The sequence below is a fragment of the Sphingomonas sp. ID0503 genome (assembly GCF_048565625.1).
Classification (GTDB): Bacteria; Pseudomonadota; Alphaproteobacteria; order Sphingomonadales; family Sphingomonadaceae; genus JBLZUR01.
In genome coordinates, this window is record NZ_JBLZUR010000002.1 from 2483272 (window position 1) to 2598614 (window position 115343).

Genomic DNA, 115343 nt, shown 5'->3' on the forward strand with positions numbered 1-115343 from the left:
CATATCCGTCGTGCTGATCCGGCCGTTCGAGGCGCGCGATGCGGAGGCGGTCGCGGCAATCCTGATCCCGACAATCCGCGCCGGCGAGACGCTGGCGCACCCGCGCGACATGGCCCCCGATGATGCGGTGGCGCTGTGGACCAGTGCCGAGCGCGAGACCTTCGTCGCCGAGGCGGATGGCGCGGTGGTCGGAATCTACTATCTGCGTCGCAACCAGGATGGCGGCGGCGCGCATGTCGCCAATTGCGGCTATGCCACCGCCGCCGGGCAGACCGGCAAGGGCGTGGCCCGCGCGATGTGTGAGCACAGCATCATGCGGGCGCGGGAACGCGGGTTTGCGGCGATCCAGTTCAACTTCGTGGTCAGCACGAACGAGCGGGCGGTGGCGCTATGGCAATCCTGCGGCTTCGAGATCGTGGGGCGCTTGCCGGGTGCGTTCCGGCATCCGGTGCTCGGGGATGTGGACGCGCTGGTGATGTACCGGCGGGTCTGATCCCCATCACATCCCCAGCCTCGTTCGCGCTGAGCTTGTCGAAGCGCCAGTGAGACGGCGCGGGGGCTTCGACAGGCTCAGCCCGAACGGCGTGGGACAGATCAGACGTCCACCTTCTTGCCCCACACCCCGCGCGCCAGTTCCGCCACGGCCTCGTCGATGGGCGGCGGGGTCATGTCCACCGCCGCCTCCAGCCGCTCCGCCACATGGGTGAGTGCGGCGATGCGGGCGGCCTTCTTGTTGTTGCCGTCGATCACCGTCCACGGCGCGACCTCCGTATCGGTCCGCTCGAACATCTCCGCCATCGCGACAAGGTAGTCCTCGCGCCGTGCGCGGTTGCGGAAGTCCTCCGCACCGGTCTTCCACCGCTTCCACGGATGTTCGATGCGGGCGCGCAGGCGCTTGTCCTGCACCTTGGCGCTGACATGGGGGAACAGCTTTACGATCGTAGTGCCATGGGCGATCTGCTGCGCCTCGAACGCGTTGATCTCGTCATAGCCGCGCCGCCACTCGCTCTCGGCGGCATAGCCCTCCACCCGCTCTACCAGCACGCGCCCGTACCAGCTGCGGTCGAACACCGCGATCTGGCCCTTGCCGGGCAGGCGGTTCCAGAACCGCCAGAGGAAGTGGTGCGCGGCCTCCTCCGCGCTCGGCGCGGAGATCGGCCAGACCTTGTAGTGGCGCGGGTCCCAGCGGCCGGTCATCCGCTGGATGATCCCGCCCTTTCCGGACGCGTCCCACCCCTCCAGCACGACGATCGCGCTGCGCCCATGGACGATATGCGCCACCTGCGCGCGCGCCAGCCGATCCTGCACGGCGAAGAGGTCAGCCTCGTAATCGCCCTTGTACTTGTGGCCGTTCTCGAACTTGGCGAGGTCGATCATGTCTTCTCCTGAGCGGGAATTCGCCGAACCGCCGCCCGGGCCGTATCGTTCCGAAACCGAACCGCGACCCGCACGTTCAGCCCGCCCGACAAGGAGATCGCACCATGAACGACGCCGGTTTCAGCCCTATCGGGATCGTCATCGCCCTGCTCGCCCTGTCCGTGATCCTGCTGCTGCTCGGCTTCCGGCTGCGCCGCCGGGGCGCGCTCGCCTCGCGCGGCGCAGCGCTCGGCTGGGCGGTGCTCACCATCCTGCCCGTCTTCGGCGCGGCGGCGCTGTTCTTCGGCAAGCACCAGGTCGAACGCGCCACCGGCGAGGAACAGGCCGGCACCTACAGCAGCACGCCCGACAACTCCGCCGCGCCGATTGCGGATTAGGGTCTGAACTCGTTCTGATCGAGTTCAGACCCTACCCCTTCGGCCCGTCGACCGTTCGGATCGACAACTCCCGCAGCTGCTTCGGCGTGGCGGGGGCGGGCGCGCCCATCATCAGGTCCTCCGCCTTCTGGTTCATCGGGAAGACGATGACCTCGCGGATGTTCGGTTCGTCGGCCAGCAGCATGACGATGCGGTCGATGCCGGGGGCGGAGCCGCCATGCGGGGGGGCGCCGAACTTGAAGGCGTTGATCATGCCGGCGAAGTTCTTGTCGACCTCCTCCTGGCTGTACCCGGCTATTGAGAAGGCCTTGTACATGATCTCCGGCTTGTGGTTCCGGATCGCGCCGGAGGACAGCTCCACGCCGTTGCAGACGATGTCGTACTGGAAGGCGAGGATGTCGAGCGGGTCCATCGTCTCCAGCGCTTCCAGCTCGCCCTGCGGCATCGAGAAGGGGTTGTGGCTGAAATCGACCTTCTTGTTGTCCTCGTCATACTCGAACATCGGGAAGTCGACGATCCAGCAGAACTTGAAGGCGTTGGGGTCGATCAGCCCCAGCTGATCGGCGACGCGCGTGCGGGCGAGGCCGGCAAGCTTGGCGGCCTGCGCCTCCTTGCCGGCGGCGAAGAACACGCCGTCATCGGGCCCGAGGCCGAGCGCCTCGGCGATCGCCGCCATGCCGGCATCGCCATGGTTCTTGGCGATCGGCCCGCCCCATTCGCCACCCTTGCGCGTCGCATAGCCAAGGCCGGCGAACCCTTCCGATTGCGCCCAGCCGTTCATGTCGTCGAAGAACTTGCGGCTCTTCTCCGCCGTGCCGGGTGCCGGGATCGCGCGGACGACATCGCCGCCCTCGACGATCGAGGCGAAGCGGCCGAAGCCCGAACCCTCGAACAGCTTCGACACGTCGGTGATGATCAGCGGGTTGCGCAGGTCCGGCTTGTCGTTGCCGTATTTCAGCATCGACTCCTTGTAGGGGATGCGCGGGAACTCGCCCGCCGGGGTCACGCTGCGGCCATTGGCGAACTCCTCGAAGATACCCGCCAGCACCGGCTCGATCGTGTTGAACACGTCCTCCTGCGTGACGAAGCTCATCTCGAAATCGAGCTGGTAGAACTCGCCCGGCGAACGGTCGGCGCGGGCATCCTCGTCGCGGAAGCAGGGCGCGATCTGGAAGTAACGGTCGAAGCCCGCGACCATCAGCAGCTGCTTGAACATCTGCGGCGCCTGAGGAAGCGCGTAGAACTTGCCGGGGTGGACGCGGCTCGGCACCAGATAGTCGCGCGCGCCCTCGGGGCTGGAGGCCGTCAGGATCGGGGTCTGGAACTCGGTAAAGCCCTGCTCGATCATCCGGCGGCGGACGCTGGCGATCACCTGGCTGCGCAGCACGATGTTCTTGTGGATGCGCTCGCGCCGAAGGTCGAGGAAGCGGTAGCGGAGGCGGATGTCCTCCGGATAATCCGCCTCGCCGAAGACGGGCAGCGGCAGCTCCTGCGCGGCGGACTGGACCGCGATCTCACGCGCATAGACCTCGATCGCGCCGGTCGGCAGCGTCTCGTTGATCGTCGCGTCGGAGCGCTTGAGCACATTGCCGGTGACGGTGATCACCGATTCGACGCGGAGCTGGTTGGCGAGGTCGAACGCCGCACTGTCGCTGTCCAGGACGATCTGGGTGATGCCATAATGGTCGCGCAGGTCGATGAACAGCACGCCACCGTGATCGCGCTTCCGATGCACCCAGCCGGAGAGGCGGACGGTCGCGCCGACGTCGCCGTCGCGAAGCTGGGCGCAGGTGTGGGTGCGATAGGCGTGCATGTTTCTCGATCCGATGCGGGAAATTGCCCGTTCGCTTCTTCGCGCCGCCCCGCTTTGTCAACCCGACACACCGTCGCTATGTGCAGGCGATGCACATCCACCCGCTTATCACCGACAGCGCCATGCTCGCCGATCTCTGCGCCCGTCTCGCCAAGTCCGACTTCATCACCGTCGATACCGAGTTCATGCGCGAGAGTACCTACTGGCCGGAACTCTGCCTGATCCAGGTCGGCGACGAGAAGGAGGCGGCGGCGATCGATCCGATGGCGTCCGGCCTCGACATGCAGCCGCTGCTCGATTTGCTGGTCGATAACGAGGACGTGCTGAAGGTCTTCCACGCCGGCGGCCAGGATCTGGAGATCATCCACAACCTGACCGGCAAGACGCCGCACCCGCTGTTCGACACGCAGGTGGCGGCGATGGCGCTAGGGATGGGCGAGCAGATCGGTTACTCGAACCTCGTCGAATCGATGCTGGGGGTACAGCTCGACAAGGGCGCGCGCTTCACTGACTGGGCGCGCCGCCCCTTGGACGCACGGCAGATCGACTATGCGATCGGCGACGTGACGCACCTCGCCAAGCTGTTCCCGAAGATGCTGAACCGCCTGCGCAAGACCGGGCGGGGCGACTGGATCGATGGCGAGATGGAGCGGCTGGCCGATCCCGCGACCTATGCCAATGACCCCGAGATCGCGTGGACGAAGATCCGCATCAACAGCAAGAAGCCGGAGGTTCTCGGCCGGTTGAAGGCGATCGCCGCCTGGCGCGAGCGGGAGGCGCAGGGCAAGGACCTGCCGCGCGGCCGCCTCGCCAAGGACGAGACGCTCGCCGACATCGCCAGCCACCCGCCGAAGACGCAGGCGGAACTCGCCAAGGTGCGCGGCCTGCCGGCGAGCTGGGCGGGCAACGACATCGGTGGGCGGCTGATGAACGCGATCGCCAACGCCAAGCCGCTGCCGGACAGCGAGATGCCGGCCAAGGACGACAAGCGCCCCGGCCTCGGCAAGGAGGCGGCGCTGGTGGCGGACCTGCTGAAGCTCCTCCTCAAGATCCGCGCGCGCGACGCCAATGTCGCGTCGAAGCTGCTGGCCCGATCCGACGACCTCGAACTGCTCGCGGCGGGCCGCCGTCAGGGCATCGCGCTGCTGGAGGGCTGGCGCTACGACGTGTTCGGCAAGGATGCGCTCGCTCTGGTCGAGGGACGCACCGGCTTCAGCGTCAAGGACGGGCGGCTGGTGATGTCGGAACTGGCCGCCGAGGAGACGAACGACGATGCGTAACGCCCTGATCCTGCTACCGCTGGTCCTCGCCGCCTGCACGAACGCCTATCCGGGTCACGCCGCCTGCGACGCGAAATATGTCGAGAAGTACCTCGGCCAGAAGGGCGACCAGAAGCTCGCCGACCGCATCCAGCGCGAAAGCCGCGCCGACCGCATCCGCTGGATCTGGCCGGGCATGATGGTGACGCAGGATTTCCAGGCCAACCGCCTGAACATCGAGCTGGACGATCAGGGCAAGGTGACGAAGTTCACCTGCGGCTGATGCGTCTTCATCCTCCCCCGCCAGGGGGAGGTGTCAGGCCCAGCCTGACGGAGGGGGAGGACAGGGAAGGCGCTCCAATCGGAGGACACCGCCGCCCGCCCCGTCCGTCGCTTGGCAGCGCCACCTCCCCCTGGCGGGGGAGGATAAACCTAGTCCTCTACGCTGATCTCGTAATCCATCCCCAGATCCGCCGCCGGCGCGCTCTGCGTGATCCGGCCGACCGAGACATAGGTCACGCCCGTCTCGGCGATCTCCCGGATCGTCTCCAGCCGCACCCCGCCCGAGGCTTCGGTGGGCACCCGCCCGCCGATGAGGTCCACCGCCTTGCGCAGCACCGGCGGCGGCATGTTGTCGAGGAGGAGGCGTTCGGCCCCGGCCGAAAGCGCCGGCTCGATCTGGTCGATGCTGTCGACCTCGACCTGGATCAGCAGGCCGAAATTGGACTCCTTCGCGGCGCGCACCGCCTGGGCCACGCCGCCGCAGACCGCGACATGGTTGTCCTTGATAAGGATGCCGTCGTCGAGGCGCATGCGGTGGTTCTCCGCCCCGCCCATCCGCGTGGCGTATTTCTCCAGCACGCGCAGCCCCGGCACCGTCTTGCGCGTATCCAGCAGGGTACAGCCGGTGCCGGAGATCCGGTCGACATATTTCCGCGTCATCGTCGCGATACCGGTCAGGTGCTGCAGCGTATTGAGCGCCGAACGTTCCGCCGCCAGCGCCTTGCGCGCATTGCCGGCGATGCGCAGCACCGGCGCGCCGGGGGCGACACGGCTCCCGTCCTCCACCAGCCGCTCGATCTTCACATCCGCGTCGAGCGCGCGGAAGAACATCTCGGCCAGCGGCAGGCCGGCGATCGTCACATGCTCGCGGCTGGCGAGGACGGCGACGATCGTCGCATCGATCGGGATCGTCGCGGCGGAGGTGACGTCGCCGCCGATGCCGAGATCCTCGGCCAGCACGCGCTGCACGAAATCGTCGAGATCGAGCCCGGTCACGAAGGCCTCGGCCATGCGGATCACCCTTTCAGAAAGCGGTCCGGCGCATAAGGCGCGGGATCGATGCCCGCAACCATCGGCGCGGCGGGCCGGTCGAGCAGCAGCGCGGCGGCGGTCTGCGCGGCGGCGGGCGCGGTCTGGATGCCGAACCCGCCCTGCCCCGCGAACCAGAAGAAGCCGGGATGCGCGGGATCGAAGCCGTAGACCGGCAGGCGATCGGGTGCGAACGAGCGCAGCCCCGCCCAGCGCCGCTCGACCGCCTCCACCCGCCAGTCGACCGCCTGGCTGAAGCTGTCGATCGCGCGCGCGACGTCCAGCTCGTCCGCCGCCACGTCACCGGCCAGATCGGGCGTCTCGTCCGCCGGGCTCAGCCACAACCGCCCGCCCGCGACCGGCTTGAAGTAGAAAGCCCCACCCGCATCCATCACCAGGGGCAGATCGGGCGCGGCTGGAGGATCGACCCGCAACTGCATCACGGTGCGACGCAGCGGGGCGATCCCGATCGGCTCCACACCGGCCATGCGCGCCACATCGTCCGCCCATGCACCCGCCGCATCGACCAGCAGGCCGGCGCTGATGCGGTGCTTCCCCCCGCTCAGCATCCACCGTCCGCCCGCCCATTCCGCCGTTCCGAGGGGTGCGTCGCAGACGAGGCGCACCCCCGCCCGCTTCGCCGCGCGCAGATAGGCGGCGTGGAGGCCACCCACGTCGATATCGGTGCAGCTCGGCTCCGCGACGGCATGACGCCACTCAGGACGCAGGCCTGGGATCGCGGGATCGGCGGGCCCGAGATCGACCCCGCTCCCCGCGAAGGCTGCCAGCATGGCGTCGAGCAGCGGCTTCGTCTCGTCGCGCGCGATGTGCAGGCAGCCACGCGGCGTCAGGAACCCGCGCTCGGAAAACTCCTGCGGCGGCGCGTTCAGGAAGTCGAACGACGCCTTGGTCAGCGGCGTCACCCCCGGCCCGCCATAGGTCTCGCTCCAAAAGGCGGCGGAGCGGCCCGTCGCGTGGAAGCCGGGATGCGCCTCCGCCTCGATCATCACGACCGATCGGTGCAGGCCGATCTCGGCGGCAAGGCTCGCCCCCGCCATGCCCGCGCCGACGATCGCGACGTCGCATTCGATAATCTCCGACTCCATCCCCCGCGGTTACGGTTTCGCAAGGCGGCGCGTCTACTGCCGTAGCGACCATGCGTGAGCTTGCCCCCGCCCTCCTCCTCGTCCTGCTGGCCCTCGCGCTGCTGACCGCCGCCGCGACGGACCTGCGCGCGCGGCGCATCCCCAACTGGCTGACGGCCGCGATCGCGCTCACCGCACCCCTGTTCTGGCTGGCGAGCGGGATCGACCTTTGGCCCGGCATGGCGATCCAGCTTGCCGTCGCGGTGGGTGTGTTCTGCCTGTTCGCCATCGCCTTTGCTTATCGCCTGATGGGCGGCGGCGACGTAAAGCTGCTCGGCGCGCTGGCGCTCTGGCTGCCGCTCGCCTCCGTCCCGCCGCTCCTGATGTTGACCGGTATCCTCGGCGGCGTCCTCACCCTGTTCATGCTCGCCTGGCGCTGGCTGCGCGCCAATCACGCGATCGAGGTGCCCTATGGCGTCGCCATCACCGCCGCCGGGCTGTGGGTGATTGGTGAACCTTATCTTTACCATTCCTACCCATAACGAGGCCGTCACGAATCCACGCGGTCGGAGGCCTCGGCTTTTCCCATGAATGTCAGAAAGTTGGCTTTGCTGATTGCGGCGCTTACCGTCGCCACCTTCAGCGCGATCCTGGCGCGCAGCCTGTTCGCCGGCGCGTCCGCTCCGCAGGCGGAGGCGGGGGTGAACGCCCCCGTGCCGCCGGGTGCCGAAGTGCTCGTCGCGACGAAGCCGCTGCCCGCCGGCGCGATCATCGACCGGGAAAGCGTCCGCTATCAGCCCTGGCCCAAGGACCTCGTGCAGGACGCCTATTACCTGCGCGGATCGGTCAACCCGGATAGCCTGATCGGCACCGTCGTCCGCTATCCGATGACCGCCGGCCAGCCGGTCACTCAGGGCGCGCTGGTGAAGCCGGGCGATCGCGGCTTCCTCGCCGCCGCCCTCTCGCCGGGGATGCGCGCCGTCACCGTCAAGGTCTCGGCCGAGACCGCCGTCGCCGGCTTCGTCTTTCCGGGCGACCGCATCGACCTCATGCTGACCTCGACGGTCACCGGCACCGATGGCCAGCCGCTCCGCACCTCCGAGACGATCGTCCGCAACCTCCGCGTGCTGGCAACCGATCAGCGCACCAGCCCGCAGGATGAGGAGGGCAAGCCGGCCGCCGCCGCCGTCTCCTCCACCATCACGCTGGAGACGACGCCGAAGCTCGCCGAGAAGATCGCTGTCGCGCAGACCATCGGCACGCTCTCGCTCTCGCTCCGCCCGCTCGCCGACAGCAATTCGGAACTGGAACGCGCCATCGCCGCCGGTGAGGTCAGCGTGCCGGAGAACGGCGATCCAAAGGCCGAAAAGCGGATGATGGCCGAACTCGCCGCCCGCCCGTCGGACGCGGACACCACCTTCGTCACCGGTGCCGACGTCTCCCGCTTTCAGCGCCGCGACATGCCGAGCTTCATGCAGCCCACGCCACCCACCGGTGCGCCGGTGCAGGCGGCACCCGCCACCCCGCGCGTCCCCTCGGTCCGCATCCTGCGCGGCAGCAGCACGTCGATCGCGGAGGGCGTCGGCAATGCGGGGCAAGCCGTCGCCAAGTCGATGAACGCCACCGCCGCGACGGGGGCGATGTGATCATGCGCAACATCCTCCTCCTCAGCACCTGCTGCGCCGCTTCGGTGGCGCTCGCCGCCCCGGTCCCGAACGCGCCGCCGGCCGATGCCGCCGCCGCGATCCGTACCGCCAAGCCGACGATCAGCTTCACCCTGTCCACCGGCACCGGCCAGATCGTGAAGCTCCCCCGCCCCGTCACCGACGTGATGATCGCCAACGATCAGATCGCCGACGTGCAGGTCCAGTCGCCGACCCAAATCTACGTCTACGGCAAGGGCACCGGTCAGACGACGATCTACGCCACCGACAAGTCGGGCGCGGTCGTCTACGGCGCGGAGGTTCAGGTCGCGCCGAATTACGCCAAGCTCGGCGAACTCCTCCACGCCGTCATGCCCGAATCGCAGATCGTCGCCGTGCCGATGGCCGGCGTCGTCCTCCTGAAGGGCAATGTCGACACGCCGCAGGAGATTCAGGAGGCGGTCGCCATCGTCCAGCAGTTCGTCGGCAAGGACGTGCCCGTCATCAACCACATCAAGACTGCGCTGCCGCAGCAGGTGATGCTGCGAGTCCGCATCGCGGAGGTCAGCCGCGCCTTTTCCAAGTCGATCGGCCTCAACCTGCTCAGCCGCGATACGACCGGCGGCAAGTTCCTGTTCGGCATCGCGCAGGGCAATGCCACCGCCTTCAAGCTCAATGCCCAGGGTGCTATCGAGGGAATCGTCGGGGCGGCGACCGGCTCCACGATCGGCGGGGTCGCCAACATCGCCGGCATCGACATCGGCGCGGCGCTCGACCTTGCCGAGACCGACGGCTTCGCCACCACGCTCGCCGAACCGAACCTCACCGCTCTGTCGGGCGAGACCGCGAGCTTCCTGGCGGGCGGCGAGATCCCGATCCCGGTGCCGCAGGTCGGCAATGGCGGCAGCAGCATCACCATCGAGTACAAGCAGTACGGCGTCAGCCTGTCCTTCACGCCCGTCGTGATGTCCGCCGGCCGCATCTCGATGCGCGTCCGTCCCGAGGTGTCGGAACTCACCGAAAGCACCGTCTCGATCTCCGGCTACTCGATCCCCGGCCTCAACACGCGCCGCGCGGAAACGACGGTGGAACTCGGCTCCGGCCAGAGCTTCGTGATCGGCGGCCTCCTCAGCAACCGCAACCGCAACAGCCAGACCAAGGCGCCGTTTCTGGGCGACATCCCGGTCCTCGGCGCACTGTTCAAATCGACCCGCTTCCAGCGTGACGAGACCGAGCTGATGATCGTCGTTACGCCGTACCTCGTGAAGCCGCTCCCCGACGCCAAGGTCGCGCTGCCGAGCGACGGCTATCGCGCGCCGAACGATGGAGAGCGTATCTGGGAGCATCAGACCTTCAAAGGGGTCAGCGGCACCAAGCCAACCGGACCCACCGCCGGGAGCATCGCCAAATGAACCGCGCCATTCTCCTCCTCGCCTCCGGGCTCGCCGCCTGCGGTCCGCTGAACCAGGGTGTTCAGTCGGTCCATCAGCCGGTGGTCACGACGACGGCGCTCACCTTCGATCTCACCGGCGCTGCGGGCGATGAGCAGCGCCTTGGCGAATGGTTCGACCGGATCGGCCTCGGCTATGGCGACACCCTCTCGGTCGAGGGCGCGGGCGACCGCCGGATGGTGGCCCGCCTTGCCTCGGCGCGCGGCGTCGCGGTTCAGGCGCGACCGGCGGGCTACGGCCTCGGTCGCGTCACCGTAACCCGCGCCGCCGCGCAGGTGCCCGGCTGCCCCGACTGGAGCCGCCCGTCCGGTCCGGAATGGCAGGCCTCCACCACGTCCAATTACGGCTGCGCGCTCAATGCCGCGATGGCGGCGATGGTCGCCGATCCGGCCGACCTGCTCACCGGCCGCCGCGCCGACCCGAACGCGCCGAGCAATGTCGCCGAGCGTGCCGTCTCCATGCACCTGTCCGCCCAGCCGACCGGTGCGCAGGGCCTGAAGTCCGAAGGGACCGGAGGAAAGTAATGAACGCGCCCTTCAACCACCGCGCCCTCCTGCGCGAGCCCTATGCCGCGTATATGGACGACGAGGCGAGCGCCGAGGCGATCCGCATCGCCGCCGTCGGCTTCGGCTGGCCGCCCGAATGCACCGTACGCGGCGGGCTGAAGGAGACGATCCACGCCCTCGCCGTCTCCGCCAGCCCGAACATCCTGTTCGTCGACCTGACCCATTCCGCCGATCCGCTGAACGAGCTGAACGGCCTGGCCGAGGTCTGCGAGCCGGGCATCGTCGTCATCGCCGTCGGCGCGGCCAACGACGTGCGCCTGTACCGCGAACTGATCGCGAGCGGCATTCAGGACTATCTGCTGAAGCCCTTCACCGCCGCACAAGCGCGCGAGGCGTTCCTCGCCGCGCAGGCGACGCTCGCCGGCCATCGCGCCGGTGGCGAAACAACGCCCGATCGCCCGCACTGCATGACCGCCGTCATCGGCGCGCGCGGCGGCGTCGGCGCCTCCAGCATCGCCACCTCCATCGCCTGGGGCATGGGCGATCAGGCGAAGCGCAACACCGCGCTCCTCGACCTCGACGTGCATTTCGGCACCGGCGCGCTGACGCTGGATCTGGAGCCGGGGCGCGGTCTCACCGACGCGATCGACAATCCCAGCCGCATCGACGGCCTGTTCATCGAACGCGCGATGGTCCGCCACAGCGACCAGCTCGCCGTCCTCTCGGCGGAGGCCCCGATGTCGCAGCCGCTCGGTCCCGACGCCACCGCCTTCTACCAGCTGCAGGAGGAGATGCGCGCCGCCTTCGACTGCACGGTGATCGACCTGCCGCGCCACATGCTCGTCGCCTTCCCGGCCCTGATGCGCGGCGTGCAGACGGCGGTGGTGGTGACCGAACTGACCCTCGCCGGTGCCCGCGACACCATCCGCATCCTCTCCTGGCTGAAGGCGAACGCGCCCGATGCCAAGCCGGTGGTCGTCGCCAACAAGGTCCCCGCCAACGCCCAGTTTGGGGAGATCGCGCGCAAGGAGTTCGAGACCTCGATCGAGCGCCCGATCGATGTCCTCGTCCCCCATGACTGGAAGCTCGCCGTGCAGTCGGCAAAGGTCGGCAAGCCGCTTGCCGAAGCCGGCAAGGGCACCAAGACCGCGCAGGCGCTCACCGAGCTCACCGCCCTCCTCACCAGCAACGGCGATGCCAAGCCGGCGCGTAGCCGCTCGCTGGTCGGCCGCCTCGGCGAGTTCAAGGCGCTGATCCCCACGCGCAAGGCGAAGACGGCGTGACGGCTGCGGCCGCCGCTTACGGGATGGGTGACGGGGCATGACGGTGCTGCCGGTGATGCTGTTCGCCTTCACGATCGCGGTGGCGCTCCTCCTCGCCTTCTGGGCGATCCGGAGCGGCGGCGGGGCCAAGCGCAACCGCCGGCTCGAGGCGATCCGCGAGCGGCACGGCTCGGCGGAATCCGTCATCGAGACCAAGATGAACCGCGTGCTGGCGCAGCGCACGAACAGCGGCTTCGACAATGTCGCCCACCGCCTGATCCCGAACCCGGACCTGCTCCGCAAGCGGCTGGCAATGACCGGTTCGACCAAGCTGACCCTCGGCCGCTATGTGATCGCGAGCGGGGCGATCGCGGTCGCCCTCACCCTCCTCCTCACCGCGGAGGGCCTGCCCTTCCTCCTCGCGCTGCTCACCGGCTTCGCCGTCGGCGTCGGCCTGCCGCATATGGTCGTCGGCGCGATGGTGAAGCGTCGCATCAAGAAGTTCACCGCCAGCTTCCCGGACGCGATCGAGCTGCTTGTCCGCGGCCTCCGCTCCGGCCTGCCGATCTCGGAAACGATGGCGGTGGTGGCGGGCGAAGTGCCCGGCCCGGTCGGCATCGAGTTCCGCGCCGTCTCCGACAAGATGAAGATCGGCCGGTCGATGGAGGCCGCGTTGCAGGACACCGCCGACCGCCTCGGCACGCCCGAATTCCAGTTCTTCGTCATCACCCTCGCCATCCAGCGGGAAACCGGCGGCAACCTTGCCGAGACGCTCTCCAATCTCGCCGACGTGCTGCGCAAGCGCGGTCAGATGAAACTGAAGATCAAGGCGATGTCGTCGGAGGCGAAGGCCTCGGCCTGGATCGTCGGCTGCCTGCCCTTCCTCGTCTTCGGGCTGATCTGGATGGCGAACGCCAACTACCTCTCCGGCTTCATGACCGACCAGCGGCTGATGATCGCGGGCGGCGGCGGGCTCGTCTGGCTGTTCCTCGGCGTGTTCGTGATGTCGCGGATGGTGAGCTTCGAGATATGAACTCCGTCCACCCGACCGTCATGGGCATCGACATCATCAACGTCGCGACCGCGCTCGCCGCGCTGGCGACGATGGCGGTGCTCTTCGCCCTCTACACCGCGACGACGGTGCGCGATCCGATGGCGCGCCGCGTCAAGGCGCTCAACGAACGGCGCGAGCAGCTGAAGGCCGGCATCACCGCCTCCACCGCCAAGCGCCGCAAGCGTCTCAACGCCACCAACCAGCATGCCGACCGCATGCGCGCCTTCCTCTCCTCACTGAAGGTCTTGCAGGCCGATCAGCTTAAGGCCGCGCAGAAGAAGCTGGCGCAGGCGGGCATCCGTTCCAAGGACCTCGCCGTCACCATCATCTTCGGGCGGCTGGTGCTGCCCATCGTCCTCGGCGGCACGGTGGCACTCGGCGTCTACGGGCTGGACTGGTTCCCGGACTGGGGTGCCTTCAAGAGGTTCATGGCCTTCGCCGTCGTCCTGATCGGCAGCTACAAGGCACCCGACCTTTACGTCGACAACCGCGTTAAGAAGCGTTCCGCCGCGATCCAGAAGGGATTGCCCGACGCGCTCGACCTGCTGGTCATCTGCGCCGAAGCGGGCCTGACCGTCGACGCCGCCTTCGCCCGCGTCGCCAAGGAACTCGGCAAGGCTTATCCCGAGTTGGGTGACGAATTCCACCTCTGCTCGATCGAGCTCGGCTTCCTCACCGACCGCCGCCTGGCTTTCGAGAACCTAGCCGGCCGCGTCGATCTGGAGGCGGTGCGCGGCGTCGTCACCACCATGATCCAGACCGAGAAATACGGCACCCCGCTCGCCTCCGCCCTCCGCGTCCTCTCCGCCGAGTTCCGCAATCAGCGCATGATGAAGGCGGAGGAAAAGGCTGCGCGCCTGCCCGCGATCATGACGGTGCCGCTGATCCTCTTCATCCTGCCGTCGCTCTTCATCGTCATCCTCGGCCCCGCCGCCTGCTCGATCGGCGACGCGTTCAAATAAGGCCGGCGAGGGGTTGATGTGGGTGCGAGCCGAGAGCGAGCCTCGCCCCTCTTATTGTCATCCCCGCGCAAGCGGGGATCGCTCGACGGAGGCGCACGCCTACCAACCCGAACGCGCGCTGACCGCGATCCCCGCCTTCGCGGGGATGACCGTCGTAGGTACACCCAACAGGAACACCCCTCCCCTTTGCCCGTTACGCCCGTAACGATCAGGAGGCCGACGTGCTGACATTCACCACCACCCAGTGGATCGTCCTCGGACTGGTCCTCGTGCTCGGCTGGCTGCTCGGCCTGCTCTCCCATTCCGGCTCGCGCAAGTGGAAGCGGGAACTGGCGTTGGAGCGCGAGGCGCGGATCGAGATGGAGCGCGACCGCGACGCCCGCCTCGCCGCCGCCCAGGCGCGCATCGTCGAGCTGGAGCGCGGCCATACGCCGGTGACCGCCGGCACCTCGGGCGCGATCGCCGCCGCCGCCAGCGGCTCGCGCGACGATCTCAGCCGCATCGACGGCATCGACACCGCGCTTGAGGCGCGCCTCAACGAAGTCGGCATCCACCGCTTCCGCGACATCGCCGCCCTCACCGATCGCGACGCCGCCGCCCTGGAAATCCGCCTCGGCGTCGGCGAAGGCCGGATCGCCGGCCAGCGCTGGCGCGAACAGGCCGACGATCTGGCGCATGGGCGGACAGCGCGGGTGGTCTGACCTAACCTAGTACGCCACCAACCTACCCCGTTCGCGCTGAGCCTGTCGAAGCGCCAGCGCGACCGTCTCACTAGCCCTTCGACAAGCTCAGGGCGAACGGCGCGGTCTCAGACTTGGGCTTCTCGCCACCCCAACGCCGTTCGGGCTGAGCCTGTCGAAGCCCTGGTGAGACGGTCATCACTAGCCCTTCGACAAGCTCAGGGCGAACGGCGTTGGAGAGCTTCGTACCGGCAGGTCACCCCTGCAGCCGCCGCGCGACCTCGCTCATGAACCGCGCATCATCGCCCGCCGCCAGCAACGGCGCCTCCGCCGCCACCGCGCCCAGCATATCAGCCAGCGGGTCCATCTCCGCCTTGGCGTAATTGCCCAGCACATAGCCCGTCACCCGGTCCTTGTGCCCCGGATGCCCGATCCCCAGCCGCACGCGGCGATAGGCATTGCCGATATGCGCCTCGGTCGATCTGAGGCCGTTATGCCCGGCCGTGCCGCCGCCGGTCTTCACCTTCACGCGAAACGGGTCGAGATCGAGTTCGTCGTGGAAGACGGTCACGTCGCCGACCTCGGCCTTGTAGAAGCGCATCGCCTCGCCGACCGACCGGCCGCTCTCATTCATGAAGGTGGCGGGTTTCAGCAGCAGGACCTTCGTGGTCCCGATCCGCCCTTCCTGGGTCCAGCCCTGGAAGCGCTTCTTCGGCGGGTCGAAACCATGGACCTCGGCGATGGCGTCCACCGCCATGAACCCGACATTGTGCCGGTTGAGCGCGTATTGCGCGCCCGGATTACCGAGGCCGACCCAGATCTGCATGGCACTGCCCTGAAACGGAAAGCGCCGCCCCGGTCAACCGGGGCGGCGCTCTTCTCGTGTCGGAGGAGAAGGGCCTCAGCCCTCGCTCTCGCCCGCGGCGGAATCGGCTTCAGCCCCACCCTCGGCGCTCTTCAGCGCGGACGGGGCGACGATCGTCGCGACGGTGAAGTCGCGGTCCTCGATGCCGACAGACGCGCCCTTGGGCAGCGTGACGTTCGAGATGTGGAGCGTGTCGCCGACTTCGAGGCCCTTCAGCGAGATCACGATCTCGGAGGGGATCTCTGCCGCGTCGACCACCAGGTCCAGCTCGTGGCGGACGATGTTGAGCACGCCGCCGCGCTTGATGCCGGGGGCATCTTCCTCATCGACGAACCGCACCGGCACGTTGACGTGGACGGTCGCGTGCTCCGCGATGCGGAAGAAGTCGACGTGGATCGGGCGATCGGTGACGGGGTGGAAGGTCACGTCCTTCGGCAGGGTGCGGGTGGTCTGGCCACCGGCTTCGATCATCACCACGGAGTTCATGAAGTGGCCGGTCTGCAGGTACTTGGCCAGCAGCTTCTCCTCGACGTGGATCGATAGGGGTTCCTGATTGCCGCCATAGATCACGGCGGGGACGCGGCCTTCGTTACGCAGAGCGCGGGAGGCTCCCTTGCCAGCCCGCTCGCGCGTCTCGGCCGAAAGCGTCAGAGTGTCGCTCATCGGTATCTCCAAAATCGCATGTGTTTGACAGAACTTGCCGCCACGCCTCCAGGGATGACCATGCGCGGCAAGCGCGCGCCCTTAGCGGAAGAGGGGGTCGGGGGCAAGCTATGTCCCCATGATCCTCCCCCGCAAGGGGGAGGTGGCGCCGAAGGCGACGGAGGGGGAGGAAGGGAAGGCACTGGACAGGCTTTCCTGTCCTCCCCCTCCGTCAGGCTGCGCCTGCCACCTCCCCCTTGCGGGGGAGGATGGAGAGGGCCCTACTCCACCCGCTCCACCTTCTCCCCCACCGATTGCAGCAGATCCACCACCGATCCCGCGCCCGACAGATGCCCCGCACCCACCGCGACCATCACCGTCCCCGGCCTCTTCATCCGTTCCCGCACCCAGCCCGCCCAGCGGCGATTGCGGTCCACCAGCAGGACCTGGCGCAGCCGCTTGGTCTTGCGCATCTCGTCGTCGAAGGTGTTGATGATCGCCTGCTCGTCCCCCTGCGCCCAGGCGGACAGCATCGCGTCGAACTCCACCTTCGACTTCTTCGGGTCCTCCAGCGTGTCGTCGAGGAAACGGCGCTGGTCATCCTCCGGCAGATCGTCGAAATAGCCGAGCTGCTGCTTTGAGGTCTCCAGCCCGCCGATCGGCTTGCCCGCCTTGGTGAAGTCGACGGACAGCTGCTCCTCCACCCCCGACAGCCCGTCGAGGCCGAGGTCGCGCATCGACACCGCCGTCAGCACGAACCCCGCGGCCCAGGTCTCCAGCTGGTCGAACAGCGGGCGGGGATAGCCGCTCCGCTTGATCATCGCCTCCAACGCCTCGCGCTTGGCCGGCGCGACACGCAGGGTGATCGACGGCACCGCCTCGTCCGTCCCCATGTCGAGCATCGCCTGCAGGGTCTCGGTCCCGACCTTGTCGAGCGTCGTCTCCAGCCACAGCTCCTGCGAGGCCGCGACCGCCTGGTCGATCGTCGCCGTCCGCCATTTCAGCCCCTTCGGCAGCGCGTGGATCGTCCCGAATAGGTAGATCGTCGTGTCCGCGTCCGACAGCTTCCACAAGACCGGCCCCTCCCCCTTCCGCACCGGCACCTCGGCCGAACAGGCGGAGGCGAGCAGGACGAGCGGCAGGATCAGGTGGCGGAGGCGCATGGCAGGTGTTTAGCGCGAATGTGTTGATGCGTCGTGTGCAGAACGCCCCCCCGGCCGTTCGCACTGAGCTTGTCGAAGCGCCAGCGCCACCCTCGTCCCAGCACTTCGACAAGCTCAGTGCGAACGGCCGGGTGGAATGCTTGACCCCTCCGCCCCCATCGGGCATCCGCGCCGCCTGTTACAGCCACCCGGGAAAACCGCCTTGGGCGACACGCCGCTCAGCTTCCAGCGCCTGATCCTGACGCTCCACGACTATTGGGCGGCGCGCGGCTGCGTCATCCTGCAGCCCTATGACATGCGGATGGGCGCCGGCACCTTCCACCCCGCGACGACCCTCCGCGCCCTCGGCCCCGACAGCTGGAAGGCGGCCTATGTCCAGCCCTCGCGCCGCCCGACGGACGGCCGCTATGGCGAGAACCCCAACCGGCTCCAGCACTACTACCAGTATCAGGTCGTCCTGAAACCGAGCCCGCCCGACCTCCAGGATCTCTATCTCGGCAGCCTCGCCGCGATCGGCATCGACTTCACCAAGCACGACATCCGCTTCGTCGAGGACGATTGGGAAAGCCCCACCCTCGGCGCCTGGGGCCTTGGCTGGGAGGTGTGGTGCGACGGCATGGAGGTGACGCAGTTCACCTATTTCCAGCAGGTCGGCGGCTTCGACTGCAAGCCGGTGACGGGCGAACTGACCTACGGCCTCGAACGCCTCGCCATGTACATCCAGGGCGTCGACAGCGTCTACGACCTCGCCTTCAACGAGGACGGCGTCACCTATGGCGACGTCTTCCTCAAGAACGAGCAGGAGATGTCGGCCTATAATTTCGAGGTGGCGGACACCGCCTCACTGTTCGACGGCTTCAAAAAGGCCGAGGCGGAGAGCGCCCGCTGCCTCGACGCCAACCTTCCCCTCCCCGCCTACGAACAGGCGATCGAGGCCAGCCACCTCTTCAACCTCCTCCAGGCCCGCGGCGTCATCTCCGTCGCCGAGCGCCAGGCCTATATCGGCCGCGTCCGCGACCTCGCGAAAGGCGCGTGCGAGGGGTGGATGAAGAAGAACGGGTGGGCACAATGACAATCCTCCCCGGCGCGGGGAGGGGACCACCCCGGACCTGGTCCGGGGTGGTGGAGGGGGCGTTCAGCGCACGCTTCGCCCTGAAGTCGCCACCGCCCGCACGCTCCGGAAAGACATGAGCCTGCCCGAGGTGTTGCTGTGGGAACGCCTGCGCGGCTCCAAAACAGGTGCTAAGTTCCGCCGCCAGCACCCGGTCGGGCCCTATGTGGCCGATTTCTACTGCCGGTTGGCGAAGCTGGTCATCGAGGTGGACGGCGAAGCTCACGATCGTGCTGACCGGCCTATACATGACGCCCACCGCGACGCATTTCTGAAAGAGAACGGATACCGCGTCCTCCGTATTCTCGCATCGGATGTCTTAAGGGACGTCGATGGTGTCGCGTCTTCCATCGCCGCGCTGGTGACGCGCCCCCTCCACCACCAGCCTGCGGCTGGCGGTCCCCCTCCCCGCGCCGGGGAGGATTGCCAAGTTCCTCCCCGGCACGGGGAGGGGGACCATGCGCAGCATGGTGGAGGGGGCGTTCAACCCGCGACTCCCGCGCAGGATTTCCTATGACCGACTTCCTCCTCGAACTCCTCTCCGAGGAGATCCCCGCGCGGATGCAGGAGAAGGCGCAGGCCGATCTCGCCCGCCTCTTCACCGACGAACTCGCCAAGGCCGGCCTCACCGCCAGCACGATCGAGACCTTCGCCACCCCCCGCCGCCTCGCCCTCATCGCGCGCGGCCTGCCCGCGCAGACGGCAGCGGTGTCGGAAGAGATCAAGGGCCCCCGCGCCTCCGCCCCGCCACAGGCGCTGGAGGGCTTCCTCCGCAAGACCGGCCTCACCCGCGACCAACTGGTCGACCGCGACGGCATCCTTTTCGCCGTCATCGACAAGCCCGGCCGCGACACGAAGTCCGTCCTCGCCGAGGCGATCCCTGCCGTCATCCGCGCCTTCCCCTGGCCGAAGTCGATGCGCTGGGGCGCCGCCTCCGCCTCGAGCGAAAGCCTGCGCTGGGTCCGCCCGCTGAAGGGCATCGTCGCGATCCTCGGCGAGGATCTGGTCGAGGTCGAGATCGCCGGGGTGGCGAGCGGCTTCGCCACCGTCGGCCACCGCTTCCACCACCCGGACCAGATCACCATCGGCGGCGCGCATGACTATGCGGAAAAGCTCCGCCTCTGCCACGTCATCGTCGATCCGGCCGAGCGTCAGGCGATCATCCGCGAAAAAGCGGCCGAGGCTGCCACCGCCCAGGGCCTCACCGTCGTCCCCGACGAGGGCCTCGTCGCCGAGAACGCCGGCCTCACCGAATGGCCGGTCCCGCTGCTGGGCAGCTTCGACCCCGCCTTCCTGGATGTCCCGCGCGAGGTGATCCAGCTCACCATGCGCACCAACCAGAAGTATTTCGCGCTGACGAAGGCGGACGGCACCCTCGCCCCCAACTTCATCTGCACCGCGAATATCGAGGCGGCGGATGGCGGCACGAGCATCGTCGCCGGCAACCAGAAAGTGCTCGCCGCCCGCCTGTCCGACGCCAAGTTCTTCTGGGAACAGGACCTGAAGATCCGGCTGGAGGACCGCCTGCCCGCCCTGCAGCAGATCGTCTTCCACGAGAAGCTGGGTACCGTCGCCGACAAGGTCGATCGAGTGGCGAAACTGGCCCGCTGGCTGGTGGAAGAGGGGATAATCCTCCCCGGCACGGGGGGGGGACCGCCGGCGCAGCCGGTGGTGGAGGGGGCGCGCAACAAGCGACCGCCTCCCCCGCTGACACCCCCCTCCACCATCCTGCGGATGGTCCCCCTCCCCGTTCCGGGGAGGATCTGGCGGACATGGCCGAACAGGCCGCCCGCCTCTGCAAGGCCGATCTCGTCACCGGCATGGTCGGCGAGTTCCCGGAACTGCAGGGCATCATGGGCGGCTACTACGCCCGCGCCGAGAGCCTGCCGCACGCCGTCGCCGACGCTATCCGCGACCACTACAAACCCGTCGGCCAGGGCGACGAGGTCCCCACCGCCCCGGTCACGGTAGCGGTGAGTTTGGCGGACAAGTTGGATACGATCGCTGCCTTCTTCGTCATTGACGAAAGACCGACCGGTTCAAAAGACCCCTATGCGCTTCGGCGAGCCGCACTCGGCATTATTGCTCTCCTACTGGAGAACGGCCTGCGTAGGTCAGTTTATGATCTCTTCAACCAAGCAGCCAAGGCACTAAAGCCTGTCCTCGACATGGGCGAGATTGTAGCCGCAGATTACTTCAACGACTTTGTTATTGATCGCCTCAAGGTACAGCAGCGAGATGCTGGCGTTCGGCACGACATCATCGACGCGGTTGTGAAGCTCGGCGGTGACGACGATATTGGTGGCGAGCGGGACCTCGTCCGCCTGCTCGCCCGCGTCCATGCGTTGCAGGCGTTCGTCGCGACCGAGGACGGAGCCAATCTCCTCGCTGGTTACAAGCGCGCCGCCAACATCCTCCGTATCGAGGAGAAGAAGGACGGAAAGGCCTTTCCTACAACCAACCAGATCGGTTACGATGCGGTTCCGGAGGAGGCCCAGCTTCTCGCCGCGCTGAACGCTGCCGAGCCCGCGGCGACGTTTGCGGTCGAGCGCGAGGATTTCGCCGGGGCCATGTCGGCGCTCGCGGCCCTGCGCGCGCCGATCGACGCGTTCTTCGACAAGGTGACCGTGAACGATGCCGACGAGATCAAGCGCCAGACCCGCCTCGGCCTCCTCGTCCGCTTCCGCGATGCGGTGCACCGCGTGGCCGATTTCTCGCGCATCGAGGGGTAGAGGCGCGCTTATCCCAAGTCCGTTCGCCCTGAGCCTGTCGAAGGGCCAGAGAACACCGCATCACTGGGGCTTCGACAAGCTCAGCCCGAATGGGCGTGGGGTCAGGTCGCGCTGGGGCTTCGACAAGCTCAGCCCGAACGGGGGTTTGGAGAACGCGAAACGGGACAGGTCCCACCTTCCCCCAGCGCCCCCATCCGCCTATATTGCACCGCAACAACCCGCCCTCGCGCGTATACGTGCGCGCGTTGAGGTGGGACTTTTGAGACTTTCCAGTCGCCAATTGGGGGATCAACGACCGTGACTCAGTATGTTTACCGCTTCGGCGGCGGCGTTTCGGATGGCGGCAACGGGAACAAGAACCTGCTCGGCGGCAAGGGTGCGAACCTCGCCGAGATGGCCTCGATCGGCCTGCCCGTCCCCCCCGGCTTCACGATCAGCACCGAGATGTGCACCGCCTATTACGATCAGGGCGGCCAGTTCCCCGACAGCCTCCGGACCGAGGTCGCGAACGGCATCGCGCATATCGAGGGCGTGACCGGCAAGACCTTCGGCAACCCCGCCGACCCCCTCCTCGTCTCGGTCCGTTCCGGCGCGCGCATCTCGATGCCCGGCATGATGGACACCGTCCTCAACCTCGGCCTCAACGACCAGACGGTCGAGGGTCTCGCCGCCGTCTCCGGTGACGAGCGTTTCGCATGGGACAGCTACCGCCGCTTCATCCAGATGTATTCGGACGTCGTCCTCGAACTGGATCACGGCGCGTTCGAGGAGGCGCTGGAGATCGCCAAGGAGGACAAGGGCGTCCACCTCGACACCGATCTCGACGCCGCCGACTGGAAGGCGCTCGTCGCCCGCTACAAGAAGATCGTCGAGCGGGAGTGGAACAAGCCCTTCCCGCAGGATGTCCACGATCAGCTCTGGGGCGCGATCGGCGCGGTGTTCGGGTCCTGGCAGGCGGATCGCGCCAAGGTCTATCGCCGCCTGAACGACATTCCCCACACATGGGGCACCGCCGTCAACGTGCAGGCGATGGTGTTCGGCAATATGGGCGACACCTCCGCCACCGGCGTCGCCTTCACCCGCGATCCGTCGAAGGGCGACCGCGCCTATTACGGCGAGTTCCTGATCAACGCGCAGGGTGAGGACGTCGTCGCAGGCATCCGCACCCCGCAATACCTGACCAAGGCCGCGCGCGACGCCGCCGGCGCCAAGGCCGCCTCGATGGAAGAGGCGATGCCGGAGGTCTATGGCGAGCTGGCGCGCGTGTTCGACCTGCTCGAAAACCACTATCGCGACATGCAGGACATCGAATTCACGGTGCAGCAGGGCAAGCTCTGGATGCTCCAGACCCGCTCCGGCAAGCGCACCGCCAAGGCCGCGCTGAAGATCGCCGTCGACATGGCGAATGAGGGTCTCATCACCGAGGAGGAGGCGGTCGCCCGCGTCGACCCCGCCGCGCTCGACCAGCTGCTCCACCCGACGCTCGACCCGAAGGCGGCGCGCGACGTGCTGACCAAGGGCCTCCCCGCCTCCCCCGGCGCGGCGTCGGGCATCGCCGTCTTCGACAGCGACACCGCCGAGAAGAAGGCCGAAGCCGGCGAGGCCGTCATCCTGATCCGCGTCGAGACTTCGCCCGAGGACATCCACGGGATGCACGCGGCCAAGGGCATCCTGACGGCGCGCGGCGGCATGACCAGCCATGCGGCGGTGGTCGCGCGCGGCATGGGCCGCCCCTGCGTCTCGGGCGCGGGCGCGCTCTCGATCGACGCAAAGGCCGGCGTGATGAAGGTCGCCGGGCGTGAGATCCGCGCGGGCGACATCGTCACCATCGACGGTGCCACCGGCGAAGTCATGGCCGGCAAGGTCGACACCGTCCAGCCGGAGCTGGCAGGCGACTTCGCCACGCTGATGGGCTGGGCCGACAAGGTGCGTCGGCTAAAGGTCCGCACCAATGCGGAAACCCCCCTCGACTGCCGCACCGCGCGCGAATTCGGGGCGGAGGGCATCGGTCTCTGCCGAACCGAGCATATGTTCTTCGACGCGGCGCGGATCACCGCCGTCCGCCAGATGATCCTGGCGGAAGACGTGGGCGGCCGGAAGGCGGCGCTCGAAAAGCTGCTGCCCGAACAGCGCAGCGACTTCGCCGAGATCTTCGAGATCATGGCGGGCCTCCCCTGCACCATCCGCCTGCTCGATCCGCCGCTGCACGAGTTCCTGCCCCATGAGGAGGCGGAGTTCGCCGAGGTGGCGACCGCCGCCGGCACCACCGTCGAGGTGCTCCGCCGCCGCGCGGCCGAGCTGCACGAGTTCAACCCGATGCTCGGCCATCGCGGCTGCCGCCTCGGCGTCACCTATCCCGAAATCTACGAGATGCAGGCCCGCGCCATCTTCGAGGCGGCGGTCGAGGTCGCGGAGAAATCGGGCGCGGCCCCGATCCCGGAGATCATGATCCCGCTCGTCGGCACGAAGCGCGAGCTGGAGCTGATGAAGGCCGTGGTCGATCAGGCGGCGAAGGATGTCTTCGCCGAAAAGGGCCGCGAGATCGAATATCTCGTCGGCACCATGATTGAGCTGCCCCGCGCCGCGCTCAAGGCCGGCGAGATCGCCGAGGCGGGTGCCTTCTTCTCCTTCGGTACCAACGACTTGACTCAGACCACCCTCGGCGTCTCCCGCGATGACGCCGCCCGCTTCCTGACGACCTATGTCGAAAAGGGCATCTACGCGAAGGACCCGTTCGTCAGCCTCGACGTGGAGGGCGTCGGCGAACTGATCGCGCTGGCCGCCGAACGCGGCCGCAAGACCCGCCCCGACATCAAGCTCGGCATCTGCGGCGAACATGGCGGCGACCCGGCCAGCATCGCCTTCTGCGAAACCACCGGCCTCGATTACGTCAGCGCCTCCCCCTACCGCGTCCCCATCGCCCGCCTCGCGGCCGCCCAGGCGGCGCTCAAGGCGCGGAAGTAAGTCCTGCCCGGCGGGTGACGGTTGTCTCCAAACCGTCATCCCGCCGTCTCGTAAGCTGCACGATCCAGTAACGATCGCGCCACGCCCCGCGCTTAGTCGCGCTGCACCGCACACAAAGTGTCGGAGCAAAGGGGCAAGCCATGAAAATCTCGCGCATCACCGCGCTGTCCGCGACCGTCGCTCTCTGGACGATCACCGCCGCCGCACCGGCCTTCGCCGACGAAGCGCCCGCCGACGTCGCCAGCGAAGCCGCCGATGAGATCGTCGTCACCGGCCAGGGCCAGACCCGTCAGGTCCAGGTGCTGAGCAGCGCCGACATCGCGCTCCAGACCCCCGGCACCAGCCCGCTCAAGGCGATCGACAAGCTGCCCGGCGTCAACTTCCAGTCGGCCGATCCATTCGGCAATTACGAATGGTCCGCCCGCATCTCGATCCGTGGCTTCAGCCAGAACCAGCTCGGCTTCACCCTCGACGGCGTGCCGCTCGGCGACATGAGCTACGGCAACCATAACGGCCTGCACATCAGCCGCGCCCTCATCAGCGAGAACACCGGCCGCGTCGAAGTGGCGCAGGGCGCGGGCGCGCTCTCCGCCGCCTCCGCCTCGAACCTCGGCGGCACGATCGAGTTCTTCACGCGGGGTCCGAAGGACGATCTCGGGCTGGAAGCGAACGGCACCTATGGCAGCGAGAACACCTTCCGCGGCTTCGCTCGCTTCGACACCGGCACCCTCGGCGATGGCGGTCCCAAGGCATCGCTCAGCTACGCCTATCACAATGCCGACAAGTGGAAGGGCGATGGCGAACAGCGCCAGCACCAGATCAACGCCCGCATCGAGCAGCCGCTCGCCAACGGCAAGGTCTACGCCTTCGTCAACTGGTCCGATCGCCGGGAGAACGACTACCAGGATCTGTCGAAGGCGATGATCGACCGCCTCGGCTACAACTGGGACAACTTCGCAAAGAACTGGGACCTCGCCGTCCTCGTCGCGCATATCGCCAACAATCGCGGCGACACCGGCGCGCCCGTCACGGATGCCTCCGCCGGGACGGTTTATCCCTCGCCGATCCAGACCTCCGACGACGCCTATTACGACGCGGCGGGCCTGCGAAAGGATCTGCTCGCCTCCATCGGCTGGGATAGCGAGGTGGCGGAAGGCCTGACGCTTAAGGGCAACGGCTATTACCACCGCAACCGCGGCCGGGGCATGTGGTACACCCCCTATGTCGGCACACCGGGCGGCGCGCCGATCACCATCCGCACCACCGAATACGAGATCGACCGCTGGGGCACCACGGGTTCGATCGCCTATGAGACCGGTCCGAACACGATCGAGGTCGGCGGCTGGTACGAGGACAACGACTTCAACCAGGCGCGCCGTTTCTACGGCCTTGCCGACACCACCGGCAAGCCGAGCCAGAGCCCGCTGAAGTTCCCGAAGAACCCGCTCCTCACCCAGTGGGAGTTCGATTTCAAAACCAAGACCTACCAGTATTTCGTGCAGGACACGCTGGACCTCGGCCAGCTGGTCGTGAACGCCGGCTGGAAGGGCCTGAAGGTCGAGAACAAGGCCGATCCCGTCGTGCAGGGTAGCCTGACCGGCGGCAAGATCCAGGCGCGCGACTGGTTCCTGCCCAAGGTCGGCGCGCTCTACCGCTTTACGGACGAGCAGGAGGTGTTCGCCGGCTATACCGAGAACATGCGCGCCTTCGAATCCTCGACGGGCGGTCCATTCGGCACCACCCCCGCCGGCTTCTCCGCGCTTGACCTGAAGCCGGAGAAGTCGGGCACCTGGGAAGTTGGCCTGCGCACCACCAGCAGCCGGTTCCAGGGCGTGCTCGCGGCCTATTACGTCGATTTCAAGGACCGCATCATCTCCTTCGCCAACGGCGCGGGCATCCTCGGCAACCCGGCGATCCTCCAGAATGTCGGGGACGTGCGGACCTACGGCTTCGAGGCGGCGGGCACCTACCGCATCACCCCGGCGCTTTCGGTGTTCGGCAGCTATTCGTACAACAAGTCGCAATACAAGGACGACGTGGTGAACGCCGCGGGCGCGGTGGTCGTGAGCACCGACGGCAAAACCGTGGTCAACGCGCCGAAGCATCTCGCCAAGGGTGAGATCACCTATGACGACAAGCAGTTCATCGCCCGTCTGGCGGCGAACTACACGTCCAAGCGCTTCTACGATTACGAGAACACCGCCTCGGTGAAGGGCTTCGTGATCTTCGACGCGACCCTCGGCTACCGGTTCGAAACCGGGTTCATGCAGGGCATCACGATCGAGGGCACCGCGTCCAACCTGTTCGACAAGAAGTACATCTCAACGATCGGCACCAACGGCTTCGCCAATCGCGGCGATAGCCAGACGCTCCTCACCGGCGCACCGCAGCAGTTCTTCGTGACCCTCAAGACCGAGTTCTGAAGGAGACCCCCTTCGGATGTAACTGGCGGCGGACCGGGCGCCCTGTCCGCCGCTCTTGTTTCAAGAGCCTCAAGCTCGCCGCCGCAACTCCACCACTGCCGGCCCTGTCGCAGGCCGCCCGAACAGGAAGCCCTGCGCCTCCGGGCACCCCTCCTCGATCACCATCCGCCGCTGCGCCTCGGTCTCGACGCCCTCCGCCACGACGGGCAGGCTCAGGCTGCGATCGATGCCGACGATCGCCCGCACGATCGACCGCGCCGCCGCATCGTCCTCGATCGCGCCGATGAAGCTGCGGTCGATCTTGATCTTGTCGAAGGGGAAGCTCTGCAAATTGCTCAGCGACGAATAGCCGGTGCCGAAATCGTCCATCGCGATCCTGACGCCCATCGCCTTCAGCTTCAGCAGCGTCTCGACCGCCCGGTCACGGTCCTTCATCAGCACGCTCTCGGTGATTTCCAGTTCCAGCCGATCGGCGGGGAAGCCTTCTTCCGCCAAAATCTTGGCGACCACCTCGGACAGGTCGCCGACACGGAACTGCACGGCCGACACGTTGACCGCCACCGACAGCGACGGTCCCAGTTCGTCGCCGCCCGGCACGCCTCGCGCAACACCCATTCGCCCAGATGCATGATGCTGCCCGACTCCTCCGCGATCGGAATGAACCGCTCGGGCGAGATCCTGCCCCAGTCCGGATGCTCCCAGCGTAGCAGCGCCTCGTACCCGGTCACGCGGCCCTCGGCGGTCGAGCCAGCGGCTGATAGGCGATGTGCAGCTGACGCCGCCAGATCGCGCGGCGCAGGTCGTTCTCCGGGGCACGCCGCTCCCGCACCGCCGCGTCCATCGCGCGATCGAGGAAGAAGACGACGCCGCGCCCCGCCTCCTTTGATCGGTACAGCGCGATGTCCGCCGCATGGCGCAGGCTTGCCGCATCGAACGCATCGTCGGGGCAGATGCCGACGCCGATGCTGACGCCCACCGCGGTCGGATCGCGGGTGATGTCCATCTCCCGCGCGAAATCCTCCAGATGCGCGCGGCGAGTGCGGCGGCAGGCAAGCCGATCAGCTCGGCGGCACGTTCGTTCGCCTCGACCACCCGGCCGTTATTGACGATGAACAGTCCCTCCAGCGTGGCATCGGCGAGGCCGCGCAAGTCGGTCAGATCGCGGTCCACCACCGCCGCCATGCCGGTCAGCAGGGTCAGCGCGGTCGACGCGACGATGATCGCGCCCGCCAGCCACCCCCGGCTGAACCCGCTCTCCGCACTCGCGAAGGTGGCGTCCGGCACGAACGTCGTCGCCGACATCGCCCCGAAGTGCAGCAGGACCACCGCCACGATCGCTCCGAGCGCGGCGACCGGCACCTGAAGCGCACCGCGTAGCCGCGCGAAGGCCCGGAACCCGCCCCCGAACTCAGCCGTCGCGACCACCGCTGCGATGGCGACCGGCGCGAAGTCATACTCGATTCGCGCCGCCGCGATCAGCGCCGCCATGCCGAGGAAGTGCATCGCCGCCACCCCAAGCGAGGTGACGAGACCCGCCCCAGCGCAGCGCCGCCCCGACGGCTTGACGCCGAGTACCGTCAGCGTCAGCCAGAAGGCGAAAACCGCCACGAATACCGATACGACCGTCCGCTCCACCCCGAAGCTGATCGGCATGCCGCCGTCATAGGCGAGCATGGCGATGAAGTGGGTCGCCCAGACGCCGATGCCGGCTGCCAAGGCGGCGATGCCGAGCCAGTTTTTCCGCCGCGCCCGCGGGCATTCATTGGCGCGCTTCAGCAGCAGGAAGAACGCCACGCTGCCGACCAGCCATGTCGCAGCGGCGAGCGCCACGAGGACATGGTCATGCTGATGTACGACACAGGACACAACATTGAACATCGGGATCTCACCCAAATTGCGACGAGACCCCGATTAGGATGGCGGAGTTAATGTATCGGATTCGAACCGAAGAACATGTCTTTTCAATGATGTCGAGGATGTTGCATTCCCGTAATGGATTAGTCCCCGTCTTTGCGGATGATGCCGAAGTCGCTGGGGCTCAGCTGCAAGTCGTAGGTCTTTCCTTCGATACTGCGGGCATCATCCACCTTCCAGACGCTGCCGCTGAACTCGATCTTGTTCCAGCTCTTGAAGCCGGCGGCGGTGAGGCTGGCCGCGATCTTGGCGGCCTCGTCCTGGCTGGGCCCGCGATCGGCCAGCGCGGGTGAGGCGATCAGGGCGGTGGCGGCAAAGGCGATCAGGGTACGATGCATGGCACTTCTCCATTCTTCTGCGCGCCGCAACGCAGGACGGCGGGCGCGGTATCCGTTCGCCTGCAAAGTTGCGAAAGTTGCGGCTGGCGCAAGGTTCGTCCCGGAGTTCTCCAGCGGGAAAGCGGACGGGGGTGGGCGAACGCGCCGCAAGCGCGGCGCTCATGCGGCGGTTGCGCGCCGGCTGAGCGCCGCCGAAACGACAGGCGCGCGGCACCTGCGGGACAGGATGCGGCTGACATTGGCGTCGGTCGGCGATCATGGACGTGAGAGTACGCCCCCCGTAACGCTGTAGGACAGCGACTATGCCCGCGTTGCCGATGACTGCGGATTGGCGGCAACATACCCAGCCGCGCGCCTTCCCTCCCTCTCGCCAACCGGCTATCGACCGCGGCTTATCGGGCCTTGTCCCTACGCCACCGAGGTTTCTTCGCATGGGTTTCAAATGCGGCATCGTGGGCCTGCCGAATGTCGGCAAGTCGACGCTCTTCAACGCGCTGACCGAGACGGCGGCGGCGCAGGCGGCGAACTATCCGTTCTGCACGATCGAGCCGAATGTCGGCAACGTCGCTGTGCCGGACCCGCGCGCCCAGAAGCTCGCCGAGATCGCCGGTTCGGCCAAGATCATTGAGACGCAGCTCGCCTTCGTCGACATCGCCGGCCTCGTCCGCGGCGCGTCCAAGGGCGAAGGCCTCGGCAACCAGTTCCTCGCCAACATCCGCGAGGTGGACGCCATCGTCCACGTCCTGCGCTGTTTCGAGGATGACGACATCACCCATGTCGAGAACCGCATCGACCCGATCGCGGATGCGGAGACGGTCGAGACAGAGCTGATGCTCTCCGACCTCGAAAGCCTGGAAAAGCGCGTCCCCAACTTGCTCAAGAAGGGGCAGCAGGGCGACAAGGAGGCGAAATCCGCCGCCGCCGTGCTGACCCAGGCGCTCGACCTTCTCCGCGATGGCAAGCCCGCGCGCCTGACCGAGCCGAAGGACGAGGACGAGGCGCGCCATCTCGAACAGGCGCAGCTCCTCACCGCAAAGCCCGTCCTCTACGTCTGCAATGTCGAGGAAGGCTCCGCCGCCGAGGGCAACGCCCTTTCCGCGCGCGTCTTCGAAAAGGCGAAGGCGGAGGGCGCGCAGGCCGTCATCATCTCCGCCGCGATCGAGGCCGAGATCGCGACCATGGACCCGGAGGACCGCCCCGCCTTCCTCTCCGACCTCGGCCTGACCGAAACCGGCCTCGCTCGCGTGATCCGCGCCGGATACGACCTCCTCCACCTCCTCACCTTCTTCACCTGCGGGCCGAAGGAGACGCGCGCCTGGACGGTGTCGAAGGGCGCCAAGGCCCCGCAAGCGGCGGGCGTCATCCACACCGATTTCGAACGCGGCTTCATCCGCGCCGAGACGATCGCCTATGACGACTATGTGGCCTGCAAGGGCGAGGCGGGCGCCCGCGACGCGGGCAAGCTCCGCTCCGAGGGGAAGGATTATGTCGTTCAGGACGGCGACGTCATGCTCTTCCGCTTCAACGTCTGAGGGGCAGGTTGATGGCGATACGCTATCTTGAGGATCTCGCGGTCGGCGAGGTCATGCTCTTCGGCCCCCTCACCGTCGATCGCGACGAGGTGATCGCCTTCGCCCGGCAATACGACTTCCAGCCCTTCCACCTCTCCGAGGAGGCGGCGGCGCAGACCCATTTCGGCCGGCTCGCCGCCAGTGGCTGGCATACCTGCGCGATGACCATGCGAATGCAGCTGCAGGCGCGAGACACAGAGGAAAGCGCCGCCCTGGGCTCCCCCGGCGTCGACAATCTGCGCTGGCTCAAACCCGTCTACCCCGGCGACACCCTGTCGGGTGAAAACAGGATCACCGAGATCCGCCCGTCCCGCAGCAAACCCGAAATCGGCTCGATCCGCAGCCACGTCACCACCCGCAACCAGCACGGTGAGGACGTGATGACCTATGAAGCGATCCTGCTGATGCGGCGGCGGCCGGCGTAGCGGCGCCTGCGCCCAACCACCCCGCTCGCCTGAGCGAGGTCGAAGGACTGGCAACAAGCGGGACCCTCGAAACCTCCGCTTCGACTTCGCTTAGTACGAACAGGTAAGATAGGTGGGCGTCGCTCCGGGACAAAACGCGTCCCCGCGCAGCCTTGCCGTCATGCCAGCACAGGCTGGCATCGCGGTGTTCCTGCGTGACCGGACCGAACTCCGACACCGAGCGACGCCAGCCTGTGCTGGCATGACTTCACAAGTACGGGCGTTCGCCCTCTCACCTCATCCAAACGGATGATGCCTGCGAGCGACCAGCCGTCACCAAACAGAAAGACCGCCCGGTCTCCCGGACGGCCCTTCTGTTCTCTACCCGAGCGTCAGGCTCAGTGCTTCTTGCCCGCCCAGATGTTCCGGTAGGACATGTACGCCAGCACCGTCGCGATCAGCAGGAAGATCACCACTGCGACGCCGGTGCGGTGACGGCTCTCCAGCTTCGGCTCGGCGGTCCATACCAGGAAGGCGGACACGTCCTGCGACATCTGGTCGACAGTCGGCTTGGTCCCGTCGGCATAGGTCACCTGCCCCTCGGAGACGAGCGGCGGCGGCATCGCGATGTTCAGGTTCGCAAAGTACGGGTTGTAGTACAGGCCGGTCGGGGTCTTGGCATCCGGGAACTTCTTGAGAAGCTCGGCCGGCTGCTTGCTGTAGCCCGTCAGCAGCGAGTGGATGTACGGAGCGCCACCCTCGCGCGCCTTGGCCATCAGCGAAAGGTCCGGCGGCAGCGCGTTGTTGTTCGCGGCGCGCGCGGCGGTCTCGTTGGCATAGGGCGACGGGAAGTAGTCGCTCGGCATGGCCTTGCGGGTCGCGGGCTCGCCGGTGTCCGGGTTCACGTCCGGCACCTCGATCGCCCATTGCTTGGCGATGGCCTTCACCTCCGGCTTGGTGAAGCCGATCCCCTCCAGGTCGCGGAAGGCGACGAGGTGGAGCGAGTGACAGGCGGCGCAAACCTCCTTGTAGACCTGGAAGCCGCGCTGAAGCTGCTGCCGGTCGAACTTGCCGAACGGACCATCGGAGGCGAGCGTCAGTTCCTTCGGCTCGCGATGGAACTCGTGCGAAGCGCTCTCGGGTGCTGCTTCCCAGGGCGTGACCAGGACCGCGAAGACCAGGGCGGCAAGAAAGCCGCAGCCGACGAGGAAGGCGATGAGACGTGCCATGTGTACTCGAACTCCCCCTTAGGCCGTCTGGCCGATCGGCCGGGCTTCCTGCTCTTCACCGTGCAGGACGCTTTCCGAAATCGAGTTCGGCAGCGGCAGCGGCTTCTCCAGCGCCGAGACGATCGGCAGGATGATCAGGAAGTGGGCGAAGTAGTAGCCGGCGCAGATCTGGCTGGCGAGGACGACGAAGGTCGTCGGCTCCGCCTGGCCGAGATAGCCGAGCGCCACAACGTCCGCGACCAGCACCCAGAAGAACCACTTGTACACCGGCCGGTAATTGGCCGACCGCACCGGCGACTTATCGATCCACGGCAGGAAGAAGAGGAGCAGGATCGAGCCGAACATGGCGATCACGCCCCAGAGCTTCGCCGGGATCCACAGGAAGTTGCCGGTGAACGCCTTCAGGATCGCGTAGAACGGCAGGAAGTACCATTCGGGCACGATATGCGCCGGCGTCGAGAGCGGGTTCGCCTGGATGTAGTTGTCCGGATGGCCGAGCAGGTTCGGCGCGAAGAACACCAGGAGGGCGAAGATCAGGAAGAACACCGCGGCGCCGAAGCCGTCCTTGGCCGTATAGTACGGGTGGAACGGCACCGTGTCCTGCGGACCCTTCACGTCCACGCCGGTCGGGTTGTTCGAGCCCGGAATGTGCAGCGCCCAGATGTGCAGGATGATGACGCCCGCGATCACGAACGGCAGCAGGTAATGCAGCGAGAAGAAGCGGTTGAGGGCGGCGTTGTCCGGCGCGAAGCCGCCGAGCAGCAGCTGGCGGATCGGCTCGCCGACCAGCGGGATCGCCGAGAAGAAGCCGGTGATCACCTGCGCGCCCCAGAAGGACATCTGCCCCCAGGGAAGCACATAGCCCATGAAGGCCGTCGCCATCATCAGGAGGAAGATGACCACGCCGAGCAGCCACACCATCTCGCGCGGGGCCTTGTACGATCCGTAATAAAGGCCGCGGAAGATATGGATGTAGACCACCGCCAGGAACATCAACGCGCCGTTGGCGTGGACGTAGCGGAGCATCCAGCCCGAGTTCACGTCGCGCATGATCTGTTCGACGGAGAGGAACGCGATGTTGGCGTTGGCGGCATAGTGCATCGCCAGGATCACGCCGGTGACGATCTGCACGACCAGCGCAAGGCCGGCGAGCACACCGAAGTTCCAGAAATAGTTGAGGTTGCGCGGCACCGGATAGCCGGCGCCCACCGCGTTGTAGACGAGGCGCGGCAGCGGCAGCTTCTCGTCGATCCACCGCATCAGCGGCAGCTTCGGCTCGTAATGTTCAGCCCAGGGGAAGCTCATCTGTTTCTACCTCAGCCGATCTGGACGACGGTGTCGGATTTGAACGCGTATTCGGGCACGACCAGGTTCTTCGGCGCCGGACCCTTACGGATGCGTGCCGCCGTGTCGTAATGCGAACCGTGGCAGGGGCAGAAATAGCCGCCGAAATCGCCCCGGCTCTCGCCTTCGCCGGCACCCAGCGGCACGCAACCAAGATGGGTGCAGACGCCGAGCGTGATCAGCCAGTTTTCCTTGCCGGCCTTGGTCCGCTCGGCCAGCGTCTGCGGGTCGCGCAGCTCGGCGGCGGGCACCTTGTTCGCGGCCGCGATCTCGGCGGGGACGAGGTTGCGGATGAAGACGGGCTGCTTGCGCCACATCGTCTTGATCGCCTGTCCCGGCGCGATCTTGGAGATATCGACCTCGATCGAGGCGAGCGCCAGCACGTCGGCCGACGGGTTCATCTGGTTGACCAGCGGGATCGCCACCGCGACCGCGCCGACGCCGGCGAAACTGACCGCAGCGATGTTGATGAAGTCCCGGCGGCGAACGCCCTGGCCCTCCTCATGCTCGCTACCGATAACCGGAGGCCGTTGATTGGGATCAATCGTCTGTTCAGGCGTCGCCATGCCAAACCCTTGCGCTTCGATACGGCCGCGTGAGCGTGGATTGTGCCAATCGGCAAAGCCCCGGTTACACGCGCCGACCACCCGGTCCCCCCGGCGGCTGCGCGGCCTGATAGCCCCCGGAAAGCGGCTTTGCCAACAGCAATTTGGCTTGGCCTGACACTGGCGCCGCGTTGCGAACGACTCGCATATTTTTGGACACTCTATCGCCTGTCGGGACTCGGCGCGCGGGCGTTGCTCCAGCCCCGTTCCCGCCGCCAGTCCGAAACGGAGCATTCCCTCCTCGGAACTCGCCGGTTCGGTGACAGACGCTGTTGTCCCACCCGGATTTCATCGGCTTAGCATCATGGTTAAGGCGCCGGTCAACCAGCGTCTCTGCGCGGTTCATGGGGATGGATCGACGATCTTTGGGGGTCTTCATGGAACACAGCCAGGCGCTGCGCTCGTTCTTCGCACCGGTTTCCGTCCTCTCGTTCCTGCGCGCCTTCCGCTCGGAGGAGAAGGGGGCGGCCGCAAGGCGACGTCGGGGTGCCGACGAGAACGTCACGCCGAAGCATGTGGAGGTGGACTTCCTGGCGCAGTGGTGATTCCATGCCGATCCGCCGCCGCTGAACCGTGCGGCTTGCAAGGCAGGATGACGCCCGCCTAAGCGCCGGCGATGCGACTGGCGCTTTACCAACCGGACATCGCCGGCAATGTCGGCACGATCCTGCGCCTCGCCGCCTGCTTTGGCGCGGCGGTCGATATCATCGAGCCTTGCGGATTCCCCTTCTCGGATCGTGCGCTCCGGCGCGCGGGCATGGATTACGCCGACTCCGCCCCGGTCGCGCGCCATGCCGACTGGAACGCCTTTCGCGCCGCCTGCAGCGGTCGCATCGTCCTCCTCACCACCCGCGCCGAATTGACCACGGTCAATGCCGTCTTCGATCCCGGCGATACCCTGCTCCTCGGATCGGAGGGGGCCGGCGTGCCGGATCACGTCCACGGCGTGGCAGACATACGCGTACGAATCCCCATGCGGCTCGGCTTCCGGTCCTTGAATGTGGCAGTCGCGGCGGGCATCGCGCTGGCCGAGGCGATGAGGCAGACTGGAACGCTCCCCGATGACTGAACTGGCTGTATGATCGAACTGGACGAGGAACAGACCGCCGCCCGCCGCTGGTTTGAAGGCCTGCGGGACGGCATCTGCGCGGAATTCGAGAGCATCGAGCGCGAAGCCGGCAGCGACGCCGCCTTCGAATACCTCCCCTGGGACCGCACCGAAGACGACGGGTCACCCGGCGGCGGCGGCGTTCGCGGTTTGATGAAGGGCCGCGTCTTCGAGAAGGTCGGCGTCAACGTCTCGACGGTCGGCGGCGCCTTCACCGGCGACTTCGCCAAGACCATCCACGGCGCGGGCGAGGATCCGCGCTTCTTCGCGACCGGCATCAGCCTCGTCGCGCATATGGCCAACCCGCATGTCCCCGCCGTCCACATGAACACCCGCTTCCTCGTGACCACGAAGCGGTGGTTCGGCGGCGGGGCGGACCTCAACCCGCCGATCCCGGTGGAGGCGGACACCGCCGACTTCCACGCTGCCATGCGCGCCGCCTGCGACGCGCACCCGGTCGCCGACTACGACCGCTACCGGCAATGGGCGGAGGATTATTTCTACATCCCCCATCGCGAGGTGCATCGCGGCGTGGGGGGCATCTTCTACGACCATCTGGAGGGCGGGTTCGACGAGACCTTCGCCTTCACCCGTGCGGTGGGTGAGGCCTTCCTCGACATCTTCCCCCGCATCGTCCGCCGCCGGATGGATACGCCCTTCGACGAGGCGGACCGGATGCGGCAATTGGAGTACCGGGGCCGCTATGCCGAGTTCAACCTGGTCTACGATCGCGGCACCTCCTTCGGCCTCAAGACCGGCGGCAATGTCGACGCCATCCTGATGAGCCTGCCCCCGCTCGCTGCCTGGAACTGAGGCGATGGCGCTGACCGTCGTACCGAAGGGTGAGATCGCGACGATCGTCACCTCGCTGGAGATGACCGCCCGCCCGCCACTGCGCCCGATGCCGCCTTCCCCGCTGCGACTGGTGCGCTGGGCCGAGCCTGCGCTCGACCGCTACCGCACCCTGTTCGCCCGTGTCGGCGCGCCCTGGCTCTGGTTCTCCCGCCTGGCCATGTCGGACGCGCAACTCGCCGCCATCGTCCATGATCCGGCGGTCGAGGTCTATGCCGTCGCCGATCCGAGAGGGATCGAGATCGGCCTCCTGGAACTCGACTTTCGCGAGAGCGCAACGGCAGAGCTGTCGTACTTCGGCCTCGTCCCCGAACTCGCCGGCAAGGGTCATGGCAAGTGGCTCATGGCCGAGGCGCTGCCCCGCCTCTGGCGCAAGGGCGTCACCCGCGTCTGGGTCCACACCTGCACCCTCGACCATCCGGCCGCGCTCGGCTTCTACCGCAAGGCCGGCTTCACGCCCTTCGCCACCGCGGTCGAGACCTTCCCCGACCCCCGCCAGACCGGCCTCCTCCCGCGCGAGGCCGCGCCCCAGATCCCGCTTCTTTAAGTAGCGCCTCGCCGCTGGGCGTAGATGGCGGCGGACAGGACATAGAAGCCGCCGCTGAAGGCCGCGCCGATCGCCGTCGTGATGATCAGGATCAGCGCCCGCGCTACCGCCTCGCCCCCCAGCATCTTGCCGAGAAGCAGGAGGACGCTGCCGAGCGACGCCTGGATGGCGAGGCCGATGATGCCACTCACCACCAACAGCAGCAGGAAGAGGCCGAGCAGCTGCCAGAACACCGGCCGGGTCAGCCGCCAAGTCTCCTTCAGCGCCGCCAGCGCGGTCGATTCATGATCCGCCAGCGCCGGGAACAGGAAGGTCAGCCGCACGACGCAGATGATCCCGACGATGCTGACAAAGGCGCTCAACAGCGTCACGATGCCGGCGCGGCCAAGCCCCAGCCCCGCCGCCGCGACACCGAAGACGATCATTCCCGCGAAGATCACGGCGGCGAGCACGGCGACCAGGATCACGCAGGCCACGAACAGGGTCGGCAGGCGGCGGATACCCCGCCCGATGGCGTCGCCGACCGTGATGCGCGGCACGATCGCCAGCGCGGAGAGCGCTATGCCGCCGACGATGTTGCCCAACATCATCGGCAGGAACCACAGCAACATCGCGGGCGACCCGCGCTGCGCTTCCGCCAGTGTCAGCGCATCGGCCGCAAAGACCTGCACCGCGAGCTGCGGCAATGCGAAGAAGGCAAGCGCCACCGGCAGCAGCAGGCGCCATTCCGCCTTGATGAAGCTTCCCGCCCAAGATGCGGCGTCGCTGATGGCGGTTCTGTTCAACTCGGTCTCCTCGGGTGCAAGCCTTATGGGCCACCCTTGCCGCTTGCAACCGGCCCGCCGCGACGCCAGATCGCGCCCATGAACTTACCCGACCCGGAATGGCGCAGTACGCCCGGCCTGACCGGCTATCCGGAGGCTTTGGTGGAGATGGAGGCGCGCGCCGCCGCGATAGCCGGGGGCACTGCGGAGGAACTCGTCTGGCTCCTCGAACACCCGCCGCTCTACACCGCCGGCACCAGCGCCGACCGTGCCGAGCTGATCCAGCCCGATCGCTTCCCGGTCTACGATGCCGGACGTGGCGGGCGCTTCACCTATCACGGCCCCGGCCAGCGCGTCGGCTATGTCATGCTCAACCTGGCCGAGCGCGGCCGGGACGTGCGCTGCTATGTCCACGCGCTCGAAGGATGGGTGATCGCCGCCCTTGCCGCGCTCGGCGTCCCCTCCCGCCGGGAACCCGGCCGCATCGGCATCTGGACGGACGGCCCGAATGGCGAGGCGAAGATCGGCGCGATCGGCGTGCGCGTCCGCCGCTGGGTCACGTTTCACGGCTTCTCGGTCAACATCGACCCCGATCTGTCGCATTTCGGCGGCATCGTGCCCTGCGGCATCGCCGAATACCCGGTCACCAGCCTCGCCGAGCTTGGGGTGGCAGCCGACATGCCCGCGTTCGATCGCGCGCTTGCCGACGGCTTTCCCGTATTTCTCGACGGCTTTTCCGCACGTGCGGGCGGAACTCTTGAGGCGGCCTGTCTTTCTGGTTAAGGTCCGGGCCGATTTGGAAATTCAATGGGTCAACAGGCCCGGCCAAATCGATGACGATCTAGGGAGTCAAGCATGCGCAACCTTCTCTCCAAGGCGATGACCGCTTCGATGGTGGCCGGTGCAGCCCTTCTGGTTTCCGCCTGCGGCGGCAGCGAGCCGGCGGCCGACAACACCACGCTGACGGAAATGAACTCGACCGACACGATGATGGACAGCACGTCCAACGACATGATGGCGATCGATGCCGCCGGCATGGATTCCAACATGGCGATGGATAACATGTCCAACGCGATGTAATCACGGTTTACCGAAACTGTGGATAAAGGGCCGTCCGGACATCCGGGCGGCCTTTTTTATTGCGCCCGAACGGTTTAGGATAGCACGCAGCAGGGACCGGCGGGGTTCGGGAGGACGTTCTAACATGCAGTTCGACTGGATGCGGCGCGCAGGCGCAGCCGCGGCGATCACGGGGATTCTGGCTGCCGCGCCGGCCTCGGCGCAGATGTTCTGGAACCCGCCCAGCTTCGCCGGCACCCCGGTCAAGGGTGACGAGCCCGGTATCGGCCTGCCCATGCCGGGCGCCACCGCAAAGGAACTGAGCGCGCATCTGATCTGGAACATGCGCGCCGGCCTCAACGTCGCCGCGCTGCAGTGCCAGTTCGCGCCGATGCTGATGACGGTCCGCAACTACAACCATCTCCTGGCGCAGCATTCCAAGGAGTTCGCGGCCGCCTACACGATGATCGGCGGCTACTTCAAACGTACCCAGCCGAAGACCTGGCAGAAGTCGCTCGATAGCTACACGACCAAGACGTACAACGGCTTCTCCACGCTGAAGGCGCAGCTCAGCTTCTGCCAGGTGGCGTCAAGCATCGGGCAGGAGGCGCTGATGCGCCCCAAGGGCCAGCTGTTGCTCACCGCCGAAAACCGCATGCGCGAGTTCCGCAACAGCCTGATTCCCGTCCAGGACCGGCTGTTCCCGGCCGCGCGCTGGCTGACCCCGCAGCCGGTGCCGCCGCTGGACGACCGCTGCTACGACAGGAAGAACCGGCTGAAGGCATCCTGCGGCGGTCAGGCCTGACCGCTTGCCGGTTGACCCCGCCGCCGCCATTGGCGGTGCGATGACACCGGTCCACCATCGTCTCGACCTGACCGCCCTGCTGGTGCCGGGCCGCGGCGTGGCGCGGGTGCCGCATCTCGCGGCGTTCCTGCCCGATGTGGCGCGGATCGACTTCGCCGCCACACCACGCGCCGACACGCAGGCCGTCGCCGGCTGGGGCTTCAAACCCACCGCTGCCAAGGCGCGCGCGATCGCCGCACAAGCCGGCCTGTCCTACATCGCGCTGGAGGATGCTTTCCTCCGCTCGGTCGGCCTGGGCGAAGCGGGCGCACCGCCGCTGTCGATCGTCGCCGACGATCTCGGCATCTACTACGACGCGCGCCAGCCTTCCCGCATCGAGGCGCTGCTGCAGGACGGCGGCTGGGTCACCCCCGCACTCCTCGACCGCGCGGCCAGGGCGATGGCCCTCATCGTCGAGACCGGCCTGTCCAAGACCAACGCCGCGCCGCCGCTCGCCCCCGGCACGCTCCCGCCCCAAACCCGCCACCGCATCCTAGTCGTGGACCAGACCGCCGGAGACGCCTCGATCACCGGCGGGCTCGCCGACAGCGCCACCTTCGCCCGCATGGTCGCCGCCGCCCGCGCCGATAATCCGGCTGCCGAGATCATCGTCCGCCGCCACCCCGCCGTCGCCGCCGGGCTGAAGCGCGGCGCGATCTCCTCGGAAGCCCTCACCGGCGTCACCCTGCTCGACGTCGACGCCCGCGCCGCCGACATCCTCGCTGAAGTGGACGAGGTCTATTGCGTCACCAGCCTGATGGGCTTCGAGGCACTGATGCGCGGCCTGCCCGTCCGCTGCTTCGGCATGCCCTTCTACGCCGGCTGGGGGGCCACCCGCGACGAGATCGCGATCGACCGCCGCACCGCCCGCCGCTCCGTCACCGAGATCTTCGCCGCCGCCTTCCTCCTTTACGCCCGCTACGTCGATCCGATCACCGGCCGGCCAACGACGCTGGAGGAGACGATCGAGCGCCTCGCCCTCTGGCGGGACGGGGCGGACGCCAATGCTGGGCCCATCGCCGCCATCGGCTTCCGCCCGTGGAAGCGCGCCGCCACCCGCAACCTTCTCGCCTCGCCGCGCCAGGACCTGACCTTCCACCCGAACGTCGCCTCGGCCGCCGCCACGGCCCGCGCGAAGGGCGGCCGCATCATGATCTGGTCCGGCAAGGAAAGCCGCGCCCTCTCCGACGAACTCGCCGCCACCGGGCTGCCGGTGCTGCGCATGGAGGACGGCTTCGTCCGCTCGCGCGGGCTCGGCTCGGACTTTCACCTGCCCGCCTCGGTCGTGCTCGACGATCTCGGCATCTACTACGATCGCGGCGGCCCCTCGCGGCTGGAGGTAATCCTCGAAATGGCGGACATGCCCCCGGCCCTCCTCGCCCGCGCCGCAGCACTCCGCCAGCGCATGGTCGCGGCCGGCCTCAGCAAGTACAATGTCGGTCGCCCGACCGCCTTCCCGGCCTCTACCGACCGCTTCCGCCTGCTCGTCGTCGGCCAGGTCGAGGACGACCGCTCGATCGAGCGCGGCACCGCCGGCATCCGCACCAACCTCGCCCTGCTGGAGGCCGCGCGCCGCGACCATCCCGACGGCTGGATCGCCTACAAGCCGCATCCGGATGTCGAGGCGGGCAACCGCGCCGGCGCGATCCCGCGCGACGTCGCAAGCGGCCTCGCCGACCACATCGCCGACCATGCCGACATCTCCGCCTGCCTCGACGCGGTCGATGGGCTCGCCACCATGACCTCGCTCGCCGGGTTCGAGGCGTTGCAGCGGGGCAAGCGGGTCTGGACCTATGGCGGCCCCTTCTACGCCGGGTGGGGCCTGACCAAGGACCGCCTGACCTTCGCTCGTCGCACCCGCCACCTCACCCTCGACATGCTCGTCGCGGGGACGCTGATCCTCTACCCCCGCTACGTCCACCCGCCGACGCGGCTACCCTGCACGGTGGAGGAGGTCGTCGCCTGGCTCGCCGACACGCGCGACGCCCCCACGCCCCGCCGCTGGCGCTGGCTCCGCGCGCTCGCGGGAACTTTGATGCGGGAAGAACCGGCGAAGTTCTAAGCCCCCCCGCCGGCCGTTCGCCCTGAGCCTGTCGAAGCCTGTCCTGAGCGCCTGCCTTGCAGGCGGTCGAAGGGGGCCGGGGAAGGCGGTCGCGCTGGCGCTTCGACAGGCTCAGCGCGAACGGCCAAGGAAGGGGAATTGCGCCCGCACCCACCGCCACAGCCGCGTGCGCCACGGCAACGCCCGCACCTCCGGCCAGACAGCAGCCGTCTTCTTCCCGGCTTTAGTCCGTCGCGGCACCATCGCCCGCTCCGGAAAGACCCCGAGCGGCGGCGCATCCACATCGCCCGCCGCCGACCGGAACGCCACATCGCAGCCGATCGCCGCCATCGCATGCCCGCTCGGCACCGTCAGCGCGTGATCGACCGGAGCCGCGCCCAGCAGCCGGTGGAACGCCGCCGACACACCGGCAAACTCGACCTCCACGCCGGCAGCCGACGCCGCATCGAACAGCCCGCCCAATTCCGCGACGATCCCGGCATCGGCATGGGGGAACGGGCCGACCCCGCCCGCCGCCTGCCAGTAAACCGGTGCCATCATATGCGCGTGCGTTTTCACATAGAGCACGCCGTCATGGACGAAGCCCCCCGCCGCATGGGCGCGCGCGAAGCGCTCCGGCGCGCTCATCCGCTTGCGCACGAAGGCCGAGGAATGGTCGATCGAGGCCCAGTAATGTCCGATCGCCGACGCCCAGATCAGGAACCGGTCCGCCGCAACCTCACCCGCACCGGCGGCCGGCACGGGATCGGCCTCGGGCCGGTCATAGCCCTTCGCCTTGGCGACCGGCCGCGCGAGGTAAGGCTCGTCGATCCGCGAATCGACATGGACCCGCCCGGCCGGCTGGGTGAAATCGCCCAGGCACCCGTTCCGCCGCAGGATCTCGATCTCGCGCACGATCGTGCATTCATGCGGATCGGAGGCGTTCAGGGCCCAATGCCCGTGTATGAAGAACCAGCGCGTCGGATCGAACCCGGCCTGCCGCCGCAGCAGATCGAGGTTCAGGCGCAGCAGCAGCTCGAACCGCGCATCGTCGAACCGGCGATGCTCGGGCGTATCGAGATGCGCGCGCGATCCTGCATCGCGGATGCTGTCGTTCCAGGTGATGTTCTCGTGATGGATGTGGACCTGCAGTTCGCGTCCCGCCTCGCTGAGCGCCCCCAGAACGCGCGCGGACATCTCATCGGCCTCCGGATCCGGCGGCACGAAGCCGAGCAGATCGGAGGGGTCCGCACGCCATAGCCAGCGGCGTCCGTTCACGGCGAAGTTGATATTGGCCTTGTAGAACAGGGTCGCCGCGCGGGCGAAGTCGCGCTTTTCGCTCTCGCGCAGATAGGCCTCGACATCCCCTATCGCCGAAGCGAGGTCGGCCGGCCGGCCCGGCACGTTGCGCCACGGTTCGAAATGATCCGTGTGGAAATAGACGAGGCGACGGACGCCGCGCGCCTTGAGGATGTCGGGGGCGGAGCGGCCGGGATAGGCCGCGGCGGGATCGCGCGTCACCGGAGACCCAGCGCCTTGTGGTTCTGCAAAGTCAGGCGCCAGGGCGGCCGCGTCATCGCCACCGTGATCGCCGCCTCGCGCGCGACTTCGCCGTCCGCACAGTCCATCGGCTGGATCAGGAAGTGGCGGAAGTCCCAGCCCTCGACGATCGACAGATCGATCCCCGGCTGCGGCCAGACCAGCTTCAGCTCGTCACCGGACCGCTGCACCACCTCGCTCCCGGCCTTGGGGCTGACGCAGATCCAGTCGATCCCGCGCGGCGCCGCGATCGTGCCATTGGTCTCGACCGCGATCTCGAACCCCGCCTCATGCAGCGCGTCGATCAGCGGGAGATCGACCTGCAGCAACGGCTCCCCCCCGGTCAGCACGACATAGGCCATCGCCGGGTCCGAACCCCACAGCGCCACGACCTGCGCGACCAACCCCGCCGCATCGTACCGCCCGCCCAAGGTCCCATCCATGCCGACGAAGTCGGTATCGCAGAACCGGCAGGTCGCATCGGCCCGATCCTGCTCGCGCCCTGTCCACAGGTTGCATCCGGCGAAGCGCACGAACACCGCGCGCCGCCCCGCCTGCATTCCTTCCCCCTGCAGGGTCAGGAACATCTCCTTGACCGCATAGCTCATGGCCGTGCGGCGTAGCGGGTCGGATCGGGCAGCCCCGCATCCTCGAAGCCCTTGGCGCGCAGGCGGCAGCTGTCGCACAGCCCGCAATGCCGCTCGCCCGCCGGATCGTAGCAGGACCAGCTCATGCCGAGGTCGATGCCCAGCCGTGCCGCTTCCGTCACGATGTCAGCCTTGGTCATGTGCTGCAAAGGCGCATGGATGCGGAACCGGTCGCCCTCGACCCCTGCCTTGGTGGCAACATTGGCGAGGCCCTCGAAGGCCGCGATGAACTCCGGCCGGCAATCCGGATAGCCGGAGTAATCGAGCGCGTTCACGCCGACGAAGATGTCGCGCGCGCCCGCCGCCTCGGCCCAGCCGAGCGCCAGGCTCAGGAAGACCGTGTTCCGCGCCGGCACGTAGGTGACCGGGATGCCGTCGCCCACGCCGTCCTTCGGCACGTCGATCTCGGCGGTGAGCGCCGATCCGCCGAATGCCGTCAAGTCGATCGGCAGCACGACATGCCGCTCCGCCCCGAACTGCGCGGCGATGCGGCGGGCGGAGGCAAGCTCCACCACATGACGCTGGTTGTAGTTCACGGTGAGCGCGAGGATGCGGAAGCCCTGCTCGATCGCCATTGCCGCCACGGTCATGGAGTCGAGACCGCCGGAGAGGAGAACGACGGCGAGCGGACGGGTGTCGCTAGTCATCGCGCCCCCTAACGCCCCGGCCCCCTACAAGCGAGCCAAAAAAGAAGGGGCCGCCCGAGGGCAGCCCCAAGTCGAAGCTAGGGAGATGAGCCCTTGTAGCCCGCACTGATGAAGACATGGTTAACGCGCCGGATGGACCACGATCTGCCGCGCGCAGAACGCGCAATCGACCCGGATCAGCCCGTCCTCGTCCACCATCTGCGCGCGCTCGTCCTCGGGAAAGCGCGCCAGCACCTGGCTGTAATACGCCGCCGAGCACCGGCATCCCCGTCGCAACTGGCCGGAGCCGGGCAGAACCCGCACCTCCTCCTCGTTGAACAGCCGCCACAGCAGCGCCTCGATCGTCAGCGTCGGGTCGATCAGCTCGGCGTCCTGCACCGTGACCGCCAGCGCCTTCACCGCCTCCCACTCCGGATGGTCGAGGCGGGTGTGCAGCCGCTCACGCCCCTCCTCGCCCTCGGGCAGGTGCTGCAACATGAACCCGCCGGCGATCCGCCCCTCCGGCCCGCCCGCCGTCACCGCCACGCGGAGGAGGCTGGGGATCTGCTCTGACTGCGCGAAATAGACCTCGACCGCTTGCGCCAGCGACGCGCCCTCCAGCGGCACGATGCCCTGGTAACGCTCGCCCGAGACTGCCTGGTCGAAGGTGATCGCCAGATAGCCCTTGCCGAACAGGGCGAAGAGCGACGGCTCCACCGGCATCTCCGCCAGCCTGTCGGGGTCGTGGCGGACGTAACCCCGCATCTCGCCGCCCCGATAGTCGCAGACGAGCAGGTCGATCGCCCCGCCCTCGGTCTGCGCCTGCAGGGTCAGCTGCCCCTCCTCATGCTTCAGCGTCGACCCCAGCAGCGCGGTGATCGTCAGCGCCTCCGCCAGGATGCGCTCGATGACCGGCGGATAGCCGTGGTTGGACAGGATCGCGTCCAGCACCGGCCCCAGCCGGACCGCCCGCCCCCGCGCGTGACGGGCCGGAATGGTGAAGCCGACGACATGATCCACGTCGCCCAACGTCCAGGGTGTGTTCTCGGGTATCGAGGCCATAACTCTACTCTCGCCCGTTCGCCCCGAGCTTGTCGAAGGCCGGCGCTAGGGCTTCGACAGGCTCAGCCCGAACGGCGTTGGGGGTGAATGATCGGGAGGTCAGGTGGTCGCTCGCCCTGCGCCGATCAACCCCAAGCCAACTCCGTTGGCACTGAGCTTGTCGAAGTACCGGCGCGCCCGCTTCGCGTGCTCTACCCGATCAACCCCAGGCACCACAGCAGCACCGCCTTCTGCGCATGCAGCCGGTTCTCCGCCTCGTCCCAGATCGCCGATTGCGGCCCGTCGATCACCGCGTCCACGACCTCCTCGCCGCGATGCGCCGGCAGGCAGTGGAGGAACGTCGCACCCGGTGCCGCTGCCGCCATCACCGCCTCGGTCACCTGGAACGGCATCATCGCCGCCAGCTTCTCCTCGGCATGGGCCTGACCCATCGAGATCCAGGTGTCGGTCACCACGACGTCCGCATTCGTGACGGCACGCAGCGGATCGCGCACGATCTCCACCGTCGCGCCACGCGCATTGGCCGCGTCGATATAGCGCATGTCCGGGTCGTACCCCGCCGGGCAGCCGACGCGCACGTCGAAGCCCATCAGGCTTCCCGCCTCGATGATCGAGTGCGTCATGTTGTTGCCGTCGCCCAGCCACGCCCAGCGCGTGCCGACCAGCTTGGCGCGATGCTCGATCACAGTCAGCATGTCGGCCATCACCTGGCAGGGGTGCGACTGGTCGGTCAGCCCGTTGATGACCGGCACCGTCGCGTATTCGGCGAGCGCCCGCGCCTTCTCATGGTCGTCGGTGCGGATCATGATCGCGTCGACATAGCGCGACAGCACCCGCGCCGTATCCTCGATCGGCTCGCCGCGCCCCAGCTGGGTCGAGCCGCCGTCCATGACGATCGTCGTGCCCCCCAGCTGCCGCATGGCCATGTCGAACGACACGCGCGTCCGCGTCGAGTTCTTCTCGAAGATCATCGCCAGCACATGCCCGGCAAGCGGCGCATCGGCATCGACCCGCCCCTTCGGCCAGCCGCCACGCGCCGCCTTGCGCGCCTGCGCGTCGCCCAGCATCGCCGCGATCGCCTCGGCGCCCGCATCGGCAAGGTCGATGAAGTGGCGGGTCACCTCGATCCTCCCTGAGCTTGCTCGGGGAGGATGCAGGGCGCCATCATCACTCGTCCGCCGGCGGGACATAGGTCCGCGCCGCCTCCGAAAGCTTGCCGACGAACTCGTCGATATGCGCCTGCTCGATGACCAGCGGCGGCAGGATGCGCAGCACGTTGTCCCCCGCCGCGACCGTCAGCAGGCCATGATTGTCGCGCAGGTTGGCGACGAACTGCCGGCTGTCGGTCTTCATCTTCAGGCCCAGCATCAGGCCCATGCCCCTGACACCCTCGAACAGCGCATCATGGTTCGGGATCATCTGCTCCAGCGCCTGGCGCAGGCGGTCGCCCGTCGTGCGCACCTGCTCCATGAACGCCGGCTCCAGGATCACGTCCAATACCGCCTCGCCCGCCGCCATCGCCAGCGGGTTGCCGCCATAGGTGGAGCCGTGGGTTCCGATCACCATGCCCTTCGCCGCTTCCTCGGTGGCGAGGCAGGCGCCCAGCGGGAAGCCGCCGCCGATCCCCTTCGCCACCGCCATCACGTCCGGCACGATTCCGTACTGCTCATGCGCGAACAGCGTACCCGTCCGCGCATAGCCGCATTGCACCTCGTCCAGCGCCAGCAGCAGGCCGTGTTCGTCGGCAAGCCTGCGGAGACCCTGAAGGAAGGCCTGGCTCGCCGGCCGCACCCCGCCCTCGCCCTGGATCGGTTCGACCAGGAAACCGGCGGTGTTGTCGTCGATCGCCGCTTCGGCCGCCGCGAGATCGTCGAAGGGCACCACCTCGAATCCGGGCAGCAAGGGCTCGAACCCGCCGCGCATCTTCTCCTGATCGGTCGCGGAGATGGTGCCGAGCGTCCGACCATGGAAGGCGTTCTTGAAGGTGATGATCTTGTGGCGATGCGCCTCGCCATCGGCGAAGTGGTAGCGGCGCACCGTCTTGATCGCGCACTCCACCGCCTCCGCGCCGGAATTGGTGAAGAACACGGTATCGGCGAAGGTGTTATCGACCAGCCGCTGGGCGAGATGCTCCCCCTGCGGACTGCCGTACAGGTTGGAGACGTGGATCAGCGTCGCCGCCTGATCCTGGATCGCCTTGGTCAGATGCGGGTGGCCGTGGCCGAGCAGGTTGACCGCGATGCCGCTCGCGAAATCCAGGTAGCGCTCGCCGCGCTCGCCGATCAGGTAGCAGCCCTCGCCTCGGACAGGACGCACCCCAGACCGTGGATAGACGGGCATGAGCGGCGTGATGGCCATGACGGGCTCCTCCTGAGAAAGAACGAAAACAGCGCGGAAAAACGGACCAAACGCAAAAAGGCGGCCCTCCAAGGCCGCCTTTTGCGGAGGCACCCTATAGCGACACCGTCATGGCGGAGCAATGCCGCGCGCGCGCCTGTGCGACTGCAACATGCCTGTCACACCCATGTCGCCGCGGCGTCATTGGAATGCCCTTCCGGCGACACCTGCGGGGCCTAGCTGCACCGCAGCAAGCGTCGGCAGATGCCGCGCCAGACAAGCCAGGGATGGAACAATGCGTATCTCAGTAACCGGCGTCTCACGCGCCGCCATCACCCTCGCGCTCGCCACCAGCGCGACCACCGCCTTCGCCCAGTCGACGGGCGCCATCGATTTCGAACAGGAAATCGTCGTCACCGGCAGCAACACGAACAACGGCGTCGCCGGCGTGCTCGTGCCGAACACGTCCAAGGCAAAGGCCGTCCTGACGCAGGAATTCATCGGCCGCCAGACGCCCGGTCAGTCGATCAACGAGACGATCAACCAGCTTCCGGGCGTCAGCTTCCAGAACAACGATCCGTACGGTTCCGGCGGCGGCACGCTCACCATTCGCGGCTTCAACGATCAGCGCATCACGCAGACCTTCGACGGCATGCCGCTGAACGACACCGGCGGCTACGACCTTTACTCGAACCAGCAGCTCGATTCCGAGATCATCGATCAGGTCAACGTCAACCTCGGCACCACCGACGTAGACAGCCCGACGGCCGCCGCGACCGGCTCGACCGTCAACTACCGCTCGATCAACCCGAACGAGGAACTCGGCGGCCAATTGTCGGCGAGCTACGGCCGCTTCGACTACACCCGCTTATTCGGCATCTTCCACACCGGCAACCTGACGCCGTCGGGCACCCGCGCGTTCATCTCCGCCAGCAAGCAGGATTACGATACGCCCTATGGCGGCATCGGTAAGATCGACAAGCTGCAGGTGAACGGCAAGATCTACCAGCCGATCGGCGACAATGGCGATTTCGTCTGGGTCGCGGCGCACTACAACCGCAACCGCAACAACTTCTTCGGCTCGGTCCCCTTCCGTACCGATCTTCGCCAGATCAGCGCGACCGGCGTCGACCTCGGGCCGCGCAATCCCGGCGGCTCGTCGTCGAACCGCTTCCCGCTCACCCGCGACGAGCGCTTCTACGAAGTCTCGCGCTGCGAGGTCGAGGCACCGTCTCCGGGTGTCGCGGGCTTCGCGAATAGCTGCGGCAGCGATTTCGAATATCGCTACAATCCGTCCGACACTGGCAACATCCGCGCGAACTCGCGCTTCTCGCTTACCGACAAGCTGACCCTGACGGTCGACCCGTCATATCAATATACCAAGGCGAACGGCGGCGGCACGGCGGTCGCCAATGAGGGCCTGTTCAACGGCTTCGCCGGCTATATCGGCAGCACGCCCTATTACGGGCGCGACCTCAACAACGACGGCGATCTGCTCGATACCGTCCGTGTCCTCGCCCCCAGTCAAACCAAGACCCACCGTCTCGGCCTGAACACCTCGCTGCGCTACGACATCAACGACGACCACTCGATCCGCATCGCCTACAGCTACGATCGCGGTAAGCATCGCCAGACGGGTGAGACCAACTACATCACCGGCAGCGGCAAGACGATCGATCCGTTCCCGGTCGATGATCCCATCGTGGGCGCCGGGGACATCACGCTGCAGAAGCGCGATCGCCTGTCCTATGCGATCCTGCACCAGGTTTCGGGCGAATATCGCGGCACGTTCGATGCGCTCACCGTCAACGCCGGTGTCCGCGCGCCGTTCTTCAAGCGCAACCTGAATCAGAACTGCTTTACCACCAACGGTGCCAGCGGCGTATCCTGCTTCGACGGCGACTCGGCGGCGGAAGCGGCCTATGCGGCGGCGAACCCGACCTTCGCGGCCCCGCAGAAGCGCATCTACAAGTACGACAAGATCCTGCCGAACGCGGGCCTCGTCTTCGAGATCACTCCGCAGGCGAGCCTCTTCGCCAACTACTCGAAGGGTCTGCAGGTGCCGGGCACGGACAATCTCTACCAGGCGTTCTGGTATCCCCGTGATCTCGACGCCGCCAATCCGTCGCCGGAAACCACCGACAACTTCGACGTCGGTGTCCGCTTCCGCACTGGTCGCCTGCAGGCGATGGGCACCGTCTGGTACACGCTGTACAAGAATCGTCTCGCCTCGGCCTATGACCGTGATCAGAACATCACGATCTACCGGAACCTGGGCAAGGTGGAGAAGTACGGCATCGACGGCAGCCTCTCGTACCAGCCGATCGACGAGGTCTCGCTGTCAGCCTTCGGTTCGTACCTGAAGTCGAAGATCAAGGACAATGTCGAGGGCGGCATCTGCTCGGCCAGCAATGTGAGCGTCGGCCAGTTCGGCTGCGCTACCGCCGGTCAGGCCTACGACTTCCAGACCCGCGGCAAGCGTGAATCCGGCGCCCCCACCTACACCTTCGGCGGCCGCGCGCAGGTCGATGTGAAGTGGGTCTCGGTCGGCGTGCAGGTGAAGCGCACCGGCCCGCGCTACTATAACGACCAGAACCTGCCGGTGCTCCAGACCTACACCACCGGCACCGCGCCGGATCTCACCTACAACACCTATCAGGTGTTCGGTGCCAAGATCCCGGCCTACACCACCGTCGACCTCGACGCCCGCATCTCGCTGGCGCCGCTGGGTGTGAGCGAGAAGACCTTCTTCCAGCTCAACGTCACCAACCTGTTCGACAAGCGCTATTATGGCGGCTTCGACGGCGGCAATTCCAGCCAGTACGTGACGCAGACCGGCCAGATCGGCGCCCCGCGCGCCGTCTCCGGCACGGTGGTCGTCGGCTTCTAAGCCCGCGTCCTCCGGACAAAAGAAAGGGGCCGGTCCGAACGGACCGGCCCCTTTTCCATTCTATCCTCCCCCCGAGGGGGAGGGGGACCGCCGAAGGCGGTGGAGGGGGAGGAAAGGAAAGCCTCGGCAAGCGGAGAAATTACGCCTCCCGCCGGGAGGAAACCCTTACCCCCGCTCAACCCGCACCGCGCCGTGCGGCACCGCAAAGCGCGCGCGGCGGCTAAGCGCGCCGCCCGGCGTGCTGATCCGATCGATCACCATCACGTCGGTCTGCCAGGCCTCGGGCCGCACCTCGCAGACGAGATAGCCGCGCTGGTCGTTCATGAATTTCAGCCCCGGATTGTTGGCCAGCATCCGCTCGGTGCCCGACCGCACGTCCTCGCCGTCCCCGCCCGAGCTGATCGAGGTCGCGACGAACTCGATCGCCTTGGGTGCGTCGCCGACCAGCACCTCGCCCGCATAATTCTGGTGCTCGTCGCCGGTCAGCACGACGAGGTCGCCCTTCCCACCGATCCGGTTCAGCAGCCGCGCGCGCGGAGTTTCGTACCCCGCCCAGCTATCCATGTTGAGGATCGGCGCGGGATCGGTGTCGAAGCTGCGCCTGCGGTCCAGCTTCATCATCATCACCTGCTGGGCCAGCAGGTTCCAGCGCGCGCCGCCTTTGGCGATCCGCTCCGCCAGTGTCTTCTCCTGGAGGTCGCCCATGATGCTCGCCTTGGCCGCATCCACCTCCGCGCAATAGGGCTTGAACCCGTCGCCGCAGGGCTGGGGCGTGCGGAACTGGCGCGTGTCGGGGAAATGCGCGTCGAGGAGCGTGCCGTAGCGCTGCGACCGCGCCATCGCGATCGTCCCCGCCGCGGGCAGGCTCGCGCGCCTGACGGGCATATGTTCGTACCAAGCCTGGAACGCGGCGGCGCGGCGCAGGCGGAACAGCTCCGGCGGCGTCTCGCCGTCATGGTCCGCGCTCCAGTTGTTCACCACCTCGTGATCGTCATAGGTCACGAACCACGCCGCCGCTGCATGGGCCGCCTGCAGATCGGCGTCCCGCTTGTACTGCGAATAGCGGCGGCGATAGTCGTCGAGGCTGTAGATCTCCTGCCCCACATGCTCGCGCACCACCGGGATGCTGCTCCACGACAGCGCGCTCAGCTCCTGCCGGCTCTCGTAGATATAGTCGCCATAGTGGAAGACGAAGTCGAGGTCCTCGCCCGCCAGATGGCGGTAGGCGGTGTAATAGCCATGCTCGTACATCTGGCACCCGGCGACGCCCAGCCGCACCTTGTCCACCGTCGCATTGGCCAGCGGCGCGGTCTTCGCCCGCCCCGTCCGGCTCTTCTCCGACCCGATCGTGAAGCGGTAGAAATACGGCCGCGCGGGCAGCAGCCCGCCCACCTCGACATGGACGGCATGGGCAAGCTCCGGCCGGGCGATCGCATCGCCCTCCGCCGCAATCTTCCTAAACCCGGCATCCTCCGCCACCTGCCAGTGGACCGTCACCGGCTGCATCGGCATCCCCCCGTCGCGCTCCATCGGCTCGGGCGCCAGGCGGGTCCAGATCACGAAGCCGTCCGGCGCGGGATCGCCCGCCGCCACCCCCAGGCTGAAGGGATAGAAGCGGAACAGCATCTGCGCGCGGGCGATGGCGGGAAAGGCGAGGCTGCCGGCGACGAAGGCGCGGCGGGAAAGGGTCAGGCTGGTCATCGGACCGGGCTAGGACTGCCATATGACAGCCTTGTTTCAAAATGTGACGAGACAGGCTTGCGCCCTCCCCTTCTCCCCGGCCAGAACAGGGTCATGCCGAGACACCTCCTCCGTCCGCTTCCCCGGATCGCCGCCGTTCTCCTGCCCCTCGCCGCGCTCGCCTGCACCGGCGCCTCGGCCGAAAAGCCGAAGAGCGCGTCCTCCGCCCCGCCGGTCAAGTACAGCCGCGATCCCTTCCCCTCCACCTACCGGCCCTATCCGGGCGTGCCGACCCTGGTGCAGCACGTCACCATCTATGACGGAGAGGGCGGGCGGATCGAGGATGGCAGCGTCCTCTTCGCCGACGGCAAGATCGTGGAGGTCGGCCAGACCGTCTCCGCGCCGCAGGGCGCCACGATCATCGACGGCACCGGCAAATGGGTGACGCCCGGCGTGATCGACGTGCACAGCCATCTCGGCGACTACCCCTCACCCGGCGTCCAGGCCCTCTCGGACGGGAACGAGGCGACCGCCCCCGCCACGCCGGAGGTCTGGGCCGAACACAGCGTCTGGCCGCAGGACCCCGGCTTCAGCCGCGCGCTCGCCAATGGCGGCGTCACCACGCTGCAGATCCTGCCCGGCTCCGCCAACCTCTTCGGTGGCCGCTCGGTCACCCTCAAGAACGTCTACGCCCGCACCGCGCAGGGCATGAAGTTCCCGGGCGCGCCCTATGGCCTGAAGATGGCGTGCGGCGAGAACCCGAAGCGCGTCTACGGCTCCAAGGGCAAGGAACCCTCCACCCGCATGGGCAACATCGCCGTCGACCGGCAGACCTGGACCAAGGCGCAGGCCTATTCCCGCAAATGGGCGAAGTACGAAAAGGACGGCGGCGACGCGCCCGATCGCGACATCGGCATGGACACGCTGCGCGGCGTGCTGGACGGCGAGATCCTCGTCCACAACCACTGCTACCGCGCCGACGAAATGGCCAACGTCATCGATATGGCGAAGGAATTCGGCTACAAGGTCAACACCTTCCACCACGCGGTCGAAAGCTACAAGATCGCCGACCTCCTGAAGGCGAACGGCATCTGCTCCGCCGTCTGGGCCGACTGGCACGGCTTCAAGATGGAAAGCTATGACGGCATTCCCGAAAACCTCGCCATCCTGCACAATCAGGGGGCCTGCGCGATGATCCATTCGGACGATCAGAACGGCATCCAGCGCCTCAATCAGGAGGTGGCGAAGGCCCTCTCCGCCGGCCGCCACGCCGGCTTCACCATTCCCGACGAGGTCGCCTGGACCTGGCTCTCGATCGCCCCCGCCCGCGCGCTCGGCATCGCCGACCGGACGGGCAGCCTGAAGCCCGGCAAGATGGCCGACGTGGTCCTCTGGAACGGCAACCCGCTCAGCGTCTACACCCGGCCGCAGATGGTCTGGGTCGACGGCGCCCTCCTCTACGACGCGGCCAACCCGAAGCTGCGCCCGGTATCCGATTTCGAGCTGGGCCAGCCCGGCGAAGGAGACGTCAAGTGAAGAAGATCGCGATCCTCCCCGGCACGGGGAGGGGGACCATGCGCAGCATGGTGGAGGGGGCTTCCCGCACCCACACCGGTTCGCTCGCTGAGCGCCCCCTCCACCGCCTGCGGCGGTTCCCCTCCCCGTTCCGGGGAGGATTGCTGACCCTCGCCGCCCTCCTCTCGACCCCCGCCCTCGCCGAAACCGTCGCCTTCACCGGCGGCACCATCGCGATCGGCGACGGCTCCCAGCCGATCCAGAACGGCACCGTCGTCATCGCCAACGGCCGCGTCGTCGCGGCCGGTGCGGGCGTCGCGGTGCCCGCCGGCGCGCGGGTGGTCGACGCCACCGGCAAATGGGTCTCCCCCGGCATCGTCACCGCCAACACCGATATCGGCATCGCCGACGCCTATGGCATCCAGGAAACCAACGACGCCCGCGCGAAGGACTCGCCCTTCTCCGCCGCGCTCGATCTGTCCACCGCGATCAACGAGAGCGGCCCGGCCATCGCCAATGATCGCATGACCGGCGTCACCCGCGCCTTCGTCGTGCCCGTCGCCGGCAGCACCATCTTCGGCGGCCAGGGCGCGGTGATCGATCTCGGCGCCGATCTCGATCCCGTCACCCGCCCCCGCGCCTTCCAGTATGTCGAGCTGGGCGAGGATTCGACCGACCGGGCCGGCAGCCGCCCCGCCGCCCAGGCGATGATCCGCGCCGCGCTCAACGCCGCGCGCGATCCCGCGCAGGCGACGCTCGTCACCAAGGACGCGATCATCACCAAGCAGGACGCCGCCGCGCTCCGCCCGGTGGTGGAGGGCCGCATGCCCCTCTTCGTCCACGCCAACCGCGTCGCCGACATCCGCGCCGCCCTCGCCCTCAAGGCCGAGTTCCCGGCGGTGAAGATGGTCCTCGTCGGCGCGGCGGAGGGCTGGCGCATGGCCCCGCAGATCGCGGCGGCGAACGTCCCCGTCATCGCCACCGCGCTCGCCGATTTGCCCAGCAAGTTCGAGCAGCTCTCCGCCACCCAGTCCAATGTCGGGCGTCTGGTGCAGGCGGGCGTCACCGTCGCGATCTCCACCGTCGACGGATCGGAAGGGCCGTATAATTCGTACCTGACGCAATATGCCGGCAACCTCGTCGCGCTGACCAAGGTGCCCGGCGCGTCAGGCCTGAACTGGGGCGCGGCCTTCGCCACCATCACGTCGAAGCCCGCGCAGACCATCGGCATGGACGGAGAAATCGGCTCCCTCCGCCCCGGCCGCCGTGCCGACGTGGTGGTGTGGGACGGCGACCCCCTCGAACTGTCGAGCGAAGCCGTCGCCGTCTACATCGACGGCATCGCCCAACCGATGACCAGCCGCCAGACGCGGTTGCGACAGCGGTATCTCGACCCGAGGGAAGGCTCGCTGCCGAAGGCGTATCAGCATTGAGGTAAGGGGAGCGGCCGAAGTGTCGCTCCCATAAGGATTGCGGCGGAAGAGGCGCTCGCACTACACATCCGCTGATGACTCCCACCGAATTCCTCAACAAATGGCGCCATGTCGAGTTGAAGGAGCGGTCGGCCTCGCAGACCCACTTCAACGATCTCTGCGCCCTTCTCGGCATCCTCGATCCGATCTCCGCCGATCCGTCGGGTGAGTGGTTCACCTTTGAGAAGGGTGCCACCAAAACCGGCGGCGGTGAGGGCTGGGCCGATGTCTGGCGGCGCGGCTGCTTCGGCTGGGAATACAAGGGCAAGCACGCCAATCTCGACAAGGCGAACGCCCAGCTCCTCCAATACGCCGTCGCGCTGGAGAACCCGCCCCTCCTGATCGTGTCCGACATGGACCGCATCATCATCCGCACCAACTGGACCAACACGGTGCAGGAGGTGCACGAATTCGCGACCGAGGACTTGATCGATGCCAGCGTGCGCGATCGTCTCCGCGCCGCCTTCCTCGATCCCGAAATCTTCAAGCCCGCCAAGTCCCGGCAGGACCTTACCGAGGAGACGGCGGCCGGATTCGCCGGCCTCGCCCAACGCCTGCGCGACCGTGGCCAAGAACCGCATCAGGTCGCCCACTTCGTCAACCGGCTGGTGTTCTGCATGTTCGCGGAGGATGTCGGCCTCCTCCCCGACAATCTCTTCACCCGCATGCTGGAACGCAGCCGCAGCCGGGCGGACAGTTTCACCGCCAATGCCGAGATGCTGTTCGGCGCGATGGCGACGGGCGGCGCGGTGGGGTTCGAGAGCGTCGAATGGTTCAACGGCGGCCTGTTCGAGGATGCCCACGCCCTTCCCCTTAACGCGGAGGATATCGAGGATCTGCTGAAGGCCGCGCGCCGTGACTGGTCGCAGATTGATCCGTCGATCCTCGGCACCCTGTTCGAACGCGGGCTGGATCCGGCCAAGCGCAGCCAGCTCGGCGCGCATTACACCGACCGCGAAAAGATCATGATGATCGTCCGCCCCGTCATCATCGATCCGCTGGCGGCGGAATGGGCCGAGGCGCTGGCGAAGATGACCGCCCTCATCGACAGCGCGCCGAAGCGGACGGCCGAACGCCTGCTCTCCCCCACGGAGCGACGCCGCGCGGAAAAGCTGCGCGATGATGCCACCGCGATCCATTCCGCCTTCATCGAGCGGCTGGCCCGCTTCCGCATCCTCGATCCCGCCTGCGGCTCCGGCAACTTCCTCTACGTCGCTCTGCGGGCGCTGAAGGATATCGAACACCGCGCCAACCTCGATGCGGAGGCGCTCGGCCTGCCGCGCGGCTTTCCCCGTACCGGGCCGGAAAACGTGCTGGGTATCGAACTCAACCCCTACGCCGCCGAACTCGCCCGCGTCTCCGTGTGGATCGGTGAAATCCAGTGGATGCGCCGCAACGGCTTCGACGCCGCCAAGAACCCAATTCTGCGCCCGCTCGACACGATCGAGTGCCGGGATGCCATCATCAACCAAGACGGAACCGCGATGCATTGGCCCCCCGCCGACGCAATTATCGGCAACCCTCCGTATCTCGGCGCAAAGCTGATGAAAGGGCTGCTCGGGCCGTCTTACACCAACGCTGTTCGCGCGCTTTACACTGGCCGCCTCCCCGGCTTCACTGACCTTGTCTGTTATTGGTTTGAGAATGCCCGATCTCAAATCGAGCTTGGCAACAGCCAAAGAGCTGGCTTTGTTGCAACAAATTCAATTCGAAAGAATACCAACTTGCCAGTCCTTCATCGCATAGTGAATTCTATGCGAGTGTTCGCTGCGCAAAGTGAAGACAGGTGGGCGCTTAACGGTGCCGCAGTCGATGTATCCATCGTTTGCTTTGGGCTGGACGATAAAATACCAGTTCTGAATGGAATTCCTGTAGACAAAATTAACGCCGATCTTACCGCCGGCCTAGACCTCACGGGAACCAGAATTCTATCAGAAAACAACGACGGAGCCTTTCTCGGTATTCAGAAAAGTGGGCCTTTTGATGTACCTGGGACGGTCGCTCGCGAGTGGTTGCGAGAGCCGATGAACCCAAATGGTCAAAGCAACAGTGCGGTTCTGAAGCCATACTGGAATGGTGATGATGTTACGTCGCGGCCACGAGATGTATGGTTGATTGATCTACCCTTGGGAACCTCAGAAACAGACGCGTCCCTATTCGCAAGTCCCTTTGAACACGTACAATCAACGCCAGATAGCACTGGAAAGCTGATCAAGCACCTGCGGGCAGAACTCGGCGACCGAGCCGGTCCGAGGTGGTGGGAACCACACTGGCCCCGTCCCGAAATGCGCACGCGTATAGCCCCTCTTACGCGATACATCGTCACGCCTGAAACAGCACAGCACCGGCTTTTCATATGGCTAACGCCAGCGGTGTTGCCAGATAAAAACTTGATCGTAATTCCTAGGGATGACGATACTTCTTTCGGGCTCTTACATAATCGTATTCACGAATTGTGGTCGCTTCGAAAGGGCTCTGATCTACAGGACCGACCGCGATACACGCACACATCCGTGTTCGCGACCTTCCCCTTCCCCGAAGGTCTCACCCCCAACATCCCCGCCGCCGACTACGCCGACGATCCGCGCGCGCAGGCGATCGCCGCCGCCGCCCGGCGCCTGAACGAATTGCGCGAGAACTGGCTGAACCCCGCCGATCTGGTCGTGCGCGTGCCGGAGGTCGTGCCTGGCTATCCCGACCGCATCCTGCCGAAGGATGAGGACGCGGCGAAGGAGCTGAAGAAGCGCACCCTCACCAACCTCTACAACGCGCGCCCGCAATGGCTGGCCAACGCCCATGCCGCCCTCGATCAGGCGGTGGCCGATGCCTATGGCTGGGGCGACGACTGGCGCGCCGGTGTCGCCGCCAATCCGGCACAGGGTCTCCCAGACGACGAGATCCTCGCCCGCCTCTTCCGCCTCAATCAGGAACGCGCCGGCAAGGCGTAGGGGCACCCAAGTATCGCTGTCCTACAGGCAGGCTTGTCAGGCACATGCTGTCGGATGAGCCACCTTGCCGCCATCCGCAACTTCAGCCCCGTTCTCGCGACCGCCGCATGTCGTCCGGTGCCCCTGCGGTGCACGCCCGTCGCGTCCCTGCACATCGGTCTCGCGCGGTCGCCGCTCTACCGATGCGATCCGCGCCGTGATGGCCGGCCAACCGCAACTTCCGCAACTTATCCGGCCTCGCGCGCGCCCTCCCCTCGCGTACGTACGCGCGCGCCTCGCGTGCGCGCGCGCGTTGAGGCACGACCTTTGCGACTTTCCGACCGCCTCAGCCCGCCCCAAAACTCGCCCGCACCCGGATTCCGGCGCTTACGTAGCGCTAACTTGGCAAACTTCCGCGCCTCCAACCCCGCTCCAACCCTCGCCCCCGCACCCCCGCCCGCACCCGAACCTTGCCCCCCTCGGCCCCCCGCTCTATCGCGCCCCCGCAACTCTGGCCCGTTCGGGAGATGACATGACGCAGGACGTGAAGAAGGTGGTGCTCGCTTATTCGGGTGGGCTCGACACCAGCGTCATCCTGAAATGGCTTCGCGAGACCTATAATTGCGAGGTCGTCACCTTCACCGCCGATCTCGGCCAGGGGGAGGAGCTGGAGCCCGCGCGCGCCAAGGCGAAGCTGATGGGCGTGCGCGACGAAAACATCTTCATCGAGGATCTGCGCGACGAGTTCGTGGCCGACTACGTCTTCCCGATGATGCGCGCCAATGCGCTCTACGAGGGGCTGTACCTTCTCGGCACCTCGATCGCCCGGCCGCTGATCGCCAAGAAGCAGATCGAGATCGCGCGGGCGGTCGGCGCGGACGCGGTCTCCCACGGGGCCACCGGCAAGGGCAACGATCAGGTCCGCTTCGAACTCGGCTATTACGCGCTCGCGCCCGACATCAAGGTCATCGCCCCCTGGCGCGAATGGGATCTGACCAGCCGCACCCGCCTGATCGAATATGCCGAGGCACACCAGATCCCGGTGCCGAAGGACAAGCGCGGGGAATCGCCCTTCTCCACCGACGCGAACCTCCTCCACACCTCGTCCGAGGGCAAGGTGCTGGAGGATCCGTGGGAGGAGGTGCCCGACTACGTCTATTCGCGCACCGTCAATCCGGAGGATGCGCCCGACGCGCCCGTGTACATCACCGTCGACTTCGAGCGCGGGGATGCGGTGGCGATCGATGGGCAGGCGCACGGCCCGGCGGACCTGCTGGCCAAGCTCAACGACCTCGGCCGCACCCATGGCATCGGCCGGCTCGACCTGGTCGAGAACCGCTTCGTCGGGATGAAGAGCCGGGGCATGTACGAGACGCCGGGCGGCACCATCCTCCATTTGGCGCATCGCGGGATCGAGCAGATCACGCTGGATCGCGGTGCGGCGCATCTGAAGGACGAGCTGGCGCCCCGCTATGCCGAGCTCATCTACAACGGCTTCTGGTTCTCGCCCGAGCGGGAGATGCTGCAGGCCGCGATCGACCACAGCCAGGCGAAGGTGACCGGCACCGTCCGGCTGAAGCTCTACAAGGGCGGCGTCTACGTGGTGGGGCGGAAGTCGCCGCACTCGCTCTATTCGGAAAAGGTCGTCACCTTCGAGGACGACGCCGGCGCCTACGACCAGCGCGACGCCGCGGGCTTCATCAAGCTCAACGCGCTGAGGCTGCGGCTGCTGGGACGGAGGGACCGCGATTGATCGATCCTCCCCCGCAAGGGGGAGGGGGACCAGCGAAGCTGGTGGAGGGGGAGGTCAGGGAAGGCCTCGGCAATCAAGGACGCCGCCGCCCTCCCCCTCCGTCGCTTGTCAGCGCTACCTCCCCCTGGCGAGGGAGGATCATTTCCGCCCCCGCACCACATCATCCCGCCTGAGCACGACCACATCGATCGCGCCCTGCCGATACCGCCCCACCACCGTCCGGTCCGCCTCGTCCAGCGCGGTCAGGAACCGGTCCTTGAAGTCATAGGCACTCCCCCCCAGCCGCAGCAGCCACACCGTCGGCGCCTTCGCCACCGCCTCTGACCGCGCGATCTCTCGGAACCGCGGCGTCCTGAGCAGCACCACCCCCCGGCTGCCCGTCGAATAGATGCTGTCCGGCTCCAGCCGCGCCGGCACCGGCCCCGGCACCGGCCGGCTGTCGACCGTCAACCCGGCATCCCGCGCCGCCCGGTCGAAAGGCAGCGCGCCCTCATTGGGATAGGACAGCACGATGTCCCCCGCCCGCATCCGGGGGGCCATCCACTGGACCAGCCGGTTCCAGTCCTGCCGCGGCCGCGACTTCGCCACCCGCCAGCCGGTCTGCCCCATGTCCCCCAGCGGCACGAGCGCCAGTGCCAGCGGCAGCACCCGCCACCATCCCGGCACCACCGCCACCGGCACGGCGGCGAGCACCGCCAGCGGCACGATCGTCGGCGACATGATCCGGGGGATGAACACCGGCGTGACGGTGGCGGAGATCAGGCAGGTCAGCCCCAGCGGCACCAGCGCCAGCACCGCCAGCGTCACCCCCATCCGCCGCCGCTCCGCCCGCCACAGCATCCACGCCAGCCCGCCCACCGCAAATGCGGCGGCAACACCCCAGGCCGGCCACCAGGTCGTGACCCACAGCCCCGCCAGCCGCCGCCCCAGCAATCCCGGCTGCCACCGCAACCAGGTCGAATGCTCCCACTCGCGCATCTGATCGAGCATGATGAGCAGCGCCGGCAAATAGCACAGCGCCACCAGGACGTGCCCCGCCGCCAGCGCCGCCCAATCCCGCCGCGCCAGCCGCCGTCCCCACAACTGCACCGCCAAGCCAAGGCCCAGCGCGAAGCCGAACAGCGGCCCCAGATTATGCGTCCACAGCATCACCGCTTGGGCCACGAAGAACAGCGCCAGACCCCGCCGCCGCAATCCCGCCTCACCACCGATCCGCAGCAACGCCCCGATCGCCAGCGCATAGACCAAGGCCATCAGCGCATAGGGCCGCACCTCCCGCGCCATCATCACCAGCGACGGCGCGAACGCCACCGCTGCGCCCGCCCCGAGCATGAGCCAAGGCCGCCCTCGCATCCCGCGCCCCACCTGCCCGGCGACCAGCATCGTCGCCGCGATCAGCGCCGTCCCGCAAACCAGCCCGAGGCTGCGCAGCCCCAGAACGCTGTCCGAAAACACCAGCGACCACAGCCGCAGCAGCGAATAATAGAACGGCGGATGCACCTCATAGGTCGGCACCACCGTCCACAGGAACCGAAACCCGCCCGCCGCTGCATAGGCGCTATACGCCTCGTCCAGCCACAGCGGCTTGGCGGCGAGATGGTAGGCGCGCAGGAACGCGCCCGCGATCAGGATCGCCGCGCCACCGATCCAGAACCACGCCCGATGTCTCAAGCTGACGGCGCGCCGCGCGGGCGGAACAGCCGCGCCGCATGCGCCACCGCCTCATAGGCGGCCGCATAGTCCGGCACCTCGCTGTCATCCCCGTAGCCGAAGTAATCGTCCGCCCCGACCGGCTGCAGCACGATCCCATCCCGCCGCGCCAGGATCGACAGCCCGTCATGGTACAGCCCGTAGAACGCACCGCGCTGCGGCAGCAGCCAGGCGATCTGCCCGCGCACCGGCACCACGCTCTCGTCCCGGAACAGCGCCCGCGCGCCATAGCCGGTGCAGTTGATCACCACCTTCTCCCTGATCCGCGCCAGATCGGCCGGCTCATGGAACTCGGCCGGCACGAAGCGCCCGCCCGAGATCAGGAAGTCGTGCTCCAGCTGCCGGGCAAGGTCCGCGACGTTGAACGTCATCGCCACCGTCCTGCGCACCACCGGCGCGTCGAAGGGGTGCGTGCCCGCCACCATCATCTCGGATGAGGGCGTGATGTCCCGGATACGGTCGCCAAACGTCGCGAACTGCGGCCGCCCCGCCTGCAGCGCCTCCGCCGACGCACCGTGATGCCGCTCCATCAGGCTGTAGCGGTCCACCCATTCCACGGGATCGCCGGGCGTGCCGAGGAAGCTCTGATGATATTGAAACGCGGCGCGTGCCATCCGCTCCCAGCGTGTCGCGAAGTCCGCCGCCGTTGCCCCCTCTATCGCGATCCGCGAATCCGGCGTCCAGCTACCTGTCGCCCGCGCCGAACGCACATAGGGGAAGCGCTCCTTGGCGTAGATCGTCACCTTCGCCCCCATGCGCTGCGCCGTGATCGCGGTGGTCAGCCCGATCGCCCCCGCCCCGATCACCGCGACTTCGCGCACCCCGTCCGCAAGCGCCAACGGCACCGCCTCCTGCGCGGAACCCCAGGACAGTGACCAGCCGCTGCCGCCATGACCGTAATGATGGACGACCCGCTTTCGCCCGACCTGCTCGACCTCGATGCGAGGTCCGGCCGCGCGGAAGGGGCGCGTGCAGACGGTTACACGGAACAGCCGGTCGGGCGTCGCATGGATCGGCACGATCGCGGGGGGGGAGGCGAAGCCGGTCTGGCTTCGCGCCATGCCCGGACGGCCAAGCACCAGCCCGGCCGCCGCAAGTGCCCCGCCGCGCATCAATCCCCGCCTGTCCACGCGACGCTCCTTCCGTGCTCCGCCCTACGTTGACGGGAAATCAGCGGGTTTTCAACGCCACCGCGTCGCGCTCGAAATCCAAAGAATATCGACGAAAACAGTCTTCTGGATCACACTAAATGTCTCGCATGCTAACAACATGACACATCTGCCTCCCAAAATCCTCTGGCAGGCCGCGTGTGTTTTCATTAAGAGCGCCGACGCCGGCCGGGGGAAGGTTGGCGGGGGGATGTCATCAGGCTGCGATCGTCGCGAGCGCCCCTCCGATTCTTGCGCAGGGGATTTCGATGGCGAGCTTTGTTCCAACAGATGGAAACGACACCTACACTGGCAGCTTTGGGCGCGACCTGCTGTTCGGCGGCCTCGGCAACGACAAGCTGTCGGGCGGCGAGAACAACGACAGCCTCCACGGCGGCGCGGGTGACGATACCCTGATCGGCGGGAACGGCGGCGACATCATCAACGGCGATGCGGGCAAGGACTCGATCAACGGTGGAAACGGCGATGATCAGGTGTTCGTCGGCTACGACAGCAGCTTCTATGACGGCCGCTCCGGCGTGGGAGTCGGCAACGCGATCCAACAGGTCAAGGGCGACAAGCTGAACGGCGGCCACGGCGTCGACACCCTGTTTATCGAGGCTTCCCTCGAAACGAAGGGCCTGACCTTCAAGGCGGCAACGCCAGCGAAGTCGGTGACCTTCGCCGGCGCATCGATCACCGGCTTCGAGCGCTACGCAATCTGGGGCGGCAGCGGCAAGGACGTCCTCACCGGCTATGTCCTGAACGATCGGCTGTACGGCAATGGCGGCGACGACAAGCTCAGCGGCCTGGCGGGCAACGACAGCCTTATCGGCGGCGCGGGCAAGGACACCCTGCTCGGCGGCAACGGCCGTGACACGGTCGAAGGTGGCGATGGCAATGACAGCATCGAAGGCGGGGCGGGTTCCGATAATCTGAGCGGCGAAACCTATTACACCTTCGGCAGCACCGGCGGAAACGACACGATCAAGGGCGGTGCCGGCGACGATTTCATCAACGGCAATGGCGGCAAGAACGTGCTGAACGGTGAAGCCGGAAACGATGGCATCACCTTCCATGCTGGCGACAAGGCGGACGGCGGCTCGGGCGTGGATCGGCTGAGCCTGGACTTCTCAGATCAGACCAACGCCGAGAATTTCAAGATGGCGGCCGCGCTGACGTTCAAGGCCGGCGGAACCGCCAAGGGCTTCGAGATACTCGATTTCGACGGCGGCTCTGGTGCCGACAAGGTGACCGGCGGGGCACAGTCCGACTACCTTTACGGCGGCGACGGCAACGACTCGCTGGTCGGTGGCAAGGGATCGGACCAGCTGGACGGCGGCGACGGCAACGACACCGTTCGCGGCGGCGCGGATAGCGACAATTTGAGCGACGGCCTCGGCGCGGATAAGCTATATGGTGAAGACGGCAACGACTTCATCAACGTGTCGGAAAACGGCTACACCATGGACCTCCAGAAGGATGTCGTCGACGGTGGCGCCGGCACCGACTCGGTGACCTTCTACAGCTACAACTGGTCGGTCGTCCTCGACCTCTCCAACCAGAAGAACAATGACGGCTATATCAAGGGCGACACCTTCACGAGCATCGAGCGGTTCACCGGCACCGGCTACGACGACATCCTGAAGGGCGGCAGCGGCAATGACCGCCTCGACGGCAATGGTGCGGACGACATCCTCGTCGGCGGCGGCGGCAACGACACGCTGATCGGGAATTCGGGGGCGGACCATTTCACCGGCGGCGCCGGCAAGGACTTCTTCGAACTGAGCCTAGGCTTCAACTATTACTCCAACGACACCTGGCTGGGCGACACCATCACCGACTTCAAGTCGGGCCAGGACAAGATTGGCCTGTATGGCGCGAGCCTCGGCTTGGGCTTCCCCTATAACAAGGGCGTCGCCATCACCACCGTGTCGGGCACGGCGGACCCCGTCTCCACCGCCAGCAAGGCGAACCTGATCTTCAACTCGACCAGTCACGAGTTGTGGTTCGACATGGATGGCAAAGGTGGCGAGTACGACGCCGTGCTTCTCGCCACGCTAGAGGGCGTCAAGTCGGTTAAGGCGAGTGATTTCGACTTCGTCACGGCAAGCTACTTGATCTGACCGGCGGACGGGCCTGACCCGAGGGCCCGCCGGAGCGATCCGGCGGGCCTTCTTGTTTCCGTCACACGCCCCTATCTAGGCGGCAATGCCGCCCGATAGTCCCGTCAGCACCGAACCGGTCGAAGCCGGCTTTGCAACCCTCCGCCGCTTCATCCCCTATCTCTGGCCGAAACACGCGCCGGCGATGCGCGCGCGGGTGGCGCTCGCCCTCTTCTGCGTTCTCCTCGCCAAGGCGGCGACGCTCGCCATGCCCTTCGCCTACAAGGCGGCGATCGATCGCATGGCGCCTCAGCTGCGTGACGGCGCGGACATCGCCATCGCTCTTGTCGTCGCCTATGCCGGCGCGCGCTTCGGCGGCGTCCTCTTCGACAATCTCCGCAACGCCATCTTCGAACGCGTGGGCCAGGACGCCGCGCGGCGTCTCGCGGAGGAGGTGTTCCGCCACCTCCACAACCTCTCGCTCCGCTTCCATCTCGAACGGCGCACCGGCGTCGTCACCAAGGTGGTCGAACGCGGCACCAAGAGCATCGACACGATGCTCTATTTCCTCCTGTTCAATATCGCGCCGACCATCATCGAACTGACCGCCGTCTGCATCATCTTCCAGGTGAAGTTCGGCTTCGGCCTCGTCCTCGCCACCCTCGCCGCGATCACCCTCTACATCGCCTTCACCCGCATGGTGACGGATTGGCGATCCCGCCTTCGCCGGGAAATGAACGAGTTCGACACCCGCGCCGTCGGCCGTGCCGTCGACTCGCTCCTCAACTACGAGACCGTCAAATACTTCAATGCGGAGGAGCGGGAGGCGCGCCGCTATGGTCGCGCGGTGGATGCCTATGCCGTCGCCGCCACCCGCAACGAAACCTCGCTCGCTGCCCTCAACGTCGGCCAGTCGCTCATCACCAACCTGATGATGGCGGGCGCGATGGGCTTCTCCGTCTGGGGTTGGAGCGTCGGCCGGTTCAGCGTCGGCGATGTCGTCCTCGTCAACACCCTCCTCACCCAGCTCTTCCGCCCGCTCGACCTGCTCGGCATGGTCTATCGCGAGATCCGGCAGGGCTTGATCGACATGGGCGCGATGTTCGGCCTGATCGACACCGGGGCCGAGGTCGTGGACAAGCCGGGTGCGCCGCCGCTGCAGCCGAAGGGCGGACATATCCGCTTCGAACATGTCGCCTTCGCCTATGATCCCGACCGCCAGATCCTGCGCGATCTCGACATCGACGTGCCGGCCGGATCGACGCTCGCCGTCGTCGGCCCCTCCGGCGCGGGCAAGTCCACCATCGCCCGCCTGCTCTATCGCTTCTACGACGTGACCGGCGGCCGCATCCTCATCGACGGGCAGGATGTCGCCGACGTGCGGCAGGACAGCGTCCGCGCCGCGATCGGCATCGTGCCGCAGGACACCGTCCTCTTCAACGACACCATCGGCTACAACATCGCCTATGGCCGCGACGGTGCCACGCCGGAGGAGATCGAGGCGGCGGCGCGCGGGGCCGCGATCGAGGACCTGCTCGCCAAGCTTCCCGACGGGTTCGAAACCCAGGTCGGCGAACGCGGCCTGAAGCTGTCCGGCGGTGAGAAGCAGCGCGTCGCCATCGCCCGCACCCTCCTCAAGAACCCGCCAATCCTAATCCTGGACGAGGCGACCAGCGCCCTCGACAGCCGGACGGAGGCGGAGATACAGGCCACCCTGAAGGGCGTCGCCCGCAACCGCACCACCATCGTCATCGCCCACCGCCTCTCGACCATTGTCGACGCCGACCAGATCGTCGTACTCGACGCGGGCCGCATCATCGAGCGCGGCACCCATGCCGAACTGGTCCGCCTGGGCGGCACCTATGCCGAAATGTGGTCCCGCCAGCAGGCCGAGCAGGAGGAAGCAGCACTCGCGGCGGAGTAACTACACTCCCGGCAGGGTCGCCGCGAATGCCTCCCACCACGGGCTCACGCAGAACCACGCGCCGAAATAGGCGGCGAACGCGGCCAGACCCACGCCCAGCTTGGTCGCCCAATGCACCCGTCCCAGCGTCCGCCGGTCCCAGAGGATCAGGGGAATGAACGTGCACACCGCCAGCGTCTGCAGGATGGCATGGCCGATCAGCATCGGCGGCATGATCGGCAGGCGCCCGACCGCCGGACCCATGAACAGCAGCGCCGCCGACAGCATCAGCCGCTTATGGGCCTGCCCATCCTTGCGCAGCCGCCAGCCGAGATAGGCGAGCGGGATGTAGGCCAGCAGCGTTCCGAACGGCACCGCCGTCCAGCCGAGCGGCGTCGCGAAGGGCGGGCCGTTCGCCCGCGCCACCTGTCCCACCATGCTGAAATACATGACCGGCACCAGCAGCACCGCCAGCACCATGCCCCCGATCCCCAGCCGCATGTGAAGGTCCCGCCGCCCCGCCGCGACCAGCGCGGTCTGCGCCCAGAACACCAGCAGCCACAGGGTGAACATCACCCCATGCAGGATCACCATCGGGTTCAGCGTCGGATTCGGCCGCGGATAATGCACCAGCCCGCGCAGATAGAAGCTCGGCGCAAAGCCGATCAGCACCAGCGCCGCCATCATATACGTCATCCGCGCAAAGAACCGCCGCTCGGCGGATTGCGGACGTGTCCCGCCCATCACGGGCGCATCGATCATCGTGCTCATGCCGCCTCATCACCGGCCCCCCGGTCACAAGCGAGCCACCTGCGACAAACACGGCAAGCAGCTCGACCAACCTGATACCTCCCCCGGAGGGGGAGGGGGACCGCCGAAGGCGGTGGAGGGGTAGGTGCCGCACACACAAACCGCCGTAACTGTTGAACCTACCCCTCCACCCTGCTGGGCAGCGGCGGTCCCCCTCCCCTTCCAGCGGAGGATCACCCCCTCGCGTCCAAGCCGCCCCTTTCCCGTCATCCCCGCGAAAGCGGGGATCGCGTTCAGCTCGCACGCCATCTCCCGCCGTGGTGCCGCCGTTCAGCGATCCCCGCTTTCGCGAGGATGACGGTGAGGCTATCGCCGCCCCATGCACCCCGACATCGCCGAGATCCTCCACCGCACCTTCGGCTATTCCAGCCTGCGTGGCTCGCAGCCGGCGGTGATCGATCGCATCATGGCGGGCCGCGACACCCTCGCCGTCATGCCCACCGGCGCCGGCAAGTCGCTCTGCTACCAGCTTCCCGCCCTCGCCCGCCAAGGCACCGGCCTCGTCATCTCCCCCCTCATCGCGCTCATGCACGATCAGGTCCGCTCGGCCGAGGCGGTCGGCATCCGCGCCGCCGCGCTCACCTCCGCCGACGAGAACCGTGACGAGACCCTCCGCCGCTTCCGCTCCGGCGAGCTCGACCTCCTCTACGCCGCGCCCGAACGCGCATCCGGCGAGGGTTTCCGCCGCCTCCTCACCGAGGTCCGCCTGTCGCTGATCGCCATCGACGAGGCGCATTGCGTGTCCGAATGGGGCCACGACTTCCGCCCCGACTATCGCCTGCTCCGTCCCCTCCTCGACAGCTTCCCGGACGTGCCGCGCCTGGCGCTCACCGCCACCGCCGACAACGCCACTCGCCGCGACATTCTAACCCAGCTCGGCATCCCCGAGGACGGGCTGATCGTCGCCGGCTTCGACCGTCCCAACATCCGCTACAGCATATCCCCGCGCGACGGTGTCCCCCGCCAGATCGCCGATCTCGTCACCGCGACCCCCGGCCCCGGCATCGTCTACGCCCCCACCCGCGATGCGACCGAGCGGCTGGCACTCAGCATCGGACAGGCCACCGGCCGTCCCGCCCGCGCTTATCACGCCGGCCTCGACGCCCCCATCCGCGCCCGCAATCAGGCCGCCTTCGTCGCGTCGGAGGACATGGTGATGGTCGCCACCGTCGCCTTCGGCATGGGCATCGACAAGCCGGACGTCCGCTTCGTCGCCCATGCCGGCCTGCCCAAGTCGATCGAGTCCTACTATCAGGAAACCGGCCGCGCCGGTCGCGACGGCGAGCCCTCGGTCGCTCATCTCTTCTGGGGCGCCGAGGACTTCAGCCGCGCCCGCAAGCGTGTCGAGGAGCTGGAGGAGAGCCGCCGCGCCGGCGAGCGCCAGCGCCTGAACGCGATGGCCGGGCTGGTCGAAAGCGCCGGCTGTCGCCGCGCCATCCTGCTCCGCCATTTCGGCGAGACCCCGCCCGAACGCTGCGGCAATTGCGACAATTGCCTCGCGCCGCCCAAGACCGTCGACGCGACCGAGATCGCCCGCAAGTTCCTCTCCGCCGCCTTTCGCACCGAGATGCGCTTCGGCGTCACCCATCTCGCCGACGTGCTGGCCGGCAAGGACAACGACAAGATCCGCGGCTTCGGCCACCACAAGCTCTCGGTCTTCGGCATCGCCGATGAGGAGGAGATGCGGCTGGTCAAGCCTGTCGCTCGCGCCCTCCTCGCCCGCGACGCACTCCGCGCCGACGATTATGGCGGCCTCTCCTTCGGTCCCGGCGCGAAACCGATCCTGAAGGGCGAGGAGACCGTCGCGCTGGTTCTACCCCCCAAGCGCGAACGCCGCCGCAAGGACGGCACGGGCAAGGACTACCCAGACGACCCGCTCTTCGACGCACTCCGCGCCCGCCGCCGCGAGATCGCGAACGAACTCGGCGTGCCTCCCTATGTCATCTTCCACGACGCCACCCTGCGCGAAATGGCCGCCACCCGCCCCTACGACCTGCGCGGCCTCGCCGAGATCAGCGGCGTCGGCACCCGCAAGCTGAAGGAATACGGCCAAGCCTTCCTGGATGTCCTGAACGGGCGGGATTGAGGCACCGATCCTCCCCGGCACGGGGAGGGGGACCGCCGCAGGCGGTGGAGGGGCGGTCCGCAAACGACCGTCCGCCTGTTGAGCGCCCCCCTCCGTCAGCACTTCGCGCTGCCACCTCCCCGTGCCGGGGAGGATCGACGCGGCAACCGCTCAGGGTCTAAGATCTTGCACCAAAGGAGACCGCCCATGTTCCGCACCCTCGACGACACCATCATGGTCGCTGGCCAGATCCAGCCCGCCGACCTCGCCGAGGCGAAGGCGCAGGGCGTGAAGATGGTCATCAACAACCGCCCTGACGACGAACAGCCCGGCCAGCCCAGCAGCGCCGAGATCCAGGCGGCGGCGCAAGCGGCGGGCCTCGACTACGTCGCCATCCCCGTCACCCACGCCGGCTTCAGCGCGCCGCAGGTGGACGCCATGCGCTCCGCCCTCGAAAGCGCAGACGGGCGGGTCCTCGCCTTCTGCCGCTCCGGCACCCGCTCGACCCTCCTCTGGGCCCTCGCCCGCGCCAGCATGGGCGACGATCTCGACACGCTCCAGGCCAAGGCGGAGGGAGCCGGCTACGACCTCACCTCGATCCGTCCTATCCTGAACCGGATGGTCTGACCGCCCTCGGAAGTGCTCCTGCGAAAGCAGGAGTCTGAGCACCCGGCGTAGAGTTAAACCCGCTAGCGCGCCACACGGTCCCGCACCAGGCTGTCCACCACACCCGGGTCGGCCAAAGTCGAGGTATCGCCCAGGTTCGACACATCCCCCTCCGCGATCTTGCGGAGGATGCGGCGCATGATCTTGCCCGACCGCGTCTTCGGCAGCGCGGGCGCGAATTGCAGCGCGTCGGGCGTCGCGATCGGCCCGATCTCCCGCCGCACCCATCTCACCAGCTCGTCGCGCAGCGCCGGACTCGGCTCCTCGCCGGCGTTCAGGGTGACATAGGCGTAGATGCCCTGCCCCTTGATGTCGTGCGGCATGCCGACCACCGCCGCCTCGGCGACCTTGGCGTGGAGCACCAGCGCGCTCTCCACCTCGGCCGTCCCCATGCGGTGGCCTGACACGTTGATGACGTCGTCGACCCGGCCGGTGATCCAGTAGTAGCCGTCCTCGTCCCGCCGGCAGCCGTCGCCCGTGAAATACTTGCCGGGGTAGGTACTGAAATAGGTCTGGAAGAAGCGGTCGTGATCGCCCCAGACGGTCCGCATCTGCCCCGGCCAGCTGTCGGCGATGACGAGGTTGCCCTCCGTCGCACCCTCCAGCACCTTGCCCTCGGCATCGACGATCTCCGGCTTCACCCCGAACAGGGGGTTGGTGGCGGAACCGGGCTTCAGCGCCGTCGCCCCCGGCAGCGGCGAGATCAGGATGCCGCCCGTCTCCGTCTGCCACCAGGTATCCACGATCGGGCAGCGGCGATCCCCCACCACGCGGTGATACCATTCCCACGCCTCGGGATTGATCGGCTCGCCGACCGACCCCAGCACCCGCAAGGACGACCGGTCGGTTTTCGTCACCCACTCGTCGCCCTCGCGCATCAGCGCGCGGAGCGCGGTGGGTGCCGCGTAGAAGATCGAGACGTTGTACTTGTCGACCACCTGCCAGAACCGGCTGTGGTCCGGCCAGTTCGGCACCCCCTCGAACATCACCGTCGTCACGCCGTTGGCGAGCGGCGCGTAGACGACGTAGGTGTGGCCGGTCACCCAGCCCACATCCGCCGCGCACCAGTAGATGTCCCCGGGCCGCGCATCGAAGACGTACTGGTGCGTCATCGATCCCCAGACGAGATAGCCGCCGGTCGTATGCAGCACCCCCTTCGGCTTCCCCGTCGATCCGCTGGTGTAGAGGATGAACAGCGGGTCCTCCGCCCCCATCGCCTCGGGCGCACAATCGGCCGACGCGCCCGCGATCTCGTCCGCATACCAATGGTCGCGGCCCGCCTGCATCGCGGTGTCGCTCTCCGTCCGCCGCACCACGATGACGTCGGTCACGCTGGTACAGTGGGTCAGCGCCTCGTCGACATTGGCCTTCAGCGGCACCTTCTTGCCGCCGCGCAGCCCCTCGTTCGCGGTAACGACCAGCTTGGAATCGCAATCTTGGATGCGGCCGGTCAAGGCGTCGGGCGAGAAGCCGCCGAACACGATCGAATGGATCGCGCCGATCCGCGTGCAGGCGAGCATCGCCACCGCCGCCTCGGGGATCATCGGCAGGTAGATCGTTACCCGATCGCCCTTCTCGACGCCCCGCGCCTTCAGCACGTTGGCGAAGCGGCAGACCTCCTCATGCAACTGCGCGTAGGTGATCCTCCGGCTCTCGGCGGGATCGTCGCCCTCCCATAGGATCGCGACCTGATCGCCGCGCTCCGCCAGATGCCGGTCCAGGCAATTGGCCGATACGTTCAGCTTGCCGTCCGCGAACCAGCGGATGCGGAAATCCGCCTCATCGAACGACGTGTCCTTCACGGTCGAAAACGGCACGATCCAGTCGATCCGCTTCGCCTCCTCGCGCCAGAACGCCTCCGGTTCGGCCGCCGCCTTGGCATACATCGCGCGGTACTGGTCCGCATCGATCAGGGCCTTGCCCGCCCATTCCTGCGGTACTGGATAGGTCGTCACGCGCGCGTCTCTCCGTTGCCTTTTCGCCACGATAGCCACGAAAGCGCCACCTGTCGAAGATGTCCCGTCGGTGACAGCTTGATGACGGCGGCGTGCATGGTATCGCCGCCCCAACGGACAGAAGATCCCGAATCCGGAGGATGCCAGGGCGACCAGATAAAAAGGGGGTCACCATGGTTTCTCGTCGCGGCGCGCCACGCGCCATCCTGCTGTCCGGCATCGCGCTCATGGCCGCGATCCCCTCCCTCGCGATTGCGGCCGATGCGCCCGAGGCGGCGATCGAGGACGGCGACATCATCGTCACCGCCACCCGCCGTGAGGAACTGGCCAAGGACGTGCCGGTCGCCGTCACCGTCCTCGCCGGTGAGAAGCTGGACGTCATCAACTCCTCGGGCCTCGACATCCGCGTCCTTTCCGCGCGCACGCCCAGCCTGCTGATCGAATCCTCCTTCGGCCGCACCTTCCCGCGCTTCTACATCCGCGGCCTCGGCAACACGGATTTCGATCCCAACGCGGCGCAGCCGGTGTCGGTCGTCTATGACGACGTCGCGCTGGAAAGCCCGATGCTGAAGTCGTTTCCCGTCTTCGACCTCGCTAATGTCCAGGTTCTGCGCGGGCCGCAGGGCACCCTCTTCGGCCGCAACACGCCCGCCGGCGTCGTCAAGATCGACAGCGCCAAGCCCTCCGACAGCTTCGGCGGCTATGGCAGCGTCAGCTGGGGCACCTACAACACCGTCAATGCCGAGGCGGCGGTCGGCGGCCCGATCGGTGAAGGCCTGTCCTTCCGCATCTCCGGCCTGCTCCAGCGCCGCGACGACTGGGTGGAGAACGACGCCACCGCCGGCAATGCCGATGACGAGTTCGAGGGCTATCGCGACCTCGCCGGCCGCTTCCAGCTCGCCTATACCTCGGGCGATTTCAACGCGCTCTGGAACATACACGGCCGCGACCTGAACGGCACCCCGCGCATCTTCCGCGCCGGCGCGATCGCCCAGGGCAGCAACCACTTCGCCCCCGGCTTCGACAAGGATCACGTCGCGGTCGACGGCTTCACCAGCCAGGACCTGAAGCAGTGGGGCACCAACCTCCACCTCGACTACACGTTCGACGGCGTCGGCACGCTCTACTCGATCACCGCCTATGAACGCGCGAAGGTCGATTCCACCGGCGATATCGACGGCGGCAACATCTACGCCTTCCCCCCGCTCGGCCTCAACGTGGCGCTCTTCCCGTCGAACACCGGCGGCATCACCAAGCCGCGCGAATTCAGCCAGGAACTTCGCTTCGCGACCGAGGACATGGGCGGCCTCCAGTTTCAGGGCGGCGGCTACTACTTCCGTCAGAAGCTCTTCTATAACGAGCTGAGCTACACCACGGCCGGCGCGATCGACGGCAACGTCGTCCACCGCAACATCAATGAGAATTACGGCATCTTCGCCTCCGGCACCTACACGGTGGACGCGCTGACGCTGCGCGCCGGCGTGCGCTACAGCCATGACAAGCGCCGCGATTTCGTCGGCGGCATGGGCATCGCGCCGGGCGTCACCCTGCCCGTTACCACCCGCGCCAGCGACGACAACGTCTCCTGGGATGCCAGCGCCACCTATGCGCTGAACGATCAGGTCAACGTCTACGCCCGCTTCGCCACCGGCTATCTCGGCCCGGCGATCCAGGACCGCGTGAACTTCGGCGGCGTGCCGACCGTCGCCTCGAAGCAGACGACGATCTCGGGTGAGGCCGGCTTCAAGGGCGCGTCCGCCGACCGCACCCTCTCCTTCTCGGTCAACGGCTATTGGTGGCGGACCAAGGATCTGCAGCTGACCGCCGTCGGTGGCGCGGTGAACACCGCCCGCCTGATCAACGCCGAAAAGGCGATCGGCTACGGTGCCGAGCTCGATGTCATGTTCAAGCCGGTCGACGGTCTCGAACTGACGGCAGGCGGCAGCTACAACTTCACCGAGATCCGCGACAACAACCTCGCCGTCGCGCCCTGCGGCTCCGGCCAGTGCACCGTCACCGATCCGCTGAACGCCGCCGGCCTCGCCATTCTCGACGGCAACGATCTGCCGCAGGCGCCGCGCTGGATCGCCAATGCGACGGCACGTTACGCCATCCCGGTCGGCTCGGGCGAGGTGTTCGCCTATACCGACTGGGCCTATCGCAGCCGGATCAACTACTTCCTCTACACGGCGAAGGAGTTCCGCGGCCGCGCCTCGCTAGAGGGTGGCCTGAAGGTCGGCTACAAGACGGCGGACGATCTGGAGATCGCGGCCTTTGCCCGCAACATCACCAACCAGATCCGCATCGTCTCGGCGATCGACTTCAACAACCTGACCGGCATGATCAACGAACCCCGCATCCTCGGCGTCTCGGTCCGCAAGGGGTTCTGACCAATCCTCCCCATCACAGATGGGGAGGGGGACCATCCGAAGGATGGTGGAGGGGCGGCGGTGCAACCGCCGTCTTCGCGGCCGCCCCTCCACCGCCTTCGGCGGTCCCCCTCCCCACTTCGTGGGGAGGATTTTATGTGTAGAAGGTCCGCATGAGCTTCCTCGAACGCCGCTTCGATCTCGCCGCGCGCGGCACCGACGTGCGGACGGAAATCCTCGCCGGGGCCACCACCTTCCTGACGATGGCGTATATCGTCCTCGTCAACCCGGCGATCCTCGGCATGGCGGGGATGCCGGTGGCGGGCGTCGCGGTCGCGACCTGCCTTGCCGCCGCCTTCGCCTCGATCCTGATGGGCTTCACCGCCAATGTGCCGCTGGCGCTCGCCCCCGGCATGGGCCTCAACGCCTATTTCAGCTTCACCGTCGTGCAGCAGATGCACGTTCCCTGGCCGGTGGCGCTCGGCTGCGTCCTCATCTCCGGCCTTGTCTTCCTGGCGCTGACCGCCGTCGGCGTGCGCCAGATGATCCTCGCCGCGATCCCGCCCAAGCTGTTCGCGGCGACGGCCGGCGGCATCGGCCTCTTCATCGGCTTCATCGGCCTGAAGAACGCCGGCATCGTCGTCTCGAACCCGGCCACCTTCGTGTCGCTCGGCGACCTGCGTCAGCCCGGCGCCGCCCTCGCCCTGCTGGGCCTTCTCCTCATCGGCGGTCTCTCGATCTGGAAGGTGCGGGGCGCGGTGCTGATCGGCATCATCGCCATCACCCTGATCGGCGCGGTGGTCGGCGCGGTCACCATGACGCCGCAGCCCTATGACCTCGGCGCGATCCGCGACACCGCGTTCAAGCTCGACCTCGCCGGCGTCTTTGGCCTCGGCGGCAGCCACGGCCTCGGCGTGCTCGAAATCCTCTTCGTCTTCCTGTTCGTCGATCTCTTCGACAATATCGGCACCCTCGTCGCCGTCACCAAGCGCGCCGGCCTGATCGGGCCGGACGGGCAGATCCCCCGCCTCAACCGCATCCTCTTCACCGACGCCGCCGCGACCGTGGTCGGCTCGATGGCGGGCACCAGCACCGTCACCTCCTATGTCGAAAGCGCCGCCGGCGTGCAGGCGGGCGGCCGCACCGGGCTGACGGCGGTGACCACCGGCGTCCTCTTCCTCGCGGTCATGTTCGTCGCCCCCTATGCGCAGCTCGTGCCAGTCTGGGCGACGGCCCCCGCGCTGATCCTCGTCGGCGGCCTGATGATGGCCCCGCTTGCCGAGATCGTCTGGGACGACCCGCTCGACGCCGTCCCCGCCTTCCTGACGCTCATCATGATCCCGCTCACCTTCTCGATCGCCAACGGCCTCGCCTTCGGTATCACCGGTTATGCCGCGCTGAAGATCGTGCGCGGGACGATCACCCGGCGCGACTGGATGCTCCTCGCGCTCGCCCTGCTCTTCGTCCTCCGCTTCCTGTATCTGGCGGCGGGATAACACACCGAACCCCGTTCGCACTGAGCTTGTCGAAGTGCCAGCGCAGGGGCCTCGACAAGCTCAGCCCGAACGGGCGCAGGAGACATGATGAACCGCTTCCTTCTCCCTCTCGCCCTCCTCGCCACACCCGCCATCGTGCAGGCGGCGGAGCGACCCATCCTCATCCGCATGGTCGTCGTCACCGCGTTCGAGATCGGCGCCGACACCGGCGACAAGGCCGGCGAGTTCCAGCACTGGGCCGAACAGATCCCCACCACCCTGCCCTTCCCAGGCGGCGAACGCCCGCTCCGCTATGATGCGAAGCGCGGCCTCCTCGTCCTCTCAACCGGCATGGGCACCAACCGCGCCGCCACCTCGACCATGCTGCTCGGCCTCGATCCCCGCTTCGATCTCAGCAAAGCTTACTGGCTGGTCGCCGCGATCGCCGGCGTGAACCCCAACGAGGCCTCGATCGGCTCGGCCGCGTGGATCGGCGACATCATCGACACCGATCTCGGCTTCGAGATTGACGCCCGCGAGATCCCCGCCGATTGGCCCACCGGCCGCGTGCCCTGGGAACGCGCCAAGCCCTATCAACTGCCCGTCCCCACCGACATGAGCTACAACCTCTTCCCCCTGAACAAGCCGCTCCGCGATTGGGCCTACAGCCTCACCAAGGACGTGCCGATCCCCGACACCCCCACCCTTCAGAAGATGCGCGCCCGCTTCATCGGCTACCCCAAGGCGCTCGAACAGCCGAAGGTGACGACCGGTGAGGAAGCCAGTGGCCAGACCTTCTGGCACGGCAAGCTGCTCAACAGCTTCACCGAGGAGTGGACGAAATACTGGACCGGCGGCACCGGCCGCTTCGTGATGACCGCGATGGAGGACACCGGGGTCCACCGCGCGCTCTCGGTCCTCGCGAAATCGGGCAAGGCCGATCCCAACCGCCTGCTCGTCCTCCGCACCGGCAGCAACTACGCGACCCAGGCCCCCGGCCAGTCCGCGGCCGACAGCCTCCACAATGAGAATGCGGAGCTTTCCGGACTCGAATCCTCGGTCGATGCCGCCTATCGCATCGGCCGCCCGGTGGTGGACGAGATCACCGGCAACTGGGCGAAATACGCCGACACCATCCCCGGAGCGAAGTGACGTGAGCACCCCCGAATTCGCCTATATCGACAACGAAACCTTCCTCGCCGATGTCCTCGCCGTCGCCGACGCGATGAAGCGGGAGCCGTGGAAGCCCGATTTCGTCGTCGGCATCGGGCGTGGCGGCCTCGTCCCCGGCGCATACCTCTCGCACCGCACCAACATCCCGATGCTGTCGGTGGACCATTCCTCCAAGGTCTACGACTTCTCCGACGAGTTACTGATGAAGCTCGCCAGGCAGACCTGCGACGGCAAGCACATCCTGTTCATCGACGACATCAACGACAGCGGTTCGACCATCGTCTACCTGCGCGACAGCATGGTGAAATACGGCTGCGTCGCCGAACATGTGAAGTTCGCCGTCCTCCTGAACAATCTCAGCAGCCGGACCACCGTCGACTACTGGTCCCGCACCATCAACCGCACCACCGACAAGCGCTGGTTCGTCTTCCCCTGGGAAGCCGTCTCGACCCATGACGAACTGGTCGAGGAGGCAAACGAGGTGCCCCAGCGCCTCGCGTGATCTTCGATTGCCCCGAAGTCGAAGCACGAGTCGCGGAGACATCGCTTTGTGCCGGTGCTTCGACTTCGCTCAGGACGAACGGGGCACCTGACTAGAACTTTTTTCCACCACCTCCGCCTCGAACCGGTCGAACGCCGCATCGAGCTTCGCCGCCTGCTCCCCCTTCTCCTTCGGTGGCAGGAACGCGTGTTCGATCCCGGCCTTGGCGATCGCCTTCAGCTCGGCATAGCCGAGCCCCTGCTCCGTCACCGCGCGCAGGTACTCGTTGGTCATGTCGGATCGCGACACGCCCTCGTCGTCGGTTGAAAGCACCACCGGCACCCCCGCCGCGCGGTAGAGGGCGAGCGGATGATCCCGCCCCTTGACGCCCAGGATGGTGTCGTTGCTGGTCAGGTTGATCTCGACCGCCACGCCCTTCGCCGCCATCTCCTTCAGCAGCCCGGCGCTGTCGCTCTCGAAGGCGATGTCGACGCCATGCCCGATCCGGCTTGCCCCCGCGACCTCCACCGCCTTGCGAATGCGCCCGCGCAACTCCGCCGGCGGCACCAGCCCCAGCGTGACCTCCCCAGCGTGCAGCGCCAGCGGCACCTTCGGAAACCGCTTATGGAAATAGGCGAACATCGCCATGTGCAGGTCGTAGTCGCGGGTTGAGACCGGCCCATCCTCCGGGGCGACGATGTTGACCCCCACATAGCGCCAATCCGCCTCGGCCAGCGCGAAAGCCACCGCCATCTGCCCGAAGACATAGGCGGGTGCCTGTGACCGCAGCGCGAACGGCAGATAGCGGACGGTGACTGCACAGGCACCGCGCGCGGGCTTCTGCGTCAGGCACTCGTTGATCTTCGCCGCCTCGGCCTCTGCGGCATCCGTCTCCTTCACCGCCGCCTTCACCGCATCGGGCAGCAGCGGCCCGACCCGCCGGTACGCCGCGTCGAAGTCGCCATCCCACGCCGTCCCGGCCGCCTTCATCGCCGTCAGGTGAACCGCTTCCGGGTTTGACATCAGCTCCAGATACTGGACGTTATCGCCCGCTGCCTTGTCCCGTGCCGAGGCGACCATGCGTCCGATCGAGGGGATCGCCGCGCCCGCGAACTTGTCGAAGCTGTCGAAGAACTGGGTATGCCCCGTCCGCTCGTTCCGCCCGACGCCACGCGCAAAAGCCCGCGTCGAAAGCGAATCGATCGTCCGGCGGTACAATGCGGGATCGCGATCCGAGAGCCCCGCCAGCGGCACCGCCCCCTCACCGCAAGGCGCGGGCACGAAGGTCAGGTCCGCCCCCCTCAGGCACAGCCCGTCCGTCGCACCCCATGCGATGAACTCCTCGGCATAGGGCGCGCCCCAGAGGTGGTTGTGCAGGTCCGCCCCTTTGGGCATCGCCTGCAGGAACACGCGCAGCCGCGGCGGGCTCGCCTTCACCGTATCGAACAGCGCCTCGACCGGAGACTGCGCCGCCGCCGGTGCGGCGAGGGCGAATACCAGAACCGAAAAGAACGCCTTCATCACAACTCCCCGTTCGTGCTGAGCGAAGTCGAAGCACGGGTCACAAGCGCCCCTCGAACCCGCCCTTCGATCTTTACACCGGAGGTGTAAAGTTTATCCCGAGCGCCTGCCTTGGCAGGCAGTCGAGGGACTCAGGGCGAGCGGGTGGCTAGATCGACCGGTCAGATCCCCGCATACCACTCATACCCCGTGGTATCCTCCCAGAACCCACCCTTGCCGCCCTGCACGCGGGCAAGGTCGTCCACCGCCTCCACGGCCATCACGAACTTCGCCTGCTTGTACCCCAGCTGCCGCTCCACGCGCAGCCGGACCGGCGCGCCATGTCCGACCGGCAAAGGGACGCCCGTTCATCGCCACCGCCAGGATCGTCTGCGGGTGCGCCGCGTCGATCAGGTCGATGCTCTCGTAATAGGGCACGCCCCCAAAATCGTCGGCACACCGAAACACGACATAGCGCGCCGCCCGCTTCAGCCCCGCGAAGCGCAGGATCGGCCAGAGCTGCGGCCCCGACCATTGCCCGATCGCGCTCCATCCCTCGACACAGTCATGCCGCGTGATCTGCGTCCGCCGGGGCAGGTTCTGCAGGTCGTAGAGCGACAGCGACAAGGGCCGCTCGACCAGCCCGCCCACCGTCATCCGCCAGTCGCGGAACCCGCTCGCCAGATGGCGCTGATACTCAGGCGATCGCGGCATGACATTGCCGTTGGTGCGAAACACGGGCGACATCTCCCCCGCTCCGAACTCCGGCGCGAGCGCTCCGCGATCCATCACCAGCCGCTGCGCACGATAGGTCAGCCCCTCCTCGCCCGTCAGCATCGCCTGCGCCGGCCGCGTCGCCCCGATCCGCTCGCAGCCGGAGAGCAGCACGCCGCCCCCGCCCGCCGCAAGCGCCCCGATCAGGCCGCGCCGCGTAATCACCGCCGCACCCTGATCCAGCCGGTGATCATCGACCGCAATTCGTTAACCGGCCCGGCGAGCACCACCATGACGAGGTGGACGACGACGAACCCCGTCATCCCGGCCGCACAGATGAAGTGGATCGACCGCGCCGACTGCCGCCCGCCGAACAGCTCGAGCAGCCAGGGCCAGGCCGCGTTCAGCGCCGGCGACATTGTCAGCCCCGTCGCGATCAGCAGCGGCAGCAGGATCAGCAGCACCATCAGATACGCCAGCTTCTGCAGCAGATTGTACCGCAGCGCCGCGTCCCCCTTGGGCAGCCGCAGCCGCAGGTGGTCCCGCAAATCGTGCCAGATCGCCTTGGGGGTAAGTTCCGCGCGCCTCGGCATCAGGTCGCGGGTCAGGTGCCGCGCGACCAGGCTCCACACCGCATAAAGCACCGTCCCGATCCCCAGCACCCAGGCGAAGGCGAGATGCCAGCGCCGCCCCTCGGCCAGGCTGTAATGCGCCGGCAGCGTCGCCCAGTATGGAAATGCCCGCCGCGCCGGCCGCCCCTCGGCATCCGTCCATCGCCCCAGCACACCCGTCGTCGGGATCACCACCGGTCCCACGCGCATCAGCCCGCGATCGCCGATCCCGCCGATCTCCAACCAGGCGCGATCCTGATTGGCACCGTACTCGCCCCAATACAGCCGCGGATGCGCGTTGAAGATCGACAGCCCGCTCATCAGCATGACGAGCACGGTGACCGCATTCACCCAATGCCAGATCCGCACCGGCAGGCGGTGCCGAAACGTCAGCGTCCCGCGCGGGTCGCCCGGCCGGTTCAGCGGGACGGCCCGCCCGTCATGACGAGAAGAACGCCGCGAACTCGGATGGCACGTTGAACACCGGCCCCGCCTCGACATGGATGAAGGCACCGTGATCGCCCGATCGCGTCACGAAATGGTTCACCGCCACGACCGGCAGGATGGTCACCGCCTCATCCGCGCCGTCGCGCACCAGGAAGCCCTCGCCGACGCGCGGCACCACGTCGAGGTCATATTCCCCGACGATGCTCATGTCGTCCGGGTTGCCGGTCGGCACTCCTTCGAAGACGAAGACTTTCACGCGCGCTACTCCCTGGAAGGCCAATCAGCGCCGCCCGCCATATGCAGCGGCAATCGCCGCCGCAAGCTAGGCCTTGGCCGGCCGCCCGAACCCGCGCGCGATCGCCGCTGCACTCGCCAGCACCGCCGCATCCTCGACGAAGCCGGTCGCCGTCTGGCCATAGCGCGGCATCGTCGCCATTCGTGCCCGCCAGCCGGGATAGGACGCCACCACCGCCGTCACCCCGCCGACCGCCGCGCCCAGCCAGCGCTTCTCCCGCGACGCCAGAGCCGCCCCCGCGATCGCCGAGGTGACGAAGCGCGCGGCGAGCCCGATCGGCACGATCCGGTCGGGCGCGGTCTTTTGCTTGTCCCCCGCCCATTCCGCCGCCGCCAGCGCCAGCGTGCCGGCAGCCACCGCCGGATGGCCGAGCAGCTTCGACGCGCCATTATCCTTGGGAAGCTCGCCCCGCGCGGCCGCAACCGCCACCGTCGCAAGCGGTGTCAGCGCCCGCTGCCCTCCGACCAGGCCCATCAGGAACGAAGCGAGCATAAGAAATCCGATCGATGATTGAGCCACCGAAACGCACGGCGGAGGAGCAAGGCTCCGCCGGGTCTCGAAACTATGCCCGCATCACAACCGCGCCCCCTCGCCCTCAGTTCCCCGCTTCGAGCCGGGCGATCTCGCGGTCGAGATTGTCGCGCGCATGGCGCAGGGAGGCTGCGGCCATCTCCTTGGAGGAGCCACAGAGCGCGAGCGTGGACCAGTCAGACGTGGCGGCGACCGGCTTGCCCTTCTCGGCGCAGGCGCGGGCCATGCTGGCGCGCTGGCGTTCGATCATCGCCTGCGCGCTGTGGCTGGCACGCTCGGCATGGCGATCGGCGACCGCCGCCGCGCGATCCGCCGCCGCCGCGTCACGATCGGCCTGGCGGCCGGCGATCTCCGCCTGACGCGCGGCGAGCATGGCGTGACGCTCGGCCGATCGGGCGCTGGCGGAGGCGACATGCAAGGCGCTGTCCACGGCGGCGTCGATCTCCGCGCGGCTGGGTACGTCGGGCGCGACCGGCGCAACGGGTGGGAACGGCGCATGCGGAACGCCCGTGGGCGGCAAGGGAGCCGAGGGCGCAACCGGGGCGATCGATGCGATCGGACCGACCGGCTCGACAGGAGGCACCGACTCAACCCACGTCTTCTCGACGCGGTGACGTGCGGGGGAGACACGACCACCATCGCCAGTGACCCGCGGCGCGATCATGCTCGCCGCCGTGCGATCGACCGGCGACATCTCCGTCATGCGGAACTTGGCCGTGGTCGCCTCTGCATTCTCGGTGGCAATGCCGACGGAGGCGGTGACGCCGAGGCCGAGGCCGACCAGAGCGGCGACACCGAGCTTGCCGGCCATTGCCAGGCCACCGCGCGTCTCGCCCTTGCCCATCATTTTCAGCCGACGCTTCAGCTGGTCCTTGTGGTTGAGGGCGCAGGCGGCGGCGGGGGCGCGCTTGCACGCGGCCTTCACCACGGCCGACCCGTAGATGTAGCGGCTGTCGGGCGTCGCGCCTTTCAGCACCGTCGCGTCGCAGGCGAGTTCCTGATCGACGCGGAAGGCGCGATAGGCGCGATGCGCGATCGGGTTGAACCAGTGCATCGAGAGGACCGCCAGCGCGCCGAGATTGGCGAAGATGTCCCAGCGGTCATGGTGCGCCGCCTCGTGCAGGACGGCCAGACGCCGCTCCTCGCTGCTGTACCGTGACAGGAAGTCGGCGGGCAGGAAGATGCGGCGGCGAATGAAGCCGGCCGCCATCGGCCCCTCGACGCCAGGTGTGACGAGCACGTCGATGCCGCATTCGCGCGACAGGAGCTTCGCGCCCTCCATCGCGCGGCGGATGAACGCCGCATAGTTCAGCATCTGCCAGGCGAACCAAAGCGCCGCCCCCGCCAGCCAGACGGTCAGCAGGATCGTCGGCCAGTCCTGCGCCGCGATGGTCGCCCAGGCGGAGGAGGTGTCGGCGATCGGCGCGCGGGCGGCGATCTCGACGGCATGGGCCTGCGCCTCCACCGGGTCCATCAGCGCCAGGGTGACCTGGGCGCTATGCCCCTCGTCCGCAGAAGCGACAGTCGCAACCGGCACATAGAGCGCCTGCCAGCCCCAGCCTTCGGGCAGCGGCGGCAGGACCATGCGGAGCGCGGGCAGCGCCCAGAGCAGATAGGCGTATTTGCCGCCGAACTTGGCGGCGACCGGCTGCCGCAGGATCATCACCACCGCCATCAGCATGGTGGTCGCGACCAGGGTTTCCACGATCCAGGAACTCATTTCTTCAGCTCCTTCAGAAGGGCCTCAAGCTCATCGATATCCGCGTCAGATAGGCGATCCTGCCCGGCGAGATGGGCGACCAGCGGCGCCGCGCGTCCACCGAAGAGGCGATCCACCAGCCGCGTCGACTCGCGTGCGACGAAGGCCTCGCGCGGCACGACCGGGCTGTAGAGATACCGCCGCCCATCTTCCTGATGGGCGAGCACGCCCTTGGCGAGCAGGCGCGAGAGCATGGTCTTGACCGTGCGGTCGCTCCAGTCCTTGCCCCCCTCCAGCCGCTCGACGATCTCGGCGGCGGTGAGCGGATCGGCGGAGGCCCAGAGGACCTCCATTACCACCTGCTCGGCTTCGCTGATCCGCTCCACGACTCACTCCTCGATTACGGGTGTAGTCGTATCTGACTACAGGCGTAGTCGTCAAGTGCGCGAGAAACTGATCCTCCCCTGGAAGGGGAGGGGGACCAGCCGCAGGCTGGTGGAGGGGTAAGTGCCGCACACGATCCGGTCTCTTGCGGAGCGCTACCCCTCCACCACCGCCTAGCGGCGGCGGCCCCCTCCCCCTCTGGGGGAGGATTAAAGCCCCACTTGCCCCAGCCACAGAACCACCCGCCTTCCATGCACACGTGCACGCGCGTATGGGCAACGCCTTATGTCTACAAAGCCCCGCACCTTGTACGAAAAGATTTGGGACGCGCATGTCGTCGAGCGTCGCCCGGATGGAACCTGCCTGATCTATATCGATCGCCACCTCGTTCATGAAGTAACGAGTCCGCAGGCCTTCGAAGGGCTTCGCGTCGCGGGGCGAAAGGTGCGGCGGCCGGACCTCACGCTCGCGGTGCCTGACCACAACCTGCCGACCACCCCGCGCGTGGACGCGGCGGGCCAGCGCCTGCCCATTGCCGACGCCGAATCCGCGCAGCAGCTCGCCGCACTCGAGCGGAACGCGCCGGAGTTCGGCATCCACTATATCGATGCGGTCGCACCCGAGCAGGGCATCGTCCATGTCGTCGGCCCCGAACAGGGCTTTTCGCTGCCCGGCACGACCATCGTCTGCGGCGACAGCCACACCTCCGCGCATGGCGGCATGGGCGCGCTCGCCTTCGGCATCGGCACGTCGGAGGTGGAGCATGTGCTCGCCACCCAGACCCTGTTGCTCTCGCCGTCGAAGACGATGGAGGTGCGGGTCGACGGGACGCTCGGCGCGGGCGTGACGCCGAAGGACGTGATCCTCCACATCATCGGCCGGATCGGCGCGGCGGGCGGCACCGGCTATGTCATCGAATATACCGGCAACGTCTTCCGCGAGATGTCGGTCGAGGGGCGGCTGACCGTCTGCAACATGTCGATCGAGGGCGGCGCGCGCGCGGGCCTCGTCGCACCCGACGACATCACCTTCGCCTATCTGAAGGACCGCCCGATGGCGCCGGCGGGGGCGGAATGGGACAAGGCGGTCGCCTGCTGGCGCAGCCTCGCAACCGATCCTGGCGCGACCTACGACAAGACCGTGGTAATCGACGCGGCGGAGATCGCGCCCTGCCTCACCTGGGGCACCAGCCCGGAGGACGTCGTGCCGATCACCGGCACCGTGCCCGATCCGGCCAGCTTCGCCGATCCGTCGAAGCAGGTCGCAGCAAAAAAGTCGCTCGACTATATGGGCCTGACACCCGGCACCCGGATGGCCGACGTGCCGGTCGAGAACGTCTTCATCGGCAGCTGCACCAACAGCCGTATCGAGGACCTCCGCGCCGCCGCCGCTATCGCGCGCGGTCGCAGGGTCGCGCCAAATGTGAAGCAGGCGCTGATCGTCCCCGGCTCCGGCCTGGTGAAGCGGCAGGCGGAGGCCGAGGGCCTTGACCGCATCTTCCTCGACGCCGGCTTCGAATGGCGGGAACCGGGCTGCTCCGCCTGCCTCGCCATGAACCCGGACAAGGTGCCGCCGGGCGAACGCTGCGCCTCCACCTCCAACCGCAACTTCGTCGGCCGCCAGGGCCCCGGCGCCCGCACCCACCTTGTCTCTCCGGCGATGGCGGCGGCAGCGGCGGTGACCGGCAGGCTCACCGACGTTCGCGAGTTGATGAGCCCTGCTGCTGCATGATATGACCAGAACATCTAATTAAAGGGTCATATTTGATGGATGCGCGCACGACAGAATTCGCGGTCGCCGATGCCAAGGCTCGCTTTTCCGAACTGCTTGACCGCGCCGAGGCCGGAGAGGAGATCGTCATCCGGCGGCACGGCAAGGCAGTGGCGAGGCTTGTCGCCGCGCGTGAGGCTCCGAAGACGGCGGAAGACAAGCGGCGAGCGTTGGACGCGTGGAAAAAGTGGCGCGCCGAGAGCGGGCCACGCCTTCAACCCGGCGATTCGATCAAGGGTTGGATCAACGAAGGTCGCCGATGACCGGCTTCGTAATTGATGCTTCGCTTACCCTTGCATGGTACTTCGATGACGAACGCGCCGAGGAGACCTTGCTGGGCCGCGCCGTTGAGGACGGTGTGGTGGTGCCGGCGCACTGGTGGCTTGAAATCGCCAATGGCGCGCTGATGGGTGAGCGCGGGCAGCGGGCGCGTGTCGCGGATATCGCGAAGCTCGACGCGCTGGTCGGGCTGATGTCGGTGGAAACCGACAGTCCTATAGGCGAGGACGTCTTTGCGCGGGTTGTACCCCTGGCCCGCGCCCATCGCCTGACGATCTACGACGCCCTGTATCTGGAACTTGCCGAACGGCGCGGACTCGCATTGGCCACGCTCGACAAGGAGCTTGCTCACGCCGCGCGTTCGGTCGGCGTCGAACTTCTGGAGCCTGCATGATGAACCCCATCCACACCGTCGAAGGCCGCGCCTATCCGCTGGGCCTGAAAAACGTCGACACCGACGTCATCATCCCGGCGCATTATCTGAAGACGATCACCCGCGCCGGCCTCGGCAAGGGCGCGTTCGAGACGATCCGCGCCGAGGCAGGCAACGTGTTCGACGATCCGGCTTATGCCGGCGCGCCCGTCATCATCGCCGGCGACAATTTCGGCTGCGGGTCCAGTCGCGAGCATGCCGCCTGGGCGCTGGCCGACATGGGCGTGACGGCGGTCATCGCGCCCAGCTTCTCGGACATCTTCTCGGGCAACGCCTTCAAGAACGGCATCCTGACCGTCGTCCTGCCGCAGGATCAGGTCGATCGCCTGCTGGAGGTCGCGAAGACCGATCCAATCACCATCGATCTGGAGACCTGCACGGTGACCACGCCGTTCCAGGATCGCTTCACCTTTGCGATGGACCCGTTCCGCCGCGATTGCCTGCTGAACGGGCAGGACGAGATCGGGCTGACGCTCGCCATGGACGGCGCGATCGCGCGGTTCGAGGGGCGGATGGCGGACGAGCGTCCTTGGCTTGCCGAGGCCACCGCCTGACCGCGCATTGCGGTGCGGGCCGCCTCGCCCTATCTCCGGCGTGAGACGATCAACCGAAGGGGTGGTGATGACGACGTTCGACGATCGGGAGCGGGCTTTCGAGACCAAGTTCGCCCATGACGAGGAAATGCAGTTCCGCATCGTCGCGCGTCGCAACCGGCTGGCCGGGCAATGGGCCGCGGGCCTGATGGGCCTCACCGCTGAAGAGACTGACGCCTATTACAAGGCGGTCGTGCAGGCCGATTTCGAGGAATCGGGCGACGACGACGTGATCCGCAAGCTCCTGTCCGATCTCCTCGCCGCCAATGTCGAGATCGACGAGGCGAAGGTGCGCGCGCAACTCGCCGACTGCACGGTCGAGGCGCGGCGCCAGCTTCTGGAAGTCAAGTAACGCCATGCCGATGCGCGCCGATGAGATCGAGGATATGATCCGCGCGGGTATCCCCGATGCGCGGGTCGAGATCACCGATCTCGCCGGCGACGGCGATCATTATGCGGCGCGGGTGGTGAGCGAGAGCTTTCGTGGGCTGCCCCGCGTCCGCCAGCACCAGAAGGTCTACGAGACACTCGGCGGACGGATGGGCGGCGTGCTTCATGCGCTGCAACTGACCACCGCCGTCCCCGAACAAGGAGCCTGAAGATGAGCGACGTGACTGCGAACGACGGGGCGATTGCCCGCATCGACACGGCGGTGAAGTCGAACGACGTCGTGCTCTTCATGAAGGGCACGCCCCTGTTCCCGCAATGCGGCTTCTCCAGCCGCGCAGTGGCGATCCTGGAGCATCTCGGCGTCGAGTATGCCTCGGTGGACGTGCTGCAGGACCAAGGCGTGCGCCAGGGGATCAAGACCTATTCCGACTGGCCCACCATCCCGCAGCTCTATGTGAAGGGCGAGTTCGTCGGCGGATCGGACATCATGATGGAGATGTACGAGGCCGGCGAGCTGGCGGAACTGATGGAAGAAAAAGGCGTGAAGCCCGCCTGAACTCGATCAGCGCGCGACCACGAAGGGAAAGGCCGCGCCGGGCACCGGTATGACGGCCTGAACCTCTCCGAGCCGACCGTCGTCGGTCAGCGCGATCACCGCGACGTTCTGCGCCTCCTCATTGGCGACGACGAACAGCCGCTCCGCCTCCAAGAGAACGAAGCTCCGTGGGGACGCGCCATGCGTCGGCGCGTGCTGGAGCAGCCGAAGGTCACCATCCTCCTCGATCGCGAGCACCGCGATGCTGTCATGCCCCCGATTGCTGACATAGAGGCGGGTGCCCGCGGCATCGAGGCTGAGATGCCCGCCAAGATTGTCGCCGTGAAAGTCCTCCGGCTGGATGCGGTGGACCGAACGGACGGCGAAGCGCGGCCCGTCCCTGTCCAGCACGGTGATCGTGCTCGCCAGTTCGCTGACCAGATAAGCGACCGGCAAGCCGGGATGGAAGACGAGGTGGCGCGGCCCGGCACCCGGCCGCGTCTGGAACGCAACGGAAGGCTCCTCGCCCTCTGAGCCGAAGCAGAAGATCCGGTCGGTGCCGAGATCGACCGCATACAGCCGATCCTCTCCATCGAACACCGCGCAATGCACGTGCGGCCCCTCCTGCCGCTCCGCATCGGGTCCCTGACCAGTGCCTTGCCACAAGCGCGGCTCACCCGTGGGCAGGCCTGTCGCGGGATCGAGCGTGAACACCGCGAGCGAGCCGCTGCCATAATTGGCCACCGCCAGACGCGTTCGCGCCGGACTGAGCGCGAGATAGCAGGGTGCCTCGCCAAGGGTCGGCTGAGCCGCGACCTCCATCCAGACCGGCTCCGCCCGGCGGAAGATGCGGACGCGCCCCTCGTTTCGCTCGTCGACGAAGAAGGCGAGGTCCCGCCCCGCGTCGAAGGCCCCAAAGGAACTGTTCTCCGCCGCCGCCACCGGCCCGCCGACACGCCACTCCGGATCGCGGATGAGGGGGAGCAAACCCCTGCCGCCACTCGCGGCATAGGTGCCGACGCACAGGAGCGGCGACTCCCCAGCGTCGAGGGACGAAAACCCTTGAACCGTCGCGGAACTGGAACCCGATACAGACACCTCGGACGGCTCCTCTGCCAGCGCAGCCGATCGGCAGGCACCGCCACAAACCGGCGGAACGCAGAGGGTTCCGCCTCAGCCCTCGCTCGCGGCGACCTTCACGAGCAGCGCGCCCTCGCTCACCTGCCCGCCCTCGCGCGCGTTGAGTTCCGCAACCGTGCCGTCGAACGGCGCGACCAGACTGTGCTCCATCTTCATCGCCTCGACGGTCACGAGCTTCTGCCCCTTGGTGACGCTGTCGCCCGCCGCGACCGCGACCGCGATGATCCGGCCCGGCATCGGCGACAGGATCGCGCCGTCGCCCGCACCCTGTCCACCCGCCCCTTCGACCCGCCACGGCGTGAGCTTCCAGGCCTGCCCGGCCTCTACGATCAAACCGGCGGGGCTGGCCGCCTCCTTTGCCTTCGCAGGATCGAACGCGACCCGAACGGGAACGCCGTTCAGGAGAAAACCTGCTTCCCCGCGCGGCAACGCGTTCAGGCGGAAGCCGACCGGCCCAATCGGCGTTCCCACAAGCGCCTCCGCCGCGCGCGCCAGCCCCGCGTCGCCCGGTCGATCGGGCGGCATCAGCGCATCCCCCGCTCGCCCGATCAGCCCGGTATCCAGCCGCGCCGCGACGAAATCCGCATGTGAGAGCGCACGCACCAGGAAGCCGGCATTGGTTCGGAGCGGCCAGATCACCGTGCCGGAAAGCGCGGCCGCCAGCGAACGCCGCGCCGCCTCCCGATCCGCGCCATGCGCGATCACCTTGGCGATCATCGGATCGTAGAATGGCGAGATGTCCGCCCCCTCCTCCACGCCGGTGTCGATCCGGCAATCGCCGCCGATCTCGAAGGTGTCCAGCCGCCCGATCGAGGGCAGGAAACCCTTAGACGGATCCTCGGCATAAAGCCGCGCCTCCATCGCCCACCCCTCGATCGACAACTCGTCCTGGCGCTTCGGCAGCGGCTCGCCGGAGGCGACGCGGAGCTGCCATTCGACAAGATCCTGGCCCGTGATCGCCTCGGTCACCGGATGCTCGACCTGCAACCGGGTGTTCATCTCCATGAACCAGATGCGATCGGCGCGGAGACCTTCCGATCCGTCGGCGATGAACTCGATCGTCCCCGCGCCGACATAATCGACCGCCTTCGCCGCATCCACGGCCGCTCGGGTGACCGCCGCCCGCGTCTCCGCATCCATGCCGGGCGCTGGCGCCTCCTCGATCACCTTCTGGTGGCGACGCTGCAGCGAGCAGTCGCGCTCGAACAGGTGGACGACGTTGCCATGGGTGTCGCCGAACACCTGCACCTCGATATGGCGCGGATTGGTGATCCACTTCTCCAGCAGGACATTGTCGTTGCCGAACGAAGACGCCGCCTCGCGCCGGCAGGAGGCGAGCGCGTCGAGGAAGTCCGCCCCCGCATCGACCTTGCGCATCCCCTTGCCGCCGCCGCCCGCGACCGCCTTGATCAGCACGGGATAGCCGATCGCATCGGCCTCGGCCTTCAGCCGCTCGGCGCTCTGGTCCTCGCCGAGATAACCCGGCGTGGTCGGCACCCCCGCCTGCTTCATCAGCGCCTTGGCGGCATCCTTCAGCCCCATCGCGGTGATGGACGCGGGGTTCGGCCCTACCCAGATCAGCCCCGCATCCTGCACGGCCTTCGCGAACTCGGCGTTCTCGGACAGGAAGCCATAGCCCGGATGGATAGCCTCGGCCCCGCTGCTCCTGGCCGCAGCGATGATCCGCTCACCGACGAGGTACGATTCCCGCGCCGGTGACGGCCCGATATGCACCGCCTCGTCAGCCTGCCGGAGATGGAGCGCATCGGCGTCGGCATCCGAATAGACCGCAACCGTGCGGATACCGAGCCGCCGCGCGGTGCGGATGATCCGACAGGCAATCTCGCCCCGATTGGCGATAAGCAGGGAACGCATCATGGAACGTCTCTCAACTCCTCCCCGAGCTTGTCTCGGGGAGGGGGACCATGCGAAGCATGGTGGAGGGGCAAGCGCGATGTTCAAGGACCGATCGCCAAGGCCGAGTGCTCGTGCCGCTCGCACGTCGCGGACGCGACGAAGAGACATGAGCTTGCCGGAAGTCTTGCTCTGGGCTGTGCTTCGCGCCCGCCCCGGCGGTCTCAAATTCCGACGGGAGCATCCATCTGGAGATTACAGCATCGACTTCTACTGCAGCGATGCCCGGCTTGCGATCGAGGTCGATGGCGAAGCCCACGCGCGAGGCGATCGACCAAACCGTGACGCGGCTCGTGATGCCTGGTTCGGATCGCATGGCATATATACGATGCGGGTTCCCGCTGCGGATATCCTGCGCGACCTCGATGCCGTCACGCACGGCATTCTTGAAAAGGCGCGTTCGCGCCTGCCCCTCCACCACCCTGCGGGTGGTCCCCCTCCCCGAGACAAGCTCGGGGAGGACTGAAGGAACCACGTCCCCCCTCACATCCGGAACACCCCGAACCGCGCGCTCTCCGGGACCGGCGCGTTCAGCGCAGCCGCAAAGGCGAGGCCCAGCACATCGCGCGTCTGCACGGGGTCGATGATCCCATCGTCCCACAATCGCGCAGTCGCGTAATAGGGATTGCCCTCGTCCTCGTACTTCTGCCGGATCGGCACCTTGAACGCCTCCGCTTCCTCCGCCGTCCACCGCGCCGCGTCGCGGTGCACCGTCGCCAGCACGCTCGCCGCCTGCTCGCCCCCCATCACGCTGATCCGCGCATTGGGCCAGGTGAACAGGAAACGCGGCTGATAGGCCCGCCCGCACATGCCGTAATTGCCCGCGCCAAAGCTGCCGCCGATCAGCACGGTGATCTTCGGCACGGATGCGGTCGCCACCGCCGTCACCAGCTTCGCTCCGTTCTTGGCGATCCCCTCCGCCTCGTACTTGCCGCCGACCATGAAGCCGGAGATGTTCTGCAGGAACAGCAGCGGCACCCGCCGCTGGCAGGCGAGCTCGATGAAGTGCGCACCCTTCAGCGCGCTTTCGGAGAACAACACGCCGTTATTAGCGAGGATCGCCACCGGCATCCCCCAGATATGCGCGAAGCCGCAGACGAGCGTGGTGCCGTACAAAGCCTTGAACTCGTGGAACTCCGACCCGTCGACGATCCGCGCGATCACCTCGCGCACGTCATAGGGCGCACGCACATCCTGCGGCACGATGCCGTACAGCTCCCCGGGATCGTACTTCGGCGCGACCGGCTCGCGCAGATAGAGATCGGGCGTGCGATCCGGCTGCAACGTGGAGACGATGTCGCGCACGATCGTCAGCGCATGCTCGTCATTCTCGGCGACGTGATCGACCACGCCGGACCTCCGCCCATGCAGGTCTCCGCCGCCCAGATCCTCGGCCGAGATCACCTCGCCCGTCGCCGCCTGCACCAGCGGCGGCCCGGCGAGAAAGATCGTGCCCTGATTGCGCACGATCACCGTCTCGTCGGACATGGCGGGCACATAGGCACCGCCCGCCGTGCAGCTGCCCATCACGCAGGCGATCTGCGGGATGCCGCGCGCCGACATCTGCGCCTGGTTATAGAAGATGCGGCCGAAATGGTCGCGGTCGGGGAAGACTTCCGCCTGATTGGGCAGGTTCGCGCCGCCCGAGTCCACCAGGTAGATGCAGGGCAGATTGTTCTCCAGCGCGATCTCCTGAGCGCGAAGATGCTTTTTCACCGTCATCGGGAAGTAGGTGCCGCCCTTAACCGTCGCGTCGTTGCACCCGATCATCACCTGCCGCCCGGAGACGCGGCCAATCCCCGCGATGATCCCCGCCCCCGGCACCTCGTCACCATAGAGGCCGTTGGCGGCGAGCTGACCAATTTCGAGGAACGGCGAACCGGAGTCGAGCAGACGCTCGACACGATCACGGGGGAGCAGCTTGCCGCGTGCCGCATGCTTCTCACGCGCGCTCTCCGAGCCGCCGCGTGCGGTCGCGGCAACCCTGGCGCGCAACGCCTCCGCCAGCGCGCGGTTGTGAGCGGCGTTAGCGCGGAAAGCCTCGCCGTGCCGCGAGAGCTTGGAATCGAGGACGGGAGCGCTCATCCCCCGATCAGCTCGCGGCCGATCAGCATGCGGCGGATCTCGTTGGTGCCCGCGCCGATATCGAGAAGCTTGGCATCGCGCATATAGCGCTCCACCGGCCAGTCTTTCGTATACCCCGCCCCGCCCAGCGCCTGCACCGCCTCGAGCGCCGTCTTCATCGCGTTCTCGCTGGCCAGCAGGATCGCCCCCGCCGCATCGAACCGCGTCGTCTTGCCCGCATCGCAGGCCCGCGCCACCGCATAGACATAGGCCCGCGCCGAATTGAGCGCGACGTACATGTCGGCGATCTTCGCCTGCATCAGTTGGAACGCCCCGATCGGCTTGCCGAACTGCTTCCTCTCGCGGACGTAGGGCAGCACGACGTCGAGGCACGCCTGCATGATGCCGAGCTGGATGCCCGACAGCACCGTCCGCTCGTAATCGAGGCCGGACATCAGCACGCCCGCACCGCCGTTCAGCGGCCCCATGACGTTCTCCTCGGGCACCTCGCAATCGTCGAAGACCAGCTCGGCTGTAGGAGACCCGCGCATCCCGACCTTGTCGATCTTCTGCCCGATCGATAAACCCTTGAACCCCTTCTCGATCAGGAAAGTGGTGATGCCCTTCGACCCTTCGCCGGTCTTGGCATAGACGACCAGCGTGTCGGCATAGGGTGCGTTGGTGATCCAGAACTTGGTGCCGTTCAGGACGTAGCGGTCGCGCACCTTCTCTGCCCGCAGCTTCATCGATACGACATCCGACCCGGCACCCGCCTCGGACATCGCCAGGCTGCCGACATGCTCTCCCGAGATCAGCTTGGGCAGATAGCGCGCCTTCTGCTCGGCATTGCCCCAGCGGCTGATCTGGTTGACGCAGAGATTGGAATGCGCGCCGTAGCTGAGGCCGATCGAGGCCGACGCACGCGCCACCTCCTCCTGCGCGACAACATGTTCCAGATAGCCGAGCCCCAGTCCGCCATCCGCCTCCGGCACGGTAATCCCGTGAAGGCCGAGCGCCCCCATTTCGGGCCACAGCTCACGCGGAAACCAGTCCTTGGCGTCGATCTCGGCCGCCAGCGGCGCGATCCGGTCCGCCGCGTACCGCGCCGTGCTCTCGCGGATCATGTCCGCCGTTTCGCCGAGCGCGAAATCGAGACTCATCATTCCTCTCCTGCTCCCAGCGACTTACAGCCGGCCAGCGGACCCTGATAACCCAACTTTCCGGCAACGCACGCACCAACGTGATCATGCGCCCCGTTTTGCCGAATGGGCAGCCAAGCGCGCCCGCTTGGCGGACGACTTGCCTGTTCGGCTCGGCTACTGTGGGTACAAGGAGCGCAAGCGAACTTCTCGCGCAAGCCCTATGCCGAAACTCGACACGGCCCCTGCCCTCCCACCCGGCCGCGGCTCGAAGCGGATCGTAGGCAGTCATCTTCTCCTAAAGGGCGCCTGCCAGGCGCGCGTTGCCATGGCGCCTGCGCGCAGCTGTGCCGATGAGGCCAAAGCCGCTGATCATCATTGCCCAAGTTCCTGCTTCTGGCACGGCGGGCGTCGGTTCGGCGAAGCGCAGGTTATCCAAGGTGTAGGTTTCGCTGCTGCCGTTGCGCGTGACGAAGCGGACCTTGCTGATCGCATCCGCCGAAGTAAAACCCAAGAAGCCCTGCGGGTTTGCCGTTCCCCCGATCGCCAGATCGGCCTTGGTCGTGTCCACGAAGCTGACCACGATGTCGAAGCCTTGGCCGGCGCCGCGGGGCCTCAGGTCGAAGTCGCCACCAAATGCGCCGATGCCGTCCGTGAAGGTGAAGGTGACGATCTGCGCGGCCTATGCCGGCGCCGTGGTGCAGGTGAGCGCGATCGCACCAGTCGCGATCAGGGTAGTGCGTAACGTGTAACGTATCTCCAAGTGGCCGGCGTGCAGGATCGATCGCGATCCGCCCGGCTGACCGCGTCGAAATTGTCGTGATCGGTAGCGCGGCCCAGGCAGCGACGGTTCAGGCGGGAGCCGGACTGGCCTCAACGAAGCGCTGGCTATGAAGCATGATCGCGAAACGACGTATTGAGCCTCGGCGATCGTGGCCTTACCAAGCGCGCGACTTAATCGGCAGGAAGGGATAACCTGCTCTGCCTTGCGCAGTCCGGTACCACGCGCGCCGTGCCCCTCATATCTATTTGGCGTAGCCCCATTTTGCAGCCGTTGAACAACGTGTGGAGGTCACGCTCGTCAAACGTGGGACCGTTCGATTGCATCAACGCGCAAAGTGGTCAGCACGGTTCCCGGATCGATAGGAGCCATCATGGGCGGAGGCCTGGCATTTGACACGAACGGGTGGCTGAAGTCGGCGATATGGAAGGGACCTTATCGGCCTCCCTTGGTCGCGCGCCTCATGCGAGCAGGCTTAGCCCATGATGCCGGATTGGAAATGCGTAAGGCGCAGCACTTCATCGTCTCCGAGCGCCCAGACTCCCAGGGCGAACGTGCGGAGCGCGACCGGCTCCTTGCCCGGCGGGTGAATGGTCATCGCGAATTCCGATTTCACCACGGCCGCCGAGCCGAGGAGCGCGATGTTCTGAGCGATCGGATCGATCACGCGGAACGCTGAGACGCTGACACTTGGCAGATAGCTTTCCTTAGTATCCACGCGGCCATTCGCGTGCGTCCAGATCAGCCGGTCCGCCAGGATTTCGGCCATTGCCTCACGGTCGCCGGCAATCAAGGCGGCACGCCGCGCCCCCTCCCGTGCCACGACCATCTCCGTCGTCACCATCGTGATTGCCTTTCGATCAAAATTTGTAGCTGAGTTCAGCATTGACGGTCCGGGGCAAAAGCGGTTGCCGACCCCAGGCGCCCATGAAGCCGAAGTTGAGATTGTTCTGATACTGAAAGCGGTTTGCCAGGTTGCGACCGGTCAGGCTCAGCTTCCAGCCGTCATCGCGAAGCACTGAAATTTCCGCATTCAGTTCCCGCACGTTCGAATACTTGGTGCCGGCTTGCCGATCGAGGGTGCCCCAGGTCCCGTCCCGGAAGGCGTAATCGGCACCAAAGCGAAGTGAATAGCCGCCGCCGACCGGCGTCTCATAGCGGAAGCCAACGGTGCCCGAGTATTTCGGAATGTCGAGCGGCTGTGTGATCTGCGCATCGGGGAGATAGTCGAAGCGACTGGCGTCCTGAATACCGCCGTTCAGGTAAATATCCAGGCCATCTACAATACGGAGGTTCGACTCAAGTTCGAGGCCGACGACGCGATATGCCATGCCATTGAACATCACCGTGATTGCCGTGCCCGGGATGAACCGGCCGACGAGGGTATCCTTGAAGTCGTTCATGAACGCAGTCAGGTTGAGCCGGACGCGGCGGTTGGCGAATTCGTTCTTTACGCCGATCTCATAAGCCTCGACCTTTTCGGGGCCGGTCGGCGTTTCGCCGACGAGCCGACTGTCGGCCGCCGCCGTGTATCCTCCGGCGCGGAAACCCTTGCCGTAAGAAGCATAAAGGAAGCTGTCCCGGGTGACTTGCCAGTTCAACCCCACCTTCGGGGTGAACGCCTTGTAGCTGGTGTCATCGCCATAGGTGCCCGGATCCGTCACGGAAGGCGGTGCGAAATAACCGGAGATATCCTTTGTCTCGTATGTATATCGACCGCCCACCGTCAGCTCAAGGTCGGGGGTAAACTTGTACCCGAGCTGAGCATAGGCCGCGTAGCTGTCTGCCTTGTTGCGATAAAACTTTTCCGTCAGGGGAATGTACAAGTTCGGTGTGGCGGGATTCGTATCGAAATATCCGAACATCGTATCGTTAAAAGACTGCTTCGTCGTCTCCGTGAAGAAGAATCCTCCAACGATCCAGCTCAACCTTTCGTCCACCGCGTCACCGAACAGCTGCAGCTCTTCGGTGATCTGATGCTGTTTTATCTTGCTCTGCCGGCCATAGGCCAGGGTGTAGTCCCCGAACTTGTCTACGGTCCCGCCGACGAGATCGACGCTCCATTTATCATCGACCTTCGACCAGCCTGTGATGCTTTTCACCGTAACGTCACCGAAGTCGCCTACGACGTGCAGGCTGGCGGAGGGGTTCTTGGTCAAGCCTTCCTGGGGTGCGGTGGTAGCAGTGTCACGACGATGCCCCGTCAGCGGTCGCAGCGGATCCAACAGCGTAGGGCTGGCAACGAAGCCGTCGTTCCTATTGTGGTTGTAACCGACGGTAAGGACGACATCCCAGATGTCGGAACCATAGAAGTGCAGCTTGCCCCGCACACCCCAAAAATCACGCTCGTCGATATCTCGACCGGTGGCTCGGTTGTACATGTAACCCTTGCCCTGGTCCTTGAACACACCGGAGACGGATGCGGCCAGTACATCCTGGACGATCGCGCCGCCCAGCGAGGCCTTAACGCCGAAGGTCCGGTAATTGCCGGCCGAGATCGCAGCGGTTCCGTAGCTCTCATTGTCCGGGGTACGTGTGATGACGTTGACTGCGCCTACCATCGAGTTGCGTCCGAACAGCGTACCCTGCGGCCCGCGTAGCACCTCGATACGTTCGATATCCGCCAGCTCGGAATTCACGGCGGAAGGACGTGCCTGATAGACGTCGTCGAAGTAGAAGGAGACCGGCTGCTCGGTCGTGCCGAAGCCGCCCGCGTTGTCGCCGCGGCCGCGCATGGCGAGCGAGATCGTGGATGCGTTTGCGATGCCCGGCTGCATGTAGAAGTTCGGCACCTGCGCCGCGACCTGATCGACGCGGACGATGCCGAACTTGCTGAGATCTTCGCTGCTCAGCGCGGAGACGGTGACTGGTGTGGATTGCAGAGAGGAGGCCCGCCGGGTTGCGGTCACGGTGATTTCCTCGAGCCCGTCGGGACTTGGTGCCGCTGTCTCCGCAAGGGCAATCTCGGCCTGCGCGTGAACGGTAAGCGGCAGGATCGCGGCCGCGCTTCCAAGCAGTACATGCAAAATCTTCATGATGACCCCCTATTGAGCTCTGCGTTGGGGCATCTCTCCCGATGGATCCTGGGGCGGCGTATTCACCTGCTCCCTGCGACGAGCCTCGCCTGTCCGGCGTGCTTTGTCCCTACGCCGAATGTCATCGCGCCGGCTTTCTTCATCTAGCGATTCGCAAAAAGATGATCGGAAAGTGGATAAATACCCGAGTTGGCCGCCTCATCCCGCCACGTCTGTTCGGCAGGCGAACAGTGGTGGATCAATTCCCCGGCAGATTGCCGCCATCGACGGGTAGGTGAACGCCAGTGATCGCTGCGTTTGCAGGGTCGCAGAGGAAGAGCACGCTTCGGGCGATATCTTCCGGGGTCGCCATCCGGCCGAGCAGGCAGGCCTCATTCATCTGGTCGAGAAAGATGCCCGGATCCTGGCCACCTTCGACATTCCCCATCAGCATGTCGGTCGGGACCGCGCCCGGCAGAACCGCGTTCACCCGAATGCCATAGCGTCCAGCAGCCGCCGCAGCCGTCTTGGTGGTCATCAACACCGCCGCCTTGGAGGCACAGTAGGCTGCCCCGATCGGGTTGGCCCGGATCGACATGCCCGAGCCGATGTTCACGATCGCTCCGCCGCCGTGAGGCTTCATGCGTAGGATGGCATGTTTGCATCCCAGGAAGACGCCATCGCTGTTCACCGCGAAGTGCAGTTTCCAGGTCTCGATGGGCATCTCCTCGAACGGGATGTTGGGGCGATAGATCCCAGCATTGTTAACCAATATGTCGAGCTCACCCGATGCTTCGACGCGGTCCAGCAGGGCGGTCCAGCTTTCCTCATCTGTTACGTCGAGGTGCACCGCATGCGCTGCGGGGCCGATGCCTTGAGCGACGGAAGCGGCGCTTTCGAGATCGGCATCGGCAAGAATAACCGTGGCGCCCTCTGCAGCGAAGGCGCGTGCCATGGCGCTGCCCAGGCCGCCGCCCGCGCCGGTGACGACGGCGATCTTGCCGGCGAATGCGTTCATTTGGGATCCTGAACAGATGGGGCGGGCGAAGCTTGTGGAGCTACTCTGCCGCCTCGATTACCGCTTCGAAGTGTCGGGCGGGCGGCGGGCGACCTTCGTACCGCGCCAGTACGAAAAGGCTGAGGAGTTTGAGCGTCGACGGGAAGGCGACATTGGCCAACACGATCGTCGTCATGACCTGAGCCGGTTGCGCGTCCGCCCCTTGGATGAAGCCGGAGAGCGACAGGATCATCGCGGTGAGGAAGCCGCCGACAGCCAGCATGGCTTTCTCCATCGCGGTGTAGGCAGAGGCGAAGAGCGCCTTGCGATTGCTGTCCGGCCCGTCGAGGGCGATTGCCTCGATCAACGAGGAAAAGGACATCATGGTGAAGCCGCAGGTCGTCATTCCGCCCACGAAACCGAGCGCCAGGTAAGGCGCGAGCGCGCCGGCAGGCACCAGCAGGATGAGCGTGGAGGATATAGCAGCCGATATTGTCGCGATACGATAGGCGGGGATCGTGCCGCAGCGGGTCGCGAGCCTCACCCAAAGCGGCTGCGAAACCACCGCACCCACCACGCTGACCGTCGCCACCAGACCAGCGACTTCCAGGGGCATCTTCATGATGTAGATCGTGAAGTAGAGGCCCATTGCGGCGTTCACGCCGAAGCCAAGCAGTTGCAGCGTGGCCGCAGTGAAGACGATACGGAATGGTCGATGATCAAAGGCGCCGATCATCTGGCTTAGGAGGTTGCCGGTCATCGGCGGCGTGTTCGGATCGGCCTGCCTGACCGGCACCAGAACGGTCGTGGTCATGGTGGTAACGAACAGCAGCATACCCAGCACGGCGGACATCACGCCATAGGCGCCTTTGTCCTGCCCGAAGGTCGATACGAGCCAGGGCGCGATACCCAGTGCGATCACTACGCCCGCCAGACAGAAGAAATGCTTGTACGCGAGCGCCAGGGTGCGCTCGCGCTGCGTTCTTCCGAGATCGGCGGCTAGCGTGAGGTAAGGCACCGAATACAGCGAGTATCCGGTCGATAACAGGAGGTAGCAGGCTCCGATCAGCAGCGTCGCCAGCAACGGCGAGGCGGGCATCGGGACGGTGAACATCAGCACGAACATCAGGGCGGAGAAGATCGAGCCGGCAAAAAGGTAGGGCTTGCGCGGGCCCCAGCGCCCGCGGGTCTTGTCGGAGAGCATGCCGACCAACGGGTCCGCTACGATCACCCAGAGTTTAGGGACCAGAATCGCAAATCCGGCAAGGGCCGGCGAGATCAGCAGCGTATTGGTCATATAGAATAGAAGCAGTGAAGACGGCACGTCACGCATGATTTGGTTGCCGACCATGCCGATCCCGTACTTCACGTAATCGGGGAACTTCATGGCGGCGCCCTCGGTCGGCGCATCGTCATTGTCTATCGATTGCGGCGTCGTGTTCGTCATGCCAGCCTCCATCGCCCGCTTACGGGGTCACAAGGTTGCGTGCGCGTTACCGCACGCGCCCTCAGGCCTCTCCAGATCTCCGGAATCGCGCGCTGTCGCCGCTCCGGCCCGATCGAAGCTACCAGAGGTTGGGAGAAGGTCGCCGTCGACTGTCGGACTATCCACGGCACGAATACAAATCTGCGGGCCGGTGGCGATCATGCGCGCCCGGCCGCGGTCGCGACTTCCAGCTATCCGTCGTTCGATCAAAATGGGCAGACCCGCCTTGACCGCAGGCCGATGTAAAAAGCTATCGACGGGGACCGCATCCGATTTTGCCGCCTGGGGGAATCATGTCCTACTCTGAGAAGATCCACCTCGTCGCCGACATCTCGCTCATCCACACGCTGGCGAAATGGCGCTATCCCGGCGCGTGGAACGGCTATGGTATGTACGGCGATCCCTCGTTGTATCTCGATCTCGCCCGTCTTCTCGAACACGGCAGGTTCGATGGCGCGTTCTTCGCCGATGTCGCCGGCACGCCACTGTTCAACGGGTCGCCCAACGACACCGTGGAATGGGGCGTGGCCTGGCCCCGCCATGACCCGTTGCCGACGGCGATCGCAATGGCCGGTGTCACCAAGCATCTTGGCTTCGTCACCACCATGTCGATGACCTATCATCACCCTTTCAACGTCTCGCGCCTTTACAGCAGCATTGATCATGTGACCGGGGGACGGATCGCCTATAACGCAGTGGTAAGCGGCTTTCCGCAGGAAGCGCAGAATTTCGGCTACGACACGACACCGGATCATGAATGGCGCTACAGCCGTGCCGAAGAATTCCTCGAAGTCGTTGATAAGCTATTCAAGTCCGTCGACGCCGACGCGATGCTCTGGGATCATGAGACCGGGCGCGTCGCCGATCCCAGCAAGATCCGACGCATCGATCACGAGGGTGAATTCTTCAAGGTGATGGGGCCGCTGCCTTGCGCGCCTTGTCCACAGGGACGGCCGGTGCAGATCCAGGCGGGGGCGTCGGCCTCCGGCATCAAGCTTGCGGGACGTTGGGCGGACTTCCAGTTTGCGGCTACCGGATCATTGAAGGGCGATATCGCGCTGAGGCAAAAGCTGGACGATGCGGCGATCGCCGCCGGCCGCCAGCCCCGCGATCTCGGCGTGCTGTGGGCCAAGGGGTTCGACGTCGTCTCCGGCCCTGAGGAAGCCGAACACAATCGGCAGAAAATGATCGCCGCGGTCCCCGAGCAGATGGGCATCGTCTTCCTCAGCCAGTGGTGGGGGCTTGATGGCTACCGCCTGGACCCGGCCCGAACCGTCCACGACACGATCGCCGAAGTGAAGGAACTCGGCGTCGGCCCGAACTGGTCGTATATCGACAATGCGGTCGCCAATACCGAGCCAACCACGACCATCGGCGAGTATGTGAAGAACTGGGTGGCGCCGCCCGGCGGCTGGGTCGGGACGCCGGAGCAGATCGCCGACATGATTGAGGAGGAGCACCACGCTCTTGGCGCCAATGGCGGTTTCATGATCGCGTCGAAGACCAGCGTGCCGGGCGGTCTTTCCCGCTTCGTGCACGAAGTGGTCCCGATCCTTCAGAAGCGCGGTCTCTACAAGACCGAATATGAAGGCAAGACGATGCGCGAAAACCTATGCGTCTATTGACGTTGTCTAGGCTGTCCTCCGCGCGAATCTGATCAACACTATCCGTCGTCCGATCAGTTCGAATTTTATCCTTCCGAACCAAACCGCACATCCGCATGATGGCATTCACGGCGGGGCCAGCGCACCGCGCGCACAACAGGAACATCTTTCATGGCCCGATCGGAGTTGATCCACCTCGTCTGCGACATCTCACTGATCCACACGCTGGCGAAGTGGCGCTATCCGGGGTCGTGGAACGGCCACGGCATGTACGGCGATCCGTCGCTGTACCTCGATCTTGCCCGCCTGCTGGAGCATGGCAGGTTCGACGGCGCCTTCTTCGCCGACGTGGCGGGAACGCCGATGATCGACGGCCAGATCGACGATACGGTCGAGTGGGGGGTGGCCTGGCCCCGCCACGACCCCTTGCCCATGGCCATCGCAATGGCGGGCGTCACCAAGCATCTCGGCTTCGTCACCACCATGTCGATGACCTACCATCATCCCTTCAACGTCGCGCGACTCTACTCCAGCATCGACCACGTCACCGGTGGGCGGATCGCCTACAACGCGGTGGTCAGCGGCTTCCCGCAAGAGGCCCAGAATTTCGGCTACGACACGACGCCGGATCACGAATGGCGTTATCGCCGGGCCGAGGAATTCCAGGACGTCGTCGACAAGCTGTTCAGGTCTGTCGATCCGGATGCGATGTTGTGGGATCGCGAGACCGGCCGCGTTGCCGATCCTGCCAAGGTCAGACGGATCGACCATGAGGGCGAATTCTTCAAGGTCATGGGACCGCTCCCCTGCGCCCCATGCCCGCAGGGCCGGCCGGTGCAGATCCAGGCCGGCCAGTCACCATCCGGGATGAAGCTGGCAGGCCGCTGGGCCGACATGCAATTCGCCTCCTCCAGCAATCTCGAAGGCATGGCCGCCCACCGTGCTCAGCTGGACGCCGCAGCGATCGCGGCAGGGCGAACGCCGCGCGATGTCGGCATCCTCTGGAGCGCACCGTTCCATGTCGTTTCCGGTGAGGCGGAGGCCGAGGCGGACCGCCGGAAGGTCGCGGACTCCATCCCGCCGCGCATGGCACATGTCTTTCTCAGCCAATGGTGGGGCGTCGATGGCTTCCCCATGAACCCCCGCCGAACGGTGCATGAGACCGTCGCTGAACTGAAGGAGACGGGCGCGGGGCCGAACTGGGGCTATCTCGATCTCGCGCTACGGATGACCGACAGCAAGACCACGATCGGCGATTACGCGATGACGCGCATGGCCGCGCCTGCGTTTTTCACCGGAACCCCCGAACAGATCGCCGACAGGATGGAAGAGGTGCACTACGGCACCGGCGCGAACGGCGGGTTCATGGTCTCCACCAAGGTCGGCGTCCCCGGTGGCATTGCGCGTTTTGTTCACGAGGTCGTTCCCGTGCTTCAGCGTCGCGGCCTCATGCGCAAGGAATATGCCGGCCCGACCATGCGGGACAACCTTCTGAACTAACCGGCTCTTCGACGGTGAGCGCTCTCACGGGGACTTTATGAGGTTCGACCAATGCCCAGAGGAGCGGCCACGTTGACGATCGCGGCCGGCCACATTCCGCCGACGCCTGCCACGCCGGCAATGACCGAGCGGGAGGTTGCGCTCGCCATGATCGCGCTCACCGCGTCGTTGTTCGTCGCCCATCTGTCGAACCTCATCGTGCTGACCGCGATGCCGCGGATAACCGCTGATCTCCATGCCACCCAGGCGCACTACACATGGATCATCACGGCCTCGATGCTGACTCTGGCGGTCAGCACGCCGATCTGGGGGCGGATCTCGGACGCGCTTAACAAGAAGCTGCTGATGCAGGTCTGTGTGGCCGCCTATGTCAGCTTCTCGTTCGTCGCGAGCCTGGCACCATCGCCCTGGGTAATCATCGCGTGCCGGGTCGGCATCGGCATCTGCGCCGCCGGGATCATCGTCCTGATGCAGACGATCTCTGCCGCGATCATGTCATCGCGTGCTCGCGCCCGCTGGATCGGCTACCGCGCCGCGGCGATGTCGGTGGCCACTGTGGGCGCGCCATCGATCGGCGGCTTCGTCACGGAACATCTGGGATGGCGGGCCTGCTTCCTGATCGGCATCCCCTTCGCGATCATTTCGATCCTTCTTCTTCGGCGGAACCTCCACTTGCCGCCGCGCGTCGCGGCGGGACGGATCAAGGTTGATTGGATCGGCGCGATCCTGCTTGCCGCGGGAGTAATCGCGCTGCTGTTGTGGATCTCCGTGACAGGCCCCAACCGAGGCTTTTTCTCTCCCATCGGCGGAGGCCTGCTAGTGCTGGCTATCGCCCTGCTCGCCGTGATGACGCTGGTCGAATTGCGGGTCGCGTTGCCGATCCTGCCGCTGGATCTGTTTCGCAGCCGGGATATCACCTTGTGCGTTATCGCCAGCGCCTGTGCGGGCGTCGGCTTTTTCGGCTCAGCAGTGTTTCTTGCCCCTTATCTACAGATCGGACGCGGCCTCAGCCCGAGCGAGGCCGGCCTGATGGCGCTTCCCGAGGCCGGTGGAAGCCTGGTCGCGTCGCTGCTAACAGCGCGGATCATCTCCCGTCACGGGCGCTACAAGCCCACGCTGATTGTCGGCGCTGCAATCCTGCTCGGCGGCTTCGTGCTGCTGGCGACCATCGGGCAAACCACTTCATTTCTGCTGGTGGCGGTCTATGTCGCACTGGTTGGCGCGGGGCTGGGCGTGACCGGAGAAACGCTGACGATCGTCGTCCAGAATGCAGCCAAGATCGGCATCGTCGGGGCCGCGGGCGCGCTCGTCGGGTTCTTCCGCGTGCTAGGCGGCATCGCGGGTGTGGCGGTACTGGGGCTGATCCTGACCACCAGCGTTCAGGCTGATATCACTGCTACCGGAGTGACCGGCTTCGATCCGAGCCGGATTCCGATGCTGCCCGCCCTGCAGCCGGCGTTGCGTACTGCGGTGGAGGCCGCCTATGCGCAGGGCGCGGCGATCGTCTATCTCTGCTGCATCCCGGTCGCCTTGGTAATGCTCGTCGCCATGACAATGCTGAGCGCGGGTTCGCTATCGGACGAGAACCCTCTATCCGCCCGCTGACTATCCACACTGCGAACATATCTGTCCACTGCGCGGATATTCGCGTTCTGCTGCCGAGGCCTGTTGCGCCGTTTCCTGCGCTTTGTTACCATCCGATTACCGCCGAAAAGAGAGCGGTACCTAGGAATAGTCGAGAGATGCTCAAAGGGCGTTCGGCGTTGTGCCGGCGTCAGCGACAGCTTGCGCCAGTTTCAATACCGACAACGAAAAGGAACATGTAACTCAACAGTGGAGCGCAGAGAAAAGTGGAAAACGGGGTTCCAATTCGCGCCGTCAGCCGATCAATCAGCGTATTGCAGGCAATAAATCGTCATGGTTCACTGTCGATGATGGCGATCGCACGGCAGGGAAAGCTGCCCTATCCAACAGCTTTTCGGATCGTCCAGACGCTGATCCATGAAGGACTGGTGGAGCAAGAGCCGGCTCGCAAACGCTATCGCCCCACCGCGCTCGTCCAATCGCTCGCCAATGGCTACAACGCACAGAGCCGCATCGCCGAGGTTGCCCGCCCGCACATGAGCGATTTCACCCGACAGATGGGCTGGCCGCTCTTCGTTTCGGTTCGCGTCGGCACGCAGATGGTGGTGCGGGAATCCACGCATGCGGAGACGTCGCTGACGTTCGATCTCTGCCATCCCGGAGTAACCATCCCGCTGTTGACCAGCGCTACCGGACACGCTTTGTTGTCGACGATCCCCGATGATGAACTTGAGGAGCTCGTCACCTGGGTAAATCGAGAGCGGCCGGACACGGGCCATGTCGAGCTGGAGACACTGCGCCGCTCGGTGACGGAGGTCCGTCATAACGGATATGGCGCGAGGCCTTGTGCGAGTTCGGCCCGAACCTCCTCCATCGCAGTTCCCATCGCGTGCGACGAAGATACGGAAGCCGTCCTGACGATGACTTACTTCAATGCCGCGATGAAGCAGCAAACCGCGATCGAACGCTACGCGACGCCGCTGCGGGTTTCGGCCAGCAAGATTGCAGAGAGCGTTCGCTCGATGGCAGTTAATTAAACCTAGACCTGGTACTGTACGCCATCTCACGGGAAAACTCCGCCTCTGCTGTAGGGAACGTGTCGGAAGGCGGTCGGTCAATTCTCTAATAACCGTACATGTACTATCGGGATCACTCACGAAGGCTCGGCTTGTGGCGTGTCGAAGATACGTCACCCGAGCGCGCGACCGGCGACAAGTCAGGCGAGTTCGAGGAGGATTGAAGACGATCAGTGTCGGTGGCAAGCGTAAGGTACGCCGAACCGGGAAGGCATGCCGGGGCGGCTGACTCTCATCTGACATGACCTGTCGCAAGGGCGAAGGCTGCGCCCGTGGCCGGTAACCGGTTCCGTCAGCGCTGGCGTGGCATCTGCTGGACAGTGCGCCGGTACTCCCGATCCGCATCATCAATCGCGACAAGCAGGTCGTTCATGCACGGGACCTCGTCCACCCGGAACACGCGATCTAGGCTTGCGCCGAGCGCGTCAAGTTCCTGCTGCGTGACCAGCACCACCGCCACGATCCGACCACGTCCCATCCGGGTGCTCCTCTGCTCGAGGCCTGAGAACGGTTATCAGTCCCCTACGGTGCCACTCTTGATCGCAGGGCGTCATCGGGGCACCGCAATCGCATGCCGTGATACCCCATGCCGTAGCAGCCATAGATCATGGTGTTCTGCGAGATGGGTTTACGGGGCTTCTCTCCCGGAAAGATGTAGGAGGCGGGGGGCGTGCTCTCGAAGCTCACGGAGCAGCGCAACCACTTGGGTGGAGAGCGGCACGACGTGCTCGCGGCCCATCTTCATGCAGTCGGCGGGGACGCGCCAGATGGGCTCTGCTCCATTGAGGCGCTCGATCTCGCTCCAGCACGCATGCCGGGTCTCGTTCGTGCGGGCCCAGGTGAGGAGCGTGAAGAGGAGTGATCGCGCGACGCTTGGGGGTCTCCTCGCCGTCATAGCGGTCGATGGCACGCACCAGCTGCGGCAGCTCGTCGATCGCGACACGGGACATGTGCCGCACCCGCGGCTTGGGCTTCGGCAGATCGCCAGATAAGCCGCAGGGATCCTGCGTCCGCCCAGCCTTGCGGGATGGCAACAGCGAAAAACCTGGCTGACATGCTCCTCGAGGCGTCGGCTGACATCGAGTTGGGGCCATCCCCTCGAGACCATGAGGATCATGCAGCACGTCGGCGCTGGTGACCGCGCAGAGGGAGGATGGGCCGATCCTCAGAAAGGCATGGCGGTCGAAACGCGCCATGATCCGGGCGGAATGCGCCATGTCGAGCCCTCGACGCGGCTATTGTGCCATGCGCGCGTCGCTTCCGCGAAGGTGACCCACCGGCACCGCCGCCTTCACACCAGGGTCGCGGCCGGCCGCGAGTGTCAGCTTGCCTCGGCCCGCGTCAGGCGCGCATCCGCGAGGCTCAGAGCGGGATAGTGGCCAAAGGAGAGGAGCTTCTCCTTGTCGGCGTAGCGGTACTTCATCCGTCAGAGGCGCGAGCTATTGGGCGGGACCAGTAGGTATAGAGCCCGCCACCGTAGGCGAGCTTGTAGCCGCGGGGCGACGCTTAGCCTAGGGAGCTACGCATTCCTTGAGGGGCATTGGGGTATCTCCTGAGCGGGTCAGGAGGGTGCCGCCAGAATACCGTCGTCAAATCAGCGTTTCGACATACAGAGGGCGCCGACGGGATATCCCGAGTCCTAGCGACTCGCACCTAAGCTCCGGATATCCGACTTATTCACAAGACGCCCGGATCTCGCTACATTCCCCGGGTCTATAGCTTCTCGGACCTTGACCGCCCTGGAAGTCGCGTATGTCGAGTCCAACCTCCGAGCGGCAGCGAGGCTTAAGCACTTCGGCAATGCTGCGGCCTTCCTCATCGCGATCCAACCCGACGAGCGCTCGCAGAAATCTTTGGCTCGGTACCTCCTTGCGATGGGTCACATCGACGAGAGCTTCGAAAAGGCGACGCCGAACGCACTCACATGTGACCCAGACGCGATACTCTCTGCTCTAGGGTCCGGACCCAATAACGGCTTTTGCTACCGCTTGGATCGTGATTCACTGCGTTGGTGTGGAGGCGGTGGAATGGCTGATTTCTTCTGGTTTTCCGATGCGCAGTGGGAGCGGATCGCACCACTGCTGCCGACGGACGTTCGCGGCAAGGCACGTGTGGATGATCGCCGGGTGCTGAGCGGGATCGTGCATGCGCTCCGCTGCGGCGGTCGCTGGGTGGACTGCTCGGACGTGTACGGGCCAAAGAAGACGCTCTACAATCGCTTCGTGCGCTGGTCCGAGCGCGGCATCTGGGAGGGGATTTTCAGCGCGCTGGCAGGCGCCGACGACGCGCCGGACCGGCTGTTCATCGATAGCAGCTGCATCAAGGTCCACCGCTGCGCAGGCGGTGGAAAAGGGGGGCCTTGGCCCATGGTATCGGCCGCACCAAAGGCGGCCGGAACACCAAGGTCCATGCCGTCTGCGACGCCAAGGGCCGCCCTCACGTCCTCCTGCTGACGCCCGGCAACGTCCACGACTGCAAGGTCGCCAAGACCTGCATCGCGGCGCTGCCCCCATCCGTCGAACTCGTCGCCGACAAGGGCTATGACAGTCAGGAGTTGCGCGAGTGGCTCGACCAGCGCGGCACCCAGGCCGTCATCCCGCCGCGCTGCAACCGCAAGGTCCAGTACGACTACGACCGCACCATCTACAAACAGCGCAACGTCATCGAGCGCATGTTCTGCCGCCTCAAGGACTGGAGGCGGCTCGCCACCCGCTTCGATCGCAACATCAAGAACTTCATGAGCGCTATCGCCCTCGCCGCCACCGTCATCTGGTGGTTGTGAGTCCGGACCCTAACAACCGGATCGGAGGCATCCGATCCGGTGTGAACGACCCACTTCCGGCCGCTCAGGCTGCCCCGCGCACGTCCCAACTCCGGCCGTTCATTAAGCACAGGGGCGCGCAGCTCAGTCGCGATGATAAGTTGGTCGATTAAGCCTGCGGCTCTTGCGTCGCTGGCACTGTAGGCAAGTGGCGGCTCACCTTGATCTCCAGCAGCCGAACGAGCTCGGGCTGCATGAAGTCGTAGTCGTCTGGTATGTCCAGGCAGATCACGCGCCTGCCCCCGAGAGCTGCCCGGAAGGGTCGCTGCAGCTTACTACGGTGCGCCTTTTCCATGACGAAGATCACGTCGGCCCACGCGACCAGCTCGGCCGTGAGCGGCTTGTCGGTGTCGTGATTGGTGCCGGCAAAGTCCACCTCTTGGTCCTGCCGCGAGAACACCTGCTCGGCGTTGGGGCTGCGCAGCCTGTTCTGGCTGCACACGAACAGTACCGTCTGGGTGCGTGGGCGGCTCAACCCTGATCCCTACACGCCGCGCCAGGTGAGTGGACCTGGCGTCGCGTCGGCCGAAAAGTCGACCTGGAGGACGCGTCGTCGTCGCGGCGGATCGGCAGCGAGTGAGGCGTGAACGATGGAGGTGGCGTACAACCAGACGTCACCGCGCTCGGCGAGACAGAGCCGCTCGCCGGACATCGCCACCAAGTGCTCGATCTCGGTTTCGGGCAGGCGGCCGAGCCTGTGCGAGCCGGGTACGATGCGGAGGGGCGCGTTGCGTTCGTCAACCGCATCCAAGTGCACGCGCAGCGTCACCATACGCTCGAGGAGGTCGAAGGGCGGCTCCACCTGGATCAGTCCGGACTTGATCGTCCACGGCCCGTACCCGTCCATGTCGATACGCTCCTCGACCACGATCGTGCGATCCTGGTGCCAGCCGAGCGCCCAGTTTCGCTCCGCGGTCTTGTCAAATAGGATCGCACGTACGGCGCGAGCCTGTTCTCCGAGCACGGATGCCGCGACCGCGCCGATGGGTCCGGCGATGTCAAGGAAGGGCTGCAGCTGTCGCCCCTCCGCTATCCGCACGCCAGGCCTGCTACTCGGCAGCTCGGCCAAGGCAATCTCGAGGCGACCGCACGCAGCTTCGTCCAAAGCTTGCGCGAACAGCCGCGCTCCATCATCGTTGAGGGTGAGGTCAGCGGAGCGGCAGACGGTTGCGAGCATGAGGCTGAGGCTAGCCGGACCTACTCTCGGCGTCGACCCAGACCCACTTTCAGACGTCTGGAGAGTAGCCGGGAGGTCGCGAAGCGGACGCCCGTTCATCGGGCACGACACTCCAAAACAAGCTCGCAGACTGCCGTTAGGTCCGCCAATCTAGAAACGCTAACGACCGCGCACGCCATAGTTCCTCGGCTCAAACCTTGGAGGGTGTGAGTTCGCCGTTGTTCTCGGCACCGATTTAGTAGCTCGCATTGGCCAGGTACCGGACATGGGCAGCGAGTTCCCAAATTTGGTCAGCGGTATAGCGGAGGCTGGCGTTCAAATGGGTGTACGCACTCCGGCGTATCATCCCGCAGTCAATCTCGTCAGTCCGCCTGTTGCGGCGCCTTGATCGTCGAGCCGTCCGCGAACACGATCTGCTCCGGCTCAAATCGGAACTTTTTTGACCCGTCGATTTGCATAACCTTCTTATCGTTATCCATGAACTTGTTGATCTCCATGCCGAGCTCAACGATCTTCTTCTCGCCCGGATCGATGCTCTCCTCAAATTGCATCGGGACCCGGACGAACACGTCGCCGAAGGTGTCGATGAACACGGCTTCCCCTTTTAAGGCCTTGATTGATTTGGCTCCGAGGTTTTGGACGGCGAACGAGAGCGACTCGTAATCTTCGTAACGCTCCGTTTCGAAGGAACTCGGATGGAACTCCGCGTTGATGAACGCGACGGTGACGGTCTTGCCGATCTGCTCTGCCAACGCTTTGCGCTTCTGTTCGACCTCTGCCTTCAAAGCCTCCGCCTTCTGCTGACTTTCTGTCAGATTAGCCGCCCACTTTCGCTGCGCCTCGATTGCGTCGCCGACGGTGCCGGCCCCGTCGGCGAGCTCCTGCCCGCCGAAGGCTTTGGCCATCTCACGCCGCATCAGATAACCGAGCAGCAGCTTCTTCTGCTCGTCATCAAGGCGCTTCCCGATCTCCGCCAGCTTGGGGTCGTCGGCCGAGGTGGGTAAAGCTTCCTTCGTGACCGAGTTACACGCCGTCAGCGCGAGCGCCGAAGCGACTAGAACGGTGATAAGCCGCATGATTCCCCCTGCTGTCGTCCCCCGCGCTACTCACACGATAACAATCGATCAGGTCAACCCGCGTGATTGACCAGAGACGCAGTCCATCGGGCGGACGCTAATCGGGAAGCTACTATTGGGAGGGAAAAAGCGCGACGCAGGCGAAGCCGACCGTCATGGCAAGCACCCGCAGGTACCAGACCGATGTTCGCACAGCGAAGCCGAGCTTTGTAGCGGATCACCAGGGCTAGATTTCCGCGCGTGACAAGACCCAAGACCCGCCATTCACGCGCCACCTCCGGATGCCCACAACCCGCCGCTTGTTCATCACGGCGAAGCGACCGCTCGGGAAAGTCCATCCCACTCGACTGGTGCCAGCTCCAGCACTAGATCACGATTTTCGCCTGCATCGACATCGGTCTGACAAAAACGCTGGCGAAGCTCGTCAACGCGGCCGTTAACTGAATCCTAATGCGCGATGCCTCGTGAAACCCGTTCACGTCAATTTGCGGAAACGCTGACCCACATAGAGGTCATTTGGCTGGGGTAAGTTCCTGGGTGGAACTCCCTAAGCACACGTCCTCGATCGGAGTCTGAGAAGACGGGGCCAAGACGGTTACTTGTGAATCTACGGGCAAACGAGCTGATGCCGCCTTCTTTGCCCAGCACACGGTGTCTGAGCTCTGGACCTGGTCCGACCATCACTGGAGAACGCCGGCCACCTGACCGAGCCGATGCGCTAAGGCTGGGACCCATAAACCGGATTCACACAGCGGCCCGGGTGTGATTCAGCCTCCGCGTTGATGCGGAGGATTGGATGGCGGGCGAGTTCTGGTTGAGCGACGAGCAGTGGGTCCGGCTGAAGCCGCTGTTGCCGAACAAGCCGCCGGGTGTCCCGCGGGTCGACGACCCCCAGGTGATCAGCGGCATCGTGCACGTGCTCCAATCCGGCTGTCGATGGAAGGACGCGTCGGCCTTCTACGGGCCGCCCAAGACGCTCTATAACCGGTGCGTGCGCTGGGCGGCCAAGGGCGTGTGGCGCGATGTCTTCGAGGCCCTGGCGGCGGCAAACGGGCCACCGTCCGAAGTGCTTATCGACAGCACGCATGTGAAGGCACACCGCTCGGCAGCGGGCGGTAAAGGGGGCTCACGCGCAGGCGATCGGCAGCAGCAGGGGCGGCCGCAACACCAAGGTTCACGCCATCACCAACCAATACGGCCGGCCGCTTGCCTTCCACCTGACGCCTGGTCAGGCTGCCGACTGCCGCGCGGCAGAACATCTGCTGGGCAACCTGCCCGAACGCTGCATCGTCCACGGACCGTCGGCGGCTCGCAACACGCTACGACCGGATCGCCGACAACTTTCTCGGCGCAATCCACGTCGCCGCCGCCATCATGTGGTGGTTGTGAGTCCTAGCCCTAGGAGCCGGCGAATGAACGCTTCAAGTGGTCAGATGGGATGCGGCCTTGGCCCGGGTCGGCGACGCAATGCAGGCGCTCGGCCATCCCGACCAGGCGGAGTTCTATTGCTCGGGCTCGCCTTCAACGAGGCGGCGTTCCTCGATCAGCTTCTGGCGCGTGAGTTATGGACTAACAATTTCCCGGACTGCTCGAACATGTGCCACGAGGTTACCGGCCGCCCAAGACGCTCTATAACCGGTGCGTGCGCTGGGCGGCCAAGGGCGTGTGACGCGATGTCTTCGAGGCCCTGGCGGCGGCAGGCGGGCCACCGTCCGAAGTGCTTATCGACGGCACGCATGTGAAGGCACACCGCTCGGCAGCGGGCAGTAAAGGGGGGCTCACGCGCAGGCGATCGGCAGCAGCAGGGGCGGCCGCAACACCAAAGTTCACGCCACCACCACTTCTGCAACCTCGTTCATGACTCGCGCTCTTAGTCGAGCGCCACGCCGCAAGCTACTGCCATGGCGCTCATCCTCGTCGGACGACGATTGACCCCATCGTCGATCACGTCCGCCGAGGCGGCAGTGGAGGTCGTCGCCGAATGAGCGTTCCTCCCGACATCGCGGCTGTGATGGGAAGGCGGTGCCAATTGCCTGCCCCTTCGAGCCTGTTATCGAGCCTGTCATGACAAGTCTCCCCCAAGACCTGAGGGCGCTCGTGGTCGGGGTGAACGTACCGGCGATGGAGGAGATTGCCGGCGCGCTCCGCCACAGCGTGCGCGACCTGCGATCGCTTTCGCTCGAGATACCTCCGACTGAGGCAGAGCTCCGCGACGTGCTCGCCGACAGCCCAACGCCCGACTTTCTCATAATCGGGGTCGCCGGCGCTGAGCGCGTGTCGCGCCCGTTGCTGGAGTGGGAGTTGACGGCCTGGCGGCATGCGGCAGATCTGCCGCAGCTCGCGTTCATTCAGACGCTCCAGGCGCTCAAGGCGATCCTTGGCGAGGCCGACGCGTCGATCATCGCGGTCGGTCCAACCATCGGTCAGGTCGGCTGCGCCGGTCATGTCCCGCTCGCCACTGCGGCCGCTGGCCAGCTCGGTGCGATGAAGTCGACCGCGCGGCAGTGGGGGGGCCGTGTGCGCCTCAACTGGTTGTCGGTATGGACCCCCTTATTGTTCCCCGAAATAGCAGACGCCGAGCTGCCGGAGCAGGTGGAACTCGGCGAATACATACCTTCGCTGCGGCGCCGACCCTCCATGGATGATGTGGCGCGCGCCGCGCTGTTGCTGGGCAGCCCCGGATCGTCGGCGCTGACGGGCCAGATCCTGATGGTGGATGGCGGGGAGTGGATGCTGGCATGACGAGCCTTCTTTCAGGACGCAGCGCGATCGTTACCGGCGCAGGCAGCGGCATCGGACGCGACTTGGCACTTTCGCTCGCCGCTGCAGGCGCGCGTGTCGGCGTGGGGGTGCGACGGATCGAAACGGGCGAGGAAACGGTTGCGATGGTCACTGCGGCCGGTGGCGAAGCGTTGCCAATCGCCCTCGACGTGACCGACGACCGCGTGATCGCGTCCGCCGTGCCCACGATCGCAGATCGCTTCGGCGGCATCGACATCGTCATCCATAATGCGAACAACGCAGCCTCGGCGCTTCCGACCGCCGCAATGGAGATAACCCCGGAGAGCTGGGACGCTCAAGCGGCGGTCACTCTTCAGGGCGCTTTTGCCATGGCCAAGAGCTGCCACCCGTATCTGCGCGCCTCGGGTCGCGGACGGTTCGTCGTTATGACGTCAGCGTTTGGCTATCACGGAGCGGCGATGAACACGATTTACGCAGCGCAGAAATCCTCGTTTCGCGGGCTCATCAAGTCGCTAGCGCGCGAGTGGGGCGGTGATGAGATCACCGTCAATTCAATCGCACCTGCTGCGGCGACCGAGGCCACTCGCCTCTTCTTCGACCAAAATCCACCCTGCAAGGCAGCCTATCTGCGCAAATTCCCGCTTGGCCGAATGGGCGATCCGCGCGCCGATATCGCCGAGGCGGCGGTCGCCCTCTGCTCCGATGCGTTGAGCTACATGACCGGACAGACGCTCTTCATGGACGGGGGCCTCTACCCATCTGCCTGAGGGGCGATCTAATGAGGTACCGTTGAGCGAGGACCTGACCGAGCGCGCTTCAAGCTGTTTGGCGAGATCATGGGCGAGGATAGCGCGGCGCAGATGCGTGCCGGCCTCAATGACAACCATTTCGGCGCGGCGATCGGCAAGCTCGCGCTCGGCCCCGCGATGCTGGAGGAGATGCTCGAAACAGCGCCGCTTTGCTGGCATGAGCCAGCGGATGCGGAGCATGCGCCAGCCGGTGATCGCCGCCGTCAACGGTATCGCGGCTGGTGCGGGGATGGCGATCGCGGTTGCTGCCGACATGCGCATCGCATCGCCCACTTCTCGCTTCCTCGTCGCTTCTGTGCGCATCGGGCTCAGCGCGGGCGAGAGCAGAATCAGCTATCATCTTCCGTGCTGGATCGGGGCGGGTCGAGCGTTTGCAGATTTGCTGACCGGCCGTCCGAACGAGCGGGAAGAGGCAGTGATGAATTGCTTGGCGCTGCGGATGGTCGAAGCGGATCAGCTTGAGGAGGCGGCGCTCGCACAGGCGACGACAATCTGCGCCGACAGTCCGTTTCCTGTCGCTGAGACGAAGCTATTGATGTGGCGGAGCCTCGACGCACTCAGCTAGGGTCAGGACTCATTGTGGTAGCCAGAAGATGATGGCGGCGGCGATGCAGATGGCCGAGAAGAAGG

The 115343-nt window shown here is 66.5% G+C and carries 101 protein-coding genes and 8 pseudogenes (2 of these 109 only partly in view); 61 read left to right on the forward strand and 48 right to left on the reverse strand.

The features are described 5' to 3' along the window. Nucleotides 1-17, forward strand: partial view of a transcription elongation factor GreB gene (gene greB / locus ACM608_RS13165; RefSeq protein ID WP_419683752.1) — the 3' portion only. 466 nt of this gene lie to the left of the window's left edge; only the last 17 of its 483 coding nucleotides appear in the window; its start codon lies off the left edge, out of view; the stop codon is at nt 15-17. Continuing rightward, nucleotides 11-493 (forward strand): N-acetyltransferase family protein, encoded by a 483-nt coding sequence (locus tag ACM608_RS13170; RefSeq protein WP_419683754.1) that lies wholly within the window; start codon nt 11-13, stop codon nt 491-493. The genes greB and ACM608_RS13170 overlap by 7 nt, the downstream gene beginning before the upstream one ends. A 101-nt stretch (nt 494-594) precedes the next feature. Here ACM608_RS13170 and ACM608_RS13175 read toward each other — a convergent pair whose 3' ends face one another. Then, entirely contained in the window at nt 595-1377 is a 783-nt protein-coding gene (locus ACM608_RS13175) for a polyphosphate kinase 2 family protein (RefSeq protein ID WP_419683756.1), read from the reverse strand. Nucleotides 1378-1481: 104 nt separating this feature from the next. On the opposite strand from ACM608_RS13175, the gene ACM608_RS13180 reads away from it, so the two are divergent. Further along, nucleotides 1482-1754, forward strand: a complete 273-nt coding sequence (locus tag ACM608_RS13180) for a hypothetical protein (protein ID WP_419683758.1) — start codon at nt 1482-1484, stop codon at nt 1752-1754. A 31-nt stretch (nt 1755-1785) separates the two neighbouring features. On the opposite strand, the gene aspS is transcribed toward ACM608_RS13180, so the two are convergent. Continuing rightward, the gene (aspS, locus tag ACM608_RS13185) at nt 1786-3567 is read right to left on the reverse strand and encodes an aspartate--tRNA ligase (RefSeq protein WP_419683760.1); all 1782 of its coding nucleotides are present in this window, start codon (nt 3565-3567) and stop codon (nt 1786-1788) included. 89 nt (nt 3568-3656) lie between these two features. Here aspS and rnd point away from each other — a divergent pair, with 89 nt between their 5' ends. After that, nucleotides 3657-4847, forward strand: a complete 1191-nt coding sequence (gene rnd, locus ACM608_RS13190) for a ribonuclease D (RefSeq protein WP_419685206.1) — start codon at nt 3657-3659, stop codon at nt 4845-4847. Further along, the gene (locus ACM608_RS13195) at nt 4840-5109 is read left to right on the forward strand and encodes an I78 family peptidase inhibitor (RefSeq protein ID WP_419683762.1); all 270 of its coding nucleotides are present in this window, start codon (nt 4840-4842) and stop codon (nt 5107-5109) included. Before rnd ends, ACM608_RS13195 begins: the two co-directional genes overlap by 8 nt. A gap of 149 nt (nt 5110-5258) precedes the next feature. On the opposite strand, the gene nadC is transcribed toward ACM608_RS13195, so the two are convergent. Further along, nucleotides 5259-6119 carry a carboxylating nicotinate-nucleotide diphosphorylase gene (gene nadC, locus ACM608_RS13200; RefSeq protein WP_419683764.1) on the reverse strand — a complete coding sequence of 287 codons (861 nt, stop codon included), beginning with the start codon at nt 6117-6119 and terminating at the stop codon, nt 5259-5261. A 5-nt stretch (nt 6120-6124) separates the two neighbouring features. Beyond that, nucleotides 6125-7243: an NAD(P)/FAD-dependent oxidoreductase gene (locus ACM608_RS13205; RefSeq protein ID WP_419683766.1), complete on the reverse strand. Its 1119-nt coding sequence runs from the start codon at nt 7241-7243 to the stop codon at nt 6125-6127. 50 nt (nt 7244-7293) lie between these two features. Between ACM608_RS13205 and ACM608_RS13210 the strand changes: the two genes are divergently transcribed. The 8 genes from ACM608_RS13210 to ACM608_RS13245 all read left to right on the forward strand — a co-directional run bounded on the left by ACM608_RS13210 (nt 7294) and on the right by ACM608_RS13245 (nt 14801). Beyond that, a complete protein-coding gene (locus ACM608_RS13210) occupies nt 7294-7764 on the forward strand; it encodes an A24 family peptidase (RefSeq protein WP_419683767.1) in 471 nt (156 codons plus the stop codon). A gap of 45 nt (nt 7765-7809) precedes the next feature. Next, a complete protein-coding gene (cpaB, locus tag ACM608_RS13215) occupies nt 7810-8868 on the forward strand; it encodes a Flp pilus assembly protein CpaB (RefSeq protein WP_419683769.1) in 1059 nt (352 codons plus the stop codon). 2 nt (nt 8869-8870) lie between these two features. Continuing rightward, nucleotides 8871-10277 carry a type II and III secretion system protein family protein gene (locus tag ACM608_RS13220; RefSeq protein WP_419683771.1) on the forward strand — a complete coding sequence of 469 codons (1407 nt, stop codon included), beginning with the start codon at nt 8871-8873 and terminating at the stop codon, nt 10275-10277. Further along, the gene (locus tag ACM608_RS13225; protein ID WP_419683773.1) at nt 10274-10840 is read left to right on the forward strand and encodes a CpaD family pilus assembly lipoprotein; all 567 of its coding nucleotides are present in this window, start codon (nt 10274-10276) and stop codon (nt 10838-10840) included. Before ACM608_RS13220 ends, ACM608_RS13225 begins: the two co-directional genes overlap by 4 nt. Beyond that, entirely contained in the window at nt 10840-12105 is a 1266-nt protein-coding gene (locus ACM608_RS13230; protein ID WP_419683775.1) for a pilus assembly protein CpaE, read from the forward strand. The genes ACM608_RS13225 and ACM608_RS13230 overlap by 1 nt, the downstream gene beginning before the upstream one ends. Before the next feature lie 37 nt (nt 12106-12142). Beyond that, nucleotides 12143-13117 (forward strand): type II secretion system F family protein, encoded by a 975-nt coding sequence (locus ACM608_RS13235; protein ID WP_419683777.1) that lies wholly within the window; start codon nt 12143-12145, stop codon nt 13115-13117. Next, nucleotides 13114-14100 (forward strand): type II secretion system F family protein, encoded by a 987-nt coding sequence (locus ACM608_RS13240; protein ID WP_419683779.1) that lies wholly within the window; start codon nt 13114-13116, stop codon nt 14098-14100. The genes ACM608_RS13235 and ACM608_RS13240 overlap by 4 nt, the downstream gene beginning before the upstream one ends. Before the next feature lie 221 nt (nt 14101-14321). Beyond that, nucleotides 14322-14801, forward strand: coding sequence for a hypothetical protein (locus ACM608_RS13245; protein ID WP_419683781.1), 480 nt, complete (start codon nt 14322-14324; stop codon nt 14799-14801). 235 nt (nt 14802-15036) lie between these two features. Here the strand turns inward: ACM608_RS13245 and pth are convergent, their stop codons facing one another. From pth to ACM608_RS13260, 3 genes are all read right to left on the reverse strand, one after another. Further along, on the reverse strand, nt 15037-15606 hold the full coding sequence (gene pth, locus ACM608_RS13250) for an aminoacyl-tRNA hydrolase (RefSeq protein WP_419683783.1): 570 nt from the start codon (nt 15604-15606) through the stop codon (nt 15037-15039). 75 nt (nt 15607-15681) lie between these two features. Then, complete coding sequence (locus ACM608_RS13255; protein WP_419683785.1) at nt 15682-16308, reverse strand: 50S ribosomal protein L25/general stress protein Ctc; 627 nt, start codon at nt 16306-16308, stop codon at nt 15682-15684. 260 nt (nt 16309-16568) lie between these two features. Further along, complete coding sequence (locus ACM608_RS13260) at nt 16569-17450, reverse strand: TraB/GumN family protein (RefSeq protein ID WP_419683786.1); 882 nt, start codon at nt 17448-17450, stop codon at nt 16569-16571. Between the two features lie 232 nt (nt 17451-17682). Here ACM608_RS13260 and ACM608_RS13265 point away from each other — a divergent pair, with 232 nt between their 5' ends. The 5 genes and pseudogenes from ACM608_RS13265 (at nt 17683) to ACM608_RS13285 (ending at nt 26680) form a co-directional block, all read left to right on the forward strand. Beyond that, nucleotides 17683-18522: a glycine--tRNA ligase subunit alpha gene (locus tag ACM608_RS13265; RefSeq protein WP_419685208.1), complete on the forward strand. Its 840-nt coding sequence runs from the start codon at nt 17683-17685 to the stop codon at nt 18520-18522. A 115-nt stretch (nt 18523-18637) separates the two neighbouring features. Beyond that, complete coding sequence (locus tag ACM608_RS13270; RefSeq protein WP_419683788.1) at nt 18638-19078, forward strand: endonuclease domain-containing protein; 441 nt, start codon at nt 18638-18640, stop codon at nt 19076-19078. Next, nucleotides 19075-21293 (forward strand): annotated as a pseudogene (gene glyS / locus ACM608_RS13275) (glycine--tRNA ligase subunit beta). The gene ACM608_RS13270 and the pseudogene glyS overlap by 4 nt, the downstream one beginning before the upstream one ends. A 297-nt stretch (nt 21294-21590) precedes the next feature. Continuing rightward, on the forward strand, nt 21591-24257 hold the full coding sequence (gene ppdK, locus ACM608_RS13280; RefSeq protein WP_419683790.1) for a pyruvate, phosphate dikinase: 2667 nt from the start codon (nt 21591-21593) through the stop codon (nt 24255-24257). Between the two features lie 140 nt (nt 24258-24397). Next, nucleotides 24398-26680 carry a TonB-dependent receptor gene (locus tag ACM608_RS13285; protein ID WP_419683792.1) on the forward strand — a complete coding sequence of 761 codons (2283 nt, stop codon included), beginning with the start codon at nt 24398-24400 and terminating at the stop codon, nt 26678-26680. 69 nt (nt 26681-26749) lie between these two features. Here the strand turns inward: ACM608_RS13285 and ACM608_RS13290 are convergent. From ACM608_RS13290 to ACM608_RS13305, 4 genes and pseudogenes are all read right to left on the reverse strand, one after another. After that, nucleotides 26750-27408, reverse strand: a pseudogene (locus ACM608_RS13290) (putative bifunctional diguanylate cyclase/phosphodiesterase). Beyond that, nucleotides 27405-27683 (reverse strand): hypothetical protein, encoded by a 279-nt coding sequence (locus tag ACM608_RS13295; protein WP_419683794.1) that lies wholly within the window; start codon nt 27681-27683, stop codon nt 27405-27407. Before ACM608_RS13295 ends, ACM608_RS13290 begins: the two are co-directional and overlap by 4 nt. A gap of 71 nt (nt 27684-27754) precedes the next feature. After that, nucleotides 27755-28558: pseudogene (locus ACM608_RS13300) on the reverse strand (MHYT domain-containing protein); the annotation flags it as partial. A 119-nt stretch (nt 28559-28677) separates the two neighbouring features. Further along, nucleotides 28678-28932 (reverse strand): PepSY domain-containing protein, encoded by a 255-nt coding sequence (locus ACM608_RS13305; RefSeq protein WP_419683796.1) that lies wholly within the window; start codon nt 28930-28932, stop codon nt 28678-28680. 431 nt (nt 28933-29363) lie between these two features. Between ACM608_RS13305 and ychF the strand changes: the two genes are divergently transcribed. Next, nucleotides 29364-30464 (forward strand): redox-regulated ATPase YchF, encoded by a 1101-nt coding sequence (ychF, locus tag ACM608_RS13310; RefSeq protein WP_419683798.1) that lies wholly within the window; start codon nt 29364-29366, stop codon nt 30462-30464. Between the two features lie 17 nt (nt 30465-30481). Beyond that, nucleotides 30482-30928 carry a MaoC family dehydratase gene (locus tag ACM608_RS13315; RefSeq protein ID WP_419685210.1) on the forward strand — a complete coding sequence of 149 codons (447 nt, stop codon included), beginning with the start codon at nt 30482-30484 and terminating at the stop codon, nt 30926-30928. A gap of 377 nt (nt 30929-31305) precedes the next feature. Here ACM608_RS13315 and ACM608_RS13320 read toward each other — a convergent pair whose 3' ends face one another. The 3 genes from ACM608_RS13320 to petA are packed head-to-tail and all read right to left on the reverse strand — an operon-like array spanning nt 31306 to nt 34046. After that, nucleotides 31306-32136 carry a cytochrome c1 gene (locus ACM608_RS13320; protein ID WP_419683800.1) on the reverse strand — a complete coding sequence of 277 codons (831 nt, stop codon included), beginning with the start codon at nt 32134-32136 and terminating at the stop codon, nt 31306-31308. 18 nt (nt 32137-32154) lie between these two features. Beyond that, nucleotides 32155-33441: a cytochrome b gene (locus ACM608_RS13325; protein WP_419683802.1), complete on the reverse strand. Its 1287-nt coding sequence runs from the start codon at nt 33439-33441 to the stop codon at nt 32155-32157. 11 nt (nt 33442-33452) lie between these two features. Then, nucleotides 33453-34046 (reverse strand): ubiquinol-cytochrome c reductase iron-sulfur subunit, encoded by a 594-nt coding sequence (gene petA / locus ACM608_RS13330; RefSeq protein ID WP_419683804.1) that lies wholly within the window; start codon nt 34044-34046, stop codon nt 33453-33455. A 416-nt stretch (nt 34047-34462) separates the two neighbouring features. On the opposite strand from petA, the gene ACM608_RS13335 reads away from it, so the two are divergent. The 4 genes from ACM608_RS13335 (at nt 34463) to ACM608_RS13350 (ending at nt 36592) form a co-directional block, all read left to right on the forward strand. Beyond that, nucleotides 34463-34630 (forward strand): hypothetical protein, encoded by a 168-nt coding sequence (locus tag ACM608_RS13335; RefSeq protein WP_419683806.1) that lies wholly within the window; start codon nt 34463-34465, stop codon nt 34628-34630. Nucleotides 34631-34701: 71 nt separating this feature from the next. Beyond that, entirely contained in the window at nt 34702-35154 is a 453-nt protein-coding gene (locus tag ACM608_RS13340) for a tRNA (cytidine(34)-2'-O)-methyltransferase (protein WP_419683808.1), read from the forward strand. Nucleotides 35155-35163: 9 nt separating this feature from the next. Continuing rightward, nucleotides 35164-36006, forward strand: coding sequence for an oxygen-dependent coproporphyrinogen oxidase (gene hemF, locus ACM608_RS13345; RefSeq protein WP_419683810.1), 843 nt, complete (start codon nt 35164-35166; stop codon nt 36004-36006). Between the two features lie 4 nt (nt 36007-36010). Next, nucleotides 36011-36592: a GNAT family N-acetyltransferase gene (locus ACM608_RS13350; protein ID WP_419683812.1), complete on the forward strand. Its 582-nt coding sequence runs from the start codon at nt 36011-36013 to the stop codon at nt 36590-36592. On the opposite strand, the gene ACM608_RS13355 is transcribed toward ACM608_RS13350, so the two are convergent. Next, entirely contained in the window at nt 36589-37377 is a 789-nt protein-coding gene (locus ACM608_RS13355) for a hypothetical protein (RefSeq protein ID WP_419683814.1), read from the reverse strand. The genes ACM608_RS13350 and ACM608_RS13355 overlap by 4 nt on opposite strands. A 78-nt stretch (nt 37378-37455) precedes the next feature. On the opposite strand from ACM608_RS13355, the gene lipB reads away from it, so the two are divergent. The 4 genes from lipB (at nt 37456) to ACM608_RS13375 (ending at nt 41321) form a co-directional block, all read left to right on the forward strand. Next, nucleotides 37456-38139, forward strand: coding sequence for a lipoyl(octanoyl) transferase LipB (gene lipB, locus ACM608_RS13360; RefSeq protein WP_419683816.1), 684 nt, complete (start codon nt 37456-37458; stop codon nt 38137-38139). A 72-nt stretch (nt 38140-38211) separates the two neighbouring features. Next, complete coding sequence (locus tag ACM608_RS13365) at nt 38212-38436, forward strand: hypothetical protein (protein ID WP_419683818.1); 225 nt, start codon at nt 38212-38214, stop codon at nt 38434-38436. A gap of 124 nt (nt 38437-38560) precedes the next feature. Further along, complete coding sequence (locus ACM608_RS13370) at nt 38561-39220, forward strand: hypothetical protein (protein WP_419683819.1); 660 nt, start codon at nt 38561-38563, stop codon at nt 39218-39220. 4 nt (nt 39221-39224) lie between these two features. Then, a complete protein-coding gene (locus ACM608_RS13375) occupies nt 39225-41321 on the forward strand; it encodes a capsular polysaccharide biosynthesis protein (RefSeq protein WP_419683821.1) in 2097 nt (698 codons plus the stop codon). A gap of 111 nt (nt 41322-41432) precedes the next feature. On the opposite strand, the gene ACM608_RS13380 is transcribed toward ACM608_RS13375, so the two are convergent. From ACM608_RS13380 to ACM608_RS13405, 6 genes are all read right to left on the reverse strand, one after another. Beyond that, nucleotides 41433-42821: a hypothetical protein gene (locus tag ACM608_RS13380; RefSeq protein WP_419683823.1), complete on the reverse strand. Its 1389-nt coding sequence runs from the start codon at nt 42819-42821 to the stop codon at nt 41433-41435. After that, nucleotides 42818-43447 (reverse strand): 7-carboxy-7-deazaguanine synthase, encoded by a 630-nt coding sequence (gene queE, locus ACM608_RS13385; RefSeq protein WP_419683824.1) that lies wholly within the window; start codon nt 43445-43447, stop codon nt 42818-42820. Before queE ends, ACM608_RS13380 begins: the two co-directional genes overlap by 4 nt. Further along, nucleotides 43444-44133 (reverse strand): 7-cyano-7-deazaguanine synthase QueC, encoded by a 690-nt coding sequence (gene queC, locus ACM608_RS13390; RefSeq protein WP_419683826.1) that lies wholly within the window; start codon nt 44131-44133, stop codon nt 43444-43446. The genes queE and queC overlap by 4 nt, the downstream gene beginning before the upstream one ends. A gap of 120 nt (nt 44134-44253) precedes the next feature. Further along, the gene (locus ACM608_RS13395) at nt 44254-45174 is read right to left on the reverse strand and encodes an Hsp33 family molecular chaperone HslO (protein ID WP_419683828.1); all 921 of its coding nucleotides are present in this window, start codon (nt 45172-45174) and stop codon (nt 44254-44256) included. A 191-nt stretch (nt 45175-45365) separates the two neighbouring features. Next, the gene (gene argF, locus ACM608_RS13400; RefSeq protein WP_419683829.1) at nt 45366-46295 is read right to left on the reverse strand and encodes an ornithine carbamoyltransferase; all 930 of its coding nucleotides are present in this window, start codon (nt 46293-46295) and stop codon (nt 45366-45368) included. 46 nt (nt 46296-46341) lie between these two features. Beyond that, nucleotides 46342-47532 (reverse strand): aspartate aminotransferase family protein, encoded by a 1191-nt coding sequence (locus tag ACM608_RS13405; protein WP_419683830.1) that lies wholly within the window; start codon nt 47530-47532, stop codon nt 46342-46344. A gap of 274 nt (nt 47533-47806) precedes the next feature. Here ACM608_RS13405 and ACM608_RS13410 point away from each other — a divergent pair, with 274 nt between their 5' ends. Next, the gene (locus tag ACM608_RS13410; protein ID WP_419683832.1) at nt 47807-50401 is read left to right on the forward strand and encodes a TonB-dependent receptor; all 2595 of its coding nucleotides are present in this window, start codon (nt 47807-47809) and stop codon (nt 50399-50401) included. Between the two features lie 165 nt (nt 50402-50566). On the opposite strand, the gene ACM608_RS13415 is transcribed toward ACM608_RS13410, so the two are convergent. Further along, complete coding sequence (locus ACM608_RS13415) at nt 50567-52102, reverse strand: alkaline phosphatase D family protein (RefSeq protein ID WP_419683834.1); 1536 nt, start codon at nt 52100-52102, stop codon at nt 50567-50569. Nucleotides 52103-52195: 93 nt separating this feature from the next. Here ACM608_RS13415 and ACM608_RS13420 point away from each other — a divergent pair, with 93 nt between their 5' ends. From ACM608_RS13420 to ACM608_RS13435, 4 genes are all read left to right on the forward strand, one after another. After that, the gene (locus tag ACM608_RS13420; protein WP_419683835.1) at nt 52196-53617 is read left to right on the forward strand and encodes an amidohydrolase; all 1422 of its coding nucleotides are present in this window, start codon (nt 52196-52198) and stop codon (nt 53615-53617) included. Continuing rightward, complete coding sequence (locus ACM608_RS13425; protein WP_419683836.1) at nt 53614-55029, forward strand: amidohydrolase family protein; 1416 nt, start codon at nt 53614-53616, stop codon at nt 55027-55029. Before ACM608_RS13420 ends, ACM608_RS13425 begins: the two co-directional genes overlap by 4 nt. A 392-nt stretch (nt 55030-55421) precedes the next feature. Next, nucleotides 55422-58016 (forward strand): class I SAM-dependent DNA methyltransferase, encoded by a 2595-nt coding sequence (locus ACM608_RS13430; protein ID WP_419683837.1) that lies wholly within the window; start codon nt 55422-55424, stop codon nt 58014-58016. 511 nt (nt 58017-58527) lie between these two features. Further along, a complete protein-coding gene (locus ACM608_RS13435; protein ID WP_419683839.1) occupies nt 58528-59748 on the forward strand; it encodes an argininosuccinate synthase in 1221 nt (406 codons plus the stop codon). Nucleotides 59749-59886: 138 nt separating this feature from the next. On the opposite strand, the gene ACM608_RS13440 is transcribed toward ACM608_RS13435, so the two are convergent. Continuing rightward, the gene (locus tag ACM608_RS13440) at nt 59887-61419 is read right to left on the reverse strand and encodes a glycosyltransferase family 39 protein (protein ID WP_419683841.1); all 1533 of its coding nucleotides are present in this window, start codon (nt 61417-61419) and stop codon (nt 59887-59889) included. Next, complete coding sequence (locus tag ACM608_RS13445) at nt 61416-62588, reverse strand: FAD-dependent oxidoreductase (RefSeq protein ID WP_419683843.1); 1173 nt, start codon at nt 62586-62588, stop codon at nt 61416-61418. Before ACM608_RS13445 ends, ACM608_RS13440 begins: the two co-directional genes overlap by 4 nt. Before the next feature lie 287 nt (nt 62589-62875). Between ACM608_RS13445 and ACM608_RS13450 the strand changes: the two genes are divergently transcribed. Then, on the forward strand, nt 62876-64732 hold the full coding sequence (locus tag ACM608_RS13450; RefSeq protein ID WP_419683844.1) for a calcium-binding protein: 1857 nt from the start codon (nt 62876-62878) through the stop codon (nt 64730-64732). An 85-nt stretch (nt 64733-64817) separates the two neighbouring features. Continuing rightward, nucleotides 64818-66635 (forward strand): ABCB family ABC transporter ATP-binding protein/permease, encoded by a 1818-nt coding sequence (locus tag ACM608_RS13455; RefSeq protein ID WP_419683845.1) that lies wholly within the window; start codon nt 64818-64820, stop codon nt 66633-66635. On the opposite strand, the gene ACM608_RS13460 is transcribed toward ACM608_RS13455, so the two are convergent. Next, complete coding sequence (locus ACM608_RS13460; RefSeq protein ID WP_419683846.1) at nt 66636-67385, reverse strand: hypothetical protein; 750 nt, start codon at nt 67383-67385, stop codon at nt 66636-66638. A gap of 358 nt (nt 67386-67743) precedes the next feature. On the opposite strand from ACM608_RS13460, the gene recQ reads away from it, so the two are divergent. Both recQ and ACM608_RS13470 read left to right on the forward strand, forming a co-directional pair. Continuing rightward, entirely contained in the window at nt 67744-69510 is a 1767-nt protein-coding gene (gene recQ, locus ACM608_RS13465; RefSeq protein ID WP_419683847.1) for a DNA helicase RecQ, read from the forward strand. Nucleotides 69511-69696: 186 nt separating this feature from the next. Further along, nucleotides 69697-70116 carry a TIGR01244 family sulfur transferase gene (locus ACM608_RS13470; protein WP_419683848.1) on the forward strand — a complete coding sequence of 140 codons (420 nt, stop codon included), beginning with the start codon at nt 69697-69699 and terminating at the stop codon, nt 70114-70116. A gap of 62 nt (nt 70117-70178) precedes the next feature. Here ACM608_RS13470 and acs read toward each other — a convergent pair whose 3' ends face one another. After that, on the reverse strand, nt 70179-72110 hold the full coding sequence (gene acs, locus ACM608_RS13475) for an acetate--CoA ligase (protein ID WP_419683849.1): 1932 nt from the start codon (nt 72108-72110) through the stop codon (nt 70179-70181). 173 nt (nt 72111-72283) lie between these two features. Between acs and ACM608_RS13480 the strand changes: the two genes are divergently transcribed. The 4 genes from ACM608_RS13480 to ACM608_RS13495 all read left to right on the forward strand — a co-directional run bounded on the left by ACM608_RS13480 (nt 72284) and on the right by ACM608_RS13495 (nt 77629). Next, nucleotides 72284-74500: a TonB-dependent receptor gene (locus ACM608_RS13480; protein WP_419683850.1), complete on the forward strand. Its 2217-nt coding sequence runs from the start codon at nt 72284-72286 to the stop codon at nt 74498-74500. A gap of 152 nt (nt 74501-74652) precedes the next feature. Continuing rightward, on the forward strand, nt 74653-75975 hold the full coding sequence (locus ACM608_RS13485; RefSeq protein WP_419683851.1) for an NCS2 family permease: 1323 nt from the start codon (nt 74653-74655) through the stop codon (nt 75973-75975). 87 nt (nt 75976-76062) lie between these two features. Further along, entirely contained in the window at nt 76063-77106 is a 1044-nt protein-coding gene (locus ACM608_RS13490) for a purine nucleoside permease (RefSeq protein WP_419683852.1), read from the forward strand. A 1-nt stretch (nt 77107) separates the two neighbouring features. After that, nucleotides 77108-77629, forward strand: a complete 522-nt coding sequence (locus ACM608_RS13495; RefSeq protein WP_419683853.1) for a phosphoribosyltransferase — start codon at nt 77108-77110, stop codon at nt 77627-77629. A 69-nt stretch (nt 77630-77698) separates the two neighbouring features. Here ACM608_RS13495 and ACM608_RS13500 read toward each other — a convergent pair whose 3' ends face one another. From ACM608_RS13500 to ACM608_RS13530, 7 genes and pseudogenes are all read right to left on the reverse strand, one after another. Then, nucleotides 77699-79129 carry an adenosine deaminase family protein gene (locus ACM608_RS13500; RefSeq protein WP_419683854.1) on the reverse strand — a complete coding sequence of 477 codons (1431 nt, stop codon included), beginning with the start codon at nt 79127-79129 and terminating at the stop codon, nt 77699-77701. A gap of 161 nt (nt 79130-79290) precedes the next feature. Continuing rightward, nucleotides 79291-80047 (reverse strand): annotated as a pseudogene (locus ACM608_RS13505) (molybdopterin-dependent oxidoreductase). Continuing rightward, nucleotides 80044-80856 carry a cytochrome b/b6 domain-containing protein gene (locus ACM608_RS13510; protein WP_419685211.1) on the reverse strand — a complete coding sequence of 271 codons (813 nt, stop codon included), beginning with the start codon at nt 80854-80856 and terminating at the stop codon, nt 80044-80046. Before ACM608_RS13510 ends, ACM608_RS13505 begins: the two are co-directional and overlap by 4 nt. Nucleotides 80857-80872: 16 nt before the next feature. After that, on the reverse strand, nt 80873-81136 hold the full coding sequence (locus tag ACM608_RS13515; RefSeq protein WP_419683855.1) for a hypothetical protein: 264 nt from the start codon (nt 81134-81136) through the stop codon (nt 80873-80875). 66 nt (nt 81137-81202) lie between these two features. Continuing rightward, on the reverse strand, nt 81203-81667 hold the full coding sequence (locus ACM608_RS13520; RefSeq protein WP_419683856.1) for a DUF4126 domain-containing protein: 465 nt from the start codon (nt 81665-81667) through the stop codon (nt 81203-81205). Nucleotides 81668-81770: 103 nt separating this feature from the next. Continuing rightward, nucleotides 81771-83426: a M56 family metallopeptidase gene (locus ACM608_RS13525; RefSeq protein WP_419683857.1), complete on the reverse strand. Its 1656-nt coding sequence runs from the start codon at nt 83424-83426 to the stop codon at nt 81771-81773. Next, entirely contained in the window at nt 83423-83791 is a 369-nt protein-coding gene (locus ACM608_RS13530; RefSeq protein ID WP_419683859.1) for a BlaI/MecI/CopY family transcriptional regulator, read from the reverse strand. Before ACM608_RS13530 ends, ACM608_RS13525 begins: the two co-directional genes overlap by 4 nt. Nucleotides 83792-84074: 283 nt before the next feature. Here ACM608_RS13530 and leuC point away from each other — a divergent pair, with 283 nt between their 5' ends. The 7 genes from leuC to grxD all read left to right on the forward strand — a co-directional run bounded on the left by leuC (nt 84075) and on the right by grxD (nt 87810). After that, nucleotides 84075-85520, forward strand: coding sequence for a 3-isopropylmalate dehydratase large subunit (gene leuC / locus ACM608_RS13535; protein WP_419683860.1), 1446 nt, complete (start codon nt 84075-84077; stop codon nt 85518-85520). Between the two features lie 35 nt (nt 85521-85555). Next, nucleotides 85556-85822, forward strand: a complete 267-nt coding sequence (locus ACM608_RS13540) for a type II toxin-antitoxin system Phd/YefM family antitoxin (protein ID WP_419683862.1) — start codon at nt 85556-85558, stop codon at nt 85820-85822. After that, the gene (locus ACM608_RS13545) at nt 85819-86232 is read left to right on the forward strand and encodes a type II toxin-antitoxin system VapC family toxin (protein WP_419683864.1); all 414 of its coding nucleotides are present in this window, start codon (nt 85819-85821) and stop codon (nt 86230-86232) included. The genes ACM608_RS13540 and ACM608_RS13545 overlap by 4 nt, the downstream gene beginning before the upstream one ends. Next, nucleotides 86232-86825, forward strand: coding sequence for a 3-isopropylmalate dehydratase small subunit (gene leuD, locus ACM608_RS13550; protein WP_419685213.1), 594 nt, complete (start codon nt 86232-86234; stop codon nt 86823-86825). Before ACM608_RS13545 ends, leuD begins: the two co-directional genes overlap by 1 nt. Before the next feature lie 67 nt (nt 86826-86892). Further along, nucleotides 86893-87216, forward strand: coding sequence for a DUF1476 domain-containing protein (locus tag ACM608_RS13555; protein ID WP_419683866.1), 324 nt, complete (start codon nt 86893-86895; stop codon nt 87214-87216). Between the two features lie 4 nt (nt 87217-87220). Then, nucleotides 87221-87463: a BolA family protein gene (locus ACM608_RS13560; RefSeq protein WP_419683868.1), complete on the forward strand. Its 243-nt coding sequence runs from the start codon at nt 87221-87223 to the stop codon at nt 87461-87463. A gap of 2 nt (nt 87464-87465) precedes the next feature. Further along, nucleotides 87466-87810 (forward strand): Grx4 family monothiol glutaredoxin, encoded by a 345-nt coding sequence (gene grxD, locus ACM608_RS13565; protein WP_419683870.1) that lies wholly within the window; start codon nt 87466-87468, stop codon nt 87808-87810. Between the two features lie 6 nt (nt 87811-87816). Here grxD and ACM608_RS13570 read toward each other — a convergent pair whose 3' ends face one another. After that, nucleotides 87817-88887, reverse strand: coding sequence for a lactonase family protein (locus ACM608_RS13570; RefSeq protein ID WP_419683871.1), 1071 nt, complete (start codon nt 88885-88887; stop codon nt 87817-87819). 75 nt (nt 88888-88962) lie between these two features. Further along, entirely contained in the window at nt 88963-90807 is a 1845-nt protein-coding gene (locus ACM608_RS13575; protein ID WP_419683873.1) for an acetyl/propionyl/methylcrotonyl-CoA carboxylase subunit alpha, read from the reverse strand. 76 nt (nt 90808-90883) lie between these two features. On the opposite strand from ACM608_RS13575, the gene ACM608_RS13580 reads away from it, so the two are divergent. Beyond that, nucleotides 90884-91309, forward strand: coding sequence for an endonuclease domain-containing protein (locus ACM608_RS13580; protein WP_419683875.1), 426 nt, complete (start codon nt 90884-90886; stop codon nt 91307-91309). Between the two features lie 17 nt (nt 91310-91326). On the opposite strand, the gene ACM608_RS13585 is transcribed toward ACM608_RS13580, so the two are convergent. The 7 genes and pseudogenes from ACM608_RS13585 to ACM608_RS13615 form a co-directional block, all read right to left on the reverse strand. Further along, complete coding sequence (locus ACM608_RS13585) at nt 91327-92928, reverse strand: carboxyl transferase domain-containing protein (RefSeq protein ID WP_419683877.1); 1602 nt, start codon at nt 92926-92928, stop codon at nt 91327-91329. After that, nucleotides 92925-94070, reverse strand: a complete 1146-nt coding sequence (locus tag ACM608_RS13590) for an isovaleryl-CoA dehydrogenase (RefSeq protein WP_419683878.1) — start codon at nt 94068-94070, stop codon at nt 92925-92927. Before ACM608_RS13590 ends, ACM608_RS13585 begins: the two co-directional genes overlap by 4 nt. Nucleotides 94071-94344: 274 nt before the next feature. Next, nucleotides 94345-94491, reverse strand: a pseudogene (locus tag ACM608_RS13595) (PEPxxWA-CTERM sorting domain-containing protein); the annotation flags it as partial. 811 nt (nt 94492-95302) lie between these two features. Then, nucleotides 95303-95671 carry a nuclear transport factor 2 family protein gene (locus tag ACM608_RS13600; protein WP_419683880.1) on the reverse strand — a complete coding sequence of 123 codons (369 nt, stop codon included), beginning with the start codon at nt 95669-95671 and terminating at the stop codon, nt 95303-95305. 16 nt (nt 95672-95687) lie between these two features. Next, on the reverse strand, nt 95688-97862 hold the full coding sequence (locus tag ACM608_RS13605; protein WP_419683882.1) for a TonB-dependent receptor: 2175 nt from the start codon (nt 97860-97862) through the stop codon (nt 95688-95690). A 238-nt stretch (nt 97863-98100) separates the two neighbouring features. After that, on the reverse strand, nt 98101-98859 hold the full coding sequence (locus ACM608_RS13610; protein ID WP_419683884.1) for an SDR family NAD(P)-dependent oxidoreductase: 759 nt from the start codon (nt 98857-98859) through the stop codon (nt 98101-98103). A gap of 40 nt (nt 98860-98899) precedes the next feature. Next, the gene (locus ACM608_RS13615; RefSeq protein WP_419683886.1) at nt 98900-100285 is read right to left on the reverse strand and encodes an MFS transporter; all 1386 of its coding nucleotides are present in this window, start codon (nt 100283-100285) and stop codon (nt 98900-98902) included. 332 nt (nt 100286-100617) lie between these two features. Here ACM608_RS13615 and ACM608_RS13620 point away from each other — a divergent pair, with 332 nt between their 5' ends. The 4 genes from ACM608_RS13620 (at nt 100618) to ACM608_RS13635 (ending at nt 106049) form a co-directional block, all read left to right on the forward strand. Beyond that, the gene (locus ACM608_RS13620) at nt 100618-101949 is read left to right on the forward strand and encodes an NtaA/DmoA family FMN-dependent monooxygenase (protein ID WP_419683888.1); all 1332 of its coding nucleotides are present in this window, start codon (nt 100618-100620) and stop codon (nt 101947-101949) included. Between the two features lie 150 nt (nt 101950-102099). Next, the gene (locus ACM608_RS13625; protein WP_419683889.1) at nt 102100-103428 is read left to right on the forward strand and encodes an NtaA/DmoA family FMN-dependent monooxygenase; all 1329 of its coding nucleotides are present in this window, start codon (nt 102100-102102) and stop codon (nt 103426-103428) included. Between the two features lie 72 nt (nt 103429-103500). Then, nucleotides 103501-105033 (forward strand): MFS transporter, encoded by a 1533-nt coding sequence (locus ACM608_RS13630; RefSeq protein WP_419683891.1) that lies wholly within the window; start codon nt 103501-103503, stop codon nt 105031-105033. 245 nt (nt 105034-105278) lie between these two features. Then, a complete protein-coding gene (locus ACM608_RS13635; protein WP_419683893.1) occupies nt 105279-106049 on the forward strand; it encodes an IclR family transcriptional regulator domain-containing protein in 771 nt (256 codons plus the stop codon). Between the two features lie 331 nt (nt 106050-106380). Here ACM608_RS13635 and ACM608_RS13640 read toward each other — a convergent pair whose 3' ends face one another. Then, nucleotides 106381-106566: a hypothetical protein gene (locus ACM608_RS13640; RefSeq protein ID WP_419683895.1), complete on the reverse strand. Its 186-nt coding sequence runs from the start codon at nt 106564-106566 to the stop codon at nt 106381-106383. 192 nt (nt 106567-106758) lie between these two features. Between ACM608_RS13640 and ACM608_RS13645 the strand changes: the two genes are divergently transcribed. Beyond that, a complete protein-coding gene (locus ACM608_RS13645) occupies nt 106759-106950 on the forward strand; it encodes a hypothetical protein (protein ID WP_419683896.1) in 192 nt (63 codons plus the stop codon). A gap of 459 nt (nt 106951-107409) precedes the next feature. Here the strand turns inward: ACM608_RS13645 and ACM608_RS13650 are convergent, their stop codons facing one another. Continuing rightward, nucleotides 107410-107511: an Arm DNA-binding domain-containing protein gene (locus ACM608_RS13650; RefSeq protein ID WP_419683897.1), complete on the reverse strand. Its 102-nt coding sequence runs from the start codon at nt 107509-107511 to the stop codon at nt 107410-107412. Between the two features lie 604 nt (nt 107512-108115). On the opposite strand from ACM608_RS13650, the gene ACM608_RS13655 reads away from it, so the two are divergent. Further along, nucleotides 108116-108870 (forward strand): IS5 family transposase gene (locus ACM608_RS13655; RefSeq protein WP_419681188.1). Its coding sequence is split into 2 segments (ribosomal slippage): nt 108116-108457 and nt 108460-108870, totalling 753 coding nucleotides; the frame shifts between segments, so codons are not numbered across the junction. A gap of 148 nt (nt 108871-109018) precedes the next feature. On the opposite strand, the gene ACM608_RS13660 is transcribed toward ACM608_RS13655, so the two are convergent. From ACM608_RS13660 to ACM608_RS13670, 3 genes are all read right to left on the reverse strand, one after another. Then, entirely contained in the window at nt 109019-109384 is a 366-nt protein-coding gene (locus ACM608_RS13660; RefSeq protein ID WP_419683898.1) for a low molecular weight protein tyrosine phosphatase family protein, read from the reverse strand. Between the two features lie 9 nt (nt 109385-109393). Then, nucleotides 109394-110086 (reverse strand): phytanoyl-CoA dioxygenase family protein, encoded by a 693-nt coding sequence (locus ACM608_RS13665; RefSeq protein WP_419683899.1) that lies wholly within the window; start codon nt 110084-110086, stop codon nt 109394-109396. A 362-nt stretch (nt 110087-110448) separates the two neighbouring features. Further along, nucleotides 110449-111162, reverse strand: coding sequence for a hypothetical protein (locus tag ACM608_RS13670; protein ID WP_419683901.1), 714 nt, complete (start codon nt 111160-111162; stop codon nt 110449-110451). 796 nt (nt 111163-111958) lie between these two features. Between ACM608_RS13670 and ACM608_RS13675 the strand changes: the two are divergent. The 6 genes and pseudogenes from ACM608_RS13675 to ACM608_RS13700 all read left to right on the forward strand — a co-directional run bounded on the left by ACM608_RS13675 (nt 111959) and on the right by ACM608_RS13700 (nt 115278). Then, nucleotides 111959-112551, forward strand: a pseudogene (locus ACM608_RS13675) (IS5 family transposase). Between the two features lie 39 nt (nt 112552-112590). Next, nucleotides 112591-112775 (forward strand): annotated as a pseudogene (locus ACM608_RS13680) (hypothetical protein); the annotation flags it as partial. Continuing rightward, nucleotides 112772-113001: pseudogene (locus tag ACM608_RS13685) on the forward strand (IS5/IS1182 family transposase); the annotation flags it as partial. The pseudogenes ACM608_RS13680 and ACM608_RS13685, both read left to right, overlap by 4 nt. A 282-nt stretch (nt 113002-113283) precedes the next feature. After that, nucleotides 113284-113904: an SDR family oxidoreductase gene (locus ACM608_RS13690; RefSeq protein WP_419683903.1), complete on the forward strand. Its 621-nt coding sequence runs from the start codon at nt 113284-113286 to the stop codon at nt 113902-113904. Further along, entirely contained in the window at nt 113901-114671 is a 771-nt protein-coding gene (locus tag ACM608_RS13695; RefSeq protein WP_419683905.1) for an SDR family NAD(P)-dependent oxidoreductase, read from the forward strand. Before ACM608_RS13690 ends, ACM608_RS13695 begins: the two co-directional genes overlap by 4 nt. A 232-nt stretch (nt 114672-114903) precedes the next feature. Then, a complete protein-coding gene (locus ACM608_RS13700) occupies nt 114904-115278 on the forward strand; it encodes an enoyl-CoA hydratase-related protein (protein WP_419683907.1) in 375 nt (124 codons plus the stop codon). Between the two features lie 9 nt (nt 115279-115287). Here ACM608_RS13700 and ACM608_RS13705 read toward each other — a convergent pair. Then, nucleotides 115288-115343, reverse strand: a protein-coding gene (locus ACM608_RS13705; protein ID WP_419682130.1) for an IS5 family transposase (it continues 705 nt past the right edge of the window). Within the gene, nt 115288-115343 belong to an annotated coding region that runs on past the window's edge; the region does not span the whole gene.

What these genes read in the sequence shown, in the direction of transcription:
- ACM608_RS13210 (WP_419683767.1), top strand. Translation starts at nt 7,294, where the DNA reads ATGCGTGAGCTTGCCCCCGCCCTCCTCCTCGTCCTGCTGGCCCTCGCG.
- pth (WP_419683783.1), bottom strand. Translation starts at nt 15,606, where the DNA reads ATGCAGATCTGGGTCGGCCTCGGTAATCCGGGCGCGCAATACGCGCTC.
- ACM608_RS13365 (WP_419683818.1), top strand. Translation starts at nt 38,212, where the DNA reads ATGCGCAACCTTCTCTCCAAGGCGATGACCGCTTCGATGGTGGCCGGT.
- ACM608_RS13235 (WP_419683777.1), top strand. Translation starts at nt 12,143, where the DNA reads ATGACGGTGCTGCCGGTGATGCTGTTCGCCTTCACGATCGCGGTGGCG.
- ychF (WP_419683798.1), top strand. Translation starts at nt 29,364, where the DNA reads ATGGGTTTCAAATGCGGCATCGTGGGCCTGCCGAATGTCGGCAAGTCG.
- ACM608_RS13175 (WP_419683756.1), bottom strand. Translation starts at nt 1,377, where the DNA reads ATGATCGACCTCGCCAAGTTCGAGAACGGCCACAAGTACAAGGGCGAT.
- ACM608_RS13455 (WP_419683845.1), top strand. Translation starts at nt 64,818, where the DNA reads ATGCCGCCCGATAGTCCCGTCAGCACCGAACCGGTCGAAGCCGGCTTT.
- ACM608_RS13560 (WP_419683868.1), top strand. Translation starts at nt 87,221, where the DNA reads ATGCCGATGCGCGCCGATGAGATCGAGGATATGATCCGCGCGGGTATC.
- ACM608_RS13410 (WP_419683832.1), top strand. Translation starts at nt 47,807, where the DNA reads ATGCGTATCTCAGTAACCGGCGTCTCACGCGCCGCCATCACCCTCGCG.
- ACM608_RS13295 (WP_419683794.1), bottom strand. Translation starts at nt 27,683, where the DNA reads ATGGACATCACCCGCGATCCGACCGCGGTGGGCGTCAGCATCGGCGTC.
- ACM608_RS13405 (WP_419683830.1), bottom strand. Translation starts at nt 47,532, where the DNA reads ATGGCCATCACGCCGCTCATGCCCGTCTATCCACGGTCTGGGGTGCGT.
- ACM608_RS13610 (WP_419683884.1), bottom strand. Translation starts at nt 98,859, where the DNA reads ATGAACGCATTCGCCGGCAAGATCGCCGTCGTCACCGGCGCGGGCGGC.
- ACM608_RS13430 (WP_419683837.1), top strand. Translation starts at nt 55,422, where the DNA reads ATGGACCGCATCATCATCCGCACCAACTGGACCAACACGGTGCAGGAG.
- ACM608_RS13500 (WP_419683854.1), bottom strand. Translation starts at nt 79,129, where the DNA reads ATGAAGGCGTTCTTTTCGGTTCTGGTATTCGCCCTCGCCGCACCGGCG.
- grxD (WP_419683870.1), top strand. Translation starts at nt 87,466, where the DNA reads ATGAGCGACGTGACTGCGAACGACGGGGCGATTGCCCGCATCGACACG.
- ACM608_RS13490 (WP_419683852.1), top strand. Translation starts at nt 76,063, where the DNA reads ATGAACCGCTTCCTTCTCCCTCTCGCCCTCCTCGCCACACCCGCCATC.
- queC (WP_419683826.1), bottom strand. Translation starts at nt 44,133, where the DNA reads ATGACTAGCGACACCCGTCCGCTCGCCGTCGTTCTCCTCTCCGGCGGT.
- ACM608_RS13695 (WP_419683905.1), top strand. Translation starts at nt 113,901, where the DNA reads ATGACGAGCCTTCTTTCAGGACGCAGCGCGATCGTTACCGGCGCAGGC.
- ACM608_RS13625 (WP_419683889.1), top strand. Translation starts at nt 102,100, where the DNA reads ATGGCCCGATCGGAGTTGATCCACCTCGTCTGCGACATCTCACTGATC.
- rnd (WP_419685206.1), top strand. Translation starts at nt 3,657, where the DNA reads ATGCACATCCACCCGCTTATCACCGACAGCGCCATGCTCGCCGATCTC.
- ACM608_RS13640 (WP_419683895.1), bottom strand. Translation starts at nt 106,566, where the DNA reads ATGGGACGTGGTCGGATCGTGGCGGTGGTGCTGGTCACGCAGCAGGAA.
- ACM608_RS13650 (WP_419683897.1), bottom strand. Translation starts at nt 107,511, where the DNA reads ATGAAGTACCGCTACGCCGACAAGGAGAAGCTCCTCTCCTTTGGCCAC.
- ACM608_RS13545 (WP_419683864.1), top strand. Translation starts at nt 85,819, where the DNA reads ATGACCGGCTTCGTAATTGATGCTTCGCTTACCCTTGCATGGTACTTC.
- ACM608_RS13480 (WP_419683850.1), top strand. Translation starts at nt 72,284, where the DNA reads ATGGTTTCTCGTCGCGGCGCGCCACGCGCCATCCTGCTGTCCGGCATC.
- ACM608_RS13340 (WP_419683808.1), top strand. Translation starts at nt 34,702, where the DNA reads ATGCGACTGGCGCTTTACCAACCGGACATCGCCGGCAATGTCGGCACG.
- leuD (WP_419685213.1), top strand. Translation starts at nt 86,232, where the DNA reads ATGAACCCCATCCACACCGTCGAAGGCCGCGCCTATCCGCTGGGCCTG.
- ACM608_RS13585 (WP_419683877.1), bottom strand. Translation starts at nt 92,928, where the DNA reads ATGAGCGCTCCCGTCCTCGATTCCAAGCTCTCGCGGCACGGCGAGGCT.
- petA (WP_419683804.1), bottom strand. Translation starts at nt 34,046, where the DNA reads ATGGCGACGCCTGAACAGACGATTGATCCCAATCAACGGCCTCCGGTT.
- ACM608_RS13335 (WP_419683806.1), top strand. Translation starts at nt 34,463, where the DNA reads ATGGAACACAGCCAGGCGCTGCGCTCGTTCTTCGCACCGGTTTCCGTC.
- ACM608_RS13690 (WP_419683903.1), top strand. Translation starts at nt 113,284, where the DNA reads ATGGAGGAGATTGCCGGCGCGCTCCGCCACAGCGTGCGCGACCTGCGA.
- ACM608_RS13435 (WP_419683839.1), top strand. Translation starts at nt 58,528, where the DNA reads ATGACGCAGGACGTGAAGAAGGTGGTGCTCGCTTATTCGGGTGGGCTC.
- hemF (WP_419683810.1), top strand. Translation starts at nt 35,164, where the DNA reads ATGATCGAACTGGACGAGGAACAGACCGCCGCCCGCCGCTGGTTTGAA.
- ACM608_RS13470 (WP_419683848.1), top strand. Translation starts at nt 69,697, where the DNA reads ATGTTCCGCACCCTCGACGACACCATCATGGTCGCTGGCCAGATCCAG.
- ACM608_RS13590 (WP_419683878.1), bottom strand. Translation starts at nt 94,070, where the DNA reads ATGATGAGTCTCGATTTCGCGCTCGGCGAAACGGCGGACATGATCCGC.
- ACM608_RS13395 (WP_419683828.1), bottom strand. Translation starts at nt 45,174, where the DNA reads ATGGCCTCGATACCCGAGAACACACCCTGGACGTTGGGCGACGTGGAT.
- ACM608_RS13555 (WP_419683866.1), top strand. Translation starts at nt 86,893, where the DNA reads ATGACGACGTTCGACGATCGGGAGCGGGCTTTCGAGACCAAGTTCGCC.
- ACM608_RS13370 (WP_419683819.1), top strand. Translation starts at nt 38,561, where the DNA reads ATGCAGTTCGACTGGATGCGGCGCGCAGGCGCAGCCGCGGCGATCACG.
- leuC (WP_419683860.1), top strand. Translation starts at nt 84,075, where the DNA reads ATGTCTACAAAGCCCCGCACCTTGTACGAAAAGATTTGGGACGCGCAT.
- lipB (WP_419683816.1), top strand. Translation starts at nt 37,456, where the DNA reads ATGAACTTACCCGACCCGGAATGGCGCAGTACGCCCGGCCTGACCGGC.
- ACM608_RS13350 (WP_419683812.1), top strand. Translation starts at nt 36,011, where the DNA reads ATGGCGCTGACCGTCGTACCGAAGGGTGAGATCGCGACGATCGTCACC.
- ACM608_RS13525 (WP_419683857.1), bottom strand. Translation starts at nt 83,426, where the DNA reads ATGAGTTCCTGGATCGTGGAAACCCTGGTCGCGACCACCATGCTGATG.
- ACM608_RS13255 (WP_419683785.1), bottom strand. Translation starts at nt 16,308, where the DNA reads ATGAGCGACACTCTGACGCTTTCGGCCGAGACGCGCGAGCGGGCTGGC.
- ACM608_RS13285 (WP_419683792.1), top strand. Translation starts at nt 24,398, where the DNA reads ATGAAAATCTCGCGCATCACCGCGCTGTCCGCGACCGTCGCTCTCTGG.
- ACM608_RS13605 (WP_419683882.1), bottom strand. Translation starts at nt 97,862, where the DNA reads ATGAAGATTTTGCATGTACTGCTTGGAAGCGCGGCCGCGATCCTGCCG.
- ACM608_RS13260 (WP_419683786.1), bottom strand. Translation starts at nt 17,450, where the DNA reads ATGCGCCTCCGCCACCTGATCCTGCCGCTCGTCCTGCTCGCCTCCGCC.
- ACM608_RS13195 (WP_419683762.1), top strand. Translation starts at nt 4,840, where the DNA reads ATGCGTAACGCCCTGATCCTGCTACCGCTGGTCCTCGCCGCCTGCACG.
- ACM608_RS13205 (WP_419683766.1), bottom strand. Translation starts at nt 7,243, where the DNA reads ATGGAGTCGGAGATTATCGAATGCGACGTCGCGATCGTCGGCGCGGGC.
- ACM608_RS13485 (WP_419683851.1), top strand. Translation starts at nt 74,653, where the DNA reads ATGAGCTTCCTCGAACGCCGCTTCGATCTCGCCGCGCGCGGCACCGAC.
- cpaB (WP_419683769.1), top strand. Translation starts at nt 7,810, where the DNA reads ATGAATGTCAGAAAGTTGGCTTTGCTGATTGCGGCGCTTACCGTCGCC.
- ACM608_RS13415 (WP_419683834.1), bottom strand. Translation starts at nt 52,102, where the DNA reads ATGACCAGCCTGACCCTTTCCCGCCGCGCCTTCGTCGCCGGCAGCCTC.
- ACM608_RS13540 (WP_419683862.1), top strand. Translation starts at nt 85,556, where the DNA reads ATGGATGCGCGCACGACAGAATTCGCGGTCGCCGATGCCAAGGCTCGC.
- ACM608_RS13270 (WP_419683788.1), top strand. Translation starts at nt 18,638, where the DNA reads ATGAGCCTGCCCGAGGTGTTGCTGTGGGAACGCCTGCGCGGCTCCAAA.
- ACM608_RS13665 (WP_419683899.1), bottom strand. Translation starts at nt 110,086, where the DNA reads ATGCTCGCAACCGTCTGCCGCTCCGCTGACCTCACCCTCAACGATGAT.
- ACM608_RS13580 (WP_419683875.1), top strand. Translation starts at nt 90,884, where the DNA reads ATGTTCAAGGACCGATCGCCAAGGCCGAGTGCTCGTGCCGCTCGCACG.
- ACM608_RS13180 (WP_419683758.1), top strand. Translation starts at nt 1,482, where the DNA reads ATGAACGACGCCGGTTTCAGCCCTATCGGGATCGTCATCGCCCTGCTC.
- ACM608_RS13325 (WP_419683802.1), bottom strand. Translation starts at nt 33,441, where the DNA reads ATGAGCTTCCCCTGGGCTGAACATTACGAGCCGAAGCTGCCGCTGATG.
- ACM608_RS13460 (WP_419683846.1), bottom strand. Translation starts at nt 67,385, where the DNA reads ATGAGCACGATGATCGATGCGCCCGTGATGGGCGGGACACGTCCGCAA.
- ACM608_RS13420 (WP_419683835.1), top strand. Translation starts at nt 52,196, where the DNA reads ATGCCGAGACACCTCCTCCGTCCGCTTCCCCGGATCGCCGCCGTTCTC.
- ACM608_RS13240 (WP_419683779.1), top strand. Translation starts at nt 13,114, where the DNA reads ATGAACTCCGTCCACCCGACCGTCATGGGCATCGACATCATCAACGTC.
- ACM608_RS13615 (WP_419683886.1), bottom strand. Translation starts at nt 100,285, where the DNA reads ATGACGAACACGACGCCGCAATCGATAGACAATGACGATGCGCCGACC.
- ACM608_RS13220 (WP_419683771.1), top strand. Translation starts at nt 8,871, where the DNA reads ATGCGCAACATCCTCCTCCTCAGCACCTGCTGCGCCGCTTCGGTGGCG.
- ACM608_RS13305 (WP_419683796.1), bottom strand. Translation starts at nt 28,932, where the DNA reads ATGCATCGTACCCTGATCGCCTTTGCCGCCACCGCCCTGATCGCCTCA.
- queE (WP_419683824.1), bottom strand. Translation starts at nt 43,447, where the DNA reads ATGAGCTATGCGGTCAAGGAGATGTTCCTGACCCTGCAGGGGGAAGGA.
- ACM608_RS13450 (WP_419683844.1), top strand. Translation starts at nt 62,876, where the DNA reads ATGGCGAGCTTTGTTCCAACAGATGGAAACGACACCTACACTGGCAGC.
- aspS (WP_419683760.1), bottom strand. Translation starts at nt 3,567, where the DNA reads ATGCACGCCTATCGCACCCACACCTGCGCCCAGCTTCGCGACGGCGAC.
- ACM608_RS13225 (WP_419683773.1), top strand. Translation starts at nt 10,274, where the DNA reads ATGAACCGCGCCATTCTCCTCCTCGCCTCCGGGCTCGCCGCCTGCGGT.
- ACM608_RS13670 (WP_419683901.1), bottom strand. Translation starts at nt 111,162, where the DNA reads ATGCGGCTTATCACCGTTCTAGTCGCTTCGGCGCTCGCGCTGACGGCG.
- ACM608_RS13620 (WP_419683888.1), top strand. Translation starts at nt 100,618, where the DNA reads ATGTCCTACTCTGAGAAGATCCACCTCGTCGCCGACATCTCGCTCATC.
- ACM608_RS13575 (WP_419683873.1), bottom strand. Translation starts at nt 90,807, where the DNA reads ATGATGCGTTCCCTGCTTATCGCCAATCGGGGCGAGATTGCCTGTCGG.
- nadC (WP_419683764.1), bottom strand. Translation starts at nt 6,119, where the DNA reads ATGGCCGAGGCCTTCGTGACCGGGCTCGATCTCGACGATTTCGTGCAG.
- ACM608_RS13600 (WP_419683880.1), bottom strand. Translation starts at nt 95,671, where the DNA reads ATGGTGACGACGGAGATGGTCGTGGCACGGGAGGGGGCGCGGCGTGCC.
- ACM608_RS13230 (WP_419683775.1), top strand. Translation starts at nt 10,840, where the DNA reads ATGAACGCGCCCTTCAACCACCGCGCCCTCCTGCGCGAGCCCTATGCC.
- recQ (WP_419683847.1), top strand. Translation starts at nt 67,744, where the DNA reads ATGCACCCCGACATCGCCGAGATCCTCCACCGCACCTTCGGCTATTCC.
- ACM608_RS13320 (WP_419683800.1), bottom strand. Translation starts at nt 32,136, where the DNA reads ATGGCACGTCTCATCGCCTTCCTCGTCGGCTGCGGCTTTCTTGCCGCC.
- ACM608_RS13520 (WP_419683856.1), bottom strand. Translation starts at nt 81,667, where the DNA reads ATGCTCGCTTCGTTCCTGATGGGCCTGGTCGGAGGGCAGCGGGCGCTG.